Genomic DNA, 87601 nt, shown 5'->3' on the forward strand with positions numbered 1-87601 from the left:
CAGAACTGCGGCGAACGATTGCAGGACTTGATGTTTGCTCATTCATTGATATCCTTTTTTGAAAATGAATATCAAATCTAAAAGCATCAAATCAGAAAACAGTGGCCGTCCTCGTTAGAGGTTTACAATATTTTAAAAACATAAATACTTTATAGTGGAACTAGCTTCAGCAAAATTTTCCTGCGTAACCTTTCATTAACCGCAGGAATTTTATCAGCCAATGAAGCTGTAACAACGGCTGTTTAGGCGCAGCCCGGAGCGTGGCTGTGACATATTATAGTGTCAAATTATAAGTAAACCGGGCGGAGGCATTTTTTCCAGATAAACAAAAAAAAATTCACCTACAGATAAAGAACCTAATTATTTAACCTCAGAGCAAGGTGCCGCAATAAGATTACAATAATAACAGCTCACAAATTTTGAAAAAGCAAATATTAACTTCTCAAAGCGAAACAAACGACAAAGCAGACATAATACTAAATTATAGCTTACAAACTGAAAATGCTTTGTATTTGCGAAACCCTTTTTATGTCCTATAATTTATATTATGTTAAGTATGTAATTTGAATCTTCAGCCCTCTTTATATCTGAACCGAGAATTGATTGCGTATTTCATATTGTTTTATGGAATTAAGTACAAAGTGTTTCTTAATAAACAAGATCATTTCTGGAGCTGAATTTAACATTAGCTCGTCATAACTTCCGCTATACTTAGCTTCCATTGCAAACGATTTTAAAAACTACGGACATGTTTAAAGCTTGTAAAGAAATTATTTATGGGATTTTCATTTTTAAATTATTTCTAATTGCATCGGCTTGTAACGAGTCGGATAACCCTCCAATAAACGGAAACGCTGTCTTTGAAAAAAAGTATGATCCAATTATTATTCGAGCTAATTTAAAAAATGAACAAGTTGCAGCTTTCTTTTATTTAGACGAAATGGGCATCAACGTCCCTCCTTTCTTTTTTACTAAAAAAGACAGCATAAAAAATATACCGACGACTGAGCCCCTAATGCTTATAGATGCTATTAAACAGAATATTTATATAGTATTTCCAGGTGATGTTTTGGAGTTAACATTGGCTAAAAATCGGGCTCCCATTTTAAAAACTAAAGATAGTTTACGCAATAATGAGCTAGATTTTTTTAAAGAACAGGCGAAAAATGGAGACAATGTCCTTGAGACTAGCCTGCAACTTTCATTGCCAAATACCAAAGCCATATCAATAAATAATACTCCAGACATTAATTTAACTATAAGTAATGCAGCAGCTACGCATCTGAAAAGATTAAACTTTTTGCAATCTTATTTAATGAATAAGAATATGAGTTCAGAATTCATAACTTTTATCAAAGACCTGTATGTCAACTTTGAAAGGATTCAGATTCTTACACCGTTAAAAGTTGAAAATTCAGCATCAATTTCACTCCCTAAAAGTTTTGGAAAATGTGTAGATAGCATTATTACTACTACTTTTTCAGAAGAAAATCTTACTGTAGGAAACCGACTACTTATAAACTACATCTTAACTTATTATTCAAACAAATATCAACAGTTCTCCAAGGTATATGACGAAATAGAAAAATTACCCGATAATGCCCAAAGCCGCTTTCTTAAGTTTCTACTTCTGAAGAAAAAAATCAATGGAGAATATAACCAGAACAGAGAATTATACGATAAATATATTAATAGTCGGTCAGATAAATATGCTTCATATTTATCTGCTGGTATAAAAAAATTAGTAGCCATGAACAATGCTGATTCTAAACACTCTTTAATTGATTATAGTGGCAGTATTGTATCATGGCACGATATAATGGAAAAAAATAAAGGGTCGTATGTATTTATCGACTTTTGGGCGAGTTGGTGTGCCCCATGCAGAAAGTCTTTTCCTGAAGCAAAAAAAATGATGACCGAATTGGAAAAAAAAGATATTAACTTTTTATTTATTTCCAGTGATAATGATGTAGGCAGTTGGAAAAAGGCTGTTGTCGATGAGAATTTGCCTACTGAGAATTGCTTTCTTTTTACAGATTTTGAAAACTCTGAGATAAAAGAAGTATTTAATATTCACGCTATTCCAAGATATATTTTACTTGATAGTAAAGGAAACATACTGGACGATGATGCACCTCATCCTGGAAATTTAAAGCTGAACGAATTGAATAAGCATCTTTGACGGTTATTGATAATTTCGCTTTCGGTCATGCGGAAAGACCTTAAATTGATATCGCTTTTAGCTGTTAAAATATTTCCCAATGTTTAATTAATGATCGGAGTTTTCTCAGTTTTCAAATAATGGCTACTCACTCAAACCGGTTTTTAATCATCAGATTCAATAAAGTTCAAATCAACATTATGGGTTTCCCGGATGGTTAAAATGGAATAGATACTCACTGAAAAGCATATAAATCCAATAACAGCTACCGCAAGCGGTACGCTAACATATTCCTTTAAATTAACGAACATGGTGGTCAGATCGATACCTTAATCTATCTAAATCGCTATTTATATTCGGGACTTGTTGAAGGTAGGTTTTTACTTTGATTGTCTACTTTAACAATGCTGCAATGTCATATAATTGGCTTAAAAGCCACATCATTATCGGGGATCATATCAATTTTACTACGCAGAAATGATTAAAAAGTTTACTAGTTTTCACTATAATTTACTATATATTTCTATTGATTTACTAACTTAGAATGTACCAACAACAAAAATTTATTATGAAACTTAAAACCATTGAGATTGATATAGAAGTATACAAACGCATAGAATCGGAGCGGAATGGCTTTGAAGAGACACCCAATGAGATACTACGTAGGTTGCTAAGAATTTCTCAGGTTGGAAAACGGAGTTCGAAAGTTTCTTCTGTTTCGACGCAGATAACTTCACCACCAAATGATTCTGGTAGCAAGACAAGTGAAATTCGGAACTCCTCCCCTGCAGGCACGCCTAAGGACTGGTTCTTCGAAGGTGTTCGTCTTCTGGAAGGAACTCGATTAAGAAAATGGTACCATGGCAAACAGTACCACGCTGTTATTTCTAATGGAGGAATTTGTTTTGAAGAAAAATATTATAAGACACCTTCAGCCGCCGCTATGGCAGTTACTGGTGGCATGCCGGTTAACGGGTGGTTGTTCTGGGAATATTATGATGCGCCGGTCTATACATGGAAGAAACTTCAGGAATTAAGAAAGTCCCAGGATAAAGTAAACTATAAAAAAATAAAAGGTAAATCACAGAAACAATTACCAGCCAAAGAAATCGCTAGAAAACAGACAAACCCAAAGTCAGGGTCTACGGAAGATTAAAAGTTGAAATCTGATCAATATATACTGCCTGAAGTATTATGCCAAACCTGAATGGACTAATTTGTAAGTTCCTGCTCCAGGGTTTCCAGAGCAACACCTTTGGTTTCCGGAACCCGGGTGAAAATCCAAACCAGTTGCAGGAACATCATAAAAGCAAAAAATGCAAAAATCGGCCAGGGATTGTCTTTAAAAATACCGTTATCGGCATCCAGAAAAACCGGTGTGATTAATGTAATAATTGCGGCAAATATCCAGTGAACACTCGCACCAAAAGACTGTCCCAATGCCCGAATCCTGTTAGGGAATATTTCTGAAATAAAAACCCAGATCACCGCGCCCTGACCAATGGCATGGGAAGCAATGAACAGCAAAAGAAAAGATAAAAGAAAGCCAGGCGTTGCATGTGCGTAAAATCCATAAGCCACCATTGCAAGACTTATAATATATCCAAACGAACCCCAGGTGAGCAGGGTCTTCCGGCCCACGCGATCAATCAAATACAATCCAACAAAAGTAAAAATCAGGTTGGTACCTCCTATGGCAATCGAGTTAAATAAGGATTCTTTTGCTGCCAGACCGGCTCGTTCCAGAATTTCAGGTGCATAATAAAGAATAAAGTTAATGCCCGACCACTGGTTGAAAAAAGCAACAAAAAAAGCGAGCCAGATAATGCGGCTGTATTTCTTTTGGAAAAAGCCGGCCCTTTTCTGACCGGACGCGGCTGCAGCATGGGATTGAATGCTGGCAATTTCTCCATCCACATCCTGAATTCCCAGTTTATTTAATATCTGATGCGCCTTCGTCAGGTCTTTCTTTCCCGTTATCAGCCAGCGGGGGCTTTCAGGGATACTTAGTACCAGCACCGTATATAGAAGCGAGGGTACTGCCATAACACCCAGCATCCATCTCCAGTCATTTGTCCCTCCAACTCCTTCAAGTAAATAATTGGAAATATAAGCGATCAGGATACCAAAAACGATATTGAACTGGTACATGGCTACCAGCCGGCCTCTTGATTTAGCTGTGGCAATTTCAGAAATATAAGTGGGCGCCGCCACGGAGGAAACCCCAATGCCCACACCCCCCAGAAACCGAAAGAAAGAAAAGGTATAGGGATCCTGCGCCAGCGCTGAGCCTATGGCTGAGACACTGAAAAATATTCCCACCCAAAGCAATACTTTTTTCCGGCCGTACTTTTCTGTAGGACGTCCGCCGAAAACAGCACCCAGTACGGTACCCCATAAGGCCATAGACATGATAAAGATGCCATGAAACCAGGGTGATATTTCGGTGGTATGCCAAATCTCCTTGATGGGTTGATTGGCGCCAGATATCACGACGGTATCAAAACCAAATATGAATCCGGCCAGGGCCGCAATGACTGATATTCCAAACAGATTTACAGGCTTGCTATCTGAGGCGGGTTTAATAGAATCCGGGCTTTGCATATCGTTATTATTTAAGTTTAAACCTTTTTGTTATCGATGGCCAGATTACTGAGCACCGTTTTTGCTTATAATGGACTGCGAAACTGATAATTTTTTCCTTTCTCAGCATGGAATTCAAGAACATATCCCTGTTCCGTGGTGATTGACTTCGTCGCAGCGCCCTTAAGTTCAATGGGCGTTGATGTCCTGATCCGCAGCATTCCGGATTCACCGGCTTTCAGACCGGCCTGCATCAACTTGCCCCCCTCCCATTTCATGTCGAGTATATGACCTCCTCTGGCCACGAGTCCTGATACCGCGCCCTCCGCCCAGGCATCGGGTAAAGCGGGTAACAACGCTATCTGACTGGTATGGCTTTGCAATAACATTTCTGCAATGCCAGCTGTTCCTCCAAAATTACCGTCGATCTGAAAAGGTGGATGACCACAAAAGAGATTTTCATAAGTCCCCCCCTGATTTGACATTTGTACTTTAAGGGCATTGGTGGGAGAAAGCAGGTTTTTTAAAAGCAGATAAGCATGATTACCATCCTGTAATCGCGCCCAGAAATTAATCTTCCAGGCCAGTGACCAACCAGTACCACCGTCGCCCCGTCCCTGAAGCGATTTTCTGGCAGCCTGGGCCAGTTCCGGCGTTTTAGCCGGACTGATGGCATGACCGGGATACAGGCTGTACAGATGGGAAACATGCCGGTGTGCAGGTTCTCTTTCCTTGAAATTTTCCTGCCATTCCATAAGCCGTCCATCGGGAGCAATTCCGGGTTGCGCAATATTCGGAAGAATCTTCTGAATGGAATCGATCAGACCCGACGGCTGCCCCAGAATATTGGCCGCCTTTACAACAACTTGCAAAAATTCGGTAATGATCTGCTGATCGTGACTAGGCCCCATACTCATAGAACCCACAAAACCATCCGGAGCGGTAAAAGCATTTTCGGGTGAGGTCGCCGGCCCTGAAACCAGTTTACCGGTACGGGGATCGGGAACCAGCCAGTCCAGATAAAATCTTGCAGCCTGCTGAAGCAGGGGATAAATTCTATTCAAATATTTCCGGTCCCGGGTAAAATTGTACTGATCGAATAACTGCTGCCCCAGCCAACCACCACCGGTAACATAGACGCCCCATCCAGCGCCCTCACCGGGAGCCGTATAGCCCCAGACATTCGTAATAGGGCCCATACACCAGCCATCTGCCTGAAATTGCTGTGTAGCGGAAAGGGTTCCGGGCTTCATCAGCGAAAGCATTAAATCTGTCAGTGGCGAAAAACATTCAGACAGGTTGGTAACACCCGCCGGCCAATAATTCATCTGAATATTGATATTGGCATGATAATCGGCATTCCAGGGCGTTTGTATTTTATTGGCCCAGAGTCCCTGTAGATTAGCAGGCAGGCTCCCTTTGCGGGAAGAAGCAATCAACAGGTAACGACCATATTGAAAATAAAGTTCCTGCAGATGCAGATTACCCGGCTGTTTTAGTAACTGATCAGTAGGATAATTGTCTGAAGTTCCTTTTGAAAGATGTAGCTGCACTTTATTAAATAAAGCCTGGTAATCACGTTGGTGGCCGCTTAACAGTTGCTGATAGGTCCTGGATGCTGCTTGTCGCAGCTGCTGCTGTGCGGTGGCTATTGCCGGCAGGCCCCGGTATTTGGGGTACTCCAGTTTATAATTCGTAGCTGCGGTAACCAAAAGGGTTATGGCGTCGGCATTTTCTACCACCAGCTGGTCCTGTTCATAATATAATTTGCCGCCTGTGTTCTGCGCGTTCAGACAGGCAGCATAAGACAGGCCCGTTCCACCTTTGCCGTCTGGAAGGGATCCGGTCATTATAAGTTGTTGATCTCTGGTAACGGTTTGATAGCGCTCCGGGCGGTTTAAACCTACCTTAAAACTTAAAGCCCCTTTTTTATCTGCGGTGAGTCGTATAACCAGTACCCGGTCCGGATAGCTGGCAAATATTTCTCTTTTATAATGTGTGCCATTCTGAATATAGGAAACGGTGACCAGGCTTCGGTCCAGGTCGAGTTCTTTCCGGTACTGGGTATATGGCTTCTTATTGGCAAAGTCCAGCCAGAGATCGCCCAGGGTCTGATAACAGCCGTAAGGAACCTTGGCGCCGTTGCCATTGCCGGATCCTACACCCCTGCAAATCATATAGCGGTCAATTAATGTATTGGCCTGCCGGTAATCGCTCTTAAAAAGCAATTGCCGGATGCTGTCCAGATACTGACCGGTTTCCGGATTATTATTATTGTCAGGGCTTCCTGACCAGAGCGATTTCTCATTGAGCTGGATACGTTCCAGGTTCACGTCTCCGAATACCATGGCCCCGAGAAAACCATTTCCCACAGGCAGGGCCTTCAGCCATTCGGGGTCACTCTGCCAGCCATTCTTCGAATCTGCCACGGTAGCATCGGCAGGGCGATCATACCACAATTTGAGCGGCTGCGCTACAATTCCCGACCCACAGAATAAAAGCCATCCGGCAAGCAAAAAGCCTTTTCTAATATAAATCACCCGAACTATATTTTAAATGGTTTACATTGTTATTCGCCCTTAATCCACTTCCCAAATCGGCAGGCTGACATAAAAAGTGGTGCCTACACCGGATTGTGTATTAAACGTAATCTGTCCCCCCATCTGTTCTACGATATTCTTACACATGGCAAGTCCCAGGCCCGTACCTGAACTCTTCGTAGTGAAGTTAGGCGTAAATATCTTATTTCTCATGTCTGCATCAATTCCCAAACCATTGTCTCCGACGCTGATGATCACCCGGTTTTCTTCAATGGTTTCGTTTATGGTAATCAGACAGCTGCTCATTTCGCTACAGGCTTCAATGGCATTGACAAAGAGATTGGTAAAGACCCTGTTCATCTGTGTTTTATCCGCATTCAGCTCAACGCTTTCCTGCAGGGGCCGCCAACGGATATTGACATCCGGGTTCTTGGTATACATGATGACCAGGGGTTGTATGACGTCATGGAGATCAAATATTTCCCTATTGACATTATTAATATTGGCAAACTGGGAAAAATCGGCAGCTATCTTAGACAGGTGATCTATTTGTTCCACCAGGGTTCTGGAAACGCTTTCAGTTAACTGACCCACATTCGGACTCTTTGAATTTATTGCTTTCTGCAGGTACTGGAGGCTGAGCTTCATGGGCGTCAGTGGATTTTTGATCTCATGCGCAACCTGCCGCGCCATTTCCCTCCAGGCGCCCTGCCGTTCCGATTCGGCCAGTGAATCAGCACTCTCCTGTAATTTGACGACCATTTTATTGTACTCTGTAACCAGGCCACCGATCTCATCGTCACGGTCCCATTCTATCGTTTCATTGATTTTTGACAGGTTGATCTCCTTCATTTTATCACTAATAAACATAAAGGATCGGGTAATCCGGTTGGCAATAAGCAGGGCGACCAGCCCGGTAATCAGAAAGATAAAGGCATTCAGATTGATCAGTGTCAGCAGGAAGCCGGAGATCTCCTGATTCAGTTCCTGCTGGGAAGTAAAATAAGGAATACTGAGATAGGCCTGGAAAGAACCCCCGCTATTACGCATGGGGGCATAAATAACGGTATACTTTAAATGCGAAACCTCTTCCTGCTGGATATGCTCAATATGTCTTAACTGCAGCAAATTGTACAATGCCAGCGGATCTATCTGCATACTGAGCACACCCTTTCGATACACATCCGGCTGACTGCTGGCCAGTAATCTTCCATTGAAATCATATATATTGGCATCGACGCCATGAATCTCTGCTACCCGGGCAATGATGTCCCGCAGTTCGTTGGAGTTAATCGAATCCTTAATGCCCCTTTGCTCATAAATCAGGGAAGCCAGATTGGGGTGCGACCGCATCTCATTCAGCATAATGCTCATACTCCGGCGTAACCGGTCGGCATTCGACTCCTCGAATCGCTGGGTAAAAAAGGAAATGGTGGTGATTGCGATCACCAGAAACGACAGTACCGTAATCAGAATAAAAGCAGCATGGATCTGTCCCCGGATCGTAAAAGCATGCAGCCAGTTCTTTTTCAACAGGGTCTTCCGGATAAAAGCGCTCATCAGGGTATATACCAGCTGTATGATGGCCATCAGAAACAAAAAGGAGCAGAACAAATAGGAAAACAGGGTAATGGTCTCCAGCGCCAGTTCATTTTTCCTGGCCATAACAACAATCTTCGTATTCGAAGCCCGGTACCAAAGTTCGCTGTATTCTCCGTTGGTACGTAATTCAAATTTCTTTTTGGGTATCTGCATTGCTACCAGGGAACTGGTAAAGGGATACTTTTTGGAAGAGCTGGTCAGTAATTTATTATTATAGATCGCATAACTGTACAGTGTTGAATTCGAGAGTTCCCATTCATTCCTTTGTCGGAAGAGTTCGGGACTTAATGATCCACCCGAATAACGTTTGGGATTTGAAACAATAAAAACGGTACCCAAAAGGTTATCACTGCTGTCCAGGATCTGCCGGTAAGTGATATAGGCAAATTTATCTACCGAGCGTTCATACAGGTATAGGTCGGGTCGGCTGGTAGGCTGGGTTTGCTTCTGTAGTATCGTATTAAGGGTTTCAAAAGGAAGCCCGTCAGGATTATTCAGGGGATGGTTCAGGCTGTCGAAAATATAAATACTGCTGAAATAGTCCTTGGTATACCTGGCATAGTTCTGCGTATTTACACTATCCCTGATATAGGCATTCTGAACGGTATCGTATAAGCGGTGAAAATTACTGGCAAAAAAATTCCGGTCCAGATAAGTATCGGCAATACTGATCAGTCTTTCTGTTGAAGGATCTGTCTGGGTCGCCTGCTTCTCAATCAAAAAGATTCGTCGGCTTAATTCTACCCGGTTGATTTCATTAAGCATCAGCATGGAGATACTCACCGAGAAAAGGAATATCCATACGATCACACCTGAAATATTGAATCGGATCACCCGATTAATAGCAACTTCGTTATTAAAAAGGAAGGTATAAATTAACAGCCACAGCAGACAACATATATATATATTGGTATTCGGAGGAACCGCCAACAACGCAATAGCTGCCAGCCCGATAACTGCCAGAAACAGATAGATCAGGTACTGCTGCTTGTCGAAGACAGGGAACAGGTACTCGTAAATAATTTTAGTAAAATAATAATAGCCCAGACAAAGAAAGGCAAGGATAATGAACCCTACGGCCGTATAACCATCCAGGGTAAAAACATTGGTTACATCAAAGGAGATTTTAGAATCTGAAATAATACTCCTGATGATCGTTACAACACTATAGGTCAACACCAGCAGGCCGACCAGACAGACTCCACCAATCCACCATTTCTTTCCGAAATGATGCACCCTCCATTCATAGGGATCTTTTCGCATCCGGTTGAACAGGAAAACGCCAAACCAGCAGAAAAGAACAATATTGAGCAGCAGATCACCCAGACTGGGGATCAGCATAGTGGCGTACTCGTCCGGATTGAACAGGTATAGATTGGGCAGGTTCAGGGGATATCGGAAGAAGAAAAGTACCAGCCGGAATGCCAGAAGGCATGCGATAAAAAGTAGTCCGCTGTATAGCCTGAATCTTCGGACAGGATAGTCTTTCAGAATCAGGTAAATGCTCAGAAATACCAGGAACAAAGCCACCACCCGAAGCAGCACCGTGATCTTGCTGTCGCCCGCCAGTTTTGCATTGGGCAGCGGGCTGAGATAGAATAACGTATTGCCGGAAATCCCTTTAATCGGAAAGGCGGTCGGCTCCATACTGATATCTACCAGATTTTCCAACCCCGGTTTTAAGGGAAAATTCTCCTTAAAGTAATCCGACAAAAAATATTGGGACTTGACGTGGATAGCCGCATAGGCATAAATTTTGCGACTATCAGCAACCGGTTGTCTCTTGATAATATAATAGCCACTGGGCAATAACGCAAATTGTTCATCTGCAGGATTGTTCAGCACGCTATCAGGCAGTAAGGTCTGTGCCGTACTCCAGAAACGGAGGTATTGGCCCCCAGGCGTTACATTATAGAGATAGAAAAAATACTTTTTGTTATAAAAGCCTAACAGATCTTCTCGTGTTTCCCTGAATATAGAAGTCTTTCTTACCAGGGCGGTGTCCTTAAGTACGCTGGAAAAATCTGCTTCCTGCGTGTGGATATTGCTTTCGAAAATACTGAGCTGGTTCTGTAGCGAAGTCCGGTCAATCGACGGTACTTTAAAAATAAAGGACAACAGAAAAAGTATTACTGACGCAATCAGCAATACATAGGTAAGACGGTTCTTATCGTCCAGCCATTTTTTCATTTGTACTTTTTAGGTTTCTGTTGATTCCAGATGGCGTCCATTTCTGTAAGGTTTAAATCTGTTATAGGCCTCCCCTGTTGCGCGGCTTCAGCTTCGATACCCGAAAATCGCTTCATGAATTTTTTATTGGCCGCTTCCAGGGCTGCTTCGGCATCAATTTTCAGAAACCGGGCATAATTCACCAGCGAAAACAATAAATCTCCCAGCTCTTCCTGCTGCCCTTCCGGCGACTGCCCGCTTACTTCCTGCTGTAACTCCTCCATCTCTTCCCGGACCTTAGCCCATACGTCTTCTGTCCGCTCCCAGTCAAAACCCACCTGGGCGGCTTTTTCCTGCAGCCGCATGGCCTTCACCATGGAAGGAAGAGATTTGGGAACCCCGCTCAGAACCGACTTTTTTCCTTCCTTTAATTTGAGCTGTTCCCAGTTTTGTTTCACATCCTGTTCGTCAACAATTGGTTTTAATCCTTTTTCGTTCAGGGTTTCCGGTGCGTAAATATGGGGATGCCGGCGGATAAGTTTCTTACAGATTCCATCGATCACTTCATCGATATCAAATTGTTGCTGCTCCTTTCCGATCCTGGCATAAAATACCATATGTAGTAGGAGATCGCCCAATTCCTCACGAATGCCCGGCCAGTTTTCATCGCTGATGGCGTCGGCCAGTTCGTAGGTTTCCTCAATGGTCATCTGCCGCAGGGTATGTATGGTCTGTTTGCGGTCCCAGGGGCATTGCTCCCTGAGGTCATTCATAATTTCAATCAGCCGGTCAAAAGATTTGGACATATGCTGCTTTATATGGATCGGGTTATTAGCCGGCTTCCGGCTAATGCTACTTCGTATCCTTGGTTGTAAAGAAATTGTTCATGAAAAGCAATTGATACTTAACGGCATTTTGCCAATAGGACCAGGTATGACCGCCCGGCCGGGTAATATAATCATGCGGGATATTTCTGAGCAACAGCTTTTCATGGAGTTCCTGATTGACCTGATAAAAGAAATCACTGGTGCCACAATCAATGATAATCTTTAAGGTATTGGGCTCAATCAGGTGCACCAGATTGATTACCGTATTTTTCTCCCAGCGCTCAGGGTATTCGGCATATTTGCCCAATCTTTTAGACATATCCCAGTTATTGGGAAAAGGCCGGATGTCTACGCCCCCGCTCATACTGCCACAGGCGCCGAAAATATCCGGGTGTTTGATGCCCAGATAAAGCCCCCCATGGCCGCCCATGCTGAGACCGGTGATGGCTCTTCCACGCGCATTTTTAATGGTGGCATAGCGGGCATCCACCCAATCGACCAGTTCCTTCGAGACATAAGTCTCGTATTTAAAAGCGGGATCTACGGGACTGTCCCAGTACCAGCTGCCGAAACCGCCATCAGGACAAACAATGATCAGTTCATATAAATCCGGCGCCTGTACGACAGCAGCTGACTTAGACCAGTTGGCATAATTCCCACTGTAGCCATGTAACAGATATACTACGGGATATTGTTTTGATTTGTCATAATTATCTGGTGTAATAATAACCGCCTTGATGTCCTTATTCATAGACGGGCTATGGGTCAGTACGGTATCCACTTTGGAAGCCCGGGCTCCCAGATGCATCAGTAAGACGGTCAGTGTAGCCAGTAGGCTGCGTTTCATTGCTGGTTTCATTTTCGTTTAAAGCTTAAAAAAATATACGATTTCTATAGTTTCACACAGGCGCCAATCGCCAGGACAGATAGCCCAATCAGCAACCACCCGGCCGCCCTCCCATTGTTCCGGTAAAGTGCTGACCCGGCACCTGTGCATGATTGGCGAATTTAACGCATTATAACTAAAGCACGGACTGACAACAGGGCTTAAAAAAAGTCCGGAATACTGGGATTCCGGACTGATTTTAGCGTGCTTTTATGCATTAGAGACTGAGACTCCAGCCTTCGCGGTATTGTCTTTTAACAAACTGGTTGGCCGGCTCAAAGTTTGTAATCTTCATATTGGCCGCATCCCAGAGTAGTTTTTTACGTCCTGTGAACTTGGATTTACCCCAACCGGATACACTGGGATCCATATACAGGGCGCTTCTGATCGCCAGATTACCCATCAGGATACTTTCGGTAAAAGGACCCGCATACTCAAAAGGTGAACTGGTCACCCCTTTCCCGTAGCCGGCAATACAGGCGTTTACCCATTGCAGGTAATGTCCGTCCGTACCACCCGGTACCCGGGCGATGGTTTCTTTGACTGCCTTGGCACTGTCATTCTTGGAAAGCGGCAGTAACCGGGGATTGGCGCCGTAGCAATCTGCCAGCAATTTGCCCTTGGTTCCGATAAACAAGACACCACCATCCCAGTTTCCAAAGGATTCTTCGGGCTGCAGTTCGTCCGGACGTTTGGGCAGCAGACCACCGTCATGCCAGGAAACTTTCAAAGTACCTTTCTTATCTTTTCTGGGATATTCCAGGTGGATAATGGACGCTACCGGGCAACTGTCTGCATAGTTGGCTTCCTGGTTCATGCCGGTCCACTGGTTGGCGATACTACACTCTGCTGAAGAAGGAAAGTCAATCGGCAGAATCCTGTAAATGGGATCCATAATATGGCAGGCCATATCTCCCAGCGCGCCGGTGCCGTAGTTCCACCAACCCCTCCAGTTAAATGGCACATAGGCTGGATTATAATCGTCCTTAGGTGCTGTACCCAGCCAGAGATTCCAGTCCAGTTCGGGTGGAATTGCATGCTGACCGGTGGGTTTGGGAACACCCTGCGGCCAGATTGGTCTGTTGGTCCAGGCCTGGGCTTCTATGATATCACCGATCAGCCCCGCATCATAAATTTCCTTCATGCGACGTACGCCATCACCGGAGCCGCCCTGGTTGCCCATTTGGGTAACGACTTTATATTTTTTGGCCGCCTGTGCCAGGATCCGGGCCTCATAAATATCATGGGTCAACGGTTTCTGGGTATATACATGTTTACCCAGCTGCATGGCAGCCAGCGTCGCCACGGCATGGGTATGGTCGGGCGTACTGATACTGCAGGCATCAATATTGTTTTTCTCTTTGGCCAGCATATCGCGGAAGTCCTTGTAATAATTGGCTTTAGGGAATTTTTCTCTGGAGCCCTTGGCCTCCCTGTCGTCCACATCACATAAAGCGACAATGTTCACATGCGGGCTTTTGGCAAAGGCACTCAGATCACTGGCGCCTTTTCCGCCCGCACCAATGCCGGCTATATTAAGTTTGTCACTCGGCGCCACAAATCCCCTACCCAGTACATGTCGGGGAACAATGGAAATTCCGGCGCCTACTACGGCGGCTTTCTTTATAAAATCCCTTCTGGATTTTGAGGCATCATCTTTTTTCATATCGCTTTAAATGTTAAAAATTGAGTTTCAAATGTATAAAATCAAAATATAAGTTTCAGTTACTTTTTCATTGCCGTTCGGGTTCCAGCACTTTGCTCTTCAGTTCGCTGCTGAATTTAATGTCCACTTCAAAATTCATCGGCTGATAATAGTCAGCGATGATACTGCGGATCTTTTCCTTTGATTGTTCCATATAGGTTGTATTGGAAGCCATTTGCTCCCTGGATTGGGTATACAACTTATGCATTACCGTATTGTAAGCTTCTTCATTGGATGTTTCCAGAATCCCTTTTTTCGAGATCGCATCTGCCTTGTCCATCCGCAATTCATAACTCAGCATTTCAGGTTCGGGCAGTACAATATAAACCTTTTTGTTCTTTTCTTCTATATGAATGTTCTGTTGGGACAAATCGATTCCATATTTTGCAATAAAAGGAACGGTTATATTCAGGGTCCTTTCGTTAAAAAATTTCTTAAACGTATCCGAGAGGCTCCCGTCATTGGTAATATTCGTACTTTTAATACTGGTATTACCCCGAACCTCGAGTGATGACAGCTCAGCAATCTGCTGTATCAGCAGCTGGTTCATGGCAATACTGTCAATGGTTTTAGAGGCGGATTTTTTGCCCAGAAAATATGCAAGTAATCCCACAATAATTATGATGACAATGACAGAAAATGATGACAACCTGCTCTGCATGTTTCGCTATTGTTGCTCAAAGTTTAATGATTTAGATCGGTTTGCCAAAAGATTTGCAAAATCTATTTTGCTAAATTGCCCCAATATAGTAACTTGGCCCCCTATTTTCCCGAAATAAAATATTTGCTTAATGCCAGAATTTCAGATTAAAAAACAGCCCAAAAAATATGATGTGGTGATTGTCGGATCGGGCGCCGGCGGAGGCATGGCTGGTTATGTACTGGCAAATGCCGGTTTGAGCGTATGTATGCTTGAGGCGGGTCCGATGTACAACCCCCAGAAGGAGATCTTCCAGTTGAAAAAACCGTGGGAATCACCCCGTCGCGGCAGGTCTACCAAGTACCGGCCTTTTGGTGATTTTGACGCCTGCTACGGCGGTTGGGAACTTGAAGGCGAACCTTATACCCGGGCAGCCGGGACAGAATGGGAATGGTTTCGGGCAAGAATGCTTGGAGGCCGCACCAATCACTGGGGTCGGATTTCACTGCGATTTGGTCCCCGGGATTTTAAGGGTTACAGTCAGGATGGCGTCGGTATGGACTGGCCCATTGGTTATGAAGACATTAAGCCCTACTATGATAAAGTAGACCAGCTGATCGGCATCTTTGGATCGGTTGAAAACCTGCCCAACGAGCCCGATGGCATTTTCCTGCCCCCTCCGAAGCCCAGACTGCACGAACTATTTATAAAAAAAGGAGCGCAGAAATCGGGGGTACCGGTCATACCTTCCCGGTTGTCGATTTTGACCAAAAAGATCAATGATGATCGCGGCGCCTGCTTTTTCTGTGCCCAGTGCGGCCGGAACTGTAGTATGGCCAAGGCGGATTTCTCTTCTTCCAACGTGCTGATTCCGCCGGCTTTGAAAACCGGTAAACTGGATATTGTGGCGAACGCCATGGCCCGGGAAGTACTGACCGACACCAATGGAAAGGCCACCGCAGTCGCTTATATCAATAAAGACGATATGCTGGAATATCAGGTGGAAGGCCGGGTCGTCATCCTGGCTGCCAGCGCCTGTGAAACTGCCAGAATCCTGTTGAACTCAAAAAGTCAGCGCCATCCCAACGGCCTGGCCAACAGCAGCAATGTAGTAGGCAAATACCTCCAGGACAGCACCGGAGCCGCCATGGGCGGATACATACCTGAGCTGTTCGGTCGCAAACGGTATAATGAAGATGGTGTAGGCGGTATGCATGTGTATTCTCCCTGGTGGGGAGATGATAAGAAGCTCGATTTTCCACGTGGTTATCATATCGAATACTGGGGTGGCTTTGGTCAACCTGCCTACGGGTTTGGTATGGGCATCCAGTCTCTGAACGGGAAACATGCCGTCAATGGCAAAACCAAGGAAGCTGGTGGCTATGGGGCATCTCTCAAAGAAGACCAGCGCTTCTTCTACGGTGCCACAGTAGGCATGGCGGGACGTGGTGAAGCCATCGCTTACGAACATAATAAATGTGAAATAGATCCGAATGTGGTCGACAAATACGGCATTCCGGTACTGAAATTTGATGTACGCCCCAGCGAATATGAAGTCAAGCAGGCCCGCCATATGAAGGAGACATTCAAGGAAATCATGCATAATATGGGCGCCGTTATCACCTGGGGTGACGATGGTCCGGACAATAATTATGGCCTGGACAAACCCGGTTATATTATACATGAAGCGGGTACCGCAAGAATGGGAGACAATCCTAAAAATTCGGCGCTCAATAAATGGAGTCAGGCGCATGATTGCCAAAACCTGTTTTGTCTGGATGGCAGTCAGTTTACTTCACAGGCCAATAAGAATATCACCTGGACCATTCTGGCACTAAGCATGCGGGCCAGCGAGTATATTATTGATGAGATGAAAAAACAAAATCTGTAAGCAGAAATGGTCAAGCCGCTGGCGGTCCTTTCCCCTCGGCTTCCTTTCATAAAATAACTGATCATGAAACGTCGTGAATCCCTGAAATATATTGCCGCTACTGCCCTGGCTTCCGGGGCCATAGCTGCCGGCTGTAAGCCAGGCAAATCTGACAAGGAAACTGCTGAAGCACCGGCGAGCAAAGATATTCATCGCTATGCCGATGAGCAGGCGCATGAAGACACCGTAGCCAAAATGCCTGATTTTTTCACGGCACATGAAATGGCCACGATCACCATTCTTTGTGATATTATCCTGCCCAAAGATGATATAAGCGGTAGCGCCAGTGAAGCCGGCGTACCGGAATTTATTGCTTATACCGTAAAGGACCAGCCCTCCCTGCAAACACCACTCAGAGGCGGACTGCGTTGGCTGGATATGCAGACGGCAAAAAAGTTTAATAAAGCCTTCAAGGACTGCGATGAAAAACAGCGTATTGAGCTGGTGGATCTGATTGCCTATCCCGATCGTGCCAAGGGTAAACCCGAACTCACACAAGGCGTGGCTTTTTTCAATAAGATGCGCGATCTGACCTGCACCGGATTTTATACCTCAGAGATCGGTATTAAAGACCTGGGCTATGCAGGCAATCAGCCCAATCAGTGGAACGGGGTACCGGATGAAGTGCTCCAACAATACAATTTGGCCTATACGGATAAGGAGCTGAAAGAATGTCTCAGTTTTGACACACCTACGCCTCTGGCCGGCTCATAGTTTCTTTTCTGCCACTTGTTGCATGCGGGCAACTGTCAGCCCGGTTATTTTCGGATTTCAATAATATAATCGATATCCCGGATATGGAGATCTTCAGGTAATGTCAGGGCCCAACCCGCCTTCGTGGATTTCAGCGGGATCTTCTTCTGGTCATTCATTGATTTGGCCGACAACTTTTTCTCTTTAAACGGCAGGATGATGGGCCCATTGCGTACTGAATCGGTATGCAGTATATGCACATAATAGGCATCTTCGCCGGCCGTAACTACGCCCCAGGGCTGCGGCGGTATCAGGCCGCCTCTGGTTTGATAAACAGCGCGGCCGAAGCGATTCAGCCATTGGCCTACTGCCTGTAAAGTATCTTTAAACTCCTGCTGAATGTCGCCATTCGGCATTGGCCCGATATTGAGCAGCAGATTAGCATTGCGGCCCGCTGCGCCTACCAGATAGCGGATGATGGTAGCAGCACTCTTATAATTTTTGTCCCCCAGATTGAACCCCCAGGAATTGTTCATGGTTTCACAGGTTTCCAGCGGCAATGTGTTGGATGCCTGCTGAAAACTCAAACCCGATTTATTTTCTCCCGGCAGGTCTCTTTCAAACATCTGAAAATCCTCGCCCGAAAAAGGTGTCTGGTGATGATTGTTCCCAATCATGCATTCGGGCTGTAAACGGTGTATCAGCTCGTAGATCTCATCATACTTCCAGTCCAGCCGGGAGCGCAGGTCCTGATGCCCTTCGGCATTGGTCTGATCCCAGTGGCCATCAAACCAAATGGCACCGATTGGTCCATAGTTCGTGAGCAACTCTGTAAGCTGGGCTTTCATAAATTTCAGGTAACTGTTGTAATCCCCCTGACCCTTGCGTCCGCTGTTTTGGCCTGTACGGCCGGTACGCCAGGGATAATCTTCCCGGGTCCAGTCCAGCAAAGAGTAGTAAAGGTTCAACTGAATGCCCTGTTTCTGACATTCTGCCGCCAGCATTTTAAGGACGTCTTTCTTATAGGGCGTGTTGGTGACTTTCCAATCCGATTGCCGGGTATCCCAGTTACTAAAACCGTCATGATGCCGGGATACAAATGTGATGTATTTCATTCCGGCCGCCTTGGCCATTGACACCCAACCGGTCGGATCATAAGCCATGGGATAAAAGCAGTCCTTGAGATGCTGGTATTCATGGATCCGTAGTTTCCGGTTATTCATGACCCATTCCCCATCTCCGGGTATGCTAAACACGCCCCAGTGGATAAAGAGTCCGAATTTCATATCCTGAAAATTGCTGCGGGCCTTTAGCATTTCTTCGGTGGGCTGGTAGGATTTTTGGGCTGACAGTGAGAGCTGCGCCATCACCAGCCAAATCGCCAGATACAGATTTTTCATATCAATCGCTATTGAGGTTTAAATATAGGCATTTGAACCAGATTGCCCCGGACCTGCGACTTTTTTTAAAAACATTCAGCTTTTCTGTAGCGTAAGTCGGCTTTGGGAGTCCTGCTTCCAAACATAAATTTGTCATTTTCGTAAATCCCCGTCTCCCAAGATTCAATGTAGCCACTTCGATGGCACCGGAAACAATGTTACCCGCTCCAACTTTATGTAATACGCATAATCCATCCGATCAATAGCTCATTCATAATAACTTCATAAATGGTTCAGGCTACCCCGCTCGGAAGCTTTATTTTTGAGCTTTAAAGCGAAGGCACAGGTCAGCGGAGAGCTGGTAAAAAATTAATATCTAAATTGCGTTTAATGAATCGTCTATTTTTCCCAATATTGGCTTTTGTGCTGGGCGCCATCAGTGCCTGCAGTTCCAAAGTATCCCGATCAGAAGCAGACAATGGCTGGAAGTCTTTGTTTAATGGCAGGGACATCAATGACTGGATCGTCAAGATCCACCATCATGAAACGGATGACAATTTTGGCCGTACTTTTCGGGTAGAAGACGGCATGATAAAAGTGCGTTACGACGGTTATGATCATTTTAATGAACAGTACGGACACCTTTATTACAAGACACCTTACTCCCGCTACCACCTGAAACTGGAATACCGGTTCACCGGCGAATGGCGAAAGGATGCACCTTCCTATACCATCGAGAACAGCGGGGTAATGTACCATAGCCAAGACCCCCGTACCATGCCGAAAGAACAGGACTGGCCCATTTCCATAGAAATGCAGTTTCTGGCCGGGTTACCGGACGGAAAACCCCGGCCTACGGGTAATATGTGCTCCCCCGGAACCGAAATCGTTTATCAGGGCCACCTTTATAATGGTCACTGCCTGAACTCCAGCTCAAAGACCTATCCACCGGGCCAGTGGGTAAAGGCAGAGCTGATCGTACTGGAAGATTCACTGATTACCCATATTATTGAAGGAGATACCGTTTTACAATATTCCAGGCCGCAAATTGGCGGCGGGGTGGTCAACCGTTTTGATCCCAACCAGAAAAGGGATGGCCAGGCACTTAAAAGCGGCTATATTGCCCTTCAGAGTGAAGGGCAACCCATTGATTTTAGAAATATTATGATCAAGGACCTGAGTAAATAGTTCCTATCCGTAAAATATCCCGGTCATTAAACAAACAGATATATGAAACCATTGATTTTTGAAGTGCCGGCAGTCGAAGGGGAATCCGTGGTGGCTCAGGACGATCGGCTGCCCTATTTCTACAATGTATTTCATAAACATGAGCATATACAGATTACCGCCATACTATCCGGTGCCGGTGAACTGGTTACCCGCAGTGGCCCGATTCCGTTTGTGCCTAAACAGGTCTTTATAATCGGCAGTAACCAACCCCATTTTTTTAAATCCGAGGAAAAATACTTTAAAAAGGGCTCCAAACTTAAAGCCCATGCCATTCACCTGTATTTTAAATCTGAAATGATTCTGGCCAATTTCAACCTGCCGGAATTCGAAGAAGTGAAACGGCTGATCAACCGGATCGGTCCTGGCATGAAGGTCGACAGTCAGGCTTCGGCCGTTTTTATCGATCAGGTGAAACATATCTGTAAGTCCAGGGGTACCAGTCGTATCTTTCAATTGCTGGAACTGCTCCGTTGCTGCTTTTTCAATCTCGACCAATTCAGCTACCTGTCGAATACGGATAAGGATTCAGATCCCTATTTCTATAACAATAAGACCAGGATCAATGATATTTATGCTTACACCCTGGCGCATTTTGCCGACGATATCACGCTCAGCAGCATTGCAAGGGTGGCCAATCTGACCGTGCCGGCCATGTGCAAATATTTCAAGAAAAGCACCCGTAAGACCTATATGGAATTTCTGAAGGAAGTCCGGATTGATTTCGCCTGTAAGAAAATTATTCGGGGCGATTATAATACCATTGCAGAAATCGCTTACTCGGTGGGGTTTAAGAGTGCTATTACCTTTAACAGGGCTTTCAAAAGCCAGACCGGTAAAACACCAACGGAGTATCTGGCCGCCCATCGCAATAATATTGAGAAACCCCAGCAGCTGCCCACTGTCGACAAATACTTTGTGTTCCACTAGTTTTAAGTCCTCATTCTTTAGGTCAGGATGTCTTAATTTCGCCTGAGTGATCACACAGCAAACCATACAGGATATTCTGGCCCGTATCGATATAATCGACGTTATCGGATCTTTCGTAAAACTTAAGAAACGAGGCGCCAACTATCTGGGTAACTGTCCGTTCCACAATGAGAAGACACCCTCATTTACTGTGTCCCCTTCCAAGGAAATCTTCAAATGCTTCGGCTGCGGAAAAAGCGGCAATACCATTAGCTTTATTATGGAGCATGAGAAGTACAGTTATGTGGAAGCGCTGAAATGGCTGGCCGCCCGTTACCAGGTGGAAGTAGAAGAAACCTTCGCCAGTGAACAGCAGAAAGAACAATTTCAGACGGCGGACAGCCTGTATATCATCAACGGTTTTGCAGAGAAGTTCTTTGCTGAGACCCTGTTCAAGGACGATGAAGGCCGCGCCGTTGGCCTGAGCTATTTTAAGGAAAGGGGATTTCGCCAGGAAATCATCGAAAAATTTCGGCTGGGTTACAGTCCTGAATCCCGAACGGCATTTACGGATGCGGCTTTAAAAAACCAGTACAATAAGGAGCTCCTGATAAAATCGGGTCTGGTAGCGGAACGTAATGGACAATTGCAGGATAATTATCGCGGTCGGGTCATTTTTCCAATCCATAATAATAGTGGGAAAGTGATCGGTTTCGGGGCAAGAATACTGAAATCCAATGTCAAAGCCCCAAAGTACATTAATACGCCGGAAAATGAAATCTATGTAAAAAGCCGTATACTCTATGGCGCCTATTTTGCCAGAACCGCCATCGACAAGGCCGATGAATGCCTGTTGGTGGAAGGATATACCGATGTGGTTTCCCTTCATCAGGCAGGCATTGAAAATGTAGTAGCCAGTGGTGGCACTTCCCTCACAGTGGACCAACTGCGGCTGATCAAAAAATATACGAACAATCTTACCATCCTTTATGATGGTGATGGTGCCGGCGTCAAGGCGGCCCTGCGTGGTCTGGACCTGGCTTTGGAGGAGGGTTTAAATGTGAAACTGGTTTTGCTGCCGGATGGAGAAGATCCGGACAGTTACGTGAACAAGGTCGGAGCAGCGGCTTTTACCGATTTTGTTCAGCAGCATAAGAAAGATTTTATCCTATTCCAACTGGAGTTGTCCCTGCGCGACCTGAACAATGATCCGGTAAAAAAATCCGAACTGGTGAACCGGATTGCCGCTTCCATTGCCAGGATCAACAAGGCGGAAGATTTTACCCGCCAGCAGGATTATATCCGGGAATCCGCTTCCATACTAAAAATAGATGAAGCCGGGCTCCATACCCTAGTCAATAAATATATCCGGGACCGCATTGAACTCCAGGAGAAAAAACAAAACACACCGGCACATCCTGCAGCACCTGAGCTGCCGAGTTCTCTGGACGATGCCAGCTTCGAACTGCTATTTAAGGATCAATTGCAGGAAAAAGAGCTGGCCCGGATACTCCTGGAATATGGTGCACTGAACTGGGAAGATGGTCTTATGACGGCAGAATTTATTTTAAATGAGATCGATGAACTGGAACTGGAAGACCCAAAAGTATTTCAGCTAATTTCTACCATCAGAGCGCTTATTCAATCCAGACCCGAGGATTTTACCAAAAGACATTTTATCTATCATGATGATAAGGAACTAAGCAGTTTTGCGGTATCGCTGCTCCATTTTCCCTACGAGGAAAGTCCTGAATGGGTAAAGCGGTTTGGAGAGAACATGGGGTTTCAGCGAAGTTTATTTGAACAGCAGTTCGATGGTTTTATACGAACGATTTCTTCCGGAAATGAAGACGAACTGGACCGCTTCAAGCTGATGTCCGAGGATCGGACCAAAGACAAAGTACGGTCCGTACTACAGTACCTGAAACTCAAAAAAATACGGCGGCTGCTTTTGCGTAACCAGGAGGACATGGAAGCGGATAAGAAGTTCGAAAAGTTCAGGGAACTACATTTTATCCACAAATCCCTGAAAGACATGGAAAGGGATATCACTGCACAGCTGGGTATCGTTATCCTGGAATCCTGATTGCCTGAACTTATACTAGGGCCCGTTGCCCTCTAGAATCCAGGCCGACAGGGCTTCAATCTTATCCGTATTGATATACCCCACACCCATATCGGATAAGGTTTTCCAGGCATTGGGGTTATCAGGTGCATTCCAGAACCGTACCGGCCTGTGATAACGCCGAGCCAGGTCGATGGCTTTTTGAATTTTCAGGCTGTCTGACATCGGCAGCGGACCAACTCCCTTCCAGGAACTGAAAGTCTTGAAATTGGCGCTGAACAGTATAATTCTATTCAGGTTGCAACTGTCATAGTCCCCCTTTAAATTTCCATCGAACCAGATATAATCAGGATAATCACAGAACTGGTCTATCGGTGGCTGATTGCCGGTAATGACAATCCGCAATGTCGGACACTGACGCAGTGCCGGGAACCGCTGTAACTGTCTGATTAGCTCCTGAAGGGTACTGATGCCTTCAGTTTTGGGATCTATCAACAGGATCAGTTGTTGGGAACTGTCCGGATAAGCCCAACCCCTATTGTTGCGGATGCAAGAATCCAGTGGCCGGAGATACAGGTTTATCAGGTTGCGTTCAGGCCGGATGTCCTCCCGATTATGGGCCACTTTCAGGTCCCCTGCCTGCAGGTAGACATCCGCTTCTATCGAACCAAAACCATGTTGATAGGCCAGCTGAAAAGGCCGGGCCTGTTCATAATCATTATGAGAATGCGCATGACCACTGCTCCTTTCCTGGGCCGAAATTTCAGAACCGCATAACACCAGGAACAGCAGCCAGCAATTCCACCGTAAATACTTATGCATAGATAATCAGTTTCCGAAGAGAACGATACAGCAGGATCATTGCACCTGCATATCGTAGACGATTACTTTTTCCCATAAATGGCTGCAATTTTCAACAAACGCCTTATGTATGGGATGTACCTGATAGGCATTCTGGTCCTCTATATTGTCAAAAAATATAAGCTCAGATACCTGAAAACTATTGTCTACCACGTCCCTTTTTTCTGTGGGAGCAGGGGTGCCAATGAGTAATTTTTTGATCCCTGGTATTTTTTTAAGTGTGCGCAATCCTTCTATCAGCGCGTCGGCATCGGCACTGGACTGCGGATTTTTTAACCAGAAAAACACATGGTGAATGATCGATGAGGCTTTGGATGTACTAGGATCAGTCATTAATATCGTAGGCGCTACAGCAACCGCTGTAACATTTTTTAGAAACCGCCGCCGGGATTTGGGTGCAGCCATAAATAACTTTTATTTTATTTGTTAAAAGTCACAATTTACATTTTTTTACCCGTAAAACGGCTTCGGTTTATCGTACCCGTCATCGGCCTTGCAATTACACAGTCAGCTAATTATGCTACGATTACTGTAATATCATCAGGTCAACAGGCCTAATTAATCAATTCACTAAAAAGTCTTGGTCTCCATAAAATCAGTAACTTCTTCGCTATTTTCAGAAATGCCAACCACTTTAAAGATAAATACTTCGCTTTTGGGGAGGTAAAATGGACGCTGGTATGCATATATTATGTCAATGATTTTAAAATATTGATCCTGTAAACAGCTACGGAACTGTGGTTTAGGTAAGAGAAAGCCTTAATATGTGTAAAGATTAAATCCTGAGGCCCTGTCTCAAACACGCGTTTACACCAGATCTCCGCCCGTTATTGACATTCTGAACATTGTGATCCTGATACCGTAAAAATGAATAGTCGTAGTCTGGCAAACGGTCTGCCGGAATAAGAGAGAATGTAAAATTATTCACCTTTAAATTATATTCTAAAAGCGTTGTTTTATGGTTGGATGCAGTTATTTGTATTGTCATATGGGCGCTGGGATTGATGGTCATCTGCAACGGCACGGGTATTGGAAACCCAGTCCATATCTTGCTGGAAATAGCGATTATTGTCGTTTTCTACAATGTTATCTCGTAGTGCAAACCTTTTGAATAGCCTTGCCGAAGTTGTAAGGGAGGATTCCGATTTTATGTTACCTGCGACAGATTTAGGTATTGGACAGCTAGTGTCGATGCCATCATGGTTGCAAACGAAGTTTGTCAGGAATTTTAAAAAATAGTAAGCCTGCAAATGCGGTTGTGATAGGTATCAGTAGCCAGTAATATATTGTTAGTGACCGCCCATAATCCACCAATAACAGAGAAATTAAAAGGCGCTCCTGTACCGTTGGCAAATTTGCCAATTGTTTCTATAAAATCTTTGTCCTGGTATATAAGCCGAATCATATTGAAACTATCATTTTCACTTATGAAAATCGTACCGTTCGAGCTTACGGTAATTGCCTTGGGATGACTTAAACCCGATAAATGCTCCGGTGCGTTGCTTGCAATTGTAGTTACTAATCCCGTAGGCGTTATTTTTCTAACACTGTTATTGTAATAATCGGTTGTAAAAAGATTTCCTGCATCATCAATTGTAATACCCATTGGACGATTAAATCGGGCAGTAGTCCCCTGCCCATCCAGGCTTCCACTCTGCCCACCGGCAAAAGTTGTCACTTGTCCATCTGGAGTTATTTTTCTGATGGAATAATTATTATGATCAGCCACAAAAATGTTACCAGCAGCATCAATCGCCAGGTCTGTGAGGTCGTGAAATTTCGCTTCAGTGCCCCATGCGTCAGTAAATCCGATAGAGCCGCCTCCGGCGAATATTTGGGTACTAGCTGGTGGTTCAAAGCTGGTAATACACTGACTTATAAATTCGGTGATGTAAAGTTTACCATTGACTCCTGGTTTTACGGCAGTAGGGAGTCCGTAGTCTGTAATCGGACCTGATGGATTTTGCCAGGGTGCAAACCTTCCAGGTACCGTGGTCACCTGGCCGGTCGGGGTTATTTTTCTGACTTTAGAATTTGCATAGTCAGCTATATAAATGACACCTTCGCTATCTATAGATATCCCTTCAGGGTGATTAAATTTAGAGGTAGCCGCCGGACCATCGAGATACCCAGGATCACCGCCACCAGCTATTACTTCTACTATGCCGGTCCAATAATACAGCAGATTACTTCTACTGGTATCAGAATCTCCACCCACTGAAACGATTACCGGACCCGTTCCACAGGAGCGAGGCATGATAAATTTTAGCCGGGACCTATCAGCGGATACTACATTGGCTTTTATGCCATTCACCGTAACCATATTTTCTTCCGGAATAGAAGAAAATCCACTTCCCTGAATGTCTATCATGGAATCTGCAAAGGCGTAACCGCTAATCCAATCTATTCTTACTTTATGCTTTTGGGTAATTTTGAGTGTTTCGGGTTTTACGTTGGATGAGCTAAAAGTCACATCTACCTGCCTGGAGGAATTATCGAGCTGTCGTTCCGCAGATATGTAAAGTATAGTTTTGCCAATATTTCCAGAATCCTTGCTGAAATGTATCCAGTAGGAAATGTCGGACCGTATAATTTTCCATGGCTGAGTTGCTTCGATAACAATAGAATCTTCTCCGCCCATATCAGAGAATTCAATGGATAATTTATTGATATGGATAAAATGTTTTTCTTTCGAACTCGCGATATCTTTTTTACACGAGCCGGCCAAAACTAATGCCAATAATGATACGACGGAAATATAGCAGTGCAGTCGTCGGCGGTACATCAATTATTTTTTGAGTAGTAAAAGAATCAATTATTTTAATCAAAATTAAGGGTTTACTCTAAATTCAGGTGGCAGGATAGTCCGACGATTCCGAAAGTAAGAAATTCGAGTTGCTCATTGTGATGTCTGATTTTTAAGCATACATTGTCCTATGCCTGCAAATTTTTTTTTTACCCCGGCTAAAAAAATATTTTCAGCCCGAAAAATATTTTCAGTGCCCACTCCCTATTCCAATACCTACAATACTATTTATTAGCTTTGGAATCGTTGTGGCGGATTATTGCACTCCGGTCCCTAATTGTAGGAGGACCGTTTGTGAACCACTTGGAAAGTTCCGGCTTTAAGGCTGTAATTCTCATTCAATGTGTAGGACGCAGGCATACTCTCCTTTTCATGTACACTGGAGGTAGCATAGGCACATTAATGAGTGGACTTCCACCCTGCAAATCAAAGCCCAATGCGAACAGTGTAATTTAAATTTTATCATCGTAAACAGACTTAACTACTTTTCTTTATCAGCCGTATTCTGCTGTACCACGATCAGATCTTCCAGATCTACCTGCATCGGTAAAAGCCCGATTTTAACTACGGCACGTTTGCTGCCTTTCAATTCCAGAACAGAACCCACCTGATGGTTGCGCTTCATCTTTACCATATCACCCACTTTGATGGTCCCTCCTATTTCGCTGTACTGATTATTGATCTTTTTCTGCATTTTGCTGACCACTTTTTTCTCATTGCGGTTGAAGAGCAGGGCCTGTATCTGGCGAATCAGCTTTTGTTTGTCTTCTTCTTTTTTCCATTCGGTAGTAATCTGTTTGAGCTTGCGCTCCATATCTTTCAGGTAACTGATCCGCGATTCACTGATCCGGTTCTGTTCTTTCAATACGGCGACCTGCTGCTGATGGCGTTCGCGGTCCATCACCTGCTGCATCTCTCTTTGAAGTTGCTCATTTTCTTTAATAAGCTTTTTTAGCTCCCGGTCCTTGTCAGCAATATCCCGCAGGTCCTGTTCCGTCCGATTCAGCAGTTTGTCCAGTCGGTACTGATCGGCTTCGACCAGGGAGCGGGCTTTTTCAATCAGCTTTTTATCCAGACCGATCCGCTCCGCTATCGAAAAGGTATAGGAGCTGCCGGGTTTACCGGTAATCAGTTGATAAAGTGGCTGCAGCCGCTGTTCATCAAAAGCCATTGCCCCATTCAGGATGCCGGCAGTTCTGCCGGCCATGATTTTCAGGTTGAGGTAATGGGTGGTTACTATGCCGAAAGCGTGTTTGCGCAATAGTTCCAATAGAATCACTTCCGCGAAAGCGCCGCCCAGGTTTGGGTCACTGCCGCTGCCCAGCTCATCGATGAAGAAGAGGGTCTTGCCTCCCGCCTGTTCCATGAAATATTTCATATGAATCAGGTGGCTGCTGTAGGTACTCAGTTCAAATTCCAGGCTCTGGGTATCGCCGATATGGATCATCAGCTGTTTGAAAATCCCAAATTCACTTGAGGGATGTACCGGTACCAGTAGCCCGCTCTGTAACATCATTTGCAACAGACCGATGGTTTTCATCGTGACGGTTTTCCCGCCCGCATTCGGGCCGCTGATGACCAGGATACGCTGATCATCATTCAGCTGAAGGTTGACCGGAACGGTGGTTTTGCCACTGTTTTGATTGTATAGATACAGCAGCGGATGACGGGCATCTACCAGGTGCACCATCGCTTTGTCGTGTACCACCGGATATTCACCCTGAATGTCCAGGGCCAGCCTTGCTTTGGCACGTATGAAATCATAGGTTCCCGTGACTTCATAATAGGCCTTAAGTTCGGTCTGATATGCTGCCAGTTTAGCGGTCAGCTGTCGCAGTATCCGGTAGACTTCCTTCCCTTCCTGGTGTTCCAGATCTTGGATCTCATTGTTAAGATACATGGTCTCCTCAGGTTCAATAAAGGCAGTCTTCCGGCTGTCGCTTTCCCCGTGAAGCACGCCTTTCACCGCACGCTTCTGTTCGGCATAAACAGCTACGACCCGGCGGCCGTTCATAAAACTTTCCTCGATTTCCGCCAGATATCCCTGTTTGTTAAGTTTAGAAATGATACGGTCAAAGACCCGCCTTAGTTCATTTCTTTTTCGGTACAGTTGCTGCCGTAGTTCCCTCAGGGCATCTGATGCATGATCCATTACCTGCCCCTGAGGGTCTACCACTTCATCGATCAGGGCAATGATGGCTTTTTCATACCGGGTCGGTTCGATTACTTCCAACAATCCCGGATAGGCCTGGCGTCGCTCATCATTGAACCAACGGAAGATCTTTTCCATACTTTCCGCCAGTTTGCGCAGCTGCAGCAATTGCTCCGGTTGCAATACAGCTCCCGGGATACCCAGTAATTGCAGTTCTTTGGAAAGATTTAATATGGTGTCATTGGGAAAATAAATGCCATGTTGCATCAATTGTTTGAACTCATGGGATTGGCGTAAATGCGACTCCACAAAACTTTTTTGGGTATGAATCCGCAGGTTGCGCGCCTGTTCTGTCGCCAGGTTTCCCTGGCAGCGGGCAACAAGTAATTCCTTTATTTTATCAAATTCCAGCTGTAACGCGGCTGATTCCGGATATAATTTCATGCTTTATATGCTCCATTTTCTTATTCAGCGCCCCCAATCCGTCAAACACAAGCTATCCTTCTGATACCTCCGGGTGGGCTTTGGGACACTGAACCTGCAAAAGTAAAAAACAATCCTGCAATTTTACCCTGCGGCCTTTCTTTCTCTATAGGACTTTATGTGTTCAAACTTTTTAAGTCCTGTTTTTGTTATTCTAGTGTAAATTTGAATCAATCTCATTATTTTGAAACTTTTTATTCCCATAACCCTACTGATATGCTGTTTTTTGCCGGCCTGTGCCCAAAATTCAGCGAGTAACCCCAAGCCGGTCAGTTTTAAAAAACCTCAAAAATCTACTATGTCTACCGATCATAAACAGGATACAGCCACTTTTGCCAATGGATGCTTCTGGTGCACTGAAGCCATCTTTCAGGAATTGAAAGGTGTGACCGCGGTTACCAGCGGTTATACAGACGGCAATACGCCGGAGCCTACCTATGAAGAGGTCTGCACGGGTAATACCGGATATGCCGAAGCACTGAGAATTGTATACGACCCATCGGTGATTTCATTCGATGAGCTCCTGGAAGTATTCTGGAAAACCCATGATCCCACTACCCTGAATCGTCAGGGCAATGATGTTGGCACACAGTACCGCAGTGGTGTCTATTACCATAACGAGGAACAAAAAGAAAAAGCGGAGTATTATAAGACGGCCCTGGATAAAAGCGGCGCTTTTAATCATCCAATAGTAACCGAAATCAAGCCTTTCCGTAATTTCTTCAGCGCCGAGGCCTATCATCAGAGCTATTTCAATAACAACGAACAGAAGAATCCTTACTGTAAAATCGTCATTCGTCCCAAAGTCGACAAATTCAGGCTGGCCTTCAAGGACAAACTCAAAACACCCTGAGTTCTCACTTCCAGCCGCCGCGTTTCGACCGTATGGGATAAAGGCCGTATCTTGCACGCCGTTTAACAATGAAGCAAGACGATGTTGGATTTAAAAAACTTTGATCAGAATTCTGTCAGCAACCCTGAAAACAATATATTCGGACTGCCCAGTACAGAAGAGAATGCAGAACTGATCATTTTACCCGTTCCCTGGGAAGTTACCGTGAGTTATGGGGCAGGTACTGCCCGGGCCCCCGAAGCCATTTTCAGAGCCAGTTTACAGGTTGACCTCTATGATCCCCAGGTACCAGATGCCTGGAAGCACGGGTTTTATATGCCTCCGGTCGATAAAAAGATTCTACTGAAAAGTGATTATCTGCGCAAGGAAGCCGAACTCTATATCGATTATATTTCCAGGGGTGAAATACTGGAAGCCAATCAGTTCATGTGTAAATCCATCCGGGAAGTCAATGAAGGCAGCGAAATGCTGAACGAATGGGTCTACCGGCAGGCAGCGGATTATCTCGACCAGAATAAACTGGTAGGGCTGCTGGGCGGCGACCACAGTACCCCCTATGGGCTCTATAAAGCCCTTGCTGAGAGACATGAGCAGTTCGGTATATTGCAAATTGATGCCCACTGTGATCTGAAAAAAGACTACGAAGGCTTCAAACATTCCCACGCCAGCATTATGTACAATACCCTGAACGATTTTCCGCAGGTGCAAAACATCCTGCAGGTAGGCGTCCGGGATTTGAGCAGTGATGAATGGGATTATATCCGCAACAGTGATTATCGCGTTATCACTTATTTTGATCAGGAAATCAAGGAACGCCAGTATGGCGGAGACCATTTCCAGCATATCGTTCAGGAAATCGTCGGCAAACTGCCACATAAAGTTCATATCAGTTTCGATATTGACGGACTGGATCCCAAGCTTTGCCCGGATACGGGTACACCGGTGCCCGGCGGATTTGAGCTCGACCGGATGTTTTATCTGTTCCATGAGATCCTGAAATCCGGTCGCCAGATCATCGGATTTGATTTGGTGGAAGTAGGGACCGGCGATACAGAATGGAACGCCAATGTGGGCGCCAGGGCATTATTCAAATTGTGCAGCGTGCTGATTAACAGCAATAAAAGGCAGATAGCTTAATATTTACTACAATTATTTCATTTGAAGGAATATTCATTTCTGATTCCCAATCGAAAAAGGTTCAGTTACCAGGTTTTGGCCTACGGCATCCTGATACTGAACGGACTCGCCTATTTCTTCTATGGATTACGGGAAAAGGGCCATTATGGCTACCTGGTACTATTAGGGGTATTGCTGATCGCTATCGCCTTTAATTACTACCAGTACAAAAAGACCCGACAACATAGTTCGGTAGCTGTCTGGCTGATCCTGCCTGCCATTTTATGGGGTAGCGCGGGCGAACTGCTGCCAGCCGCATTGAATATCCTATTCTGGGCATTGTATCGGATATCGGTCCGTCCCTTAAGACTGACGGTGGATGGAGAAGGAATCCGATATCCATCCTTTCCTCAGAGACACTATCCCTGGCCTGCCGTCCGGCATATCCTACTCAAAGATGATATTCTGACCCTGGAACTGGCCAGTAACAAAATTTACCAGCATTTGGTCACCGAGGATGTTACTGCCGTAAATGAACAGGAATTTAACGATTTTTGCAGTCAACTATTAAAGGTATGAGTCTAAAGCAATCTCCTTATATCCTGTATTCCGACGGAAATGGAAATATTTTCGAGGACACCAGTCTGTACGTGACCGGCCGTACCGGGTGGGATGCCGTCCCCATACCTGCGGAGGAATGGATCCCCTTACCCGATGGAGGGTCCCTTTATGAACTACCCGGAAGAAGGGGCATTGGTATCGATGTCATCACCGGTGAAATGCGGATCTGTGAAAAAGGCTGGGCCGTTGCTGCTTTTATTCCACCTGCCCACACCGGTTTTTACCTGGCGGCCTATGAAACACAGCCGAAGGCGCCCATACTCCCCTTGTTCTGCTATACCGCTACCGGCTGGCTGGACGACCAATTTTATGTACCTGCTGTCCGGATTGAAGCGGATATCCGTCAGGAATGTGAGGGTTTCGATGCTGACAAGGTATCCGGCGGTGTCGAGCAGCTGATGGCCGCCTATCCACATAACAGGCTGGTAAAGCATCTGGCGCAGAATTGTGCACTCACTTATCACTGCCCGGCCGCCCGCAACTATTTTATGGGTCGCTGGGAATGCCCGGTGCCCGCCTCCCCTGCCTGTAATGCCAATTGCGTGGGCTGTATCTCCCTGCAACCTGATGAAGAGCCGGTGGTTTCCAACCAGGAGCGTTTGAATTTCAAACCTTCGGTGGAAGAGATTGTAGAGTTTACCATACCCCATCTGGAGACCGCCCCCTATCCGCTGATCAGTTTTGGTCAGGGTTGTGAGGGCGAACCCCTGTTGATGTGGGAGACCCTTGAAAAATCCATAATTGAAATACGAAAGCATACCGACAAGGGCAGTATCAATATCAATACCAACGGCTCCAAACCGGATGCTGTGAGAAGACTATGCGAAGCCGGCCTGAACTCAATCCGGGTTAGTACCAACAGCGCCCGAAGACAGATTTATATGCCCTACTACCGGCCCAATAATTATGAATTTGAAGACATTATTGAAAGCCTGAAAGTGGTAAAAAGTTTCGGAGGCTGGACCTCCATCAATTATTTTGTTTTCCCCGGGATGACGGATAGTATCGAGGAATATGAAGCCCTGCGCCGCCTGATCCGGGATACCCATCTGGATATGATTCAGTGGCGCAATTTCAATATCGATCCCGACTGGTATCTGACCAAGATCGGTGTATCCGATGCGGGCGAATGTATGGGTGTCAAACAATTACAGGAAGCCATCCGGGAAGAGTTTCCAGACCTGAAATACGGTTACTATAACCCGCCCATGGAAAGAATCAATGGCGATTTCAATCTGGATTTTGCGCATATTGACTAAAATCACCCAGGGTCGGATTGAAACTGGCCAATGTGAACTCCTACCCACTGGCTAAAAGACCAATAGACTTCGTGCTTCACAGCAAATTGCGTATACCTTAAACGGATAGTAAATTTCTTCTTTTTTGCATGGATATAAGTAATTAAAAAACCTCCAAAAACTGTGGATTCCTATTTACCAAATAATGTACATCCTTAATTAATGTTTTCTGTGCATTTTTAGCTATTGGTAACACCTGACCTCACCAATCGTATAATTCAGAAAAAAGCCGACTCACTTGATGGAGCCGACTTTAATATTTTATTCGAGAACGATTCTTATCTTAAATCTACCACTTCCACACCTGGATACTTGGCTTTGTCAAAAGTAAAAACGGCATCGGATACTTCGACATCGGGTTTAAAATTGGAGATACTGTAAACATAATTATTTCCGCTTTTTTCCACGAATGTGGTACTGACAACATTCTTAGTCGCTTTGTCGATGGCCAGATATACCCGGGCAATGGCTTTGCTCGCATCCACAGGTTTCAGGATGATTTTATTAACCAGCCGACCGGCTACTTTTGTATCCTTGTCCAGTACATAACTGAAATTCTTATTGTAGAAATCCGTAAACAATTTCTGCGGGCTGATGGAATTATCACCTGCTTCCACATTGCTGACGGTTACTTCCTTGGCTTCCGGATTATAATTCCAAACGGTCTTACCATCGCTGATGATCTTCATGCCGCCAAGATCAATCGCATATTTATTTCCTTTCATCTGGACCATTCCTTTTTTTGTTGCAAGCACTTTTCCGGCCGCATTGGAAAGCTGGTAACCAAAATTGGCCACTGCGGTACTATAGGATTTAAACCGGGCGCTTACTTCGTCCAGCACGGCTTTCGCTTTGGGATCCCGGTATTGTGCAAAACTGATAAAGGCGGTTAGCATGATCAAGCCTGTCAATAACAACTTCTTCATAATCAATTATACTTTTTTCTTTTTTAAATAAATTCACCCTTTAGACGCCAATTTTTGTGCCTGAGTGTGCCCTTTAACATTTATTAACAAATAGCCCTGAAAAGGCGCTAAGAAAGCCGGCGTATTCCAACTACTGCCGCAATTGGTTAGCGGATCAAAAACCCAGTGTATCAAGGTGTTGCTGTAGTTCAGCTTCGGTTTTAATTAATACTTCCCGGGCCTTACTGCCCAGGTTTGGACCTACAATACCCGCCTGCTCCAACTGGTCCATTAGCCGGCCGGCACGATTATAACCCAGTTTCATCCGCCGTTGTAGCAGGGAGGTGGAACCGATCTGGTTGGCCACGATTACCCTGGCTGCTTCCTCAAAAAGTTTATCCCGGTCCCCCATATCCAGTTCACCGCTACTCAGTTCCTTCTCATCCACATATTCCGGCAGCAGGAAAGGCTCCGGATAACCTTCCTGAAACGCGATAAACTCGACGACTTTGTCCACTTCCGGTGTGTCTACAAAAGCACATTGCAGCCGGGCGATCTCTCCATTCAGACTGATCAGCATGTCCCCTTTTCCAATGAGCTGCTCGGCACCACCGGCATCCAGTATCGTACGGCTGTCGATTTTACTACTGACTTTAAAAGCGACCCGTGCCGGGAAATTGGCTTTGATCGTACCGGTAATGATATTAACCGAAGGACGTTGGGTGGCAATAATCAGGTGAATCCCTACCGCCCGTGCCAGCTGTGCCAGTCGGGCAATGGGCATTTCCACTTCCTTACCCGCCGTCATGATCAGATCAGCGAACTCATCCACTACCAACACGATAAAAGGCAGGAACTGATGTCCTTTTTCAGGATTCAGTTTACGGGCATTGAACTTGTTATTGTATTCCTTGATATTACGGCATCCGGCTTCCTTGAGCAGGTCATAGCGGTTGTCCATTTCGATACAAAGCGCGTTCAGGGTATTAATGACCTTGCGCGTATCGGTAATGATGGCATCCTCCTCATTGGGCAGTTTGGCCAGGAAATGTCTTTCTATATGGGAATAAATGCTCAGCTCCACCTTCTTGGGATCCACCATCACAAATTTCAGTTGTGAAGGATGCTTTTTATAGAGCAGCGATACCAGGATGGCATTAATCCCTACGGATTTACCCTGACCGGTAGCACCCGCCATCAACAGGTGGGGCATGGAAGCCAGGTCTACGATAAAGAGTTCGTTATCTATTTTTTTACCCAGTGCAATGGGCAGGGAATGCTGACTTTTCTGAAATTTCTCCGAAGCCAGCAGGGTCTTCATGCTGACAATGGATTTTTTGGCATTGGGAACTTCAATCCCAATGGTACCACGACCGGGAATGGGTGCGATGATCCGGATGCCCAGCGCCGAAAGACTCAATGCGATATCGTCCTCCAGGTTCTTGATCCGGGAAATCCGGACACCTGCTGCCGGAACGATTTCATACAGGGTAACCGTCGGTCCAATGGTGGCACTGATACGCTGGATTTCGATATCATAGTTACGCAGCGTGGTAATGATCTGATTTTTATTGTTCTCAAGCTCCACCGGGTCATGTTCTACCTTATCACTGCCATGAGATTCCAGCAGGTCCAGCGACGGATACTTATAATTGCGCAGGTCCAGGGTAGGCTCGTAGGCGCGGGTTTTTTCAGCCGGTTCAGCGGACTTGGCTTCCTGCTGCGACTGGGGCAGCGGTTCGGAATTGATCTCCAGTTTCAGGCCATCCGCCGATGTGGCCGCCTGTTTGCCTGCCGCTTTTTTTGCCGCTGTTTCCTGGGTCTCAAAATCGATCCGGGCCTCTGGTTTCAAAACAGTAATACGCTCAAAGCCTGCTTCCTCCTCTTTGGTACGGGCTGCCGCTTTTTCCACCAGATTAAACTCCTGAGGTTTCTGAACGGATTCATCAATCTCAAGCACCGCTGACGCAGACGCCGCTTCAGGTTCCTGTTGATCGATAAAATCATGTTGCGGCAAAGCTGCATTTGTAGCACCCGCCGATTCATCATCGGTGGCTGCTGCCGCAGGAGCAGCCATCCGGACCAGCTTCTTTGGAAAACTGAAAGCCGGGTTGAACTGCCAAACCAGATAGGCGATTACGATTAGCAGTAAAATAGCGGCCGTACCGATAAAGCCCAGAGAAGCCATCAGCCAGTCACTGATTACATTGCCAACGCCCCCACCCCAGCTAAACTCCTGATCACGCAGGACAAATGCGAGAATGGTCGCAACGACCAGCATGCCCAGGGTTACATACTTGAGATTGCGCCAGATGGAAAAAACCCGGCGCCGCCATAGCAGGTTAATGCCTACCACAAAAAAGAAAGTGCAGACCAGCATTGCAGCCACACCGAATAAGCGGTATATAAATAAATGCGCGGCCAGGGCACCGGTTTTGCCCATCAGGTTGCTGACCTTGGTGTCAAATTCACTCAGGATCACGGCACCACGGGAAGCCTGTACAAAATCCTGTCGCCAGGTATAGAAATAAGAAACAAAGGAGATGATCAGAAAGATCGAGATCAGCAAAAAGGCCAATCCCAGTATTTTAAAGGTACGTTCGTCTTTTGCAATTGCCTTTAAAGCAATTTTTTCCCCCTTTTCCAGTTTAAGATCGGTGATCGGCTTAGTTTTCCTGTCTGTTGATTTTTTGCTCGTCGATTTACGCTTAGTCGCCATGGCAACAAAGATAAATTTTAAGGTTGATATCTATCCTGCCGATCGGAGATAAGTTCAAAAAAGCGGAAAACCTGCTTAAACCGGCTGTTGCCGCAGCAATGCCCAGATCAGCAAGGCCCAGCCGGCGATAAAAAACAAGCCGCCGATAGGCGTCAGTATACCCAGCCCGGACAAGCCTACCTTACCGGTCGCTTTGAGCGCTGCCAATGCATACAATGAACCCGAAAACAACAGGGTACCAATCAGAAAACAGGTGCCGCCGGCCTGAAGCGCCTTTCCGGGATACCGGGCAAACAGAATACCGGTAATCAACAGGGCAAAAGCATAGTACATCTGATACTGCACGCCCGTCTGAAAAGTGGGAACTACATCCGGCGCAATGGATTTCAGTTTATGGGCCCCAAAAGCGCCCAGAATAACACCCAGTCCGCCCAACAGACTACCCCAGATTAAAAAAGCCTTGTTCATATTGTATATGCAAAATTTGTTTTAGACGGGAGACATCAGGAAGTTGAACCATCAGCATCTTCAACGAATATCCTTTTCATAAAGCCTTCCAGTGTGGCTTCCTGCTCACTGATCCGGATTTTGGCGCGTTCATAAAATATCCGCCGGTCACTGCTTTTTTTCAGAATATAAGCCTGTAACTGCGCATCATCCAGTTCTTTCAGCAGGGGGCGTTTTTCCTGATGCTGCCGCAGCCGGCCCAGCAGAATTTCAAAGGGGGCATCGATCCACACCGTGAGCCCTTTCTGGTTCATATAATCAATATTATTGAAGAAACAGGGCGCGCCGCCTCCGCAGGAAAGAATCATGGCATCGTGACTTTCGCTGACCCATTGCAGGATCTCCCGTTCTTTCATTCGGAAATATTCTTCACCCTGTTGCTCAAAAATCTCAGTGACTGTTTTTTCTTCTGCATCCACAATCAGCTCATCCAGATCAAAAAACGGCATTTCCAGTTTTTTGGCCAGCTGCCTGCCCCAGTGGGTCTTCCCCACCCCCATAAATCCGATCAGATAAATACGCATAAATCCTGCAATTTAAATTACACTACGGCCTGCCCGCTGAATTCCACATTGAAAACGGCTTCGAAACTGGATTTCAGGACCTCCTGCAATGCCATCATATCCACTTCCCGGCCTAGTTCCTTTTTAAGTGAAGTTACCTGTTTACCACGTATACCGCAGGGAATGATCATATCAAAATATTGGAGATCCGTATTTACGTTCAACGCAAATCCGTGCATGGTAATCCAGCGGCTGGTACGTACGCCAATCGCACAGATTTTCCTTTCATACCCCTTTCGATCAGGTTCCAGCCAGACGCCGGTCTCGCCGGCCGATCTTTCGCCCTTCAATCCAAAGGCCGCCAGCGTCTGTATGATTACTTCCTCAATATTCCTTAAATATTTACCGATATCCGTATAAAAATGCTCAAGATCCAGAACCGGATAACCTACCAGCTGTCCTGGTCCATGGAAGGTAATATCCCCACCCCGGTTGATCCTGAAGAAATCGATCCCTCTTTTTTCCAGATGTTCCGGTGACAGCAGCACGTTTTCCATATGACCGCTTTTTCCCAGCGTAAAGACCGGCGGATGTTCCACAAAAAGCAGGTAATCCCTGGTTCTCAGTGTATCGGGAACAGGCTGGCTGGCATCTTCAAGCTCCCGAATCCGGGTCTTCCGGACCACATTTTCCTGTAACAACTGTTCCTGATAGTCCCAGGCATCCTTATAGCGCATCTGGCCCAGATCCCGAAAGATCACGGCAGGCTTCATTATGGTCTCCTTTTGTTCCAATATGCTCAAAAATGGTGAATCTAATTCAAAACGCCAAAACCTTCAGGATTTTGGATATGAATGGGATATTATTGAAAAAAAACAACACAGAAAGCGTTTTGTTCGGTTTATTTTTGTGGCATGCAAATAAGCGCCTTTGTCCAATATCTGGAAAACCTGGCCCCGCGTAACCTGCAGGAGCCGTATGATAATGCCGGATTGCTTACCGGTGCTGCCGACTGGGAATGTAAAGGCGTGCTCTGCTGCCTGGACGCACTGGAATCCGTAGTTGATGAAGCCATGGAAAGGAACTGCAATCTGATTGTAGCCCATCATCCGATTCTGTTCAGGGGACTCAAAAGCCTTACCGGCAAAAATTATGTTGAGCGTACCCTCATCAAAGCGATCAAGAATGATATTGCCATTTATGCCATCCATACCAATCTGGACGCTGTACTGGACGGTGTAAATGGTAAAATTGCAGAAAAGCTGGGGCTGACCGAACAACGCATATTAAGGCCCAAAACGGGGCTGCTGAATAAATTGTATTTCTATGTACCCGAAGCACAGGCGGCATCCGTTCTCGAAGCGCTTTTCGAGGCCGGCGGTGGTCGTATCGGCAATTACAGCGAATGCAGTTTTCGGGTGGCCGGAACGGGGACTTTCAAACCCCTGGATGGTGCGCAGCCTTTTCTGGGGGCGATTGGCCAAAGGGAAACGGCAGCAGAGCTCAAAGTGGAGCTCCTGGTACCGGAATACCGGAGCGCGGCACTTATCCGACACCTGCAGGAAGTGCACCCCTATGAGGAAGTCGCCTATGAACTGGTCGGATTACAAAATGAGCATCCCCAAATCGGCTCCGGTCTGTCCGGCAGGCTGCCGCAGCCCATGGCTACCGGGGAATTTCTGGAGCGGCTCCGGGAGATTTTCGGCTGTTCCGTGATCAGGCATACCGCAATCCGGCAGGAGCAGGTCGAGCGGATCAGTGTTTGTGGCGGGGCCGGCAGCTTCCTGATAAACGACGCTATATCCTGTAAATCTGATGTTTATGTCACATCTGACCTGAAATATCACGAGTTTTTTGATGCGGATCACCGGCTGCTACTGGTGGATATCGGTCATTATGAGAGTGAGCAATTTACCATCGAGCTGCTGAAAGACCGTTTAGCCGAAAAATTCCCTAACTTTGCCGTCCTTAAAACAGGGATAATTACCAATCCTGTCCGGTATTTTGTGTAACCAGCGGGAACGTTTATCTCTTTAAAGACAAACACATAAAAATAATATGGCACAGCTAAAAGAATTCTCTATCGAAGAAAAACTGAGTTCATTAATTCAACTGCAAAAAATTGACAGCAAACTTGATGAAATAAAAATCCTCAAGGGAGAATTACCCATGGAGGTTGCCGATCTGGAAGATGAAATTCAGGGCCTGCATGCCAGACAGGTTCGTATCGAAGAAGAAATAAACGGTGTCACTGAATTTATCGAGGAGCGCAAGAACGCCATCAAGGAAAGTGAAGAACTGATTAAGAAATACGAGAAGGACAGCGAGAACGTTAAGAACAACCGCGAGTTTGACGCCATCAATAAGGAGGTGGAAATGCAGCAGCTGGAAATCAAACTGGCAGAGAAGCATATCAAAGACGCGAATGAGGAAATTGCTGATAAAGTAGTCCTGCTGGAAAAAGCCAAGAAAAATATTTCGACCAAGGAAGGTTCGCTGGAATTAAAGAAAGCCGAACTGGAGAAAATCATTCAGGCCAACGAAAAGGAAGAAAAGCAGTTTTCCAAATTATCTGATGATGCCAAGGAAGAAGTAGAACCCCGCTTACTGGCCAGCTATCAGAAAATCCGGGGTAATTTCAGAAATGGTCTGGCAGTGGTACCGGTAATCAGAGATGCCTGCGGTGGTTGTTTCTATGCCATCCCGCCCCAGAAACAAAGTGAGATCAAACAGCATAAGAAAATCATCGCCTGCGAAAACTGCGGTAGAATTCTGGTCGATGAAGAGTTGCATACAACGATCGAATTAAAATAATTCAATAAAAGTCTTTATTTTTTTTACCTCCTGTTTCAGGAGGTTTTTTTTGTGCGGTACTATGGTCATCGACCCTTTTAAGAACTAGCTGTCGGATCTCCGTCAGCTGCATTCCGGGCCTTGAAAATCCGGTCGGCTACATAAGTAATGGCCGTTTTGCCATGCGGACGGGGCTGTCCCTGTTCATCCAGGTTAACGAAGACCATTTTCTCAATCGTAAGGATTTTCTCCCGGGTTAGTTTGTTACGGATTTCACATTTTAAGGTAATGGAGGTGCGCCCAAAATGGGTCGCTACAATACCGATTTCAATGATATCACCCTGACGCGGCGATGCAATAAAATTAATTTCAGAAATAAACTTCGTCACTACGAATTTATTCTCCAGCTGAATGATGGCATAGAGCGCCGCCTCTTCGTCTATCCATTGCAGCAGGCGTCCACCGAAAAGCGTATGATTGGGATTCAGGTCTTCCGGCTTTACCCATTTGCGGGTATGAAATTTCATCTCATTTTCCATTCCATTCATATATTAAAATTTTAAGCCTGGGTCATCCTTACTCATTCGTGGCCCCAGCATCCTTACCCTTTCTTTCCTTGTAAGTGGCGACCACCTGATCCAGGTGCCGAATAAAGTTACTGACCGAGGGATCGTAAGGATAGCCTTCGGGCGCCAGCCGCTGTTCCTGGTTATCCAGAAAGAAATAGAAAGGCTGGGTATTCGAGCCGAAACGACTGACCTGCAGATCGGTATTCAGTTCGCCCAGGGTTTCCACGGTCTTACCCAGATCCCTGGATTCATACTGTTCACTGATGGGCAGATCGACGCCCTTATGGACATCAACAAACAGGGAAGCAATGACAAAGTTGTCCCGCAGTCTGCGGATGACTTCGGGGTCACTCCATACTTCACCTTCCATTTTGCGACAGTTGATACAGTTAATACCGGTAAAATCCAGCATCAGGGGCCGGTCCGTCTGACGGGCTACTGCCAGGGCTTCCTGATAATCAAAATAGGTAATCAGGCCATTATTGACGACAACATCCGGTTCATTTTTCTTCATCACTTCCGCATATTTTACCGGTGCCGGAAGTGCTGCTGCGGTATTGCTGTTGCCAGCAGAAAACGGCGCGGCAGAAAGGGAATAACCTTTTGGCAGGTCGTCCGCATTAAAATCCTGGGTACCCATGGGCGGCAGAAAGGCGCTCAGTCCTCTGAGCGGTGCACCCCAGAGACCGGGTACCAGATAAATGGTAAAAGCCAGTGCGGCACCGGCGAAGAGCAAACGGGTTACCGAGAGATGCGGTAGTTCAAAATCATTTTTAGGCAGGGCACTGTCATGGCGAAAACGGATTTTCCCCAACAGGTAGAGGCTCAATAAAAGAAAGATGGCGATCCAGAGTACCAGAAATATTTCCCGGTCCAGGATCCGCCAGTTCTGGGTAAGATCTGCATTGGAAAGAAACTTCAGGGCCAGGGCCAGTTCCAGAAAACCCAAGGTGACTTTTACGGCATTCAACCAGCCGCCTGATTTTCCCAATACATTCAGTTTACTGGGGAAAAAGGCAAATAAGGCAAAAGGCAGTGCCAGCGCAAGTGAAAATCCGAACATCCCCACCAGGGGACCCAGCCGGCTGCCTTTGGAAGCCAGGACCAGCAAACCGCCGATTATCGGGCTGGTACAGGAAAAGGATACGATGACCAGGGTCAGGGCCAGGAAGAAAATACCCATCATATTTTTGGTGCCCGCCTTGCTGTCGGCGGCAGTGCCCCAGGATGCCGGCAATTCGATTTCAAAAGCGCCCAGAAAGGACAAACCGAAAACCAGAAATATGGTAAAGAATACCAGATTGGCGATCCAGTGGGTGGACAATTTATTCAGGGCATCGGGACCGAAAATCAGGGTGATCAGAAATCCCAGAAAGGTGAATATCGTAATAATCGATAACGAATAAATAAGTGCGTTGCGGAGTCCCTGCGCCCGGTTGGTGCTTCTTTTTGTAAAAAAGCTCACCGTAATGGGAATCATGGAATAGATACAGGGTGTGGCCAGGGCCAGCAATCCTCCGGCAAAAGCAATGGCAAAAATCCACCACAACGAACTTTCCTTTGAGCTGTTGGTGGCGGACCCCGTCGCTGCCTGGGTTGCCGGTGCCTCAGGCAGGATGACAAAACGAAATTCCTTTTCCAGGGCCGGAAATTCCTCGCCCCGGGCAAACATATAATTGATGGTCCCTTTTATAACAGCCGAATCCCCTTCAGCCAGCAGGACGGTCTGCTGCCAGCGAACCGAATCCGTAATCTGATTTACGGGCAACTCCAGTACCGGGTCCTGAACGGTTTCCACCCGGGCATCTTCCTTCAGTTCCCCTGTCAGCAGGGATTGGGTTGCGGTGTCAAAAAGTATGCTGGAATAGACCGCATCCTCAGGACTGCGCTGCAGGGCAAATAACCGTACATCAGGCTGGCTAACCAGGGCACTGATGGTGAGCTGAATTTCCTTATCATTGACGCGCTGCTGCGAAAAATTAAAAGCGATGGCTGAAGAATCCTGCGCTCCGGCCACTCCGGCCCAGAAAAAAAATAGGAGTACAGCAAAGAATTTCATGAATGCAAGATTTTTAAGGGTAAAACGGAGCCAAAGGTATCGGAAAAAAGTTCCGCCACCTTGGGACTGAATATTTTCAAAAAATCTGAAATTCTCTTTAGATAAAATCAGCAGTCCCGGGCAGGATTCCTAATAATTACAAATCCACCGCGCAAAGGTTTAATCTTATTAAATGCAGTTCCGAGGTCTCAGCACCGGCGCAGGGACCAGGTACGTTCAAAACTTTGGCCGGCCGGCAGCAGTTGGATGCCCTCCTTATGGATCAGTTGCTGATCACTGTCCTGGCTGTCGGCGATACCGCACCAGGGTTCAATGCAGACGAAATCTGCATTTTTGGCCGCCCAGATTCCCAGATAGGGAAAACCGCTGAAATCAAATTCAAATCCCTGCCCGGTTTTACGACTACATAAACGGACACTGGAGCTGTTCAGGTTTTTCAGCACAATAGCATCCTGGGAGAACAGGGATTTATCCAGATCGATACGATCCGCATTTTCCAGGAAGGGCACAGGTACGGGGCCGAGACAACCGCCGGCAGTAACCGGCCAGCGACTGGCAGTTTCCTTTTGATTGAAAGCCAGGAAATAATCCCGGTATGCATCTCCTTCAAAAAGCGGCAGCCGGAACGCAGGATGGCCACCGACTGAAAAATAGCAGGGCCCATCCCCCCTGTTGTCGATCCGGTACTGCACATCCAGGGTGGCCCCCTGCAGGCGATAATCTATTGTAAACCGGAAATCAAAGGGATACAGTTCGCGGGTTTGGTCATCGGCATCCAGGACCAGAGACAGAAAATCAGCTTCCTGCTGATCTAACCGGAATTCCCGGTCCCGCGCAAAACCGTGGCGGCCCATTGAATAGAACCTGCCTTCATAATAATAGCCGCCTTCTTTCAGGGCGCCTACGATCGGAAAAAGCACAGGGGATCTTTTGGCCCAGAAAGCAGGATCCCCCTGCCAGAGGTATTCCAGCCCCGTGTCAGGATCCTTCAGGTTTTGCAATTCTGCTCCATGGGAAGCGACCCTTACCTGCCAGAAATCATTTTCAATAAGATAGTCCATAGACTTTGTTTTCGATCAGACGCCGCCAAATACGGTAAAGCCACCGTCTACGATAATGGAAGCCCCGTTGACAAAAGCCGATGCGTCACTGAGCAACCAGACCAGTGCGCCGCCCAGTTCTTCCGGCTTTCCGAACCTTTTATAAGGCGTCTGCCGGATCACCCGCTCGCCACGATCGGTATAGCTGCCGTCCTCATTGGTCAGCAGGGCCCGGTTTTGCTCGGCCAGGAAGAAACCTGGTACCAGGGCATTCATCCGAAGCTTGTCACCATACCGGTTGGCCAGTTCCACGGCACTCCATTTGGTAAAGCTCTCAATGGCAGTCTTTGCCAGACTGTACCCCAATACCCGGGTAATCGTTTCATGTGCGGAGACCGAAGAAATATTGACGATGCTGCCGGTACCGGCACTGTCGATAATTGCCTTTCCGAATATTTTCGTTGGCAGCAGGGTGCCGAACAGGTTCAGATCCATAACTTTTCGCAAGGCTTCCATATCCATCGAAAAATAATCCTGATCCGGCAAAATCACCGCCCCTGGCTGATTGCCGCCGGCCGCATTGATCAGGCCGTCTATTTTGCCAAATGCTGCCAGTACCTGATCCCTGGCCGCAATGAGTTGCCCTTCATCCAGTACATCTGCCACTAAAGCAATGGCACGGCCGCCTTTCTGGGTGAGTGCTGCCGCCCGCTGCTCTGCCACTTCCCGGTTCCGTCCCAGGATGCCCACCACAGCCCCCTGTTCCTGTATGGCCTGGATAAATGCATGCCCCAGTACACCTGTGGCACCCGTCACAATAATAACTTTGTCTTTCAGTGAAAATTGATTGTGCATAGTCGTTCTAAAGTTTCTGATTCTCTAATTATATAAAGGATGTGTAAACTGACTGTCCGCATCTTTTTCAAGGATCACTTTCCCGTTTTGATCCGGAATAAAAGTAAGGACACTCAGGGTCTGTTTTGTCGTATTGATCCGCATCAGCCGCATGGTCCCGTTACCACCATTACGGTCTTTGGCGCCGGAATAGGGCGGATTCTGCCGGGACTGATAGTCCGAAAGGTAAGTCTTTATCACAGAAGCCCCCGTACTGTCTTTGCGGAAAGATTCGCCGGCAATATGGCCACCCAGCATCATAAATACATTCGGATGTTTACGTGCCATCTCATAAATCACCTTTCCCTGTTTGGTAAAATCGGGCGTTGTATTAAAATCGCCTTCGCCCGGCCGGGTATTGCTATTGGAATTTTTTGGTTTTCTGAGCATGCTGTGGGCAACCAGAATAGCTTTACGATCGGCATGGGCGCCCAGTACGCTGTCCCCCCAGTGCATCACCTGTTGCTGGTAGGCGGCATTATAATTTTTATTGCCCGGATCGTTGAACGCAAAATAGAGCACCAGAAAATCAGTACCCTTTCCCGAGAACAGGTCGAAATGGTTCTCGTTACTTTTTGGGGTGCGGGAACCACCATACCAGTGGCGGCTTTTATAGCGGTCCGTACCAAAATACTGATTGTAATAACTGGCGGGATCATCCACCGACGGTTTACCATTGGGTGTCTGGTCGTGATTGCCTACAGCCAGACCGTGGGGAATCTTACGCTGGTCCAGCTTATCAATCAGTTTTCGCGCCCGCTCCCATTCCGCCGGCGCATTGTGATCGGTGATATCCCCCAGATGAATCACATAACTTATTTTTTCTTTCTTCTGATTGTCAAGAATCCAGTCAATCTGATTTTCAAACATGCTGATCGTCCCGCCGTTTCGCTGGGCGGTATAATACTGGGTATCGGGCAATACCACCACAGAAATGTACTGATCATTTTTATCGATGCCATAGTCCGAGAGCAGTGAAACCGGCTTACAGCTTATAATAAAGCATAAAAGAACAAAGGAAAAAATACGTCGGTTCATCATGTGATTTAAAATTTAAGGGATTTGCGAATGTAATTTAATTTCAGTTCAATCAACTCATCCGGCAGCTGACTTCGGGGTTTTGGTTTTAAATGACCAGGTAAACAGGAATTCGGCAACTTCCGCTCCCGAACGATCCCTGCCCACGCTTTTTACCACCAGTTCTGTGGAAGCGCCGCTGCGGACCGCTTCTTCGATCGCCTGTTCGAATTCCGCCCCCTGGTCGCAGGTAAAGACAATCCGCCCCAGGGCTTTTTTAAAATACCGGGCCTGCATCGCCACAACCAGCATCGAAACCGGTGGCCGGCGTTTATAGATCCGGGCCATGGCCTGTAATCCCGTGCTGAGTTCTGCCGCCATCGCCAGGCTGGCAAAATAGATGGAGCGAAAAGGATTCTGGGTAAACCATTTATAGGGGACGGAAACAGAACAGCTGTCATCATTTAAAGTTTCTACCCGAAGACCGCTGAAAAATGCTGCCGGAAGCTTACGCAGCATATACAACCGGAACCTGCCCGAACGGGCCAGTTGCATAAAAGTATTTTCGGTTGGATTCATCGCTGGCAATATTTTAATACCCAATCCCCGCGCCCTGCAGCCGGTAATGGGGGTTGGCACAAGATAAGGATGTTGCACTGGATTTAGCCTTCTTAATAATTATTTCACAGACCCTGAAACCTTATTTTTCCCCTTCACTGCAACCCGGTATCAGCGCATGTACAACCCTTTTGGGTTTCGGTACGGAAGTCTGCCCGCACAGGATCCATTGTCGCGCTGGCTGTCGCGCCGGCCTTTGGGTCGCCAAAGACAACGGCATCCCATAACAGGATGCCGTTGTGCAGATGATTCGCTGTTCCCGCCAAAAGAAGCAGGCGGATGTATTGTATAATGGTACTTACTGATCCTTAAACTGCCATCCAAAAGGCACAATAATCCGGGCGGTAAAATTGCGTCCCATATTAAATACCCCTACCCGCCCGGTAACCGGATTTGTGTCGGTATATTTCAACCGGCTGAGATGACTCTGATAAGCCTGGTCGGTGATATTGTTCAGCGCCAGTTCCAGACTGATGATCTGCTGTGGACCGATTTTAATATCCGCACCCGCGCCGCTGTTTAAAAGCATATAGCCCTTGGTGGCGGTTTCCGTGGCATAACCGGAAAAATAGCGGTCCTGATCCGCCACCGTCTGCAGTTCTGCCCGCAGGTGCAGGTTCCGGATATGTTTTCCGGTATGCGGCAGTTCCGCCCGGAGTTCTGTTCGAAGGCTGGCCGGAGCGATCAGGGGCAGGTTCCGGGAACCGTCCACCGCTTCCGTAAAACGGCCCCTTACCCAGCTGAAGGTATTTTCAAAATGAAGCCAGTCCAGGGGATGCGGATGCAGATCAATCCGGGCTTCCAGACCATACAACCGGGCAGACTGCTGGTTGAACTGATAGACAACAGCACCATCTATCAGTGAATCGGTGCCGCTTTCATTAAGGAGCTTATTATAGAAAATAAAATGGCTGATATGATTGAAATACGGCGCCACTGATATATCCAGGTGCTGGGTGGTGATATCCATACTGCCGTCAACGGCCGTCGCAATTTCACTGCGCAGACCGTTATTGCCGATCTCGTAGCGGCCTGTGCCTTCATGTTCTCCATTCGCAGAGAGTTCGGAAGCATTCGGCGCCCGGAATCCCCGGCTGACGCCCAGTTTTAACAAGAGGATATCATTGACCGCATGGGAGAGGCCGATGCTCCCGCTGATATTGGAAAACTTTTTATGCAGGGGATCGAACCTGGGCCCCGCCGCTTCCTCCATCGATTGGCTGTCATAATCACGGTGATCAAAACGCAGGCCGCCACTCAGGGTGGTTTGCTGCCAGTTTTTACTGGCCACCAGATAAAGGCCCAGGTCCAGAAGCCCATAATCCGGAATCAGGGCTTCTTCTGCACGATTGCGGTTCTGTTGGTACATCCCGCTGAATCCCAGGCTGCCCTGGAAACCCGAGGGTGAATGCAAATGGTAACCCAGGTTATAATCGAGGGTGCGCAGCTCAAAATAAGCTTCAGGTTCCGATGGGGCGTCAACTTCTCCAAATTCTTTGCGGCGGTTTTGCTGGAAAGCCAGCAGGGCAGTCAGGCGATGTCCGTTTTGCAGTGAAAACGCATTATCTGAAGTAACTGTCAGATGGTTGACGGACTGGTAAGGTACCAGCGGCTTCCTGTCGGAACGCTGCTGGTCAGAAGGCGGATAACCGTCAAGTACCAGACGCCCCTGGTCATCCCGCTCGCCTTCCACCATGCCTGGCTCCTGATGAAAACTGGATACCAGTAAATGGCTGTAGCCCCAACTCTTGTTGACCCCTAGGGCACCACCGAAATTTTTCTCCCGGAAGCGGCTGTTCAGGACCTGACCATCGTATTTATTCTGGTAATCTGCCGCTGATTTCAGGCTGCCATAAAGATTCCAGTTCCAGCCATTATGATTGCTGCCGAGTCGCAGGTGGGTACCGTACATCCGGTTATTGGAATTAAAACTGGCGGAAGCCGTGCCCTGCATACTGTTGAGGGGTACCGGTGTATAGGTCAGGATATTGATGACACCGCCGATGGCATCGCTGCCATAGATCAGTGAAGCCGGTCCCCTGAGTATCTCAATCCTGCGGGTGCTGTATTCATCTACTTCAAGTCCGTGTTCATCGCCCCATTGCTGTCCTTCCTGGCGAACCCCGTCATGTACTGCCAGTACCCGGTTATAACCTAAACCCCGGATAAAGGGCTTCGCCACGGCAGGACCGGTAGTGACGATAGAAACCCCCGGTTCCCGGGCCACCATATCGAGCAATGTGGTACCGGTGGATTGCTGGAGTTCTGCCGCAGATATAACAGAAACCTGCTGGGGACTGCGTTTCAGGGAAGTAGCCGTACTGACCCCGGTAACGGTTACCGTCTCGGTTTCAACGATTGAAGCCTGTAACTGAAAATCCAGTTCTGTCTCATTGTTGATCCGGATCCGGGTGACAACAGACTTATAGCCCACGTAGGATACCTGCAGGGTCAATTCGGTCTGCGGCAGGGAATTGATATGATAGCGACCGTCCCTTCCGGAAACGGAAGTTATTTTCAGATCCGGCAGCGAAATCGTAGCTCCTTCCAGGGGATGGCCCGTCGCTGCGTCGGTAATCAGTCCTGAAAGACGGCCCTTATAAACTTCGGGATTCACATTAGGGCCGGGCGATACACGGCCATATACCGGAGCACCACCCAGTAGTAGAAATATAAAGTAACATAGGATTCTGGAAAACATATTAATATATTGTTGCTGATTTAAAAAGAATCGATAGCAGCGCCTGTAAAACAGCCAGAAGGCACACCATCCTTAAAGTCAAAATGAAAAATAGACGGCCGGTGAGCCGGCGTCCATGTCGTAGCTGCCGTCAGCAGTACGCAGTGATGGATCAGACAATATAGGGAGGACCCCGATGGGCAAAACAATCAAAATCTGCTTTGGTCAGGACTTCGGGCAATAAAACAGCCGGCATCTGCCTGCAGTATGGGGGTCTAAAATCAGGTGCAAAATCTACTGCCAGAAAAGCCGGCAGTGTATGCTGCAGCACCATACCACAGTTAAACTGGTGGTGGTGGATTTGCTGTTTGGGTTGTGGGACGCCGGGCAGCAGTTCAGTGAACTGTTCATCCCGGTGGTCGAGGACCAGGTCATGCAGCCATTGCCGGGGGGTAAAACTCAGCGCAAAAACCCAGACAAGAATCAGGGCTGCAGATTTTCTTATATGGAAAATACCGGTCAAATTTGAAACTTCGTTGCAAATATAAGCAAAACAGGGAAAACCGACATGCACCGAAATAGCTATTCCATCAGGCTGTTATAGCCAACCAGCAGGATGGCCTGAAAAATAAAGCAGGAAAATCAGAAAATTCAGCAATTAAACGCCCCGGATCCGGGCCTGCGAACCGATAACCCGAGGGGATTATTCGACGGCCAGCTTCAGCACGATTTCATCTTCGAGTATGCCTTCCAGCATATCACCAGGCAGCGTTTCCCCGACGCCTTCAGGAGTGCCGGTAAAAATGATATCGCCGATATTGAGGGAGAAATATTTGGAGATATGGGCAACAATGGCATTGAAACTGTGGATCATCTGGGAAGAATTTCCCTCCTGCACCAATTCATTGTTTTTATAGAAACCGAAATTGATGCGTCTCAGGTCATCAAAATCAGAAAGGGGTCGCCAGCTGCCGATGGCCGCCGAATTATCCCAGGCTTTGGCTTTTTCCCAGGGGAGTCCTTTTTGCTTCAGTTCGCGCTGGATGTCCCTTGCCGTAAAATCGATGCCCAGGGTAATGGCATCATAGTACTGGTGGGCATACCGTTTATTCACATAACGCCCGTTCTTACTCACCCGCAGCACCAGTTCACACTCGTAATGCAACTCATTGGTGAACTCCGGATAATAAAACGGAAGATGGGATTTAAGCAATGCAGTTTTGGGCTTCAGAAAAACAACCGGTTCTTCCGGAATACTGTTTCCAAGTTCTTTGGCGTGGGCCACGTAATTACGCCCAATGCAAAAAATCTTCATAAATTTTCTTTTTAAGGTTCTGGAACCTACCCCTTATACTCCTGATTGTTGATACTGGTCATTGCCGCAGCTAAGCCCTGCGTAATAAATAGTTCAATTGCACCGACCGCCATCTGGATTTTTTGGGCAACAACAGCTTCTTCTTCCCGCTGCCATTTTCCCAATACAAAATCAATTTGCGTGCCCGGTTTGAAGCCATTACCGATTCCGAATCTCAGCCTCGGGTAGTTTTGGGTTTGTACCGAAGCTTCAATACTTTTGAGTCCGTTATGGCCTCCTGCACTCCCACTGCCACGTAGTCGTAGTTTGGTAATCGGCAGTGATAGTTCATCAACAACAGTTAAGGTCTTGTCTAATGTTAGTTTCTCTTTCTCCACCCAGTATTTGAACGCTTTGCCACTCAGGTTCATATAAGTCGTCGGACAAACACAAACCATCAACCTTCCCTTCCATTTAATCTCGGCAACATAGGCGAGACGCTCCTGTCTGAATTTCCCTCCATGTTTCTGAACCAGTGCCGCAACCACATCAAAACCAATATTATGACGTGTATGGGCGTACTCCTCACCGATATTCCCGAGCCCTACAATCAGAAACTTCATTGTTTTGACTTCAAAAGTACTAAAACTGAATGTTTTTTAGCCCCCATCCCCTAAAAAAGTTATCCTGAATCATCTTTCGTTAATCTCCCCGCCTGTAACTTTGGCCGATCCACCGATCCTGTATGGATCTGGTATTGATGCCGGCACATGAATAACAGACCCGCAAAAATGGAATAGATTGAATTGTAATTTGAGAAGCTGGGTTAAAATCTGTAATTTAGCGCTGCTTGATTACAAACCCCGACTGCCGATTGATGTGACTAACGGATGAGAATTCAAAACTTTTCTAAGTGCCAGTTTATAATCAGGATTATCATTAGAGGAAAAGATGAAGCCGCAAAGGCCGGTGCTGCCCTTCTTGGGTAAATGGAACGCAAACAGGCCTGAGGCCTGCATTGATGGCATTACATATTCACTATAAATAAAATAAACATCTAATGAAAAAGTTAACTACGATGCTAACTATGGCAGTTTTGAGCCTTTTTTTCTCTCAAACTGTCCTGGCACAGGATACCCTGTACTCAGTAAATAACTGGGGCACAGTCGGTATTACCCAATATACCAATGTCAATCCGACGACCGGCACTTTTTCCGGTACCACTTCTACCTATGCATCTGCTGACAACGTCACCAGTTCCGCAGCATTGGCCGTAAATAGTAACGGTACTTTTATTTATTATATTCCCAACGAGGCGGCGAATCAGGGTGTTTTTGAAGTATTTTCGATACCCGCCTTTCCGCACAGCAGCCAGGCCATCGAACCCACTGCCGGTACCATGGTCATGACTGCCCAGGATCTGAATGGTGCAGGCAATACCAACGAATTATATTTCAGAAGGCTGGCCACCAACACGAATGGCTGGGCCTATATGGTGACCAGTGAGGATGTAACCGGCACCATCTACCTGAGTCGTTTTCTGACCCATGCCGATGGCACGGCAACAGATTTTCAGGAACTGGGAACAGTGACCCTGGATGGCGTGGCACTGACAAATAATTTTTACAATGGCGATATTGCCTTCGATGCGATGGGTAATCTTTACGCCCTAGTCAATGATATCGCCGGTGGCGGGCTTACCAATGTTTATTATATCCCCGCCGCAGACCTGGCAGCTGCTGTCAACGCCAGTTCGGTCACCGATATGAAATTTAAATATTCGGTAAAAGATCCCGGTGGCGATGATTTCACCGGACTGGTTACCGGTATTGCTTTCTCTTCCGCCGGTAATTTATTCTTTTCAATTCAGGGCGTAGACGGCGGTATCTATTTTTTCTCCCGCACCGGCGTCGATATGACGGGTGATATCAGTGTTACCGGACCGGTGAGCACTTTCAGCAGCGACAACCTGGCGGATCTGACTTCCAGTTATTTCCCGGTCAACAATGTGCTACCGGTGAATTGGGGTACCGTCAGTGCTAAAATCCGGGGCAATTCCCTGCAGGTGGATTTCTCTACCCTCTCTGAAACCAATAACGCTTCATTTGCCGTGCAGGTATCTGCAGATGGTAATCAATTTGAGACCGTCAAAACCATCAGCAGCCAGGCGGATAACGGTAATTCCGACAAGGTATTAAACTATAGCGTTACCATTGGCGTCGACAGTAGTACCGGTTTGGTGCTGGGTATTTCGATCATGGTTTTTGCCTTCGGACTATTACTGATTAACCGAAAAAACAAATGGCTCACCGGTCTGACGATGGCGGTGGGTATGATCGTATTGGGAAGCGCCTGTAGCAAACCGGCTTCCGAAATTGACGTTAAAGGGGTGGATAAATTATACGTGAAAATTGTGCAGACCGATATTGATGGGCACTCCACCCAAACCGATATTATTACTGCTTACCGGGTAGACTGATCCGGAATCATTTACTAGAAAACCTGCATGATTACATGCAGGTTTTTTTATGAATGTAATTGACTTTTTTAAATTTTTAGAAATTTAACCTACTGATTATTAACAAAATCAACGAAATAATTTAGTTTAAAAGGGTAGATTCTCAGCGTTCGTCATTTAAAATAATTAACTTCAATGGGTCAAATTTACCCATAAAATAAGGTTATTGGTGTACGAACGATTCATTTTTCCCGCTATCAAAGATGCACTGGCGGATACGCCGGTAATACTAATATCCGTTCACCACAGGATCATGGACCAGGTGGACTGATCCGAAATCCTGCATAAAAAAAACCTGCATGATTACATGCAGGTTTTTATTGAAAATAAGGTAGCTTATTTCTTATCCGCAGCTGCAGCAGCAGCTTCTTCCTGTTTGAGCTGTCTGGTCATAACGACAGAAGCGATAGGAATACGCGGTGAGTTCAGGATTTCCATTTGAGGTGCTTTAATATCCTCAACGCGGATATTGCCGTTGATTTCCAGGTCATCAATCGGAACTTCAATAGCTTCTGCCAGATCCTGAGGCAGTACTTTTACTTTAACGGATTTGATTTTGGGAACAAAGCGACCACCGGCTTTAACACCTTTGGCAGCACCTGTAAATTTGATGGGCACGGTAGCAATGACTTTTTTGCCTTCCACCAGTTCCAGCAGATCCACGTGAATCAGTGTATCAGTTACCTTGTCGAACTGCAGATCTTTTAAAATACATCTGTAAGTAGCGCCATCTACCTGTACAGAAGCCAGCTGGAAATTGGGTGTGTAAACCAGCGGTTTGAAAGCTGCTGCCGGCGCACTGAAATTGATTTCCTTGGCACCCCCGTAAATTACAGCAGGCACATTACCCTGAGAGCGTACCTGGCGGGTGGCTGTTTTGCCAAATGCGGTCCTCAGTTGTCCTTCGATTGTAATCGTCTTCATTTTTTATATTGATTTAAATTTTACTTTTCTATCGGCTGGTTGTACGCAAATTGGAATGTACAAACAGACTGGTGATACTCTTGTTCTCAAAAGCATGTTTAATGGCTACTGAGAATAATGCTGCTACAGAGATCACTTTTATCTTGGAACTGGTCTTTTTTACCGGAATGGTATTACATACCACCAATTCCTCCAGCACACTGTTCTCTATATTCTCGTATGCTTTTCCACTGAGCAGCGGGTGGGTGATAAATGCCCTTACACTGCGTGCCCCCTTTTCCTTGATCAGTGAGGCACATTTGGCCAGGGTACCGCCGGTATCACAGATATCATCAATAATCACTACATCCCGGCCTTCCACCTCCCCAATCAGCCGCATCCCGGCTATTTCGTTGGCTCTTTTGCGGTGCTTGTCGCAAATCACCATTTCCGCATTGAAATAGCTGGCAATTTCACGGATTCTGTTGGTTGCCCCTACGTCAGGGGCCGCAAAGGTAAGGTTTTCCAGCTTTAATTGCTCCACATAAGGGATAAAAACGGCATGACTGTCCAAATGATCCACCGGGATATCAAAATAGCCCTGAATCTGGGGTGCATGTAAATCCATCGTAATCACCCGGTCTGCGCCGGCAGCTACTAACATATTGGCAACCAGCTTACTGCCTATTGCCACCCTGGGCCGGTCCTTGCGGTCCTGTCGGGCATAGCCGTAATAAGGCAGTACGGCAATGACTTTATAGGCAGAAGCCCGCTTGGCGGCATCGATCATCAGAAGCAGTTCCATCAGATTTTCCGCCGGAGAATACGTGCTCTGAATCAGGAAAATATAATCGCCCCGGACACTTTCCAGGTAATTGGGAGAAATCTCTCCGTCCGCAAATCGCTGGATATTGATCTGACCCAGGGTACAACCGAAATGCGCGCAGATCTCCGCCGTCAGCTCCTGGGAAGCGGTTCCGGCGAATATTTTAGCAGAATGGGGAATGGGGGAAGCTGTATGCATGATAATTGTTAAGATATGCGGCGAAGATATTTTTTTTTATCTTTTTTCGGGGTATGTTTTTAAAAAAATCACCCGTCTTAAATTTCATTCCCCGCTAAGTCGGGCGGGGCGGGCCTCACAGCGCATTTCGGCCGAAAAGTGCTACCTTGGTATTATGGAGACAAAGCGCGGTATTAAAAATTGGGCCCCGGATGACCGGCCGCGGGAAAAGCTACTGACCATCGGTGCAGCACAGCTCAGTAACGCCGAACTGCTGGCCATTCTGATCCATAACGGCACCCCAAACCGGTCTGCTGTCGAACTCGCCCGGGAAATCCTGAAAAAAGGCGCCGATGACCTCAATGAGCTGGGCCTGCTCAGCCTGAAGGAGCTGATGCAGGTCAAAGGGATCGGTGAAGCCAAGGCCATTACCATTGCAGCCGCCCTGGAACTGGGCCGCCGGCGGCAGCTGGGAAGCCTGCCCCATCGGGAAATCATCCGGGGCTCCCGGGAAATCGGTGTATTTCTGCGCGAAAGGTTTAAGGATTACCACCACGAAGTATTTGGCGTCGTCTACCTTAATCGGGGTGCCCGGATGCTGGGTTATGACCTGGTCAGTGAAGGCGGTATCACCGGAACCGTCGCTGATCCCCGGATCATCCTGAAAAAAGCCCTGGAAAAAAACGCGGTAAGCATCGTATTATTCCACAACCACCCCTCCGGCAGCCTGGAGCCCAGTATGGCAGACGTCTACCTGACCGATAAGATCAAGGCAGCCGGATTATTGCTGGATATCAAGGTCCTGGATCATATCATCGTCAGCCGGGAGGGTTATTACAGCTTTGCCGACCACGATCGTCTCTAAGTCTTAATGAAAACCGGATAAGGTCGCTGTAAACATCCCCCGCTCCCTTTTCTGGGTGAACACATGCCAGTTGCCATAGTACCGCAAAACGGCAGGTACCAGTAATTTACCAAAGCGGGTCAGCTGCACTTCCATATGCACGTCAAAATCATAAGCCCCGGTATTATAACTCAGGTCGTAATTGCGTCCGAGGATTTCAAAACTCTTGTCCGCAAACCAGGTCGTCATATTGTCGTAGACGATCCGGTCCCGCTGGGCGGAGCTGAGATCCGGTCTTGCCTTGATGGTAAATTTATAGGCATCCCGGCCATTATAAACTTCAAAGTCGATACTGAAATCATAGTACTCCGTAGCCCGGGGATCGAAAATATTACTCTTCTCCCCCATCAGCGGAATCCCCGGAATTTTCTTGCCCGGATTGAAAAAAAGCATTTTAAGCTGTTCCTTTCTTTTGGCGATGCCTGATTTATTTCTGGGATTGAGGCCCGCTTTACCCACAATATTGGTTTCACCGCAGACCCGGCCTTCGGTAAAAAAAAGGCTGGCATAGAGTTCGGCTGTGTAATAATTATAATCCCCCCGGCGGTCCAGCATATCGCCGGTTACCTGTTCATAGGCCTTGGTCATGGTCCTGCAGCCGTTGCGGTAGGTCTGGGTAGTTTTGCTGTTCAGCGAAGCGATCTGCCGGCCGGCCTTGTTCTTCATCACAATATTGTTCAGTGAGGTAAAGCCGAGAACACGCAGGTTTTTGAATGCCTTGTAAAAAGTCGTATCGTTTTTGACCCTTCTGATGAAATCAGGTACGTTGAGATCGTTGCGCACCACTACCTCACTTAAGGTGATCACTTTTATCAGGGCATCGGTCTGAAGCGAATCCGGATCGGTCTGGGCCCGGACCGTCAGGAGGGTGCCCAGGATCAAAAAACCGGTCAGACAAAATGATTTCATAAAGCCAAAATAAAGTAAAACCCTGTTAAGGGCGCTTTAAAACTGCGCCTCAGGAACCAAAGGACATGCGGTAATCTACCCGGATCTTACCGGCAGCGATATCATTGAGCTTGCTTTTGAGCAATTTTCTTTTCAACAGGGGCAGGTGATCTATAAAGAGCTTGCCTTCAATATGATCATATTCGTGGAGAATGACCCTGGCGGAAATTCCGGTGAAAGTCTCGGTGTGCAACTCAAAATGTTCATCTTCATATTCCAGGGTAACGGATTCGGGTCTTTTGATGTCTTCCCTTACTTTGGGGATGCTCAGACAGCCCTCATTATAAGCCCAGGGGGCACCGTTGAGTTCTTTGATATAAGCGTTTATAAATGCTTTTTTGATGCCGGCATCTCCGGGATACTGTTCCTTTTCTTCTTCGTCTTCCATGCTTTCGAATATCTGCACGGTATCCACGACAAATAACCGGATGGAGCGGTTGATCTGGGGTGCCGCCAGGCCCACCCCGCTACTGGCATACATGGTCTCCCACATATTGTCAATCAGGGTCTGCAGATCCGGGTAGCCGGGTTCAATTTCTTCGGCCACTTTTCTAAGTACCGGGCTGCCGTAGGCAACTATAGGTAAAATCATAAATGCAAAGTTACTGAAAAGCGCAGGATATCACCGGCGCTCCGAAGGGAAATGTTGGCTCCTTTTACCGGCCCAGGTATTCCTGGAGCATGATGGTGGCGGCGATTTCATCTACCAGGGCTTTGTCCCTTCGCTGCTTTTTTTTCAGGCCCATTTCCAGCATGGCATCCCGGGCCATTTTCGAAGTATAGCGTTCATCTACGGTTTCGATGGGCATCGAGGGAAACTGTTTTTTGAGCTTGCCGATGATCTTCTCCACCAGAGGGGTGGCATCGGTAGCGCTGCCGTCCCAGTTTACCGGCAGACCGATCAGTATTTTTTCCACGGCTTCCTGACTGAAATAGGTCTTCAGAAAGGGAATCAGTTCTGCCGAAGGAATGGTTTTCAGGCCGGTGGCAATCAGCTGCAGGGGATCGGTTACCGCGATCCCGGTGCGTTTCAGGCCATAATCTATAGACAGTATCCGGGGCAATTTTTTATTTTAGGTTTGATTGACTTTTAATTTTCCTGTGTGTAGGGAAGGCCCGGTTCTTTAGCCGGCATGGGAAACGAAAAGATCGGCTATCACAAAAGCCGCAAATATCACTGAAGCAATGCCATTGGCCGTCATAAAAGCCAGGTTGACCCGGCTCAGGTCCCGGGGACCAACAATACTGTGCTGGTACCATAACATACCGGCGAAGACCGCTACCCCGGCCCAATACAGCCAGCCAAAGCCACCGGTAAGTCCGGCGATTACGACAGCCGATGCGCTGAGCACATGTAACAGGGAGGACACCCGCAGGGCAGGTCCCGCACCCAGGGCGGCCGGAATCGAATAGAGTTGCTGTGATTTGTCAAAAGCCTCATCCTGCAGGGCATAGATGATGTCAAATCCACTGACCCAGAAGACCACCGCCAGCGAGAACAGGATGGGCAACCAGTCAAACCGGCCGGTTACGGCCAGGTAAGCGCCAATGGGCGCCAATGCCAGTCCGATACCCAGTACCAGATGACAGAGTGCCGTAAATCGCTTGGTAAAACTGTATCCCAGCACCACCAGCAGGGCGACCGGGGACAGAAAAAAGCAGATGGGATTGATCCACCAGGTACAAAAGACAAAAAGCAGGCAGTTCGCAATGGTGAACCAGAGGACATGATCAGCCCGCAACAGCCCTGCGGGAATCTCCCGGACAGCCGTTCGCGGATTCCGGGCATCGAACTGCCGGTCCAGGTAACGGTTGAAGGCCATGGCGGCACTGCGGGCAAAGACCATACAAAGGATTACCAGCACAAATACCAGCCATTTTTCGCGGAAAAAAGCCAGCAGGGAATCCCCGAAGGAAGGATAGACCCCGGCATCACTCCAGTAACTGAAGGCCAGTACCCCCAGAAAAAAACCGATCATCGCAAAGGGCATCGCGAAGATGGTATGCGAAAATTTGATCAGGCTCAGGTATTTCTTTGCGTGCTGCAATTTATGGTTGTTTTAAAGTTCTGCTGACCAGTTCCCAGAGAACCACACCGGCAGCGGTAGCGATATTTAATGAATGTTTCATGCCCCATTGCGGGATTTCGACGGCACCGTCACAAAGGGCAATGGTCTCCTGCTCCACCCCCGTTACCTCATTGCCGAAAACCAGGGCAATGGGCGTCCCTTCCGTCCAGGGCAGCCGGTTCAACGGCAGGGCACCACTTACCTGCTCTACCGCATAGATAGCATAACCCGAGCGCCGCAGCGCTTCGATGGCGGCCGGGCCATTGGCAAAATGCTGCCAGCTGACAGATTCCTCTGCACCCAGGGCGGTCTTTTTGATTTCCTTGTGCGGCGGCCTGGCAGAATAACCGGTGATATAAATCGCTTCAATCAGAAAAGCATCACTGGTCCGGAACACACTACCGACATTATAGGCACTGCGAATATTTTCCAGCACAACGATCACCGGCACCTTGCGGGTACCCCTTACCTCTTCCACCGATTTACGGCCCAGTTCCGCCATGGTTAATTTTCGCATCGCGCAAAAATAACAAGCTTCTGCCAAAACGAGCAAATCACGATACGGGCCCCTTCAAAACAGAACAGCCGACAGAAAATCTGCCGGCCGCTCCTGAGGATACGGATCAAAACTTATTGATTGCCGAGCCCTATATTATAGGCCAGGCCGATGCCGATCATGCCGGCATTGTATTTCTGGGTCTGATTGCCCACCTGGATACTGCCTTTGTCGCCGGTAAATACCTTGGCATACTGCGCAAAAATATTCCAGTGGCGGTTATGGTAGCCTATTTCAGGCTTGAGGTAAAATCCTCCTGAAGGGCGATCTGCGCCTGAATTGGCAGCCACTTTATCGTCTCCTGTAAGGGCCCCGTAGCCCAGGTCGGTACCTACATAAATGCCTTCCGCTCTGGGATAATAGCGGATCAGCGCGGCTACCGGTACGACCCCAAAACTATTATTGTCGATGGTCGTACCCCCCAGGTCATTTTCTTTACCAAAATGGTGCTGGTATCCGGTCGCGATCCCCAATCCGAAATGCGGGGTAATCAGGTTCTGATAAGCCAGGTCGATGCCGGCGGCTGCGGCTGCATTATTGGAGGGTACCGAAGCGCCTGCCAGGGCACCGATTTTCAGTGTGTTTTTCATGCTCTGTGCCTGTACGCCCAGGGAGCCGGCGAGCAGGGCCAGCCCCAATACTGCTACATTTCTCTTTTTCATAACTAAGGTTTTAAAATTTTCCGAACGGGTTCCCCTGCCAGGGCAAAAGGGAACATCACCTGTTCACCGACCTAGAGGCAAAGGCCATGCCAAGCTGCCGGAATTTGATCCATTTCAGGAAGCAGGAAAAGAGATAGACCGCAGTCAATCAAAAACTTAAGTGGCAAAAATTAAATTTTTCGTAAAGCTTTGCGCCCTGCCGCTCCTGCCATCGAACCTGGCAGGTTGCGCCGACCCGCAACACCGATACTGGTGAACCAGGCCAGGGAAAAACCCGCCCTGCGGGATTATTCAGGATCCTGGTGAAATTGCGCCAGTTCGCGGACCACACGACTGACGGGGAGTCCCATAACATTATAAAAATCTCCATGTATCGACCGGATGCCTACCACACCAATCCATTCCTGAATACCGTAGGCTCCTGCCTTATCATAAGGCTGGTATTGCTGTACATAATAACGGATCTGCGCTGCTGTCAGCGGATGAAAAACCACTTCCGTGCTGTCTGCAAACAGCAGCTGCCGGCTGCCCCTGAGCAGGGCGACGCCGGTAATGACCTGATGGGTATGCGCCTGCAGCCGGGTGAGCATATCGATGGCTTCCTGCCCGGTGCGGGGCTTCCCCAATACCTGGCCCCCGGCTACCACCATGGTATCAGCAGCTAGAATAATCCGATCCGGTTCGCAGACGGCCTGTACCGCTTCCGCTTTCCGCAGGGCCACGGCGATAGCTGCCTCACGGCTATCCATATCCGGGTCAAAGGATTCGTCTGTGGGTTGTACCCTAATCTCAAAGGGGATTTCTGCCCATTCGAGTAATTGTTTCCGACGGGGGGACCCCGAAGCCAGGATGATTTTTTCAGTCATAATTATGGGCGCCTACCGCAACCGGATGTCAAAGGTAAATATAGAAAAATACCATCGACAATATTCCGGTCAGCATCACGGTCTTGGTCAGGTTGCTTAAATGATGATAGTCTGCCGTCGTGCCGGCTTTTAATAATTTCAGGAGAATATGGATCAGGGGGGCAATGATCAACACCAGGCAGTAGATCACGGCCAGCCACCATTGGAACTGCAGGATATAAAACTGAATGATCAGCAGGCTGAGAATAAGGATCATCAGCCATACTGCGATATACACTTTTGTCACATTGACGCCCCAGACCACGGGCATGGTCCGGCAGCCGTATTTGGCATCACCGGCCCGGTCTTCAATATCTTTAATCGCTTCCCGGATCAGCGAGATAATAAACGCGAAGCCGGCATACAGTATTGCATACCGGAACAGCCGGACCTGACCGGGATCAATACTGCCCAGGGCATCCCGAAGAGAGTATTTGGAAAGAAATATAATCGCAATGGTCCAGGCAGTGAGCAGGGACACCACGATATTGCCAATCAGCAGGTCTTTTTTAAACCTTGCAGAATACAGCCATAACAGAATAACGCAGCAGATATTGGCCACGACAAGGTACCAGCGGGAAAAGAAATTTACGGCGATAGCCGTACACAACACACCGGCCACACTCAGCCCCAGATGCCAGGCCAGTGCCCAGCGCCTGCTGAGCAGGTTGCCCAGCACCATTTTATCGGGCTTGTTGATCCGATCAATATTGATATCAAAATAATCGTTGATGATATTGCCGCCTGCCGCAATAAATACCGAAGCCAGCACCAGCAGCACAAACTGAAAACCATCGTGATCCGGCACCCGCGTCGCATAGACGGGATAATAAATACAGAACTGAAACAAAAGCTGTGTCAGCGCAATAAAAACCAGATTGGGCCATCGGATCAGCCTGAAAAAAGCGTTGATAAGCGCCATATTAATTCATGATTGCCGAAAGGGTCAGGCAGATACGATTTCCGTATCCACTTTCCAGTCGTTATTTAATTTCAGCACTTTCTCAATGACTTCCCGGACACATCCACCCCCGCCGGGCTGGGTAGCAATATAGGAAGCCGCATGCTTAACATCCACTGCTGCATCTGCAGGACAGGCGCCGATCGCCACAACGCTGAAGACGGGCAGATCAGGCATATCATCGCCCATAAACAGGACTTCACCGGCATCCAGTTGATATTTTACCATCAGTTCCTGCACCAGTTCTTTTTTATGCTTCACGCCAAAATAAATTTCTTCAACCCCCAGATAACGGAGGCGGCTTTCAATACCACTGGGAGCACCACCGCTGACAATAAAAACCCGATAACCTTTTTTGATGGCCAGCTGGAGGGCATACCCGTCGCGGGCATTGGTGATCCGGGCCATTTCACCGCTTTCCAGTACCAGTATGCTGCCATCGGTCAATACACCGTCCACGTCCAGAATAAAAGTTTTGATATGCTCCAGGCCACCCAGTATATTCATATAATTGATTTTGCTACAAAAGTAGGGGCTTCCACCAAAAAACCTAACGCAGAACAGCCTAGGGCATGGAAATACTTTCGGTCATCAGCTGGTACAACCTGCGCAGCTTCGGATAAGCGCTAAGTAGTTCCAGGTGTTTTTCGATAGTGGTCTCATCTCCTCTGGCGGCAGGTCCGGTCTGCATCGCAGCGGGTGAAAAATCCTGGAGCCGGGAAAAGGTATTTTCTACCAGCGGCAATAATTCCCGGAAGGCAATGCCTTCTTTCTTGCAATAGGCTTCCGTAAGGCTGAACAGGTGGTTGGTGAAATTATTGACCAGCACCGCGGCCAGGTGAAGTTTACTGCGTTTATCCAGATCGGCGTTTAAGGGTGCATGACCGGAAATGGAGCTGGCCAGCCGGGTCAGTACCGTCCGGGTAGCTTCGTTTGCCGCTTCAATATAAATAGGAAGTTCGGGGATATCCTGCTGTTCTTTGCGGATGCTTTGCAAGGGATAAAAAACGCCGTAGTTTCCGGAAACAGGCGCCAGTACCTCCATCGCTACCGCACCGGCGGTATGGGCCACCACCTTCCCTTCCAGCCGCAGGTCGGCCGCCAGGCCCGGCAAAGCTTCATCACTGACGGCAAAAAGATAACAATCCGCGTCCCGGTTAATCAGGCTCAGGTAATTGGCCGATTCCGTATCCCATTCATAAGCCAGTTCAGATGCAGTGCTGGCATTGCGGCTGATGATCTGCAGGATCTGATGTCCCGCTGCTACAAATTTACGGCCCAGTACGGCCGCGATATTCCCCGAACCCAGAATCACTAATTTCATCTATTCAGTTTTACTAATTTCAGGACCTGCATGCCGGCGCCTGTTACCGGTTTGTCGGCGATCAATATTTTCAGCTGTTGTCCGGTTGCACCCAACAGGGACTATCTTCGCCTGCGATGAAAATACAAAATTTTCTGATCCGGTATTTCAGAATGGAAATTCAGTTCCTGGCCCGGCTTTCCAAAAGAAAAGCCGCTGACCGGGCATTTCAGATCTTCTGTACACCCTATACCCGGATGCGGGCGGACCCGGCCCTGTACCGGGACGCCATTCCCATCCGGTACCGCTTCGGGAACAAAACCGTGGAGGGCTATCGCTGGCACCCGGAGGGGCAGAAAAAAATCCTGATTGCCCATGGATTCCGCTCGGCTTCAGCAAATTTCGTATCCCTGGCCCGGCAACTGGTCGAAAAGGGCTATCAGGTACTGGCCTTTGATGCCCCGGCACATGGCAGCAGCGCTGGAAGGCAGCTGAATGCCCTGCAATACAAGGAATTTATCGGTGCCCTGATCCGTGATTTCGGACCCTTCGATGCCTACCTCTCCCACTCTTTCGATGGCCTGGCGACAGCAATGAATCTGGCAGAAATGCCACATAGCGCTGCTGTACGCGCCGTATTTATTGCACCGGCGGCCAACTCCCGTGTATTGACCGAAGTTTTCTTTAGGGAATTGCGGATACAGGATCCGCTTGTTCAGCAATATTTTTATGAAAACATCCGGCGGCTCAGTGGCAGGGATATTGACTGGTTCAGTCTGCAACGCTGCGCCGGAGCGATTGCCGCCCGTGTGTTATGGGTGCATGACCATGATGATGACCTCACACCCGTAAAGGATGCGCTGGAACTCCGACAGGCCGCCTTACCTAATTTCAGCTTTATACTCACCCGGGGACTGGGACATCGCCGGATTTATCGGGATCCCCACACGATCGCTGCGGTACTGGATTTTCTCTGAGCTGCCAGTCCTTTTTTGTGGCAGTTGTCGAATAGGATGGGTATACCTGCAGCCATCGGCCACTCCGAATTGAACCGACCCGCTGATTTTTACCGGGACCTGAATTTCGCTAAAACCCGGGCCCCGGGCGGCATCGGACGCCCTGAAACCCAGGCATCTGACCGAAAGAGTTTTGAGTTTTCAGCGGCATTAATGAAAAAAATATTAATCTTGCCTACAATATCACCGGCTGTGACAGTTACATTTAGTGGAGAACGGCGGGTGGTCAGGCCGGTTCGCTGCCATCCCGGAATTGTTCAGACTGGAACGGTAGCTGTCATTTCGGCAATAGCGACAAGGCAATAGTGACAATTTATAAAAGCATACCTGTATTATATATATGGCGAAGAATTTATTGATAGTGGAGAGCCCCGCAAAGGCAAAAACAATTGAAAAGTTTCTGGGTAAGGATTTCCAGGTAAAGAGTTGCTTCGGGCATATACGGGACCTGGAGAAAGCCGATATGGGCATCGATGTGGCAAATCAATTTGCCCCCCGCTATGTGGTCAGTGAGGGTAAGGAAAAAGTCGTGCGCGAACTGCGAAGCCTGGCTTCCAAAAGTGACGAAGTCTGGCTGGCTACGGATGAGGACCGGGAAGGGGAAGCCATCAGCTGGCACCTCTGCGAAGTGCTGGGACTGAACCCGGAAACCACTAAAAGGATCGTTTTTCATGAAATCACCAAACCGGCCATACAGGGAGCAGTAGCACAACCCCGTACCCTGGACATGAACCTGGTCAATGCCCAACAGGCCCGCCGGGTACTTGACCGTATTGTGGGTTTTGAACTGAGCCCGGTACTCTGGCGCAAGATCAGCGTCCGCAACAACCTGAGTGCCGGAAGGGTGCAAAGTGTCGCTGTCCGGCTGATCGCTGAAAGGGAAAGGGAAATCAACGCTTTTCAGTCCCAGAGCAGCTTTAAGACAGAAGCCCAGTTTACCGCCACTGATACCAGCGGCAAATCCCTGTCCTTCCGTGCCGAAGGGCGGCGTTATGAGAACAGTGAGGGGGCTGAAGCTTTCCTGCTTTCCTGCAGGGGTGCGGATTATACCGTATCCAATATCCAGGTAAAGCCGGGCAAACGTACACCGGCGGCGCCTTTTACCACTTCCACCCTGCAGCAGGAAGCCAGTCGTAAACTGGGGTATAGTGTCAGCCGCACCATGCAGATCGCCCAGCAGCTCTATGAAAACGGGCATATTACTTATATGCGTACCGACAGTGTTAACCTGAGTGATACCGCACTGGGCGATATTACCCAGAACATCCAATCGATGTATGGGGACAATTATCACCAGTTCCGTCGCTATAAAAACAAGAACCAGAGTGCACAGGAAGCCCACGAAGCCATCCGGCCTACTTATATGTCTCAAACCAGCGTGGACCGTGAGGATTGGAAAAGATTGTATGACCTGATCTGGAAACGCACGATGGCCAGCCAGATGGCGGATGCCCAACTGGAGAAAACAACCGCAACGATTGATATTTCCACGAATAAAGAACAGTTGACCGCCAGTGGTGAAGTGATCAAATTTGAAGGCTTTCTGAAAGTCTATCGCGAGGATCGCGATGAAGAGGATATCAGTGAAGACGACACACAGGATGGCATGCTGCCCCCTTTAACGGTAGGTCAGTCACTGCCCCTGATCTATATCAAGGCTTCCGAGAAATTTACCCGGCCTTCACCCCGTTATACCGAGGCTTCCCTGGTTAAAAAACTGGAGGAACTGGGTATTGGCCGGCCTTCCACCTACGCCCCTACCATCTCCACCATCATTAAAAGAGAGTATGTTGAAAAGCGGGACAAGGAGGGTGTCCTACGAGACAGCCGCGTACTGACACTGCAAAAGGATCAGCTCAGCAAGGAGACCCTGCAGGAAGTTACCGGCGCAGAGAAATCCAAACTCTTCCCGACGGACCTTGGCCTGGTGGTTACAGATTTTCTGAAGCAGTATTTTGATGATATTATGGATTACGGCTTCACGGCCCGAATTGAAAATGAATTTGATGAGGTAGCGACCGGCAAGCTGCAATGGAATAAAATGATCGATGATTTTTACAGTCCATTCAAGTCTGATGTGGACAAGACCATCGAAACCGCGGAACGTATCAAAGGTGAAAGAGAGCTGGGCACTGATCCTGAATCCGGCAAACCGGTGATTGCCCGTATGGGCCGTTATGGTCCCATGGTGCAGATCGGTACGGTGGACCAGGAGGAAACACCGCGGTTTGCATCCCTGCAGAAAGGTCAGAGTATCGAAACCATCAGCCTGGAACAGGCCCTGGATCTGTTCAAGTTACCCGCCGTGCTGGGCAGTTTTGAGGATAAGGAAGTATCGGTTAATATCGGCCGCTTCGGCCCCTATGTGAAGCTGGGTGAGGAATTTATTTCGATCCCCCGGGGCGAGGACCCCTTCAGTGTGAATCTGGACCGGGCCATTGAACTGATCCGTGAAAAACAGCAGGCGGACGCCCCGATAGCGGTCTTTGATCAGAAGCCGGTTACCAAGGGCAAGGGCCGTTTTGGTCCCTTTATCAAATGGAATGAGATGTTCATCAACGTGCCCCGGCGCTATGATTTTGAGCATCTTTCCGAAGCAGACATCAAGGAACTGATCGAAGCCAAAATCGAAAAGGAAGCCAACCGTTATATCCGGCAATGGCCGGAAGAAAAGATTGCACTGGAAAATGGTCGCTGGGGTCCTTTTATCCGCTTTGGCAAAAAAATGGTAAAACTCGGCCGCAAGCCCGATAATGAAAAGTATACCGCAGAAGAACTGGCGGATATTCCGCTGGAAACCATCAAAAGTATGATTGAAGCCGAACTGCCGGATGCTTTTAAAAAGCCGGCCAAGAAAGCGGCCGCGGGCAGGAAAAAAGCAGCACCAAAGAAAAAGGCAGCGGCAAAGAAAAAGGGAAAGTAAAACCAGCATCATTTTTGTGGGGGTTTCAGTGATAAAACCATTTTAACTTCTAAATAATAACAAGATGAAAACCCTCCTGACTGGCCTCTGTCTGCTGTTGCTGTCCGCATATAGCAGCCAGGCCCAGACAACACTGACTGCATCCGAAAGAAAGGAAGCCCAACTGTATTTCCAGGCAGGCGCCGATAGCCTGCACAACAGCATTGCAGGATTGAGTGAAGCCCAACTAAACTGGAAACCCCAGGACACGGTCTGGAGTATTGCCCAATGTGTGGCCCATATCGCTTTGAGTGAGAATGAGATCTTTGAATGGGCGCAGCAAACCATTCAGTCAGCACCACAAACCGATACCAGCGGCAGGCCGACAGATGCGCAGGTAAAAGCCATGGTGGAAAGCCGGAGCCATAAAGTAAAAACCCATGCCAGCCTGGAGCCCAAACACCAGTTCAGCAATGCAGCCGCTGCACTGGCGGCATTTGATACCAGCCGTGCATCCCATATCCGCTATATTGCCGACACAGAGGAAGACCTGCGTCATCATATCTCTGAATCACCCCTGGGCCGCCTGGATGCCTACCAGGTGCTGTTATTAGTGAATGGTCATACCCTGCGTCATGTGGCCCAGATCGAGTCTGTAAAAGCGATGGAAGGATTTCCGGCAAACTAAGACCCTACACGGTTCTTCGGGAAGCTACCCTGACAGCAGGCCAACTGTATCCAGCTTCCAAAAGCTGTGGGGAAAGTATTGCGCTGCCCATGGCATCACTGTCCGTCTTCCGGACAGCCCTGCCATCGCCGAACCGGTCTGCCCCTTGGTGGCGGTAAAAAAACTGATCTTTTTTAAATTCCGTTGAAGCTTCATAAAACCGCTACCTTTGCTCCCCTTTTTTTAGAAGACCGGTATGTTCTACTCCTACAAATCCGAAGCCCGCAATACCATTCGGCTGGCACTCCCCATTATTTTCGGGGAGCTGGCACAGATGAGCCTGCACCTGATCGATACCGCGATGATCGGCTATACCGGCTATAAACAACTGGCGGCAGCCTCCCTGGTGCTGAATGTCATCAATATCCCTTTTATTTTCGGAATCGGCATTACCATCTCGGTGGCCCAAATGGTATCCCTGGCCCATGGCAGGTATGACAAACAGCTGGTCTCCCACTATTTTTATAACGGTTGCTGGCTCTGCATGGTCTGTGCCATCCTGATCTCCGGCGGATTGCTGCTGGCAACGCCGGTGCTTACCCACCTGGGGCAGGATCCGGAAGTGGTGCAACTGGCACTGCCTTTTATGAACCTGATGAGCCTGTCGATCATTCCCATGATGGGCTTTATGACCCTCAAGCAGTTTGCAGACGGACTGCAGTATACCAAAACCGCCATGACCCTGTCCATTCTGGCCCTGCCTTTGAATATCCTGCTGAACTGGGTACTGATCTACGGTCACTGGGGTTTTCCCAGGATGGAACTGATCGGCGCAGGTTATGCCACCCTGATCACCCGCAGCCTGATCTTTCTGATTCTGGGTTGGGTGATCCTCCGGCACCGGATCTTTAAAAAATATATGGCCGTGTCCAGAAATCAATGGCGCCTGAAAACCGCAACGGTCAGGCAACTATTGAAAATCGGTATCCCCAGCAGTTTGCAGATTGGTATGGAAGCCGGCGCATTTGCCGGTTCCGGCATCATTATCGGTACCATTGGCGCCCAGCAGCAGGCAGCCCACCAGATTGCCCTGGCCTGCGCTTCTTTCGCTTTTATGGTATCGATGGGGCTTTCTCAGGCCGGGTCCATCCGGGTCAGCCATGCCTACGGAACCAGTAACTGGCAGCGCATTGCGGTCATCGGTAAGAGTACCCTGGCACTGGCACTTTCCTACGGCGCCATCTGCTGTATCCTGTTTATGGTTTTTAAAAACCAGCTGCCTCTTTTATTTAATCACGAAACCGGTGTAACGCATATTGCCGGCGGACTGCTGTTGCTGGCCGCTATTTTTCAGATTCCGGATGCCATTCAGGCGAGCAGTGCCGGGCTCCTGCGTGGCATCAAGGATGTCAATATCCCGACCGCCTTTATCTTCGTGGCTTATTGGGTGCTGGGTATTCCACTGGGCTGCCTGATGGCCTTTGGTTTTGGCTGGAATGAAAAAGGCATCTGGGTGGGCTTTATCAGCGGGCTGAGCTTTTCTGCGCTGGCCCTTACCTTACGGTTTTTAAAGAAAGCAAGGCCAAAAACCTCCCCTGCACAACCTGGCAGCAAGCATACCGTCGCATCAGCCGGACAACCTTAAGCGGCTGCCGGATGCCGGTGCCATCAGGTTACCGCCTCGCCTTTCGAAAAACGGAAACGCAAAGCCCGGGAATCGTATTTTTTCACTGCCGCATTCCCCGGCGCATCCGAAGGATTCTTATACGATTGTACTGCTGCAACAGTAATGTCGTTATATTGTAGATCAAATTGGCCAGCGTAATCCAAAGGCCCAAAAGCCCGTCGCCACTGGTAATTGCATAGACAGCCGACCCGCAGAAAAACAAAAAACAGCTCCAGTGAAACCGCTCGTACATGGAAATCGTCTGCAGGTAACTGTCCAACTGTTTCCGGCCGGCTATCCGGGCATGGGACTTCGGGTCTTTGATTCGTTGAACCCAGTCGCCATCCTGTACAAATTTCCGGAACCATAAAACCCCTAAGTTTTTATAGAAGGCCGGCCGATGACTGAACTGCCATTTTTGAAAAATTCCGGAGGGTAGTAAAAAAATGAAAAAGGAACCGCCCAACAGCAGGTAAAAACAGGTATTTACTCCTTTGGAAATCCAGCACCAGAGGACCGGCGTGAACGCAAACAGGCTCCAGCATAAGTTGATGGATTGATTCAGCAATTCTATTTTTACAGATCGGGCCATGGCATCATTTTAAACAACCGGTAAACTGCGCATCCAAAATTATTCAATTTAAGCCGCAAATGACCGGCAGCCCCGAAATAACCCTGTCGGTTTATCTGTAGCCGGCCGGGGAAATTTAAACAATCAGTGGCAGCTTGTTGTTTACCAATTATTGTTCAACCCAACAAGGAAGGTTTGGGTTCCTATGTTGAAAAATTGCCCACAATAAATGAACCCATTCCACTTGAATGAAATACCCTCCCGGCCAACGAAGGCCGGTGCTTAAACTTTTAAAAAAATCAAATGAAGAAAACAAACAAGATCGCCCTTATTACCGGTGGCAGCCGGGGACTGGGCAGGAACATGGCACTGGCATTGGCCGGAAAAGGAATAGATATTATTCTGACCTACCATTCCAACCAACAGGCAGCTGCGGAAGTCGTTGCGGCAATTGAATCCCAGGGAAGCAAGGCCTACAGTCTGGCCCTCGATACCAGCGCGGTACATACCTTTGACGCTTTTGTAGCCCATTTAAAAGAACTTCTCGAGCGCGAAACAGGCAGCGCCCACCTGGATTTTCTCATTAACAATGCGGGAACGGCACTCTATGCGCCGGTTACCGAAGTGACCGAAGAACAAATGGATAATACTTTTAATATCCATTACAAGGGAGTATTCTTTCTCACCCAAAAGATACTTCCCCTGCTCCAGGCTGGTGGTGGTATTGTAAATGTCTCTTCCGGACTCACCCGGATCACCATGCCCGGCACTTCTGTCTATGGCTCCCTGAAAGCCGCTGTTGAAACCCTGAGCCGGTATCTGGCAAAAGAACTGGGTCCCCGGAATATCCGCGTGAATGTGATCGCACCTGGTGCTATTGAAACCGATTTCGGAGGTGGACATGTCCGGGATAATGAACAGGTAAATGCACAAATTGCAGCTGCTACCGCATTGGGTAGAGTGGGCCAGCCTGACGATATTGGCGGTGTGGTAGCCTTCCTCTGTTCCGAAGAAGCATACTGGATTACCGGACAACGCATCGAAGTTTCCGGGGGGCAGCAACTATAAGAGAAATCCGGCCGCTGTAATAAGCGGGTTAAGAATCTTTCCAATGGCCTGGCCGGGGCATGCTTGATGCCTTCGTAAAACCGTCCTGGCCAGGTCGATTGGTCCGGTTCTAATGGACAGGACCATGAAGAGCACAATCCGGAATATGCCTGGAAGCCGGAAGCTGGAACCTGGAATCGCAGGTTCCTGCCTGCACACGGGCTGCGCTGAACAGAACCGAATAGGCAAAATACATAACTTATATTAGTCTAAATTTAAGTGCTTTATGTTGCATATCTAAACATAATCTTAATAAATCAGCTACTATATCCTGTAATACAGGATGACCTCAATTTTCAAAAATCAGCTAAAATTCTGGCAAAATATAACGGCCTCAATTCAAAAGGTTATATAATATTGGTCTTTAAATTATTATAAGTTGTATCTAAATATATTTTAGATGCTTAAATTGGAGTATTTGCTGCCTGAATTAGCCAGTATGGAGCAGCCGATGACGGGTTTTGGGTCAGGATTTCGGAATTTAAAGCAATCCATCCATGAAATATAAAATTAGACAGTTATCTACATGAATATAAATGCATATTCGAGGTTATATAATAATTAATATGATATAAGCGCTGCGACCGCCCTTTGAACAGAAACTTGGGAAAATATGCAAATTTGTAGTTTTCATTACATGCTGATACTCCAATGTATATGAACGATATATAATATTTATATGTAGATAATAACGTTAATTTGTTAAAGTGTATCCGCTCAGGCCGGTCTAATGCTCCCCGGCTTGGAAAGCAATGAAATCTTTCCTAGCTTTGCTGCTATGCGAAAAGTATCCCCCTATATAATTTTAGGAACGGAGCCAGCCAATCTGAAGAAGGGGTCATCCAACTGCCTTCCCTTTGCCGGTAGCCGCCTTTTTGCCTTTTCAAATCTGAAAGCCTTCCATATCTAATCCCCGGACCATTTTCGGGTTTCGGGGTCACCATTATTTAGACAATCCATTTTTAAGCGCTGAAGGGCCGATAAGGCTATTGCGCTGATACAGCAATATACCCTGCCGGGTATAGGCTAAAATTTATCCGATATGAAACCAATTATTTTTTTGGAAGAAGACCATCAATTATTAAGTAAATCATTACAGGAAGATCCTGAATTCCTGTCCTTATCCGACAAGGAGAAAAAGCAGATTACACAGCGACTGGAATCGGGACAACAGGTCAGCAGTGCGGACTTTCCTAACCATGTTTCCCGCTTACACGATCAGATCACACTAAGAAATATTAAAACCAGGGAGAACCTGCGCTTTAGAATTGTTCCTCCGGGTGAACAGGAACCCTGGAAAGGAAAAATTTCGGCCATCTCTCCTTTGGGGGTCCTGCTGATGGGCGTAACGGAGGGTGATGGCATCAGTTGGCAGACTGAAAAGCGAAAAAAACAATTTGTAGTGATGGAACTCAGAAATGCCATGTACATCTAGGCAAGTCAGACTGATAGGTAAGGCAGTACCGTTTGGTACTGCTTTTTTTTGCTGGGAACACCCCGGATCTCGTATTGGCTGAAAGCCTCCGATACTTATATTTGCGCCTTCCAATCCTTTAAAGGCCCATGCGTACTAAAACAGTCTTGTTATTTCAGCCGGAACGGTTTTTTTCGAAAAAACCGGCCATCACGATTAAGCAATGGGTTAAAACACCGGAAGGCATCCAGACCGGAGATTGTCCCATGACCCGGCCACAGCTCAAAACCTGGTTTAAAAGCATGCCGGATGATATGATTCAGTGCCTTCTGAAACTGACACCGGCCGCACTGGAAACACACCGCTGTGAACTGATCGCGCAGACAACCTATATCAAGGATGCAAAAACAAAATCCCATACCGTAGAAAAAAACCTGGAGAAACATATTTATACCCTGATGGGCGCGCTGCGCCGGCAGCAAACGGCTTTCTGGTATCATGAAGTTACTATGGGGGACAGACGGGTACAGCAAACTAAATGCCTTTTCCATGGGTACCCGGTAGAATTGATGGGCAGGCTGGAAAATGAATCCGGCAACCCCAGACTGAAACTGTTCGTAGAAATAGGAAAGGAACGCTATCCCCTGCATCAGTTTCAACGCTACTTCTTTTTGCTGTTAAAGGACGATACCTACTATCAGCTGTCTCCCAAAAGCTATGAAGCGATTCAGTGGTTACTTGATTCAGGCTATTTAGCGGCATTACCGGAAGACAGCCATGACCTGGATGCCCTGCTGGATCAGCTGGGTGAATGGGACCTGCGCATAGAGCGCCCTGCCCTCTCGCAGGAAAATATCCTGGCGCCGGAACCCCGGTCGCAGGTGCTGCTCACTGAAATCAGCGGTAGCTTTTTAAAACTGGAACCGCAGTTTGATTATGAGGGCATCATTATTGACGGCCCTTTTGAACCCCTGTTCAAAACCACTATTAAGGGCAGGCCGGTTCAAATCCGGCGGCATGCCGAAAAAGAGGCGGAACTGGTGGATTTTCTCCGGGCACTTCACGGGAATTTTGAACGGCAGCAAAACGGCTTTTTTCACCTTAGTTTCGCAGAAGCCCAGAAGAAAAGCTGGTTTCTCAAAACCTATCATCTGTTGCTTGAAAAAGATATTGCACTGGTTGGCATTGATTTGTTAAAACATTTCAGGTATGCGCCTTACAAAATTGAGACGACCATCCTGAACCAGCAATCCTCGGGTGATTTTATAGCGCTGGAGCTGCGCGTAAATTTTGGCAGGGAACAGGTACCGGTTCTAAGCCTCCAAAAAGCCTTACTCAACAACCAGAAAGCCGTGCTGCTCAAGGATGGCAGTCTGGGTGTTTTCGGTGAAGAATGGCTCAACCGGTATGGATTATTATTGAAACACGGCAAAATCACCGGGAACCAGCTGCATATCGCCCGCTGGATGCTGCTGGGAGATTCCACGACGCCAGAACTGAAGGACCCGGTATTCCAATTGGATTTCAAGGACAACTGGTATGCTAAATGGAAACAATGGGAGCAGCGGCAACAGCAGGTTTATCCCCTGCCCGCCGGACTCCGGGTTGAAGCGCTACGACCTTACCAGCATGATGGCTATGAATGGATGCGCCTGCTGGAAGAAGCGGGTGCCGGTGCCTGTCTGGCCGACGATATGGGATTGGGTAAGACCCTACAGACCATTTGTTTCCTGCTGCACAAGATACAAACGGTACCGGGTGGAAAACACCTGATTGTGGCGCCCGCCAGCCTGCTGTTCAACTGGCAGAAAGAATTTGAGAAGTTTGCTCCGGGGATCAGCTCCCAGGTATTGCATGGCAATAATCGTGACAAGGAAGCGATACACCAGCCAGGCACCCAGGTGTATATTACCAGTTATGGTACCATGCGGCAGGATATAGATATATTGCAAAACCTGGTATGGGAAACCATCGTACTGGATGAAAGTCATAATATAAAAAATCCCCAGGCACAGACCACCCGGGCCGCCTGGCAGCTTACGGCGAAAACAAAGATTATTCTGAGCGGCACCCCCATTATGAATTCCACGGCCGACCTGCACAGCCAGCTGCATTTTCTGATGCCGGGGCTCCTGGGTAGTCCGGAATTTTTCAAAAGGGAGTATGCCATTCCCATAGAGCAGCAGGCGAATGAAGAAAAGGCGGCCGTATTACAGAAACTGATCCGGCCCTTCCTGCTGCGCCGGACCAAAGAACAGGTGGCCAGTGACCTGCCGGCCCGTACAGAATCCGTGGTCTGGTGTGAAATGGGTACCCGGCAACGAATGGCCTACGATGAGATCAAGGACAAAATCAGATCCAATATTTTTACCGATATCAAAGCCCATGGTCTGAACAAAGGAAAACTGGGCATCCTGGCGGGCCTGACGAAATTGCGCCAGCTCTGCAATAGTATGGAACTGGTCAGCGAAGCTTCGGTCACTGGTACCGAAAGTGTCAAATCCGAAATTCTGATCGACGAGCTCAAAGGAATTATTCCCCAACATCGGGCACTGGTCTTTAGTCAGTTTACCTCCACCCTGGACCTGATTCAAAGAGACCTGCAGACCGCCGGTATTGCCTGCCTGCGGCTGGATGGAACAACAGCCGTACAGGAACGACAGCGGCTGGTGGATGAATTCCAGTCAGCGCAGGGTGAGGCATCCGTATTTTTATTGAGTCTTAAGGCCGGCAATACAGGGCTGACACTGACCCGGGCCGACTATGTTTTTCTCTATGATCCCTGGTGGAATGCGTCGGTAGAAAATCAGGCCATTGACCGGACCCACCGGATCGGGCAGGAACAGCAGGTCTTTGCCTACCGCATGATTTGCAGGGACAGCATCGAAGAGAAAATCATCGATCTGGCACAACGGAAAAAGAAACTGGCCGAGGACCTGATCTCAGTAGATGAAAGCCTGGTGAAAAGCCTTACGATGGAAGACCTGGAATTCCTGCTTTCCTAAAATGTGTATTAGATCTATGGAAAAAGCATTGAGGGGTTATCGGAATGCGCAGTGGCGGGTCGTTTATTTTCAGGAAGTCGATGATTGAGTTCCTGATAATGCGTAAATTGTGTTGTTAGGCACAAGCTGAAAAAAACGTGACCTTAAACAATGTACCTTAAATACAACATCAAATACAGAGAACTATGAAAGCTAAAATATTAATGACATTTTCGGTTGCTGCAACAATGCTTATTGTCGGATGTCAAAATGCAGAAAAGAAAAATGAAGGCGCACTGAATATCAATCCAACGGAAATGAAACTAATTGGAACTGTAAGCGACCGATTTCAATCTTATAATGTAGAAATGGTTGAAGTGGTAGGTGGAGAATTTTGGAAACCTTACAAAATGATGGACAGTCTGCCGTCTGCCCAAGCTACCACCACCTATGATGTGTCGCAGAAAAATCCAGCGCTGTATCGCAAACTTAACCCTGTTGATTTAACCAACAAACGAATTTTAAATTTGGCCAAAGCCCTTGCCCCTGCCTATGTACGGGTGAGCGGCACCTAGACAAATGCCACCTACTTTCAGGATAATGATCAGCCTATCCAACCCGCTCCTGAGGGATTTTTAAATGTATTGACCAGAAGCCAATGGAAAGGCGTACTTGATTTTTTAAAATCGACAAATTCAGCGTTGGTTACATCATTTGCCGTATCGAACGGTGTGCGTAATCAGGATGGCGTGTGGACTCCGGTAGAAGCTCAAAAACTTGTGAATTATACAAAAAGCCTTGGAGGTAGTATTGCTGCCGCTGAACTTTTCAACGAACCTACAATGCCATTGGCTGGCGGTTTAATGAACCCTGATTATGATGCATCATTTTTTGCAAAAGATGTAGATGCTTTTAATGCTTGGGCTAAAAAAGAAGTTCCGAATATGAAAACACTTGGTCCAGGCGCAGTACTTGAAGGTATGGATGGGGTAAGTCTTGATATGCCTGGTATGAAATTTCTTGCCACTGAAGATTTAATGTCTGCAGATCCAAAACCAACATTTGATGTGTTTTCTTATCATTTCTATGGTGCGGCTTCTATTAGAATGATAAAAGAAGGTCCGTTTTCTATAAAAGCAGAAAATGCTTTGGATAAAGAATGGTTGCAACGCACAGATCAATCTGCGGCTTTTTATATGGGGCTACGGGATAAATATATGCCTGGAACAGAAATTTGGATTACGGAAACAGCACAGGCAGCAGCAGGCGCTGATCCTTATGCAGCCACGTTTTTAGATTGTTTTCGCTTTCTATACCAACACGGTTCATTGGCCCAAAAAGGTGTAAAAGTAATTATGCACAATACCTTCCTGGCAAGTGAATATAGTTTGATTGACCAAGATACTTATCTACCAAAACCTAACTATTGGGCAGCCTACTTATGGGCAAAACTTATGGGAACTGACGTATATGATGCAGGAACAGGAGAAGAAGGCGTATATGTATTTGCGCATAATCTTAAAGGTTCTGAATCTGGTAAAACAATTTTAATTATCAATACCAATAAAACAGCAACGTCAGTTAATCTTCCGTCCGAAGCAGAACAATACACATTAACTTCTGATGAGTTACAGGGAACAACTGTAAAATTAAACGGACAAGAATTAGCTTTAACCGCAAATGACGAATTGCCAACAATTACTGGTAAAAATGTAAAAGCAGGAAATGTTGAATTAGCGGCGACTAGTATTACATTTTTTACGCTTGCAGAAAGTGGAAAATAATAATTAAAATTAATCGACAGAATATCAGCCTGTACCTAACATCGGTTTTACAAAAAAACGGGTTAAATGCAAAACTCAAGGTCTGTAATTCTATCGCTGCATAAGCCATTTGTATATCTTTTTCTGTAATTTAGTAAATAGTAAATGGCTTATGGTAAGGTAGTACTAAACTGAACTTTTGTGCTTCTATTTTCGCTACTTCGCTAAGCCGTTTCCCGTTTGACGAATTTTCAAAAGATGCATTCCGGTGCTACCTGAATTAAAATCGATTGTCAACCTCTAAAACATATATTGATGAATCCAAAAGTTGATTTTTTCTTTAATAAAGCGAGTCAGTGGAGCGAGGCTTTTGAAATCATGCGCCAAATCGCGCTGGATTGCGGGCTGATCGAGGAATTGAAATGGGGCTGCCCCTGTTATACCTACAACAAGAAAAATGTAGTATTGATCCATGGCTTTAAGCAGTACTGCGCCTTTCTGTTTTTTAAAGGGGCGCTCATGAAAGACCCGGATAAACTGTTGATACAACAGACCGAACAGGTTCAGTCAGCCCGACAGATACGTTTTACCAGCACCAAAGAAATTTCAAAAATAAAAGCGGCACTAAAAGCCTATATTTTTGAAGCAATAGAGATTGAAAAATCAGGCCTTAAGGTCGCCCCCAAAAAGACTTCGGATTATCCCGTGCCCGAAGAATTTGAAACCGCACTGAAAGCATCTGCCCGGCTGAAAAAAGCCTTTGCTGCCCTAACGCCCGGCAGACAGCGTGCCTATTTATTTTATTTTGGCCAGGCCAAACAGTCCAAAACCCGTGTTGCCAGAGTCACGCAGCATATACCCCGGATCCTGGAAGGCAAAGGCCTGGATGATGCCTGATGAAGCCCTGTGGAGGCGGGCCGAAATAGGCTACAGTTCCCATTGAAAAATTCAGCCAATGGCAATTAAAAAAAAACCGGAAGTTCCTGACACTGAAAAAAACTGGTTACTGGAACAGTTACAGCAAAGATTTGAAAAATATCCCGGGCGGCATCCGGAGATAGGTTGGGACGCTGTGCTCAAGCAACTGCAAAAGCAGCCACAGCATCTCCGGACCCTGTACGAAATGCAGTACAGTGGTGGTGAACCGGATCTGGTCATTTTTGACGAGGAACCAGAGAATTGGTACTTTGTCGATTGCGCCGCTGAAACACCTGCAGACCGGCGAAGTCTCTGTTACGATGACCAGGCACTGGCTGCCCGTAAGCAACATAAACCCCGGGGCAGCGCCGTGGCTATGGCGGAAGCCATGGGTGCCGGCCTGTTAACCGAAACCCAGTACCGCAGCCTGCAGCGAAAAGGCGCTTTTGACCTGAAGACTTCCAGCTGGATTCTTACGCCGGACGCCGTTCGCAGACTGGGTGGCGCACTATTTTGCGATCGCCGATATGACCAGGTTTTTGTGTACCACAATGGCGCAGATTCCTATTACAGTTCCAGAGGTTTCCGGCTGGCCTTAAAACTGTAATGCCCGGGTCTTTTGAGCGGCAGCCGCCGGACGCGTTAACTGGCTTCAGAGTTTTTCCTCTTCCTCCTCGGCATGTTCGGCATTTTTGATAATATCTCCTTTTTTGAAAAGGATATTCTTTACCACCACCGCCCATTTCTTTTTCTTGCGTAACAGAAACTCCAGGTCCATGGCGAAATGAATAAATTCTTCTTCCTGGGCATGTTGCATGATTTTTTTGGCTTCGCGGTCCTTTTCCACATGGATGCGCTGCTCATACCAGTCGATGGCTTCGGCTTCTTCGATTAAAGACTGGATCATCCGGGCAAATGTGCGTACGGATGGCGATAATTCCTCCGGCGGTTCGTGATACTGATCGAATCCCATAGTTTTCGAGTTTTAATTGTAATCGTTTCCCTAAGCTATGTAAAATCGGGGAATTCTATGCAGGTGGGCATTAAACTGTTGCGAAATCCGCATTCTGGTCGTCTTATTCCTGGATTCGGGATCGGAATCTTTAGGTTTTACTTTTAAATTTGCACCCATATGAGAAAAACAACTGGATTGCTGCTACTGTCAATACTACTGCTGTTTATTGCCTGTAGTAAAGAAAACAGCTATCAAACGGACAATGCTACCCTGACTATTAGCTCGTCTATCCCCTATTGCGCCTGCTGCAGCCAATATATGGTGGCTATCGATGGTACCGGAACCACGTATCAGACCCATAAGATTCCGGATGATTTTATCGTGCCGGATTATAAAAGTCAGGCAGATACCGCCCTGCGGGTGCGCTTACAGTGGTCTGCGGATGAGAAAAACCAGTGCCCGAATTTCATAAACATTCATCAATTAGTGCTCCTCCCCTAAGCTGCAGAAGTTTACAGGTTCATTTATACTTTTTAGTATAAATAGCTTACCTTTGCAGCATGAATACGGATACAGCACAATTAGCCCCGACCCGGACACCTGAAACTGAGATAGATCCGATTGAAAGTCACGTAAATAGTGAATATAAATACGGTTTTGTCACCGATATTGAGTCGGAGTCGGCTCCCAAGGGATTAAATGAAGATATTGTACGTTTTATTTCCGCCAAGAAGCAGGAACCGGAATGGATGCTGGAATGGCGCCTGAAAGCCTTTGCACAATGGCAGAAGATGCGGGAACCGCATTGGGCCAACCTGAACTATCCCGCAATTGATTATCAGGACATTATATATTATTCCGCCCCCCGTCAGAAAAAAAAGCCGGAGAGTCTGGATGAAGTCGACCCCGAACTGCTGAAAACATTTGAAAAACTGGGCATATCACTCGAAGAACAAAAACGCCTGAGCGGTGTGGCGGTGGATGTCGTCATGGACAGCGTCTCCATTGGCACTTCCTTCAAGGAACAGCTGGCAGAACTGGGTATCGTATTCTGCTCCATCAGTGAGGCCATTCAGGAACATCCCGAACTGGTACGCAAGTACCTGAGCAGTGTGGTTCCCGTTACCGATAACTTCTTTGCCGCCCTGAATTCTGCTGTCTTTAGTGATGGTTCCTTCTGTTATATTCCGAAAGGCGTTCGTTGTCCCATGGAGCTCTCCACTTATTTCCGGATTAATGCCGAGAATACCGGTCAGTTCGAACGTACCCTGATTATTGCCGAGGAAGGTGCCTATGTAAGTTACCTGGAAGGCTGTACCGCTCCTATGAGAGACGAAAACCAGCTGCACGCAGCCGTCGTGGAGATTATTGCGCTGGATAATGCGGAAGTAAAGTATTCCACCGTACAAAACTGGTATCCCGGTGATAAGGACGGCAATGGTGGTATTTACAATTTTGTAACCAAAAGAGGGATTTGCAAGGGCCATCATTCCAAAATCAGCTGGACACAGGTGGAAACCGGATCTTCCATCACCTGGAAATACCCTAGCGTTATTCTGCAGGGCGATTATAGCAACGGGGAATTTTATTCCGTAGCCGTCACCAATAATCACCAGCAGGCAGATACCGGTACCAAAATGATCCACCTGGGTAAGCATACCAGAAGCCGGATTGTAAGTAAGGGTATCTCGGCAGGATTTAGCAATAACAGTTACCGAGGACTGGTACGGGTGGGTAAAAACGCACAGAATGCCCGGAACTTCTCCCAATGCGATTCCCTGCTCCTGGGTGATAAATGTGGCGCCCATACATTCCCTTATATAGAAGTTAAGAACAATACCGGCATCGTGGAGCATGAAGCCACCACTTCCAAAATCGGGGAAGACCAGATTTTCTACTGTAACCAGCGGGGCATTGACACGGAAACTGCCGTGGCGCTGATCATCAATGGCTTTGCAAAAGAGGTCATGGACAAACTCCCCATGGAATTTGCAGTGGAAGCTAAAAAATTACTGGAAATCAGCCTGGAAGGCAGCGTAGGCTAAACAGGTGCATTATCCGCCCGGTGGTCAGGTTCAATCCCCAAAGCCGGCAACCTTTAGGTTTTTTATCAATTATAATATCATATAGTATAGCAATAAGGGGTTCTTCCCGATCGAATCGCTCCTTATATTTTCAAACAAAACGTCATGTTAAAAATCACAGACCTGCATGCAGGCATTGAAGGCAGAGAAATATTAAAAGGCATCAACCTGGAAATCAAACCCGGTGAAGTTCACGCCATCATGGGACCCAATGGGTCCGGTAAAAGTACCCTGGCATCTGTGCTGGCCGGAAAGGAAGAATACGAAGTCAGTAAGGGAACCGTGGAATTCAGCGGTAAAGACCTGCTGGAACTGGCTCCGGAAGAACGCGCCGCCGAAGGGATCTTTCTGAGCTTCCAGTACCCGGTGGAAATCCCGGGGCTGAGCACCGTTAACTTTATGAAGACTGCTGTCAATGAAATCCGGAAATACCGGGGCGAAGCGGAACTGGATGCAGTGAGCTTTCTGAAAAGAATGAAGGAAAAAATGGCGCTGGTAGAAATCGACCAGTCGATGCTGAGCCGTTCCCTGAATGAAGGCTTTTCAGGAGGTGAGAAAAAAAGAAATGAGATTTTTCAATTAGCCATGCTGGAGCCCAAACTGGCCATTCTGGATGAAACAGATTCCGGTCTGGATATCGATGCCATCCGCATCGTTGCCAATGGTGTCAATAAATTAAGGACCAGTGACAATGCCACCCTGGTGGTGACCCACTATCAGCGGCTGCTGAATTATATCGTACCGGATTTTGTACACGTACTGTATAATGGCAGGATCGTGAAATCCGGCACAAAAGAACTGGCCCACGAACTGGAAGCAAAAGGGTATGATTTTATTAAAAGCGCCCTGGTATAAAACCAGTCCGCCCCCTGCCGTCTTCCGGTAATTTATTTAGCGTCCCAATCAAGCAAAGTACTAATGGATACAATAGCATATTTTAAAGAACGTTTTGATCAGTTGCAGCAGCAACCGGTCAGCTCTCATATTAAAGAACTGCGCGACGATGCATTCCGCTCCTTTGAGCAATCCGGACTGCCCACCGTCAAACATGAAGAATGGAAGTATACTTCCATCAATGATTTTTTCAGAAAGGATTACCATTTCACGACGGACCTGAAGGAAAAGGGATTTACCGCCGCCGACCTGGAGCCCCTGCAGTTGCCGGGTCATGCCGAGGCCAATCATATAGTTTTTGTCAACGGCCATTTTCATCAGGAACTGTCCCATACCCGCTCGGAAGAACTCGAAATCATATCCCTGGGCGAAGCCGCCTCACACCCCTCCTATGCGGCCCTGGTAGCCACCCACCTGGGACATAGTGCCGATTACCACAAGGATGGCGTGAACGCCCTGAATACGGCTTTTATACAGGAAGGCGTTTTTGTCCATGTCTTCAGAAGTAAAGAAGCCAGTCATCCGATTTATCTCTATAATATTACCGATGCCCGTAATGGCAATATTTTCGCACAACCCCGGTGTCTGGTACATGTCGCAGAGAACGCACGGGTACAGTTTATTGAAAGTTTCAACACCCTGGGTGCGGATGAGAGTTTTACCAACCAGGTCATCGAAGCGGTCGTAGAACAGGATGCGGTATTTGATTTTTACAAGATTCAGAATGACGCACCAAATTCCAAAGTGGTCAGCACGACGCATGTACATCAGGTCGGTACCAGTGAAGCAACCGTGGTGACGGTCACCCTGAATGGCGGGCTGATCCGCAACAATCTGAATATGGTGATGTCGGCAGAACATTGTCAGTCCAACCTTTTTGGCCTGTACCTGCAGAACGGCAGCACCCATGTAGACAATCACACGGTAGTAGACAACCGTCAGCCCAACTGCCTGAGCAATGAACTTTACAAAGGCGTGCTCAGTGGCCAGGCCACCGGTGTATTCAACGGCAAGATTTTCGTCCAGCAAATCGCGCAGAAGACCAATGCCTACCAGAGCAATCGTAATATTTTATTATCTGAAACCGCCAGTGTCAATACCAAGCCGCAGCTGGAAATTTTTGCGGATGACGTAAAATGTTCGCACGGTTGTACCGTGGGCAGACTGGACGAGGAAGCACTTTTCTACCTCCAATCCAGAGGTATTACGCAGAAAACAGCGACTTCCCTCCTGTTACATGGTTTTGCACTGGAAGTTATTGAAAAGATTAAAAATGAAGGCGTGCGGGAACTGATCAACGGGCTGATTACCCAAAAGCTCGGTCTCTAAACGGCAAATCGGTTCTGCGGAACTGATCTTGGCCAAAGAAAGAAAGGGGATCTCTCAATCGTTTAACCGGGAACAGAAAAATTGTATCATGACGCAAACAGCTACAACGCCCATACCGACAACAGAACCGTTTGATATTCAGGCCATACGCAGAGATTTTCCCATCCTGCAACGCGAAGTAAAGGGGCATCCCCTGGTCTATTTCGACAATGCGGCCACGACCCAGAAACCCACACAGGTGATCGAATCCCTGGTGCATTATTACGCGCATCTGAACGCCAATGTTCACCGTGGTATCCACAGCCTGGCCGAAGAAGCCACCGCTGCTTTTGAAGCGACCAGAGACAGCCTGCGGAATTTTATTCATGCTGCACATCGAGAAGAAATCATTTATACCAGGGGCACCACTGAAAGCATCAACCTGGTGGCCTATACCTGGGGACGCGCCAATGTAAAGCCAGGCGATGAAATTATCGTTTCCGGGATGGAGCACCATTCCAATATCGTACCCTGGCAGGTTCTCTGTGAAGAAAAGGGCGCCGTATTAAAAGTAATTCCGGTATCAGATAAAGGTGAGCTGGAACTCGAAACATTTCAGCAATTGCTCACCAGTCGTACCCGCCTGGTAGCCGTTAATCATGTATCCAATGCCATGGGTACCGTGAACCCGGTAGAGACGATCATTCGACTGGCCCATGAAAAAGGCGCGCTGGTACTGATTGACGGCGCCCAAAGCAGCCTGCATCTGGATATTGATGTGCAGCAAATGGATGCTGATTTCTTTGCCTTTTCGTCCCATAAGATACTGGGACCAACCGGCATGGGTGTTCTATACGGGAAAAAGGCACTGCTGGAAGCGATGCCGGTTTTCAACGGTGGCGGAGAGATGATCAAAGAAGTTAGTTTTGAAAAGACGACCTATAATGATCTGCCCTATAAATTTGAAGCGGGCACGCCCAATATAGCCGATGCCATTGCCCTGAAGCCGGCGCTGGATTATATTGAAAAAGTCGGGAAGGCACAGATACGTCGTCACGAAGATGCATTATTAAAGCATGCCACCGGGCTGCTCAGGGAGATCGACGGCCTGCGCATTATTGGTGACAATGATCATAAAATCAGCGTTATTTCCTTTGTCATTGAAGGCGTACATCCCCAGGATATCGGGATTCTGCTGGATAACAAAGGTATCGCCGTAAGGACCGGCCATCACTGCGCTGAACCATTGATGAACCGGTTCTGTATTCCGGGAACCATACGGGCTTCCTTTGCGCTCTATAATACCCTGGAAGAAGTCGATCGGATGATGGAAGCGCTTAAAAAAGCCGTGCAGCTGCTCCGGTAGAAGCAGGCACGCGGGACTGCCACAACCACTAGCAGGTGGCTGTCCGTCCAAAAATAATTACAGGAGCAATCAATCATATGACAGCAACAAAGAGCATCGAAGCAACAGAAGCCGAAATTGTGGAAGAGTTTGCGCTCTTCGACAGTTGGGATGATAAATATGAATATATTATTGATCTGGGTAAGCGACTCGCGCCTCTGCCCGATCAATATAAAACAGAGGAGAATAAAGTGAAAGGTTGTCAGTCCACGGTATGGCTGATTGCCGATTATGAAGACGGCAAACTGCATTACCGTGCGGAAAGTGATGCGATTATTGTGAAAGGGTTGATCAGCATGCTGATCCGGGTGTTAAGCGGACATAGTCCCGATGAAATTCTTGGGGCCAGGATGGATTTTATCAACCAGATTGGTATGACAAGTCATCTGGCACAGACCCGTTCCAACGGATTACTGGCGATGGTAAAACAAATGAAACATTATGCCCTGGCATTTAAGGCGGGCAGCCTTCAGGACAAGAACTAATTAAGAAACGGTGATATAACACCATTCTTCAAAAAACAGTGCTATGGACGAAGAAGCTATCAAAGAACAGGTCATCGGGGTCCTCAAGACTATATTTGATCCCGAATTACCGGTCAATATTTACGAACTGGGTTTAATTTATAAAATCGATGTCAATGAGGGTGGCAACGTTTTTGTTTTAATGACCCTTACGGCTCCGGGCTGTCCGGCTGCCCAATCGCTGATCCTGGAAGTCGATGAAAAAGTACGCGCCCTGGACAGTGTCAATGATGTACTGGTAACCCTTACCTGGGATCCGCCATGGAATAAATCTATGATGAGTGAAGTGGCGCAATTGGAACTCGGTTTTATGTAAAAAAAATGCTATATGAAAATTACAGCTCAGGAAGAATACGGCTTAAGGATACTTATTCGTATCGCGTCCTATAAAGGCAGCGAAGGCATGAGTATTCCACAACTAAGTGAAACAGAACAACTTAGTCAGCATTATATTGCCAAATTAACCCGGCTGCTTCGATTGTCGGGCTTTATCCGCAGTACGCCGGGCAATAAAGGCGGTTATGTACTGGCCGTCCCGGCTGCAGCCATCGTCATCAAGGACGTGCTGGAGGCCCTGGGAACGCCGCTGGACCGTGAATTTACCGATGAGAATGGTGCCGTGATGCGTTTTTGTACCAATTCGGTAGATTGTTCCTCCCGCTCCTTATGGCAAATGATCCAGATGACCGTCAACAATCTCCTGGAAAAAATAACCCTGGAGAACCTGATTACCGAATCAGGTACCCAGGCCACGATTTTTGACGCCCTGAGTACTGAATTTCTTGTCAAACCATAATTTCTTTACCAGTATTTGGTAAATCATTGATAATCAATTTGTCTTTTTTTGAAAAAAATTTTAAAAAAGGGTTACCTCCTGTTGATTCGGGTATTAATCTTCAAATTATAATTTTAAAACAAAAAAGACAATCATGAAAAAATTATTCGCAATTGCTCTGATCGCTGTTTCTTTCGCAGCTTGTAACAGTGCTGAAAATCAAACTGAAGAAGCAGCTGAAGCTACAGCTGATTCAGTAACTACTGCTGTTGAAGCTAGCGCTGATTCTGCACAAGCTACTATCGATTCAGCTGCTGCCGTAGTTGATTCTGCAGCTGCTGCTACAGTTGATTCTGTTAAAGAAGCAAATTAATATAGCAATATAAAAGTTTGATCTTTTACCGAGCCGGTTGATTTCCAACCGGCTTTTTTGTGTTTATACGATGCTGGTCCGCTCCTGCCAGACGCCTGCGGATGCCATATATGAAGTAGTAAGCCCACCCTACAGGACCTATTGACCAACCTGGCAAGTGTTGGACGGGCTCATGGTTCGATTACCGGCTCTTAGCGTCCCGATTCATGTTGCCAACCGTAACGACTTTACCATTATTAAATTCGCACCCATATTGGGCATATCGAGCTGCAATAGATTTACCACCTCTATAGAATAGGCCTGTTCTACAACAAATCGGGTAGGAAGGTAGCGATTATTTCGCTACCTGACCTCCCACACCACCGTACGTACGGTTCCGTATACGGCGGTTCCTTAGCTAACCTGATGGCGTGATTGCAACTCCTTGAAGTAATCCAAG

Annotated in this window: 77 protein-coding genes; 36 read left to right on the plus strand and 41 right to left on the minus strand. The window is 47.3% G+C overall.

What is annotated here, in order from left to right:
* Positions 1-748 precede the first annotated feature (748 nt).
* Together ACYVI9_RS16220 and ACYVI9_RS16225 are read left to right on the plus strand one after the other, a co-directional pair.
* Positions 749-2182, plus strand: a complete 1434-nt coding sequence (locus ACYVI9_RS16220; protein ID WP_460766589.1) for a TlpA family protein disulfide reductase — start codon at positions 749-751, stop codon at positions 2180-2182.
* Between the two features lie 547 nt (positions 2183-2729).
* A complete protein-coding gene (locus ACYVI9_RS16225; protein ID WP_460766592.1) occupies positions 2730-3317 on the plus strand; it encodes a hypothetical protein in 588 nt (195 codons plus the stop codon).
* A gap of 56 nt (positions 3318-3373) precedes the next feature.
* On the opposite strand, the gene ACYVI9_RS16230 is transcribed toward ACYVI9_RS16225, so the two are convergent.
* From ACYVI9_RS16230 to ACYVI9_RS16260, 7 genes are all read right to left on the minus strand, one after another.
* The gene (locus ACYVI9_RS16230; RefSeq protein ID WP_460766595.1) at positions 3374-4765 is read right to left on the minus strand and encodes a sugar porter family MFS transporter; all 1392 of its coding nucleotides are present in this window, start codon (positions 4763-4765) and stop codon (positions 3374-3376) included.
* A gap of 65 nt (positions 4766-4830) precedes the next feature.
* On the minus strand, positions 4831-7284 hold the full coding sequence (locus tag ACYVI9_RS16235) for a glycoside hydrolase family 95 protein (protein WP_460766597.1): 2454 nt from the start codon (positions 7282-7284) through the stop codon (positions 4831-4833).
* Positions 7285-7323: 39 nt separating this feature from the next.
* Positions 7324-11076: a sensor histidine kinase gene (locus ACYVI9_RS16240; RefSeq protein WP_460766599.1), complete on the minus strand. Its 3753-nt coding sequence runs from the start codon at positions 11074-11076 to the stop codon at positions 7324-7326.
* A complete protein-coding gene (gene mazG / locus ACYVI9_RS16245; RefSeq protein ID WP_460766602.1) occupies positions 11073-11861 on the minus strand; it encodes a nucleoside triphosphate pyrophosphohydrolase in 789 nt (262 codons plus the stop codon). The genes ACYVI9_RS16240 and mazG overlap by 4 nt, the downstream gene beginning before the upstream one ends.
* Before the next feature lie 46 nt (positions 11862-11907).
* Positions 11908-12729 carry an alpha/beta hydrolase gene (locus ACYVI9_RS16250; RefSeq protein ID WP_460766605.1) on the minus strand — a complete coding sequence of 274 codons (822 nt, stop codon included), beginning with the start codon at positions 12727-12729 and terminating at the stop codon, positions 11908-11910.
* A 256-nt stretch (positions 12730-12985) separates the two neighbouring features.
* Positions 12986-14434, minus strand: coding sequence for a Gfo/Idh/MocA family protein (locus ACYVI9_RS16255; RefSeq protein ID WP_460766608.1), 1449 nt, complete (start codon positions 14432-14434; stop codon positions 12986-12988).
* Between the two features lie 67 nt (positions 14435-14501).
* Positions 14502-15086: a DUF4230 domain-containing protein gene (locus ACYVI9_RS16260; RefSeq protein WP_460766611.1), complete on the minus strand. Its 585-nt coding sequence runs from the start codon at positions 15084-15086 to the stop codon at positions 14502-14504.
* A gap of 178 nt (positions 15087-15264) precedes the next feature.
* On the opposite strand from ACYVI9_RS16260, the gene ACYVI9_RS16265 reads away from it, so the two are divergent.
* Both ACYVI9_RS16265 and ACYVI9_RS16270 read left to right on the plus strand, forming a co-directional pair.
* The gene (locus tag ACYVI9_RS16265; RefSeq protein ID WP_460766614.1) at positions 15265-17004 is read left to right on the plus strand and encodes a GMC oxidoreductase; all 1740 of its coding nucleotides are present in this window, start codon (positions 15265-15267) and stop codon (positions 17002-17004) included.
* A 63-nt stretch (positions 17005-17067) separates the two neighbouring features.
* Complete coding sequence (locus ACYVI9_RS16270; RefSeq protein WP_460766616.1) at positions 17068-17757, plus strand: gluconate 2-dehydrogenase subunit 3 family protein; 690 nt, start codon at positions 17068-17070, stop codon at positions 17755-17757.
* 44 nt (positions 17758-17801) lie between these two features.
* Here the strand turns inward: ACYVI9_RS16270 and ACYVI9_RS16275 are convergent, their stop codons facing one another.
* Positions 17802-19136, minus strand: a complete 1335-nt coding sequence (locus tag ACYVI9_RS16275) for an alpha-L-fucosidase (RefSeq protein ID WP_460766619.1) — start codon at positions 19134-19136, stop codon at positions 17802-17804.
* Between the two features lie 369 nt (positions 19137-19505).
* Here ACYVI9_RS16275 and ACYVI9_RS16280 point away from each other — a divergent pair, with 369 nt between their 5' ends.
* The 3 genes from ACYVI9_RS16280 to dnaG are packed head-to-tail and all read left to right on the plus strand — an operon-like array spanning position 19506 to position 23337.
* On the plus strand, positions 19506-20303 hold the full coding sequence (locus tag ACYVI9_RS16280; protein WP_460766621.1) for a 3-keto-disaccharide hydrolase: 798 nt from the start codon (positions 19506-19508) through the stop codon (positions 20301-20303).
* Positions 20304-20345: 42 nt separating this feature from the next.
* Positions 20346-21272: an AraC family transcriptional regulator gene (locus ACYVI9_RS16285; protein ID WP_460766624.1), complete on the plus strand. Its 927-nt coding sequence runs from the start codon at positions 20346-20348 to the stop codon at positions 21270-21272.
* A 46-nt stretch (positions 21273-21318) separates the two neighbouring features.
* Positions 21319-23337: a DNA primase gene (gene dnaG / locus ACYVI9_RS16290; protein WP_460766627.1), complete on the plus strand. Its 2019-nt coding sequence runs from the start codon at positions 21319-21321 to the stop codon at positions 23335-23337.
* A 15-nt stretch (positions 23338-23352) separates the two neighbouring features.
* On the opposite strand, the gene ACYVI9_RS16295 is transcribed toward dnaG, so the two are convergent.
* Complete coding sequence (locus ACYVI9_RS16295) at positions 23353-24138, minus strand: phosphatidylinositol-specific phospholipase C/glycerophosphodiester phosphodiesterase family protein (RefSeq protein ID WP_460766628.1); 786 nt, start codon at positions 24136-24138, stop codon at positions 23353-23355.
* A gap of 36 nt (positions 24139-24174) precedes the next feature.
* Positions 24175-24582 carry a Dabb family protein gene (locus ACYVI9_RS16300; protein WP_460766630.1) on the minus strand — a complete coding sequence of 136 codons (408 nt, stop codon included), beginning with the start codon at positions 24580-24582 and terminating at the stop codon, positions 24175-24177.
* Between the two features lie 557 nt (positions 24583-25139).
* Here ACYVI9_RS16300 and ACYVI9_RS16305 point away from each other — a divergent pair.
* Complete coding sequence (locus tag ACYVI9_RS16305; RefSeq protein ID WP_460766633.1) at positions 25140-25274, plus strand: lmo0937 family membrane protein; 135 nt, start codon at positions 25140-25142, stop codon at positions 25272-25274.
* A 131-nt stretch (positions 25275-25405) separates the two neighbouring features.
* Here ACYVI9_RS16305 and ACYVI9_RS16310 read toward each other — a convergent pair whose 3' ends face one another.
* Together ACYVI9_RS16310 and ACYVI9_RS16315 are read right to left on the minus strand one after the other, a co-directional pair.
* The gene (locus ACYVI9_RS16310) at positions 25406-26917 is read right to left on the minus strand and encodes an IPT/TIG domain-containing protein (protein ID WP_460766635.1); all 1512 of its coding nucleotides are present in this window, start codon (positions 26915-26917) and stop codon (positions 25406-25408) included.
* Positions 26918-27464: 547 nt separating this feature from the next.
* Complete coding sequence (locus ACYVI9_RS16315) at positions 27465-29579, minus strand: endonuclease MutS2 (protein ID WP_460766638.1); 2115 nt, start codon at positions 29577-29579, stop codon at positions 27465-27467.
* 337 nt (positions 29580-29916) lie between these two features.
* Here ACYVI9_RS16315 and msrA point away from each other — a divergent pair, with 337 nt between their 5' ends.
* From msrA to ACYVI9_RS16335, 4 genes are all read left to right on the plus strand, one after another.
* Positions 29917-30471: a peptide-methionine (S)-S-oxide reductase MsrA gene (gene msrA, locus ACYVI9_RS16320; RefSeq protein ID WP_460766640.1), complete on the plus strand. Its 555-nt coding sequence runs from the start codon at positions 29917-29919 to the stop codon at positions 30469-30471.
* 81 nt (positions 30472-30552) lie between these two features.
* Positions 30553-31608, plus strand: coding sequence for an agmatinase family protein (locus tag ACYVI9_RS16325; protein WP_460766643.1), 1056 nt, complete (start codon positions 30553-30555; stop codon positions 31606-31608).
* Between the two features lie 21 nt (positions 31609-31629).
* On the plus strand, positions 31630-32166 hold the full coding sequence (locus ACYVI9_RS16330) for a hypothetical protein (RefSeq protein ID WP_460766646.1): 537 nt from the start codon (positions 31630-31632) through the stop codon (positions 32164-32166).
* Positions 32163-33467, plus strand: coding sequence for a radical SAM protein (locus ACYVI9_RS16335; protein WP_460766648.1), 1305 nt, complete (start codon positions 32163-32165; stop codon positions 33465-33467). Before ACYVI9_RS16330 ends, ACYVI9_RS16335 begins: the two co-directional genes overlap by 4 nt.
* Positions 33468-33784: 317 nt before the next feature.
* Here ACYVI9_RS16335 and ACYVI9_RS16340 read toward each other — a convergent pair whose 3' ends face one another.
* From ACYVI9_RS16340 to lipB, 5 genes are all read right to left on the minus strand, one after another.
* A complete protein-coding gene (locus ACYVI9_RS16340) occupies positions 33785-34432 on the minus strand; it encodes a LolA family protein (protein ID WP_460766651.1) in 648 nt (215 codons plus the stop codon).
* A gap of 154 nt (positions 34433-34586) precedes the next feature.
* Positions 34587-37130: a DNA translocase FtsK gene (locus ACYVI9_RS16345; protein WP_460766654.1), complete on the minus strand. Its 2544-nt coding sequence runs from the start codon at positions 37128-37130 to the stop codon at positions 34587-34589.
* A 75-nt stretch (positions 37131-37205) separates the two neighbouring features.
* The gene (locus ACYVI9_RS16350) at positions 37206-37598 is read right to left on the minus strand and encodes a DUF423 domain-containing protein (protein WP_460766657.1); all 393 of its coding nucleotides are present in this window, start codon (positions 37596-37598) and stop codon (positions 37206-37208) included.
* A 35-nt stretch (positions 37599-37633) separates the two neighbouring features.
* Positions 37634-38161, minus strand: a complete 528-nt coding sequence (locus tag ACYVI9_RS16355) for a shikimate kinase (RefSeq protein ID WP_460766659.1) — start codon at positions 38159-38161, stop codon at positions 37634-37636.
* A 17-nt stretch (positions 38162-38178) separates the two neighbouring features.
* Positions 38179-38913 (minus strand): lipoyl(octanoyl) transferase LipB, encoded by a 735-nt coding sequence (lipB, locus tag ACYVI9_RS16360; protein WP_460766662.1) that lies wholly within the window; start codon positions 38911-38913, stop codon positions 38179-38181.
* A gap of 141 nt (positions 38914-39054) precedes the next feature.
* Here lipB and ACYVI9_RS16365 point away from each other — a divergent pair, with 141 nt between their 5' ends.
* Together ACYVI9_RS16365 and ACYVI9_RS16370 are read left to right on the plus strand one after the other, a co-directional pair.
* Positions 39055-40152: a Nif3-like dinuclear metal center hexameric protein gene (locus tag ACYVI9_RS16365; protein ID WP_460766665.1), complete on the plus strand. Its 1098-nt coding sequence runs from the start codon at positions 39055-39057 to the stop codon at positions 40150-40152.
* Between the two features lie 46 nt (positions 40153-40198).
* Positions 40199-40954 carry a zinc ribbon domain-containing protein gene (locus tag ACYVI9_RS16370; RefSeq protein ID WP_460766667.1) on the plus strand — a complete coding sequence of 252 codons (756 nt, stop codon included), beginning with the start codon at positions 40199-40201 and terminating at the stop codon, positions 40952-40954.
* Between the two features lie 77 nt (positions 40955-41031).
* Here the strand turns inward: ACYVI9_RS16370 and ACYVI9_RS16375 are convergent, their stop codons facing one another.
* The 10 genes from ACYVI9_RS16375 to pth all read right to left on the minus strand — a co-directional run bounded on the left by ACYVI9_RS16375 (position 41032) and on the right by pth (position 51727).
* Positions 41032-41481: an acyl-CoA thioesterase gene (locus tag ACYVI9_RS16375; RefSeq protein WP_460766670.1), complete on the minus strand. Its 450-nt coding sequence runs from the start codon at positions 41479-41481 to the stop codon at positions 41032-41034.
* A 28-nt stretch (positions 41482-41509) separates the two neighbouring features.
* Positions 41510-43561 carry a protein-disulfide reductase DsbD family protein gene (locus ACYVI9_RS16380; RefSeq protein ID WP_460766673.1) on the minus strand — a complete coding sequence of 684 codons (2052 nt, stop codon included), beginning with the start codon at positions 43559-43561 and terminating at the stop codon, positions 41510-41512.
* A 188-nt stretch (positions 43562-43749) separates the two neighbouring features.
* Entirely contained in the window at positions 43750-44622 is an 873-nt protein-coding gene (locus tag ACYVI9_RS16385) for an aldose 1-epimerase family protein (RefSeq protein ID WP_460766676.1), read from the minus strand.
* A 15-nt stretch (positions 44623-44637) separates the two neighbouring features.
* On the minus strand, positions 44638-45456 hold the full coding sequence (locus ACYVI9_RS16390) for an SDR family oxidoreductase (protein WP_460766679.1): 819 nt from the start codon (positions 45454-45456) through the stop codon (positions 44638-44640).
* 24 nt (positions 45457-45480) lie between these two features.
* Positions 45481-46533 carry a metallophosphoesterase gene (locus ACYVI9_RS16395; protein ID WP_460766682.1) on the minus strand — a complete coding sequence of 351 codons (1053 nt, stop codon included), beginning with the start codon at positions 46531-46533 and terminating at the stop codon, positions 45481-45483.
* A gap of 57 nt (positions 46534-46590) precedes the next feature.
* Positions 46591-47091: a DUF4442 domain-containing protein gene (locus ACYVI9_RS16400; RefSeq protein WP_460766684.1), complete on the minus strand. Its 501-nt coding sequence runs from the start codon at positions 47089-47091 to the stop codon at positions 46591-46593.
* Positions 47092-47428: 337 nt separating this feature from the next.
* Entirely contained in the window at positions 47429-49831 is a 2403-nt protein-coding gene (locus tag ACYVI9_RS16405) for a TonB-dependent receptor (RefSeq protein ID WP_460766687.1), read from the minus strand.
* Positions 49832-49982: 151 nt separating this feature from the next.
* The gene (locus tag ACYVI9_RS16410; RefSeq protein WP_460766689.1) at positions 49983-50333 is read right to left on the minus strand and encodes a hypothetical protein; all 351 of its coding nucleotides are present in this window, start codon (positions 50331-50333) and stop codon (positions 49983-49985) included.
* Between the two features lie 180 nt (positions 50334-50513).
* The gene (locus tag ACYVI9_RS16415) at positions 50514-51125 is read right to left on the minus strand and encodes a fumarylacetoacetate hydrolase family protein (protein WP_460766692.1); all 612 of its coding nucleotides are present in this window, start codon (positions 51123-51125) and stop codon (positions 50514-50516) included.
* Positions 51126-51151: 26 nt separating this feature from the next.
* A complete protein-coding gene (gene pth, locus ACYVI9_RS16420) occupies positions 51152-51727 on the minus strand; it encodes an aminoacyl-tRNA hydrolase (RefSeq protein ID WP_460766695.1) in 576 nt (191 codons plus the stop codon).
* Between the two features lie 437 nt (positions 51728-52164).
* On the opposite strand from pth, the gene ACYVI9_RS16425 reads away from it, so the two are divergent.
* Positions 52165-53583 carry a hypothetical protein gene (locus ACYVI9_RS16425; RefSeq protein WP_460766698.1) on the plus strand — a complete coding sequence of 473 codons (1419 nt, stop codon included), beginning with the start codon at positions 52165-52167 and terminating at the stop codon, positions 53581-53583.
* A gap of 375 nt (positions 53584-53958) precedes the next feature.
* Here the strand turns inward: ACYVI9_RS16425 and ACYVI9_RS16430 are convergent, their stop codons facing one another.
* Positions 53959-54546, minus strand: coding sequence for a 50S ribosomal protein L25 (locus tag ACYVI9_RS16430; protein WP_460766701.1), 588 nt, complete (start codon positions 54544-54546; stop codon positions 53959-53961).
* Between the two features lie 28 nt (positions 54547-54574).
* Positions 54575-55549 carry a ribose-phosphate diphosphokinase gene (locus tag ACYVI9_RS16435; protein ID WP_460766703.1) on the minus strand — a complete coding sequence of 325 codons (975 nt, stop codon included), beginning with the start codon at positions 55547-55549 and terminating at the stop codon, positions 54575-54577.
* 154 nt (positions 55550-55703) lie between these two features.
* On the opposite strand from ACYVI9_RS16435, the gene radC reads away from it, so the two are divergent.
* Entirely contained in the window at positions 55704-56393 is a 690-nt protein-coding gene (gene radC / locus ACYVI9_RS16440) for a RadC family protein (protein WP_460766706.1), read from the plus strand.
* Positions 56394-56396: 3 nt separating this feature from the next.
* Here the strand turns inward: radC and ACYVI9_RS16445 are convergent, their stop codons facing one another.
* The 10 genes from ACYVI9_RS16445 to ACYVI9_RS16490 all read right to left on the minus strand — a co-directional run bounded on the left by ACYVI9_RS16445 (position 56397) and on the right by ACYVI9_RS16490 (position 63857).
* Positions 56397-57341 (minus strand): hypothetical protein, encoded by a 945-nt coding sequence (locus ACYVI9_RS16445; protein ID WP_460766708.1) that lies wholly within the window; start codon positions 57339-57341, stop codon positions 56397-56399.
* A 49-nt stretch (positions 57342-57390) separates the two neighbouring features.
* Complete coding sequence (gene def, locus ACYVI9_RS16450) at positions 57391-57972, minus strand: peptide deformylase (RefSeq protein WP_460766711.1); 582 nt, start codon at positions 57970-57972, stop codon at positions 57391-57393.
* Between the two features lie 64 nt (positions 57973-58036).
* Positions 58037-58444, minus strand: a complete 408-nt coding sequence (ruvX, locus tag ACYVI9_RS16455; RefSeq protein WP_460766713.1) for a Holliday junction resolvase RuvX — start codon at positions 58442-58444, stop codon at positions 58037-58039.
* A gap of 60 nt (positions 58445-58504) precedes the next feature.
* Positions 58505-59428, minus strand: a complete 924-nt coding sequence (locus ACYVI9_RS16460) for a UbiA-like polyprenyltransferase (protein WP_460766715.1) — start codon at positions 59426-59428, stop codon at positions 58505-58507.
* A gap of 1 nt (position 59429) precedes the next feature.
* Complete coding sequence (locus tag ACYVI9_RS16465) at positions 59430-59966, minus strand: RNA methyltransferase (RefSeq protein WP_460766717.1); 537 nt, start codon at positions 59964-59966, stop codon at positions 59430-59432.
* Positions 59967-60079: 113 nt separating this feature from the next.
* A complete protein-coding gene (locus ACYVI9_RS16470) occupies positions 60080-60667 on the minus strand; it encodes a hypothetical protein (RefSeq protein ID WP_460766719.1) in 588 nt (195 codons plus the stop codon).
* Positions 60668-60954: 287 nt separating this feature from the next.
* Positions 60955-61533, minus strand: coding sequence for a Maf family protein (locus tag ACYVI9_RS16475; protein WP_460766722.1), 579 nt, complete (start codon positions 61531-61533; stop codon positions 60955-60957).
* A 28-nt stretch (positions 61534-61561) separates the two neighbouring features.
* Positions 61562-62494, minus strand: a complete 933-nt coding sequence (locus tag ACYVI9_RS16480) for a geranylgeranylglycerol-phosphate geranylgeranyltransferase (protein ID WP_460766724.1) — start codon at positions 62492-62494, stop codon at positions 61562-61564.
* 24 nt (positions 62495-62518) lie between these two features.
* On the minus strand, positions 62519-63040 hold the full coding sequence (locus ACYVI9_RS16485) for a KdsC family phosphatase (protein ID WP_460766727.1): 522 nt from the start codon (positions 63038-63040) through the stop codon (positions 62519-62521).
* Positions 63041-63098: 58 nt separating this feature from the next.
* The gene (locus tag ACYVI9_RS16490; RefSeq protein ID WP_460766729.1) at positions 63099-63857 is read right to left on the minus strand and encodes a Rossmann-like and DUF2520 domain-containing protein; all 759 of its coding nucleotides are present in this window, start codon (positions 63855-63857) and stop codon (positions 63099-63101) included.
* A gap of 116 nt (positions 63858-63973) precedes the next feature.
* Between ACYVI9_RS16490 and ACYVI9_RS16495 the strand changes: the two genes are divergently transcribed.
* From ACYVI9_RS16495 to ACYVI9_RS16510, 4 genes are all read left to right on the plus strand, one after another.
* Positions 63974-64813: an alpha/beta hydrolase gene (locus ACYVI9_RS16495; RefSeq protein ID WP_460766732.1), complete on the plus strand. Its 840-nt coding sequence runs from the start codon at positions 63974-63976 to the stop codon at positions 64811-64813.
* A gap of 379 nt (positions 64814-65192) precedes the next feature.
* Entirely contained in the window at positions 65193-67775 is a 2583-nt protein-coding gene (topA, locus tag ACYVI9_RS16500; RefSeq protein WP_460766735.1) for a type I DNA topoisomerase, read from the plus strand.
* 64 nt (positions 67776-67839) lie between these two features.
* A complete protein-coding gene (locus ACYVI9_RS16505; protein WP_460766737.1) occupies positions 67840-68442 on the plus strand; it encodes a DinB family protein in 603 nt (200 codons plus the stop codon).
* A 235-nt stretch (positions 68443-68677) separates the two neighbouring features.
* Positions 68678-70066, plus strand: a complete 1389-nt coding sequence (locus ACYVI9_RS16510; protein WP_460766740.1) for an MATE family efflux transporter — start codon at positions 68678-68680, stop codon at positions 70064-70066.
* Positions 70067-70148: 82 nt separating this feature from the next.
* Here ACYVI9_RS16510 and ACYVI9_RS16515 read toward each other — a convergent pair whose 3' ends face one another.
* On the minus strand, positions 70149-70679 hold the full coding sequence (locus ACYVI9_RS16515; protein ID WP_460766743.1) for a glycosyl-4,4'-diaponeurosporenoate acyltransferase CrtO family protein: 531 nt from the start codon (positions 70677-70679) through the stop codon (positions 70149-70151).
* 282 nt (positions 70680-70961) lie between these two features.
* Between ACYVI9_RS16515 and ACYVI9_RS16520 the strand changes: the two genes are divergently transcribed.
* From ACYVI9_RS16520 to ACYVI9_RS16550, 7 genes are all read left to right on the plus strand, one after another.
* Positions 70962-71726: an SDR family NAD(P)-dependent oxidoreductase gene (locus tag ACYVI9_RS16520; protein ID WP_460766745.1), complete on the plus strand. Its 765-nt coding sequence runs from the start codon at positions 70962-70964 to the stop codon at positions 71724-71726.
* A gap of 1081 nt (positions 71727-72807) precedes the next feature.
* The gene (locus ACYVI9_RS16525) at positions 72808-73200 is read left to right on the plus strand and encodes a GreA/GreB family elongation factor (RefSeq protein ID WP_460766748.1); all 393 of its coding nucleotides are present in this window, start codon (positions 72808-72810) and stop codon (positions 73198-73200) included.
* Between the two features lie 128 nt (positions 73201-73328).
* The gene (locus ACYVI9_RS16530; protein WP_460766751.1) at positions 73329-76184 is read left to right on the plus strand and encodes a DEAD/DEAH box helicase; all 2856 of its coding nucleotides are present in this window, start codon (positions 73329-73331) and stop codon (positions 76182-76184) included.
* Positions 76185-76369: 185 nt separating this feature from the next.
* Positions 76370-76738, plus strand: coding sequence for a hypothetical protein (locus ACYVI9_RS16535; protein ID WP_460766754.1), 369 nt, complete (start codon positions 76370-76372; stop codon positions 76736-76738).
* A 126-nt stretch (positions 76739-76864) separates the two neighbouring features.
* Positions 76865-77947 (plus strand): hypothetical protein, encoded by a 1083-nt coding sequence (locus tag ACYVI9_RS16540; protein WP_460766757.1) that lies wholly within the window; start codon positions 76865-76867, stop codon positions 77945-77947.
* Positions 77948-78241: 294 nt separating this feature from the next.
* A complete protein-coding gene (locus ACYVI9_RS16545; protein WP_460766760.1) occupies positions 78242-78823 on the plus strand; it encodes a YdeI/OmpD-associated family protein in 582 nt (193 codons plus the stop codon).
* Between the two features lie 58 nt (positions 78824-78881).
* Entirely contained in the window at positions 78882-79451 is a 570-nt protein-coding gene (locus ACYVI9_RS16550) for a DUF4256 domain-containing protein (RefSeq protein ID WP_460766762.1), read from the plus strand.
* 45 nt (positions 79452-79496) lie between these two features.
* Here the strand turns inward: ACYVI9_RS16550 and ACYVI9_RS16555 are convergent, their stop codons facing one another.
* Positions 79497-79817 carry a ferritin family protein gene (locus tag ACYVI9_RS16555; RefSeq protein ID WP_460766765.1) on the minus strand — a complete coding sequence of 107 codons (321 nt, stop codon included), beginning with the start codon at positions 79815-79817 and terminating at the stop codon, positions 79497-79499.
* A 159-nt stretch (positions 79818-79976) separates the two neighbouring features.
* Between ACYVI9_RS16555 and ACYVI9_RS16560 the strand changes: the two genes are divergently transcribed.
* From ACYVI9_RS16560 to ACYVI9_RS16600, 9 genes are all read left to right on the plus strand, one after another.
* On the plus strand, positions 79977-80300 hold the full coding sequence (locus tag ACYVI9_RS16560) for a hypothetical protein (protein ID WP_460766767.1): 324 nt from the start codon (positions 79977-79979) through the stop codon (positions 80298-80300).
* Between the two features lie 59 nt (positions 80301-80359).
* Complete coding sequence (gene sufB, locus ACYVI9_RS16565; RefSeq protein WP_460766769.1) at positions 80360-81844, plus strand: Fe-S cluster assembly protein SufB; 1485 nt, start codon at positions 80360-80362, stop codon at positions 81842-81844.
* A gap of 144 nt (positions 81845-81988) precedes the next feature.
* Positions 81989-82738, plus strand: coding sequence for a Fe-S cluster assembly ATPase SufC (gene sufC, locus ACYVI9_RS16570; protein WP_460766772.1), 750 nt, complete (start codon positions 81989-81991; stop codon positions 82736-82738).
* 63 nt (positions 82739-82801) lie between these two features.
* Entirely contained in the window at positions 82802-84106 is a 1305-nt protein-coding gene (gene sufD, locus ACYVI9_RS16575; RefSeq protein ID WP_460766774.1) for a Fe-S cluster assembly protein SufD, read from the plus strand.
* 88 nt (positions 84107-84194) lie between these two features.
* Entirely contained in the window at positions 84195-85451 is a 1257-nt protein-coding gene (locus tag ACYVI9_RS16580) for a SufS family cysteine desulfurase (RefSeq protein ID WP_460766777.1), read from the plus strand.
* A 77-nt stretch (positions 85452-85528) separates the two neighbouring features.
* Positions 85529-85975 carry a SufE family protein gene (locus tag ACYVI9_RS16585; RefSeq protein ID WP_460766779.1) on the plus strand — a complete coding sequence of 149 codons (447 nt, stop codon included), beginning with the start codon at positions 85529-85531 and terminating at the stop codon, positions 85973-85975.
* A gap of 43 nt (positions 85976-86018) precedes the next feature.
* The gene (locus ACYVI9_RS16590) at positions 86019-86330 is read left to right on the plus strand and encodes a DUF59 domain-containing protein (protein WP_460766782.1); all 312 of its coding nucleotides are present in this window, start codon (positions 86019-86021) and stop codon (positions 86328-86330) included.
* A 12-nt stretch (positions 86331-86342) separates the two neighbouring features.
* Positions 86343-86810, plus strand: a complete 468-nt coding sequence (locus ACYVI9_RS16595) for an RrF2 family transcriptional regulator (RefSeq protein ID WP_460766784.1) — start codon at positions 86343-86345, stop codon at positions 86808-86810.
* 133 nt (positions 86811-86943) lie between these two features.
* The gene (locus ACYVI9_RS16600) at positions 86944-87162 is read left to right on the plus strand and encodes a hypothetical protein (RefSeq protein ID WP_460766787.1); all 219 of its coding nucleotides are present in this window, start codon (positions 86944-86946) and stop codon (positions 87160-87162) included.
* The last annotated feature ends 439 nt before the right edge of the window (positions 87163-87601 follow it).

This window comes from Niabella terrae, from assembly GCF_054783135.1.

What these genes read in the sequence shown, in the direction of transcription:
- ACYVI9_RS16355 (WP_460766659.1), bottom strand. Translation starts at nt 38,161, where the DNA reads ATGCGTATTTATCTGATCGGATTTATGGGGGTGGGGAAGACCCACTGG.
- ACYVI9_RS16275 (WP_460766619.1), bottom strand. Translation starts at nt 19,136, where the DNA reads ATGAAAAATCTGTATCTGGCGATTTGGCTGGTGATGGCGCAGCTCTCA.
- ACYVI9_RS16400 (WP_460766684.1), bottom strand. Translation starts at nt 47,091, where the DNA reads ATGAATCCAACCGAAAATACTTTTATGCAACTGGCCCGTTCGGGCAGG.
- ACYVI9_RS16365 (WP_460766665.1), top strand. Translation starts at nt 39,055, where the DNA reads ATGCAAATAAGCGCCTTTGTCCAATATCTGGAAAACCTGGCCCCGCGT.
- ACYVI9_RS16405 (WP_460766687.1), bottom strand. Translation starts at nt 49,831, where the DNA reads ATGTTTTCCAGAATCCTATGTTACTTTATATTTCTACTACTGGGTGGT.
- sufC (WP_460766772.1), top strand. Translation starts at nt 81,989, where the DNA reads ATGTTAAAAATCACAGACCTGCATGCAGGCATTGAAGGCAGAGAAATA.
- ACYVI9_RS16390 (WP_460766679.1), bottom strand. Translation starts at nt 45,456, where the DNA reads ATGCACAATCAATTTTCACTGAAAGACAAAGTTATTATTGTGACGGGT.
- ACYVI9_RS16535 (WP_460766754.1), top strand. Translation starts at nt 76,370, where the DNA reads ATGAAAGCTAAAATATTAATGACATTTTCGGTTGCTGCAACAATGCTT.
- lipB (WP_460766662.1), bottom strand. Translation starts at nt 38,913, where the DNA reads ATGAAGCCTGCCGTGATCTTTCGGGATCTGGGCCAGATGCGCTATAAG.
- ACYVI9_RS16445 (WP_460766708.1), bottom strand. Translation starts at nt 57,341, where the DNA reads ATGAAATCATTTTGTCTGACCGGTTTTTTGATCCTGGGCACCCTCCTG.
- ACYVI9_RS16395 (WP_460766682.1), bottom strand. Translation starts at nt 46,533, where the DNA reads ATGAACCGACGTATTTTTTCCTTTGTTCTTTTATGCTTTATTATAAGC.
- ACYVI9_RS16380 (WP_460766673.1), bottom strand. Translation starts at nt 43,561, where the DNA reads ATGAAATTCTTTGCTGTACTCCTATTTTTTTTCTGGGCCGGAGTGGCC.
- ACYVI9_RS16550 (WP_460766762.1), top strand. Translation starts at nt 78,882, where the DNA reads ATGGCAATTAAAAAAAAACCGGAAGTTCCTGACACTGAAAAAAACTGG.
- ACYVI9_RS16485 (WP_460766727.1), bottom strand. Translation starts at nt 63,040, where the DNA reads ATGAATATACTGGGTGGCCTGGAGCATATCAAAACTTTTATTCTGGAC.
- ACYVI9_RS16475 (WP_460766722.1), bottom strand. Translation starts at nt 61,533, where the DNA reads ATGACTGAAAAAATCATCCTGGCTTCGGGGTCCCCCCGTCGGAAACAA.
- ACYVI9_RS16435 (WP_460766703.1), bottom strand. Translation starts at nt 55,549, where the DNA reads ATGCATACAGCTTCCCCCATTCCCCATTCTGCTAAAATATTCGCCGGA.
- ACYVI9_RS16375 (WP_460766670.1), bottom strand. Translation starts at nt 41,481, where the DNA reads ATGAATGGAATGGAAAATGAGATGAAATTTCATACCCGCAAATGGGTA.
- ACYVI9_RS16325 (WP_460766643.1), top strand. Translation starts at nt 30,553, where the DNA reads ATGTTGGATTTAAAAAACTTTGATCAGAATTCTGTCAGCAACCCTGAA.
- ACYVI9_RS16385 (WP_460766676.1), bottom strand. Translation starts at nt 44,622, where the DNA reads ATGGACTATCTTATTGAAAATGATTTCTGGCAGGTAAGGGTCGCTTCC.
- ACYVI9_RS16295 (WP_460766628.1), bottom strand. Translation starts at nt 24,138, where the DNA reads ATGCATAAGTATTTACGGTGGAATTGCTGGCTGCTGTTCCTGGTGTTA.
- pth (WP_460766695.1), bottom strand. Translation starts at nt 51,727, where the DNA reads ATGAAGTTTCTGATTGTAGGGCTCGGGAATATCGGTGAGGAGTACGCC.
- ACYVI9_RS16490 (WP_460766729.1), bottom strand. Translation starts at nt 63,857, where the DNA reads ATGAAATTAGTGATTCTGGGTTCGGGGAATATCGCGGCCGTACTGGGC.
- ACYVI9_RS16590 (WP_460766782.1), top strand. Translation starts at nt 86,019, where the DNA reads ATGGACGAAGAAGCTATCAAAGAACAGGTCATCGGGGTCCTCAAGACT.
- ACYVI9_RS16425 (WP_460766698.1), top strand. Translation starts at nt 52,165, where the DNA reads ATGAAAAAGTTAACTACGATGCTAACTATGGCAGTTTTGAGCCTTTTT.
- def (WP_460766711.1), bottom strand. Translation starts at nt 57,972, where the DNA reads ATGATTTTACCTATAGTTGCCTACGGCAGCCCGGTACTTAGAAAAGTG.
- ACYVI9_RS16280 (WP_460766621.1), top strand. Translation starts at nt 19,506, where the DNA reads ATGAATCGTCTATTTTTCCCAATATTGGCTTTTGTGCTGGGCGCCATC.
- ACYVI9_RS16270 (WP_460766616.1), top strand. Translation starts at nt 17,068, where the DNA reads ATGAAACGTCGTGAATCCCTGAAATATATTGCCGCTACTGCCCTGGCT.
- ACYVI9_RS16545 (WP_460766760.1), top strand. Translation starts at nt 78,242, where the DNA reads ATGAATCCAAAAGTTGATTTTTTCTTTAATAAAGCGAGTCAGTGGAGC.
- ACYVI9_RS16520 (WP_460766745.1), top strand. Translation starts at nt 70,962, where the DNA reads ATGAAGAAAACAAACAAGATCGCCCTTATTACCGGTGGCAGCCGGGGA.
- ACYVI9_RS16430 (WP_460766701.1), bottom strand. Translation starts at nt 54,546, where the DNA reads ATGAAGACGATTACAATCGAAGGACAACTGAGGACCGCATTTGGCAAA.
- ACYVI9_RS16515 (WP_460766743.1), bottom strand. Translation starts at nt 70,679, where the DNA reads ATGGCCCGATCTGTAAAAATAGAATTGCTGAATCAATCCATCAACTTA.
- mazG (WP_460766602.1), bottom strand. Translation starts at nt 11,861, where the DNA reads ATGTCCAAATCTTTTGACCGGCTGATTGAAATTATGAATGACCTCAGG.
- topA (WP_460766735.1), top strand. Translation starts at nt 65,193, where the DNA reads ATGGCGAAGAATTTATTGATAGTGGAGAGCCCCGCAAAGGCAAAAACA.
- ACYVI9_RS16220 (WP_460766589.1), top strand. Translation starts at nt 749, where the DNA reads ATGTTTAAAGCTTGTAAAGAAATTATTTATGGGATTTTCATTTTTAAA.
- ACYVI9_RS16415 (WP_460766692.1), bottom strand. Translation starts at nt 51,125, where the DNA reads ATGAAGATTTTTTGCATTGGGCGTAATTACGTGGCCCACGCCAAAGAA.
- ACYVI9_RS16285 (WP_460766624.1), top strand. Translation starts at nt 20,346, where the DNA reads ATGAAACCATTGATTTTTGAAGTGCCGGCAGTCGAAGGGGAATCCGTG.
- ACYVI9_RS16350 (WP_460766657.1), bottom strand. Translation starts at nt 37,598, where the DNA reads ATGAACAAGGCTTTTTTAATCTGGGGTAGTCTGTTGGGCGGACTGGGT.
- ACYVI9_RS16225 (WP_460766592.1), top strand. Translation starts at nt 2,730, where the DNA reads ATGAAACTTAAAACCATTGAGATTGATATAGAAGTATACAAACGCATA.
- ACYVI9_RS16560 (WP_460766767.1), top strand. Translation starts at nt 79,977, where the DNA reads ATGAGAAAAACAACTGGATTGCTGCTACTGTCAATACTACTGCTGTTT.
- ACYVI9_RS16470 (WP_460766719.1), bottom strand. Translation starts at nt 60,667, where the DNA reads ATGAAAAAGAGAAATGTAGCAGTATTGGGGCTGGCCCTGCTCGCCGGC.
- ACYVI9_RS16300 (WP_460766630.1), bottom strand. Translation starts at nt 24,582, where the DNA reads ATGGCTGCACCCAAATCCCGGCGGCGGTTTCTAAAAAATGTTACAGCG.
- sufD (WP_460766774.1), top strand. Translation starts at nt 82,802, where the DNA reads ATGGATACAATAGCATATTTTAAAGAACGTTTTGATCAGTTGCAGCAG.
- msrA (WP_460766640.1), top strand. Translation starts at nt 29,917, where the DNA reads ATGTCTACCGATCATAAACAGGATACAGCCACTTTTGCCAATGGATGC.
- ACYVI9_RS16345 (WP_460766654.1), bottom strand. Translation starts at nt 37,130, where the DNA reads ATGGCGACTAAGCGTAAATCGACGAGCAAAAAATCAACAGACAGGAAA.
- ACYVI9_RS16255 (WP_460766608.1), bottom strand. Translation starts at nt 14,434, where the DNA reads ATGAAAAAAGATGATGCCTCAAAATCCAGAAGGGATTTTATAAAGAAA.
- ACYVI9_RS16600 (WP_460766787.1), top strand. Translation starts at nt 86,944, where the DNA reads ATGAAAAAATTATTCGCAATTGCTCTGATCGCTGTTTCTTTCGCAGCT.
- ACYVI9_RS16505 (WP_460766737.1), top strand. Translation starts at nt 67,840, where the DNA reads ATGAAAACCCTCCTGACTGGCCTCTGTCTGCTGTTGCTGTCCGCATAT.
- ACYVI9_RS16525 (WP_460766748.1), top strand. Translation starts at nt 72,808, where the DNA reads ATGAAACCAATTATTTTTTTGGAAGAAGACCATCAATTATTAAGTAAA.
- radC (WP_460766706.1), top strand. Translation starts at nt 55,704, where the DNA reads ATGGAGACAAAGCGCGGTATTAAAAATTGGGCCCCGGATGACCGGCCG.
- sufB (WP_460766769.1), top strand. Translation starts at nt 80,360, where the DNA reads ATGAATACGGATACAGCACAATTAGCCCCGACCCGGACACCTGAAACT.
- ACYVI9_RS16585 (WP_460766779.1), top strand. Translation starts at nt 85,529, where the DNA reads ATGACAGCAACAAAGAGCATCGAAGCAACAGAAGCCGAAATTGTGGAA.
- ACYVI9_RS16335 (WP_460766648.1), top strand. Translation starts at nt 32,163, where the DNA reads ATGAGTCTAAAGCAATCTCCTTATATCCTGTATTCCGACGGAAATGGA.
- ACYVI9_RS16240 (WP_460766599.1), bottom strand. Translation starts at nt 11,076, where the DNA reads ATGAAAAAATGGCTGGACGATAAGAACCGTCTTACCTATGTATTGCTG.
- ACYVI9_RS16250 (WP_460766605.1), bottom strand. Translation starts at nt 12,729, where the DNA reads ATGAAACGCAGCCTACTGGCTACACTGACCGTCTTACTGATGCATCTG.
- ACYVI9_RS16495 (WP_460766732.1), top strand. Translation starts at nt 63,974, where the DNA reads ATGAAAATACAAAATTTTCTGATCCGGTATTTCAGAATGGAAATTCAG.
- ACYVI9_RS16465 (WP_460766717.1), bottom strand. Translation starts at nt 59,966, where the DNA reads ATGCGAAAATTAACCATGGCGGAACTGGGCCGTAAATCGGTGGAAGAG.
- ACYVI9_RS16530 (WP_460766751.1), top strand. Translation starts at nt 73,329, where the DNA reads ATGCGTACTAAAACAGTCTTGTTATTTCAGCCGGAACGGTTTTTTTCG.
- ACYVI9_RS16230 (WP_460766595.1), bottom strand. Translation starts at nt 4,765, where the DNA reads ATGCAAAGCCCGGATTCTATTAAACCCGCCTCAGATAGCAAGCCTGTA.
- ACYVI9_RS16370 (WP_460766667.1), top strand. Translation starts at nt 40,199, where the DNA reads ATGGCACAGCTAAAAGAATTCTCTATCGAAGAAAAACTGAGTTCATTA.
- ACYVI9_RS16555 (WP_460766765.1), bottom strand. Translation starts at nt 79,817, where the DNA reads ATGGGATTCGATCAGTATCACGAACCGCCGGAGGAATTATCGCCATCC.
- ACYVI9_RS16595 (WP_460766784.1), top strand. Translation starts at nt 86,343, where the DNA reads ATGAAAATTACAGCTCAGGAAGAATACGGCTTAAGGATACTTATTCGT.
- ACYVI9_RS16340 (WP_460766651.1), bottom strand. Translation starts at nt 34,432, where the DNA reads ATGAAGAAGTTGTTATTGACAGGCTTGATCATGCTAACCGCCTTTATC.
- ACYVI9_RS16480 (WP_460766724.1), bottom strand. Translation starts at nt 62,494, where the DNA reads ATGGCGCTTATCAACGCTTTTTTCAGGCTGATCCGATGGCCCAATCTG.
- ACYVI9_RS16265 (WP_460766614.1), top strand. Translation starts at nt 15,265, where the DNA reads ATGCCAGAATTTCAGATTAAAAAACAGCCCAAAAAATATGATGTGGTG.
- ACYVI9_RS16580 (WP_460766777.1), top strand. Translation starts at nt 84,195, where the DNA reads ATGACGCAAACAGCTACAACGCCCATACCGACAACAGAACCGTTTGAT.
- ACYVI9_RS16315 (WP_460766638.1), bottom strand. Translation starts at nt 29,579, where the DNA reads ATGAAATTATATCCGGAATCAGCCGCGTTACAGCTGGAATTTGATAAA.
- ACYVI9_RS16510 (WP_460766740.1), top strand. Translation starts at nt 68,678, where the DNA reads ATGTTCTACTCCTACAAATCCGAAGCCCGCAATACCATTCGGCTGGCA.